At 38.3% G+C, this 115,343-nt stretch carries 116 protein-coding genes, 1 other RNA gene, 5 pseudogenes and 1 riboswitch (1 of these 123 running past the window's edge); of the genes and pseudogenes, 21 read left to right on the top strand and 101 right to left on the bottom strand.

The annotated features are described in order from the left end of the window. Nucleotides 1–296: 296 nt before the first annotated feature. Nucleotides 297–1,274, bottom strand: a complete 978-nt coding sequence (locus GD441_RS00005; protein WP_153122396.1) for a carbon-nitrogen hydrolase family protein — start codon at nt 1,272–1,274, stop codon at nt 297–299. 217 nt (nt 1,275–1,491) lie between these two features. On the opposite strand from GD441_RS00005, the gene GD441_RS00010 reads away from it, so the two are divergent. Beyond that, complete coding sequence (locus tag GD441_RS00010; RefSeq protein ID WP_153122398.1) at nt 1,492–1,980, top strand: C40 family peptidase; 489 nt, start codon at nt 1,492–1,494, stop codon at nt 1,978–1,980. Nucleotides 1,981–2,321: 341 nt separating this feature from the next. Then, a complete protein-coding gene (locus GD441_RS00015; RefSeq protein WP_153122400.1) occupies nt 2,322–2,777 on the top strand; it encodes a PH domain-containing protein in 456 nt (151 codons plus the stop codon). A gap of 390 nt (nt 2,778–3,167) precedes the next feature. Here the strand turns inward: GD441_RS00015 and tatC are convergent, their stop codons facing one another. The 3 genes from tatC to ilvA form a co-directional block, all read right to left on the bottom strand. Further along, nucleotides 3,168–3,920, bottom strand: coding sequence for a twin-arginine translocase subunit TatC (gene tatC / locus GD441_RS00020; RefSeq protein WP_153122876.1), 753 nt, complete (start codon nt 3,918–3,920; stop codon nt 3,168–3,170). Nucleotides 3,921–4,049: 129 nt separating this feature from the next. Beyond that, on the bottom strand, nt 4,050–4,247 hold the full coding sequence (locus GD441_RS00025) for a twin-arginine translocase TatA/TatE family subunit (protein WP_153122401.1): 198 nt from the start codon (nt 4,245–4,247) through the stop codon (nt 4,050–4,052). Between the two features lie 181 nt (nt 4,248–4,428). Then, on the bottom strand, nt 4,429–5,697 hold the full coding sequence (gene ilvA / locus GD441_RS00030) for a threonine ammonia-lyase IlvA (protein WP_153122403.1): 1,269 nt from the start codon (nt 5,695–5,697) through the stop codon (nt 4,429–4,431). A 166-nt stretch (nt 5,698–5,863) separates the two neighbouring features. On the opposite strand from ilvA, the gene GD441_RS00035 reads away from it, so the two are divergent. Next, nucleotides 5,864–6,097 (top strand): hypothetical protein, encoded by a 234-nt coding sequence (locus tag GD441_RS00035; RefSeq protein ID WP_153122406.1) that lies wholly within the window; start codon nt 5,864–5,866, stop codon nt 6,095–6,097. 187 nt (nt 6,098–6,284) lie between these two features. Next, nucleotides 6,285–6,554, top strand: a complete 270-nt coding sequence (locus GD441_RS00040; protein ID WP_153122408.1) for a hypothetical protein — start codon at nt 6,285–6,287, stop codon at nt 6,552–6,554. Between the two features lie 222 nt (nt 6,555–6,776). On the opposite strand, the gene GD441_RS00045 is transcribed toward GD441_RS00040, so the two are convergent. The 7 genes from GD441_RS00045 to GD441_RS00075 form a co-directional block, all read right to left on the bottom strand. Next, the gene (locus tag GD441_RS00045; protein WP_153122410.1) at nt 6,777–6,962 is read right to left on the bottom strand and encodes a hypothetical protein; all 186 of its coding nucleotides are present in this window, start codon (nt 6,960–6,962) and stop codon (nt 6,777–6,779) included. A 127-nt stretch (nt 6,963–7,089) separates the two neighbouring features. Then, nucleotides 7,090–8,502 carry a LysM peptidoglycan-binding domain-containing protein gene (locus GD441_RS00050; RefSeq protein WP_153122413.1) on the bottom strand — a complete coding sequence of 471 codons (1,413 nt, stop codon included), beginning with the start codon at nt 8,500–8,502 and terminating at the stop codon, nt 7,090–7,092. Between the two features lie 177 nt (nt 8,503–8,679). Then, nucleotides 8,680–9,408: a lysophospholipid acyltransferase family protein gene (locus GD441_RS00055; protein ID WP_153122415.1), complete on the bottom strand. Its 729-nt coding sequence runs from the start codon at nt 9,406–9,408 to the stop codon at nt 8,680–8,682. A gap of 71 nt (nt 9,409–9,479) precedes the next feature. After that, a complete protein-coding gene (locus tag GD441_RS17560) occupies nt 9,480–10,778 on the bottom strand; it encodes a protoglobin domain-containing protein (protein ID WP_191992055.1) in 1,299 nt (432 codons plus the stop codon). Between the two features lie 392 nt (nt 10,779–11,170). Continuing rightward, nucleotides 11,171–11,659, bottom strand: coding sequence for a dihydrofolate reductase (locus GD441_RS00065; protein WP_153122420.1), 489 nt, complete (start codon nt 11,657–11,659; stop codon nt 11,171–11,173). Nucleotides 11,660–11,862: 203 nt separating this feature from the next. Further along, the gene (locus GD441_RS00070) at nt 11,863–12,819 is read right to left on the bottom strand and encodes a thymidylate synthase (RefSeq protein WP_153122422.1); all 957 of its coding nucleotides are present in this window, start codon (nt 12,817–12,819) and stop codon (nt 11,863–11,865) included. 50 nt (nt 12,820–12,869) lie between these two features. Beyond that, nucleotides 12,870–13,580 (bottom strand): anthrax toxin lethal factor-related metalloendopeptidase, encoded by a 711-nt coding sequence (locus GD441_RS00075; RefSeq protein ID WP_153122424.1) that lies wholly within the window; start codon nt 13,578–13,580, stop codon nt 12,870–12,872. A gap of 32 nt (nt 13,581–13,612) precedes the next feature. On the opposite strand from GD441_RS00075, the gene GD441_RS00080 reads away from it, so the two are divergent. Then, entirely contained in the window at nt 13,613–13,996 is a 384-nt protein-coding gene (locus GD441_RS00080) for a GIY-YIG nuclease family protein (protein ID WP_225434097.1), read from the top strand. 488 nt (nt 13,997–14,484) lie between these two features. Here GD441_RS00080 and GD441_RS00085 read toward each other — a convergent pair whose 3' ends face one another. From GD441_RS00085 to GD441_RS00125, 9 genes are all read right to left on the bottom strand, one after another. Further along, entirely contained in the window at nt 14,485–15,096 is a 612-nt protein-coding gene (locus GD441_RS00085) for a YpjP family protein (RefSeq protein WP_153122426.1), read from the bottom strand. 293 nt (nt 15,097–15,389) lie between these two features. Then, nucleotides 15,390–16,181: a class I SAM-dependent methyltransferase gene (locus GD441_RS00090; RefSeq protein ID WP_153122428.1), complete on the bottom strand. Its 792-nt coding sequence runs from the start codon at nt 16,179–16,181 to the stop codon at nt 15,390–15,392. After that, the gene (locus GD441_RS00095) at nt 16,178–16,609 is read right to left on the bottom strand and encodes a BrxA/BrxB family bacilliredoxin (RefSeq protein ID WP_153122430.1); all 432 of its coding nucleotides are present in this window, start codon (nt 16,607–16,609) and stop codon (nt 16,178–16,180) included. The genes GD441_RS00090 and GD441_RS00095 overlap by 4 nt, the downstream gene beginning before the upstream one ends. A 327-nt stretch (nt 16,610–16,936) precedes the next feature. After that, nucleotides 16,937–18,652: a dihydroxy-acid dehydratase gene (ilvD, locus tag GD441_RS00100; protein WP_153122431.1), complete on the bottom strand. Its 1,716-nt coding sequence runs from the start codon at nt 18,650–18,652 to the stop codon at nt 16,937–16,939. Nucleotides 18,653–19,225: 573 nt separating this feature from the next. Then, nucleotides 19,226–19,687 carry a DUF4367 domain-containing protein gene (locus tag GD441_RS00105; RefSeq protein WP_153122434.1) on the bottom strand — a complete coding sequence of 154 codons (462 nt, stop codon included), beginning with the start codon at nt 19,685–19,687 and terminating at the stop codon, nt 19,226–19,228. Nucleotides 19,688–19,839: 152 nt separating this feature from the next. Beyond that, nucleotides 19,840–20,079, bottom strand: coding sequence for a hypothetical protein (locus tag GD441_RS00110; RefSeq protein WP_153122436.1), 240 nt, complete (start codon nt 20,077–20,079; stop codon nt 19,840–19,842). Beyond that, nucleotides 20,069–20,290 carry an RHS repeat domain-containing protein gene (locus GD441_RS00115; protein WP_153122438.1) on the bottom strand — a complete coding sequence of 74 codons (222 nt, stop codon included), beginning with the start codon at nt 20,288–20,290 and terminating at the stop codon, nt 20,069–20,071. The genes GD441_RS00110 and GD441_RS00115 overlap by 11 nt, the downstream gene beginning before the upstream one ends. Before the next feature lie 248 nt (nt 20,291–20,538). Further along, nucleotides 20,539–20,985, bottom strand: a complete 447-nt coding sequence (locus tag GD441_RS00120; RefSeq protein ID WP_153122440.1) for an SgcJ/EcaC family oxidoreductase — start codon at nt 20,983–20,985, stop codon at nt 20,539–20,541. Between the two features lie 565 nt (nt 20,986–21,550). After that, nucleotides 21,551–22,681: a conserved virulence factor C family protein gene (locus tag GD441_RS00125; RefSeq protein WP_153122442.1), complete on the bottom strand. Its 1,131-nt coding sequence runs from the start codon at nt 22,679–22,681 to the stop codon at nt 21,551–21,553. 177 nt (nt 22,682–22,858) lie between these two features. On the opposite strand from GD441_RS00125, the gene GD441_RS00130 reads away from it, so the two are divergent. Next, nucleotides 22,859–23,020, top strand: coding sequence for a hypothetical protein (locus tag GD441_RS00130; RefSeq protein ID WP_153122444.1), 162 nt, complete (start codon nt 22,859–22,861; stop codon nt 23,018–23,020). A gap of 330 nt (nt 23,021–23,350) precedes the next feature. On the opposite strand, the gene GD441_RS00135 is transcribed toward GD441_RS00130, so the two are convergent. From GD441_RS00135 to GD441_RS00145, 3 genes are all read right to left on the bottom strand, one after another. Next, on the bottom strand, nt 23,351–25,234 hold the full coding sequence (locus GD441_RS00135) for an ABC-F family ATP-binding cassette domain-containing protein (protein WP_153122447.1): 1,884 nt from the start codon (nt 25,232–25,234) through the stop codon (nt 23,351–23,353). Further along, the gene (locus GD441_RS00140; protein WP_153122449.1) at nt 25,231–25,878 is read right to left on the bottom strand and encodes an HD domain-containing protein; all 648 of its coding nucleotides are present in this window, start codon (nt 25,876–25,878) and stop codon (nt 25,231–25,233) included. Before GD441_RS00140 ends, GD441_RS00135 begins: the two co-directional genes overlap by 4 nt. 373 nt (nt 25,879–26,251) lie before the next feature. Then, the gene (locus GD441_RS00145) at nt 26,252–27,106 is read right to left on the bottom strand and encodes a DegV family protein (protein WP_153122451.1); all 855 of its coding nucleotides are present in this window, start codon (nt 27,104–27,106) and stop codon (nt 26,252–26,254) included. Between the two features lie 280 nt (nt 27,107–27,386). Between GD441_RS00145 and GD441_RS00150 the strand changes: the two are divergent. Then, nucleotides 27,387–27,563: pseudogene (locus GD441_RS00150) on the top strand (N-acetyltransferase family protein); the annotation flags it as partial. A gap of 161 nt (nt 27,564–27,724) precedes the next feature. Here GD441_RS00150 and GD441_RS00155 read toward each other — a convergent pair. From GD441_RS00155 to GD441_RS00165, 3 genes and pseudogenes are all read right to left on the bottom strand, one after another. Continuing rightward, nucleotides 27,725–28,207: a glutathione peroxidase gene (locus GD441_RS00155; protein WP_153122453.1), complete on the bottom strand. Its 483-nt coding sequence runs from the start codon at nt 28,205–28,207 to the stop codon at nt 27,725–27,727. Nucleotides 28,208–28,282: 75 nt separating this feature from the next. Continuing rightward, nucleotides 28,283–28,822, bottom strand: coding sequence for a hypothetical protein (locus tag GD441_RS00160; RefSeq protein ID WP_153122455.1), 540 nt, complete (start codon nt 28,820–28,822; stop codon nt 28,283–28,285). Between the two features lie 14 nt (nt 28,823–28,836). After that, nucleotides 28,837–29,001 (bottom strand): annotated as a pseudogene (locus GD441_RS00165) (formate--tetrahydrofolate ligase); the annotation flags it as partial. Between the two features lie 250 nt (nt 29,002–29,251). On the opposite strand from GD441_RS00165, the gene metA reads away from it, so the two are divergent. Then, nucleotides 29,252–30,160 (top strand): homoserine O-acetyltransferase MetA, encoded by a 909-nt coding sequence (metA, locus tag GD441_RS00170; RefSeq protein ID WP_153122459.1) that lies wholly within the window; start codon nt 29,252–29,254, stop codon nt 30,158–30,160. A 79-nt stretch (nt 30,161–30,239) separates the two neighbouring features. Here the strand turns inward: metA and GD441_RS00175 are convergent, their stop codons facing one another. The 4 genes from GD441_RS00175 to GD441_RS00190 all read right to left on the bottom strand — a co-directional run bounded on the left by GD441_RS00175 (nt 30,240) and on the right by GD441_RS00190 (nt 34,385). After that, nucleotides 30,240–30,470 (bottom strand): hypothetical protein, encoded by a 231-nt coding sequence (locus GD441_RS00175; RefSeq protein ID WP_153122461.1) that lies wholly within the window; start codon nt 30,468–30,470, stop codon nt 30,240–30,242. Nucleotides 30,471–30,720: 250 nt separating this feature from the next. Further along, a complete protein-coding gene (locus GD441_RS00180; protein ID WP_153122463.1) occupies nt 30,721–31,404 on the bottom strand; it encodes a class I SAM-dependent methyltransferase in 684 nt (227 codons plus the stop codon). Between the two features lie 301 nt (nt 31,405–31,705). Then, nucleotides 31,706–32,134 (bottom strand): transcriptional regulator MntR, encoded by a 429-nt coding sequence (mntR, locus tag GD441_RS00185; RefSeq protein ID WP_153122466.1) that lies wholly within the window; start codon nt 32,132–32,134, stop codon nt 31,706–31,708. A 91-nt stretch (nt 32,135–32,225) separates the two neighbouring features. After that, nucleotides 32,226–34,385, bottom strand: a complete 2,160-nt coding sequence (locus tag GD441_RS00190; protein ID WP_153122468.1) for a DNA topoisomerase III — start codon at nt 34,383–34,385, stop codon at nt 32,226–32,228. Nucleotides 34,386–34,726: 341 nt separating this feature from the next. Here GD441_RS00190 and GD441_RS16920 point away from each other — a divergent pair, with 341 nt between their 5' ends. Then, nucleotides 34,727–34,945, top strand: coding sequence for a hypothetical protein (locus tag GD441_RS16920; protein ID WP_191992056.1), 219 nt, complete (start codon nt 34,727–34,729; stop codon nt 34,943–34,945). Between the two features lie 489 nt (nt 34,946–35,434). Here GD441_RS16920 and GD441_RS00200 read toward each other — a convergent pair. From GD441_RS00200 to GD441_RS00210, 4 genes and pseudogenes are all read right to left on the bottom strand, one after another. After that, a pseudogene (locus GD441_RS00200) lies at nt 35,435–35,887 on the bottom strand (UTP--glucose-1-phosphate uridylyltransferase); the annotation flags it as partial. A gap of 183 nt (nt 35,888–36,070) precedes the next feature. Then, nucleotides 36,071–36,199 (bottom strand): hypothetical protein, encoded by a 129-nt coding sequence (locus GD441_RS17390; protein ID WP_263862409.1) that lies wholly within the window; start codon nt 36,197–36,199, stop codon nt 36,071–36,073. A 54-nt stretch (nt 36,200–36,253) separates the two neighbouring features. Next, nucleotides 36,254–36,454, bottom strand: coding sequence for a zinc-finger domain-containing protein (locus GD441_RS00205; RefSeq protein WP_420849628.1), 201 nt, complete (start codon nt 36,452–36,454; stop codon nt 36,254–36,256). Further along, nucleotides 36,454–37,107, bottom strand: a complete 654-nt coding sequence (locus GD441_RS00210; RefSeq protein WP_153122472.1) for a reverse transcriptase-like protein — start codon at nt 37,105–37,107, stop codon at nt 36,454–36,456. Before GD441_RS00210 ends, GD441_RS00205 begins: the two co-directional genes overlap by 1 nt. 149 nt (nt 37,108–37,256) lie before the next feature. Between GD441_RS00210 and GD441_RS00215 the strand changes: the two are divergent. The 3 genes and pseudogenes from GD441_RS00215 to GD441_RS00225 all read left to right on the top strand — a co-directional run. Then, nucleotides 37,257–37,570: pseudogene (locus GD441_RS00215) on the top strand (queuosine precursor transporter); the annotation flags it as partial. A 149-nt stretch (nt 37,571–37,719) separates the two neighbouring features. Next, a complete protein-coding gene (locus GD441_RS00220; protein WP_153122474.1) occupies nt 37,720–38,121 on the top strand; it encodes a reverse transcriptase-like protein in 402 nt (133 codons plus the stop codon). Further along, entirely contained in the window at nt 38,118–39,050 is a 933-nt protein-coding gene (locus GD441_RS00225) for a DMT family transporter (RefSeq protein WP_153122476.1), read from the top strand. The genes GD441_RS00220 and GD441_RS00225 overlap by 4 nt, the downstream gene beginning before the upstream one ends. Before the next feature lie 53 nt (nt 39,051–39,103). Here the strand turns inward: GD441_RS00225 and GD441_RS00230 are convergent, their stop codons facing one another. The 7 genes from GD441_RS00230 to GD441_RS00260 form a co-directional block, all read right to left on the bottom strand. After that, nucleotides 39,104–39,370: a DUF6123 family protein gene (locus GD441_RS00230; protein WP_153122478.1), complete on the bottom strand. Its 267-nt coding sequence runs from the start codon at nt 39,368–39,370 to the stop codon at nt 39,104–39,106. Nucleotides 39,371–39,451: 81 nt separating this feature from the next. Next, complete coding sequence (locus GD441_RS00235) at nt 39,452–40,309, bottom strand: 5'-3' exonuclease (RefSeq protein ID WP_420849630.1); 858 nt, start codon at nt 40,307–40,309, stop codon at nt 39,452–39,454. Between the two features lie 178 nt (nt 40,310–40,487). Next, nucleotides 40,488–40,904 (bottom strand): hypothetical protein, encoded by a 417-nt coding sequence (locus tag GD441_RS00240; protein WP_153122484.1) that lies wholly within the window; start codon nt 40,902–40,904, stop codon nt 40,488–40,490. Between the two features lie 22 nt (nt 40,905–40,926). Beyond that, nucleotides 40,927–41,193 carry a rhodanese-like domain-containing protein gene (locus GD441_RS00245; RefSeq protein ID WP_225434099.1) on the bottom strand — a complete coding sequence of 89 codons (267 nt, stop codon included), beginning with the start codon at nt 41,191–41,193 and terminating at the stop codon, nt 40,927–40,929. Nucleotides 41,194–41,198: 5 nt separating this feature from the next. Then, nucleotides 41,199–44,891 carry a dynamin family protein gene (locus GD441_RS00250; RefSeq protein WP_153122488.1) on the bottom strand — a complete coding sequence of 1,231 codons (3,693 nt, stop codon included), beginning with the start codon at nt 44,889–44,891 and terminating at the stop codon, nt 41,199–41,201. A 443-nt stretch (nt 44,892–45,334) separates the two neighbouring features. Continuing rightward, entirely contained in the window at nt 45,335–45,868 is a 534-nt protein-coding gene (locus GD441_RS00255) for an isoprenylcysteine carboxyl methyltransferase family protein (RefSeq protein WP_153122490.1), read from the bottom strand. Beyond that, on the bottom strand, nt 45,865–46,956 hold the full coding sequence (locus GD441_RS00260; protein ID WP_153122492.1) for a type III polyketide synthase: 1,092 nt from the start codon (nt 46,954–46,956) through the stop codon (nt 45,865–45,867). Before GD441_RS00260 ends, GD441_RS00255 begins: the two co-directional genes overlap by 4 nt. A 193-nt stretch (nt 46,957–47,149) precedes the next feature. On the opposite strand from GD441_RS00260, the gene GD441_RS00265 reads away from it, so the two are divergent. After that, nucleotides 47,150–47,587 carry a chemotaxis protein CheX gene (locus GD441_RS00265; RefSeq protein ID WP_153122494.1) on the top strand — a complete coding sequence of 146 codons (438 nt, stop codon included), beginning with the start codon at nt 47,150–47,152 and terminating at the stop codon, nt 47,585–47,587. A 346-nt stretch (nt 47,588–47,933) separates the two neighbouring features. On the opposite strand, the gene GD441_RS00270 is transcribed toward GD441_RS00265, so the two are convergent. Beyond that, on the bottom strand, nt 47,934–49,244 hold the full coding sequence (locus GD441_RS00270) for a nucleobase:cation symporter-2 family protein (RefSeq protein ID WP_153122496.1): 1,311 nt from the start codon (nt 49,242–49,244) through the stop codon (nt 47,934–47,936). Between the two features lies 1 nt (nt 49,245). Beyond that, nucleotides 49,246–49,839, bottom strand: coding sequence for a xanthine phosphoribosyltransferase (locus GD441_RS00275; RefSeq protein ID WP_153122498.1), 594 nt, complete (start codon nt 49,837–49,839; stop codon nt 49,246–49,248). 171 nt (nt 49,840–50,010) lie between these two features. After that, nucleotides 50,011–50,112: riboswitch (purine riboswitch) on the bottom strand. A gap of 395 nt (nt 50,113–50,507) precedes the next feature. Between GD441_RS00275 and GD441_RS00280 the strand changes: the two genes are divergently transcribed. Genes GD441_RS00280 through GD441_RS00290 form a run of 3 tightly spaced genes read left to right on the top strand, consistent with a single transcriptional unit; the run spans nt 50,508 to nt 52,807 of the window. After that, nucleotides 50,508–50,657, top strand: a complete 150-nt coding sequence (locus tag GD441_RS00280; RefSeq protein ID WP_153122500.1) for a cytochrome c oxidase subunit 2A — start codon at nt 50,508–50,510, stop codon at nt 50,655–50,657. A 21-nt stretch (nt 50,658–50,678) separates the two neighbouring features. Beyond that, complete coding sequence (locus GD441_RS00285; RefSeq protein WP_153122502.1) at nt 50,679–51,155, top strand: cytochrome c oxidase subunit II; 477 nt, start codon at nt 50,679–50,681, stop codon at nt 51,153–51,155. Beyond that, nucleotides 51,155–52,807 (top strand): b(o/a)3-type cytochrome-c oxidase subunit 1, encoded by a 1,653-nt coding sequence (locus tag GD441_RS00290; RefSeq protein ID WP_153122504.1) that lies wholly within the window; start codon nt 51,155–51,157, stop codon nt 52,805–52,807. The genes GD441_RS00285 and GD441_RS00290 overlap by 1 nt, the downstream gene beginning before the upstream one ends. A gap of 127 nt (nt 52,808–52,934) precedes the next feature. On the opposite strand, the gene GD441_RS00295 is transcribed toward GD441_RS00290, so the two are convergent. From GD441_RS00295 to GD441_RS00355, 13 genes are all read right to left on the bottom strand, one after another. Next, entirely contained in the window at nt 52,935–53,843 is a 909-nt protein-coding gene (locus GD441_RS00295) for a DMT family transporter (RefSeq protein WP_153122506.1), read from the bottom strand. 146 nt (nt 53,844–53,989) lie between these two features. Then, complete coding sequence (locus GD441_RS00300) at nt 53,990–55,495, bottom strand: carboxypeptidase M32 (protein WP_153122508.1); 1,506 nt, start codon at nt 55,493–55,495, stop codon at nt 53,990–53,992. A 303-nt stretch (nt 55,496–55,798) separates the two neighbouring features. Beyond that, the gene (locus GD441_RS00305; RefSeq protein ID WP_153122510.1) at nt 55,799–57,730 is read right to left on the bottom strand and encodes an ATP-dependent DNA helicase; all 1,932 of its coding nucleotides are present in this window, start codon (nt 57,728–57,730) and stop codon (nt 55,799–55,801) included. A 163-nt stretch (nt 57,731–57,893) separates the two neighbouring features. Continuing rightward, nucleotides 57,894–58,061 (bottom strand): hypothetical protein, encoded by a 168-nt coding sequence (locus GD441_RS00310; protein WP_153122512.1) that lies wholly within the window; start codon nt 58,059–58,061, stop codon nt 57,894–57,896. Nucleotides 58,062–58,174: 113 nt separating this feature from the next. Further along, nucleotides 58,175–59,314, bottom strand: a complete 1,140-nt coding sequence (locus GD441_RS00315) for a THUMP domain-containing class I SAM-dependent RNA methyltransferase (protein ID WP_153122514.1) — start codon at nt 59,312–59,314, stop codon at nt 58,175–58,177. 125 nt (nt 59,315–59,439) lie between these two features. Then, nucleotides 59,440–61,512: a sensor domain-containing protein gene (locus GD441_RS00320; RefSeq protein WP_225434100.1), complete on the bottom strand. Its 2,073-nt coding sequence runs from the start codon at nt 61,510–61,512 to the stop codon at nt 59,440–59,442. 260 nt (nt 61,513–61,772) lie between these two features. Further along, nucleotides 61,773–62,163, bottom strand: an RNA gene (gene rnpB / locus GD441_RS00325) — RNase P RNA component class B. Between the two features lie 77 nt (nt 62,164–62,240). Beyond that, on the bottom strand, nt 62,241–62,549 hold the full coding sequence (gene gpsB, locus GD441_RS00330; RefSeq protein WP_153122518.1) for a cell division regulator GpsB: 309 nt from the start codon (nt 62,547–62,549) through the stop codon (nt 62,241–62,243). Nucleotides 62,550–62,739: 190 nt separating this feature from the next. Further along, the gene (locus tag GD441_RS00335; protein WP_153122520.1) at nt 62,740–63,291 is read right to left on the bottom strand and encodes an SLOG family protein; all 552 of its coding nucleotides are present in this window, start codon (nt 63,289–63,291) and stop codon (nt 62,740–62,742) included. Between the two features lie 204 nt (nt 63,292–63,495). Further along, a complete protein-coding gene (locus GD441_RS00340; protein WP_225434101.1) occupies nt 63,496–63,960 on the bottom strand; it encodes a CotD family spore coat protein in 465 nt (154 codons plus the stop codon). A 358-nt stretch (nt 63,961–64,318) separates the two neighbouring features. Then, entirely contained in the window at nt 64,319–65,587 is a 1,269-nt protein-coding gene (locus tag GD441_RS00345; protein ID WP_153122522.1) for a ribonuclease H-like domain-containing protein, read from the bottom strand. Nucleotides 65,588–65,602: 15 nt separating this feature from the next. Then, entirely contained in the window at nt 65,603–67,870 is a 2,268-nt protein-coding gene (locus GD441_RS00350) for a DEAD/DEAH box helicase (RefSeq protein ID WP_153122524.1), read from the bottom strand. Between the two features lie 87 nt (nt 67,871–67,957). Beyond that, the gene (locus GD441_RS00355; protein WP_153122526.1) at nt 67,958–68,746 is read right to left on the bottom strand and encodes an alpha/beta fold hydrolase; all 789 of its coding nucleotides are present in this window, start codon (nt 68,744–68,746) and stop codon (nt 67,958–67,960) included. Between the two features lie 138 nt (nt 68,747–68,884). Here GD441_RS00355 and GD441_RS00360 point away from each other — a divergent pair, with 138 nt between their 5' ends. Continuing rightward, complete coding sequence (locus GD441_RS00360) at nt 68,885–69,568, top strand: Crp/Fnr family transcriptional regulator (RefSeq protein ID WP_153122528.1); 684 nt, start codon at nt 68,885–68,887, stop codon at nt 69,566–69,568. Between the two features lie 66 nt (nt 69,569–69,634). Here the strand turns inward: GD441_RS00360 and hcp are convergent, their stop codons facing one another. Then, nucleotides 69,635–70,933, bottom strand: a complete 1,299-nt coding sequence (hcp, locus tag GD441_RS00365) for a hydroxylamine reductase (RefSeq protein WP_153122530.1) — start codon at nt 70,931–70,933, stop codon at nt 69,635–69,637. Between the two features lie 204 nt (nt 70,934–71,137). Here hcp and GD441_RS00370 point away from each other — a divergent pair, with 204 nt between their 5' ends. Continuing rightward, nucleotides 71,138–71,614: an Hsp20/alpha crystallin family protein gene (locus GD441_RS00370; protein WP_153122532.1), complete on the top strand. Its 477-nt coding sequence runs from the start codon at nt 71,138–71,140 to the stop codon at nt 71,612–71,614. A 113-nt stretch (nt 71,615–71,727) separates the two neighbouring features. On the opposite strand, the gene GD441_RS17075 is transcribed toward GD441_RS00370, so the two are convergent. The 4 genes from GD441_RS17075 to GD441_RS00390 all read right to left on the bottom strand — a co-directional run bounded on the left by GD441_RS17075 (nt 71,728) and on the right by GD441_RS00390 (nt 74,768). Continuing rightward, a complete protein-coding gene (locus GD441_RS17075; protein WP_225434102.1) occupies nt 71,728–72,375 on the bottom strand; it encodes a YppG family protein in 648 nt (215 codons plus the stop codon). A 281-nt stretch (nt 72,376–72,656) separates the two neighbouring features. Next, nucleotides 72,657–73,031, bottom strand: a complete 375-nt coding sequence (locus GD441_RS00380) for a YppE family protein (RefSeq protein WP_153122534.1) — start codon at nt 73,029–73,031, stop codon at nt 72,657–72,659. Nucleotides 73,032–73,101: 70 nt separating this feature from the next. Continuing rightward, nucleotides 73,102–73,368, bottom strand: coding sequence for a hypothetical protein (locus tag GD441_RS00385; protein WP_153122536.1), 267 nt, complete (start codon nt 73,366–73,368; stop codon nt 73,102–73,104). Between the two features lie 425 nt (nt 73,369–73,793). Then, nucleotides 73,794–74,768, bottom strand: a complete 975-nt coding sequence (locus GD441_RS00390) for a DUF2515 domain-containing protein (RefSeq protein ID WP_153122538.1) — start codon at nt 74,766–74,768, stop codon at nt 73,794–73,796. Between the two features lie 130 nt (nt 74,769–74,898). On the opposite strand from GD441_RS00390, the gene recU reads away from it, so the two are divergent. Beyond that, nucleotides 74,899–75,510 (top strand): Holliday junction resolvase RecU, encoded by a 612-nt coding sequence (gene recU / locus GD441_RS00395; RefSeq protein WP_153122540.1) that lies wholly within the window; start codon nt 74,899–74,901, stop codon nt 75,508–75,510. Nucleotides 75,511–75,528: 18 nt separating this feature from the next. After that, nucleotides 75,529–78,204, top strand: a complete 2,676-nt coding sequence (locus GD441_RS00400; protein ID WP_153122542.1) for a transglycosylase domain-containing protein — start codon at nt 75,529–75,531, stop codon at nt 78,202–78,204. Between the two features lie 17 nt (nt 78,205–78,221). On the opposite strand, the pseudogene GD441_RS00405 reads toward GD441_RS00400, so the two are convergent. The 19 genes and pseudogenes from GD441_RS00405 to GD441_RS00495 all read right to left on the bottom strand — a co-directional run. After that, nucleotides 78,222–78,563: pseudogene (locus GD441_RS00405) on the bottom strand (transposase); the annotation flags it as partial. A gap of 12 nt (nt 78,564–78,575) precedes the next feature. Continuing rightward, nucleotides 78,576–79,103 (bottom strand): YpoC family protein, encoded by a 528-nt coding sequence (locus tag GD441_RS00410; protein WP_153122544.1) that lies wholly within the window; start codon nt 79,101–79,103, stop codon nt 78,576–78,578. Further along, nucleotides 79,093–79,755: an endonuclease III gene (gene nth / locus GD441_RS00415; protein ID WP_153122546.1), complete on the bottom strand. Its 663-nt coding sequence runs from the start codon at nt 79,753–79,755 to the stop codon at nt 79,093–79,095. Before nth ends, GD441_RS00410 begins: the two co-directional genes overlap by 11 nt. 16 nt (nt 79,756–79,771) lie before the next feature. Then, nucleotides 79,772–80,470 carry a DnaD domain-containing protein gene (locus tag GD441_RS00420; RefSeq protein ID WP_153122548.1) on the bottom strand — a complete coding sequence of 233 codons (699 nt, stop codon included), beginning with the start codon at nt 80,468–80,470 and terminating at the stop codon, nt 79,772–79,774. Between the two features lie 182 nt (nt 80,471–80,652). Continuing rightward, a complete protein-coding gene (gene asnS / locus GD441_RS00425; RefSeq protein WP_153122550.1) occupies nt 80,653–81,945 on the bottom strand; it encodes an asparagine--tRNA ligase in 1,293 nt (430 codons plus the stop codon). Nucleotides 81,946–82,169: 224 nt separating this feature from the next. After that, nucleotides 82,170–83,354, bottom strand: a complete 1,185-nt coding sequence (locus GD441_RS00430) for a pyridoxal phosphate-dependent aminotransferase (protein WP_153122552.1) — start codon at nt 83,352–83,354, stop codon at nt 82,170–82,172. A gap of 18 nt (nt 83,355–83,372) precedes the next feature. Beyond that, nucleotides 83,373–83,849 (bottom strand): cell wall elongation regulator TseB-like domain-containing protein, encoded by a 477-nt coding sequence (locus tag GD441_RS00435; RefSeq protein ID WP_153122554.1) that lies wholly within the window; start codon nt 83,847–83,849, stop codon nt 83,373–83,375. A gap of 15 nt (nt 83,850–83,864) precedes the next feature. Continuing rightward, a complete protein-coding gene (locus tag GD441_RS00440; protein WP_153122556.1) occupies nt 83,865–84,035 on the bottom strand; it encodes a YpmA family protein in 171 nt (56 codons plus the stop codon). Nucleotides 84,036–84,387: 352 nt separating this feature from the next. Further along, nucleotides 84,388–87,180: an ATP-dependent DNA helicase DinG gene (gene dinG / locus GD441_RS00445; RefSeq protein ID WP_191992057.1), complete on the bottom strand. Its 2,793-nt coding sequence runs from the start codon at nt 87,178–87,180 to the stop codon at nt 84,388–84,390. 349 nt (nt 87,181–87,529) lie between these two features. Beyond that, on the bottom strand, nt 87,530–87,916 hold the full coding sequence (gene panD / locus GD441_RS00450; RefSeq protein ID WP_153122560.1) for an aspartate 1-decarboxylase: 387 nt from the start codon (nt 87,914–87,916) through the stop codon (nt 87,530–87,532). A 62-nt stretch (nt 87,917–87,978) separates the two neighbouring features. Further along, nucleotides 87,979–88,824 (bottom strand): pantoate--beta-alanine ligase, encoded by an 846-nt coding sequence (panC, locus tag GD441_RS00455; protein WP_153122562.1) that lies wholly within the window; start codon nt 88,822–88,824, stop codon nt 87,979–87,981. Then, nucleotides 88,821–89,657: a 3-methyl-2-oxobutanoate hydroxymethyltransferase gene (panB, locus tag GD441_RS00460; protein WP_153122564.1), complete on the bottom strand. Its 837-nt coding sequence runs from the start codon at nt 89,655–89,657 to the stop codon at nt 88,821–88,823. The genes panC and panB overlap by 4 nt, the downstream gene beginning before the upstream one ends. Nucleotides 89,658–89,930: 273 nt before the next feature. Beyond that, nucleotides 89,931–90,911: a biotin--[acetyl-CoA-carboxylase] ligase gene (locus GD441_RS00465; RefSeq protein WP_153122566.1), complete on the bottom strand. Its 981-nt coding sequence runs from the start codon at nt 90,909–90,911 to the stop codon at nt 89,931–89,933. Further along, nucleotides 90,896–92,092 (bottom strand): CCA tRNA nucleotidyltransferase, encoded by a 1,197-nt coding sequence (locus GD441_RS00470; RefSeq protein ID WP_153122884.1) that lies wholly within the window; start codon nt 92,090–92,092, stop codon nt 90,896–90,898. Before GD441_RS00470 ends, GD441_RS00465 begins: the two co-directional genes overlap by 16 nt. Next, the gene (gene bshA, locus GD441_RS00475) at nt 92,092–93,237 is read right to left on the bottom strand and encodes an N-acetyl-alpha-D-glucosaminyl L-malate synthase BshA (protein ID WP_153122568.1); all 1,146 of its coding nucleotides are present in this window, start codon (nt 93,235–93,237) and stop codon (nt 92,092–92,094) included. Before bshA ends, GD441_RS00470 begins: the two co-directional genes overlap by 1 nt. After that, nucleotides 93,234–93,947 carry a bacillithiol biosynthesis deacetylase BshB1 gene (gene bshB1 / locus GD441_RS00480; RefSeq protein WP_153122570.1) on the bottom strand — a complete coding sequence of 238 codons (714 nt, stop codon included), beginning with the start codon at nt 93,945–93,947 and terminating at the stop codon, nt 93,234–93,236. The genes bshA and bshB1 overlap by 4 nt, the downstream gene beginning before the upstream one ends. Continuing rightward, on the bottom strand, nt 93,940–94,359 hold the full coding sequence (gene mgsA, locus GD441_RS00485) for a methylglyoxal synthase (protein WP_153122572.1): 420 nt from the start codon (nt 94,357–94,359) through the stop codon (nt 93,940–93,942). The genes bshB1 and mgsA overlap by 8 nt, the downstream gene beginning before the upstream one ends. Nucleotides 94,360–94,372: 13 nt before the next feature. Next, on the bottom strand, nt 94,373–95,173 hold the full coding sequence (gene dapB, locus GD441_RS00490; RefSeq protein WP_153122574.1) for a 4-hydroxy-tetrahydrodipicolinate reductase: 801 nt from the start codon (nt 95,171–95,173) through the stop codon (nt 94,373–94,375). Nucleotide 95,174: 1 nt separating this feature from the next. After that, the gene (locus GD441_RS00495) at nt 95,175–95,522 is read right to left on the bottom strand and encodes a nucleotide pyrophosphohydrolase (protein WP_153122576.1); all 348 of its coding nucleotides are present in this window, start codon (nt 95,520–95,522) and stop codon (nt 95,175–95,177) included. Between the two features lie 202 nt (nt 95,523–95,724). Between GD441_RS00495 and GD441_RS00500 the strand changes: the two genes are divergently transcribed. Beyond that, on the top strand, nt 95,725–96,597 hold the full coding sequence (locus tag GD441_RS00500) for a YitT family protein (protein WP_153122578.1): 873 nt from the start codon (nt 95,725–95,727) through the stop codon (nt 96,595–96,597). 242 nt (nt 96,598–96,839) lie between these two features. Here GD441_RS00500 and GD441_RS00505 read toward each other — a convergent pair whose 3' ends face one another. From GD441_RS00505 to GD441_RS00605, 21 genes are all read right to left on the bottom strand, one after another. Further along, nucleotides 96,840–97,517 (bottom strand): zinc metallopeptidase, encoded by a 678-nt coding sequence (locus GD441_RS00505; RefSeq protein WP_153122581.1) that lies wholly within the window; start codon nt 97,515–97,517, stop codon nt 96,840–96,842. Between the two features lie 56 nt (nt 97,518–97,573). Then, on the bottom strand, nt 97,574–98,365 hold the full coding sequence (gene ypjB, locus GD441_RS00510; protein ID WP_153122583.1) for a sporulation protein YpjB: 792 nt from the start codon (nt 98,363–98,365) through the stop codon (nt 97,574–97,576). 107 nt (nt 98,366–98,472) lie between these two features. Continuing rightward, nucleotides 98,473–99,066 carry a lipoprotein heptaprenylglyceryl N-acetyltransferase LhaT gene (lhaT, locus tag GD441_RS00515; RefSeq protein ID WP_153122585.1) on the bottom strand — a complete coding sequence of 198 codons (594 nt, stop codon included), beginning with the start codon at nt 99,064–99,066 and terminating at the stop codon, nt 98,473–98,475. Between the two features lie 142 nt (nt 99,067–99,208). After that, a complete protein-coding gene (locus GD441_RS00520) occupies nt 99,209–99,970 on the bottom strand; it encodes a menaquinol-cytochrome c reductase cytochrome b/c subunit (protein ID WP_153122587.1) in 762 nt (253 codons plus the stop codon). A gap of 53 nt (nt 99,971–100,023) precedes the next feature. Beyond that, nucleotides 100,024–100,698 carry a menaquinol-cytochrome c reductase cytochrome b subunit gene (gene qcrB / locus GD441_RS00525; RefSeq protein ID WP_153122590.1) on the bottom strand — a complete coding sequence of 225 codons (675 nt, stop codon included), beginning with the start codon at nt 100,696–100,698 and terminating at the stop codon, nt 100,024–100,026. Nucleotides 100,699–100,701: 3 nt separating this feature from the next. After that, nucleotides 100,702–101,208, bottom strand: a complete 507-nt coding sequence (locus GD441_RS00530; protein ID WP_153122592.1) for a QcrA and Rieske domain-containing protein — start codon at nt 101,206–101,208, stop codon at nt 100,702–100,704. Between the two features lie 152 nt (nt 101,209–101,360). Beyond that, complete coding sequence (locus GD441_RS00535) at nt 101,361–101,834, bottom strand: YpiF family protein (protein WP_153122595.1); 474 nt, start codon at nt 101,832–101,834, stop codon at nt 101,361–101,363. A 253-nt stretch (nt 101,835–102,087) separates the two neighbouring features. After that, nucleotides 102,088–102,639, bottom strand: coding sequence for a ReoY family proteolytic degradation factor (locus GD441_RS00540; protein WP_153122597.1), 552 nt, complete (start codon nt 102,637–102,639; stop codon nt 102,088–102,090). A gap of 37 nt (nt 102,640–102,676) precedes the next feature. Continuing rightward, on the bottom strand, nt 102,677–103,954 hold the full coding sequence (locus GD441_RS00545; RefSeq protein WP_338091680.1) for a tetratricopeptide repeat protein: 1,278 nt from the start codon (nt 103,952–103,954) through the stop codon (nt 102,677–102,679). 45 nt (nt 103,955–103,999) lie between these two features. Then, a complete protein-coding gene (locus GD441_RS00550) occupies nt 104,000–104,875 on the bottom strand; it encodes a hypothetical protein (RefSeq protein WP_153122600.1) in 876 nt (291 codons plus the stop codon). 120 nt (nt 104,876–104,995) lie between these two features. Beyond that, complete coding sequence (aroA, locus tag GD441_RS00555; protein WP_420849631.1) at nt 104,996–106,276, bottom strand: 3-phosphoshikimate 1-carboxyvinyltransferase; 1,281 nt, start codon at nt 106,274–106,276, stop codon at nt 104,996–104,998. Nucleotides 106,277–106,307: 31 nt separating this feature from the next. Then, a complete protein-coding gene (locus tag GD441_RS00560; RefSeq protein WP_153122604.1) occupies nt 106,308–107,411 on the bottom strand; it encodes a prephenate dehydrogenase in 1,104 nt (367 codons plus the stop codon). Nucleotides 107,412–107,486: 75 nt separating this feature from the next. Next, complete coding sequence (gene hisC / locus GD441_RS00565; protein WP_153122888.1) at nt 107,487–108,584, bottom strand: histidinol-phosphate transaminase; 1,098 nt, start codon at nt 108,582–108,584, stop codon at nt 107,487–107,489. 24 nt (nt 108,585–108,608) lie between these two features. After that, on the bottom strand, nt 108,609–108,989 hold the full coding sequence (aroH, locus tag GD441_RS00570; RefSeq protein ID WP_153122605.1) for a chorismate mutase: 381 nt from the start codon (nt 108,987–108,989) through the stop codon (nt 108,609–108,611). A gap of 29 nt (nt 108,990–109,018) precedes the next feature. Next, nucleotides 109,019–110,098, bottom strand: a complete 1,080-nt coding sequence (gene aroB / locus GD441_RS00575) for a 3-dehydroquinate synthase (protein WP_153122607.1) — start codon at nt 110,096–110,098, stop codon at nt 109,019–109,021. Between the two features lie 2 nt (nt 110,099–110,100). Then, nucleotides 110,101–111,273 (bottom strand): chorismate synthase, encoded by a 1,173-nt coding sequence (gene aroC, locus GD441_RS00580; protein ID WP_153122609.1) that lies wholly within the window; start codon nt 111,271–111,273, stop codon nt 110,101–110,103. 188 nt (nt 111,274–111,461) lie between these two features. After that, nucleotides 111,462–112,235 carry a CheR family methyltransferase gene (locus tag GD441_RS00585; RefSeq protein WP_153122611.1) on the bottom strand — a complete coding sequence of 258 codons (774 nt, stop codon included), beginning with the start codon at nt 112,233–112,235 and terminating at the stop codon, nt 111,462–111,464. Between the two features lie 292 nt (nt 112,236–112,527). Next, complete coding sequence (ndk, locus tag GD441_RS00590) at nt 112,528–112,974, bottom strand: nucleoside-diphosphate kinase (RefSeq protein ID WP_153122613.1); 447 nt, start codon at nt 112,972–112,974, stop codon at nt 112,528–112,530. Between the two features lie 106 nt (nt 112,975–113,080). Beyond that, entirely contained in the window at nt 113,081–114,043 is a 963-nt protein-coding gene (hepT, locus tag GD441_RS00595; RefSeq protein ID WP_153122615.1) for a heptaprenyl diphosphate synthase component II, read from the bottom strand. A 152-nt stretch (nt 114,044–114,195) separates the two neighbouring features. Continuing rightward, on the bottom strand, nt 114,196–114,906 hold the full coding sequence (locus GD441_RS00600) for a demethylmenaquinone methyltransferase (RefSeq protein ID WP_153122618.1): 711 nt from the start codon (nt 114,904–114,906) through the stop codon (nt 114,196–114,198). A 3-nt stretch (nt 114,907–114,909) separates the two neighbouring features. Beyond that, a protein-coding gene (locus GD441_RS00605; protein ID WP_153122620.1) for a heptaprenyl diphosphate synthase component 1 crosses the window boundary here: on the bottom strand, nt 114,910–115,343 show its 3' portion. It continues 388 nt past the right edge of the window; the window shows 434 of its 822 coding nt (coding positions 389–822); its start codon lies off the right edge, out of view — the gene reads right to left on this strand; the stop codon is at nt 114,910–114,912.

The raw sequence follows: 115,343 nt of genomic DNA on the forward strand, positions 1-115,343 counted from the left end.
AAATAGAAGGCATGCGCGAAGCGCGAAATTTTATTTGATTGGTAGGGGGTACCCCCTACCAATCAAATAAAATCAATCAACAAACAAAAATAGGTTGAAACCTTGTAATTTGTATTTTACACAATATTAAGGACTTGACTATATTTTGCCGCTGACGACCGATATTTTGCCGCTGACGACCGATATATCGAATTGACGGCCGATATCTTACTCCTGACGACCGATATATCGAATTGACGGCCGATATCTTACTCCTGACGACCGATATATCGAATTGACGGCCGATATCTTACTCACTAAGATGATTGGCCATCCTCCGTTTTTGTCCATTTCACATTCTCACGCTTCTCTTCGTTTACAATCAGTTGAAAGACATCAGGCCTTGCGTAATGGCCGACGACATCAAAATCGAATTGGCTGTACGCAATGTGGCGCAGATCGAGATCGGCGATCAGGATGTCTTCCTTACCATAGACAGGTTCTTTTACATAGTCCCCTAATGGCCCTACAATGGCGCTTCCTCCTGGACACATTTCATGAGGAGAAGAAGCCAGTTCGTCATAGCAAGCCAAATCAGTAGGATACATATCCTTCTTCACATATTGATTACATGATAAGACGAAGCACCTTCCTTCTGCTGCAATATGACGAATGGTAGATTGCCAGAGTTCTCGAGAATCTGCTGTGGGGGCTATATAAAGTTGAACGCCTTTGGCATACATTGCGGTTCTGGCCAATGGCATGTAATTTTCCCAGCAAATTAATGCCCCAATTTTTCCAAATGGTGTTTCAAACACTGGCAAGGTGCTTCCATCTCCTTCTCCCCAAATAAGCCGTTCCGAAGCTGTAGGCTTTAATTTTCGGTGCTTTCCAAGTAATGAGCCATCTGGTCCAAAAAATAACACGCTGCAGTAAACCGTGCCCCCGCTGAACTCAGTGTCCCTCTCAATAACCCCAATCACAAGATAGACCCCGGCCTTCTTAGCTGCTTCTCCTAGACGATCAGTCGTTTCACTTGGTACAGGCACCGAATTTTCCCAATACCGAAGCCAATCTTGTCGACCCTCCGGAGAACGGCTGCCAATGCTTGTTCCAAAGGTAAGTCCTCTTGGATAAGCTGGAATAAAAGCTTCCGGAAACACAACAATGTTAGCCCCTTTTTCTGCTGCCTGTAAGGTCAACGAAATTGCTTTTTCTGTACTCGCCTCTCGATCCATAATAACGGAAGCAGCTTGGACAACCGCTACCCGTACATTTTGATTCACATTGGTCATATAGTTCTCTCCCTCTTTTATATCGATTACTTGATTTCTATGATATAGAATCATGAAATAAAACAAACTTTAAGATGGTAATTCCACAAAAGTCGAAATAAATCCTTTTTCGCCGTCTTTATTTGTCGGTGAAAACTCTATAAAAAATTGAAACGGATTGAATCCTCTACTCGACTAAGCAAATGTACGGAAAATTTTATTTGATGGAGGTTTTTATATGTCAGGATCAGTTCGTTTACCAAAAGTCGTGTTGATTGGTTTTCTTCTTTTAGCCATGGTGATTTCCTTTATGTTTTCGCCTTTTATGCAAAAGGCTGATGCATCTGTTTCATGGGGGCAGGAGGTTACAGAGGTGGCAAAACAGTATAAGGGTACTCCTTATAAATGGGGTGGAAATACTTCAAAAGCCTTTGATGCATCTGGATTTACTCAATTTATTTTCAAAACATCTGCTGCAAAAATCCAATTGCCACACTCATCCAAAGCACAATACAAACTCGGCAAATCTGTGAAACCAAAGGATCTTAAAGAAGGAGACCTCGTATTCTTTAATACGAACGGAAAAGACGTGTCCTTTGTAGGAATTTATCTAGGCAAAAACCAATTTATTGCGGTTACCGTTAAAAATGGTGTATCTGTTCAATCTTTCACCTCAAAATACTGGAAGGATCGTTATGTTGGTGCTAAGCGAGTGTTAAAAGAGTAATAGAATAGAAAAAAAGAAAGTAAGACGGATGCGCTTCCTGTCTTTTCGTATAGAAACATAGAGTTTTGATTTTGATTTAAGCGAAAAAAAATGTGATCTAAGCGAAATTCCCTGTGATTTAAGCGAAAAGTCCAGTCATTTAAGCGAAACTTCATTTGATTTAAGCGAAAACTTTTTTCGATACCCCTTCCCCCTATAGTACTAATCTAATAAAATAGAGAGCCGTTCACTTCATAATTTGACGGGCTCTCCTCCTTTTTTTCTGTTATAAAAGACTTAGACAATGATGAAACATATGATTCATTTTAACCGTATAAATGGAAATGAAAGGAGGACTGCAAATGTATTTCCCGTCAAAAAAAGATCTATGGTTGACAGTCATCATTTGGACCATCATTTTGGTTTGTATCATACCGCCGATTTTACATATTGATCCTATTGGAGTCTTTATGCTTCCTACGATTTTAGACAAAGAACCAATCAAGTCGATCTTGATGGTTGGTTGCGGTTTATTTTTATCATGGCTTTGGTTTGGAACTGGGTATAAAATACAAGATTCAAAGATTAGGATTAAAAGTGGACCTTATAGAAAAACAATCAACATCAAGGAAATTAGGAAAATAAGACAAACAAAAAATCCATTTACTGCCCCTGCTTTATCGATGGATCGAATAGAAATTTATTTTGGTCAGTTTGAGATGGTCGCCTTATCTCCGAAAAATAAAAAAGAGTTTATTCATTTACTGCTAAAAGAAAACCCTCATATTCAATTGGATCCTAGCCTAATAATAGATTGAAAACAATCAACGGAAGTGGCAATCCTTAAAATATAAAAAGGATGACCTAAAAAATGCAAGTATGGCATTTTTTGGTCATCTTTCTATTTGGCTCTTTTCGCATAGATTGTTGTTTTTAGACTATAAAGTTTGCCCGTTGATTGCAGGGAGAGGCACTTGCTTTCCGCGGGGAGGGATGTCACTCCTCGGCGTTACTGCTTTTAGGGTCTCCCACTTCCCTCTTTTTCCCGCAGGACATTGAATAAGCTTCCTCGAATAAACACCGCACGGGGGAAATGCGAATGCATTTTCGAGGAGACAAATACCCTCCGCTACAATCAACTCAGATCGTGTTGTTACATTACACTTAAAAAGCAACTAACTTTACAAAACCAGCCTTCTTTTTTAACTTCATTCCTCATCCTCAAATTCAAACAGCTCTGGCTCTTCAGCTAGCTTCTTCTGTCTCCGCTTGTATACGATTTTCGAAAGCGAGATACTGATTTCATATAACAATAATAACGGAATGGTTACCAAAAAGTCTGACATGAAATCCGGTGGCGAAACGACAACCGCTACAACAACCAGCACAAAATACGCGTATTTTCTTAAGTGCTGCAGGACATATGGATTGATAATGCCCAGTGAGGTTAGGAACATAACGACGACTGGCATTTCAAAAAGGATGGCAAATGGCAGCGTCATGTGCATGATGAAACGGAAATATTTGTCTGCTGTAAAGTTTGTGACAAACATGTCTCCGCTTAATTCCACTAAGAAATTCAAGACTGTCGGAAAAATGACGAAATAACCAAAGCTTAATCCAACAATGAATAAGAGGAATAATGCCGGGATATACGTTAATGTCATTTTTCTTTCAATCGGTTTGAGTGCAGGTTTCACAAATAGCCAAATTTGCAGGGCTAAGATCGGAATGGTTGCAGCTATTGCAATTACGGTAGCTAGCATGAAGTAGACCCAAATGATGTCGCTTGGACCTAAGACCATCAATTTTACTTCTAAATCTCTTACCAGCCAATTGTAGATGTCCTCTACAAAAATAAATCCCATGATAAAGAAGGCAATGAAGGCAACAGCCGTTACAATCAATCTTCTTCTTAACTCTTCGAGATGATCGGTTATATTCAGTTCTTTATCTTCCATCTTGATCATGCCTTTCTTCTATGTATGCAGTGAGCACAGTATGGAAGCATTGGATATTCACCCAAAAGCTTCAAAAAACCCATTAAAAAGGTGCAAGATGGTTTCATCTCACACCCTTTACATCATTCATTATGGTTTCGAAATTTTTTTCTTTTCTTCTTCAAATTCTTCCATTACGTCACTCGTTAGTTCACGAGTGGACTTTTTGAATTCTCGAAGCGTTTGACCAAAAGCACGTCCGATCTCAGGAAGCTTTTTAGGACCAAAGATAATCAATGCAAGAACAAGAATCAAGATTAACCCTGGTACACCGATGTTTGAAAGCATTTGAACATCCCCTTCAATTTTAAAAAAAATGAATTCCGACTATCATTATAGTACTTTTTTGTTCGCAAATGGCCTAATGCCATTATTGTTCATATTAATGTCACAATTATACATAGAACCGTTTCGAAGAACAAGTTCATAGTCCAAATTCATTGTACCGTAAATTCCAAGATGATTCCACTTAAATCAATAAATTAAATAAATTGCTGTCTTTGTTAACTTCTACAAAGTGGAAGCCCTTTTTAATCATTCTGCTCAGTAAGCCTTCATAGTCTTCCTTCTTTTTCAACTCAATTCCCACAAGTGCTGGTCCGGAGTCCTTATTATTTTTTTTCGTATATTCAAATCTTGTAATATCATCTGACGGTCCAAGCACCTCATCGAGAAATTCCCGTAATGCGCCAGCTCTTTGCGGGAAATTGACGATAAAATAATACAACAGCCCTTCATATAACAAGGAGCGCTCTTTTATTTCCTGCATTCTACCGATGTCATTATTGCCTCCACTGATCACACAAACGACGTTTTTCCCTTTGATTTCTTCCTTATAAAAATCGAGTGCTGCAATAGAAAGAGCCCCTGCTGGCTCAGCAACAATGGCGTGTTCATTATACAATTCTAAAATCGTGGAGCATACCTTCCCTTCAGGAACAACGACAAAGTCATCAACATTTTCCCTGCAAATCTCAAAGGTTTTGGTACCTACACATTTTACGGCAGCACCGTCTACGAATTTATCAATTTCTTCTAGTGCCACCACTTTTCCTTGCTCTTTTGATACCTTCATAGAAGGTGCACCTGACGGCTCAACCCCGATACATTTCGTATGCGGGGAGATGCTTTTGAAGTACGTGGATAATCCAGCCATCAAGCCTCCTCCACCAATCCCTGCAAATAGGTAGTCTGCCGAATCCTCGATATCATTCAAAATTTCAACTGCCACTGTACCTTGACCCGCCATTACTTTTTCATCATCAAAAGGATGGATGAACTGACGATTTTCGGCTTTGGCACATTGCACGGCTTTTTCATATGAATCATCAAACGTATCTCCGACCAAATAAATTTCAACCGCATCTTTTCCGAACATTTGTACTTGGTTTACCTTTTGCCGAGGTGTTGTCGCAGGCATAAAAATTTTTCCGTTAATCCCAAGCTGTTTGCATGCATATGCTACCCCTTGAGCATGATTTCCTGCGCTAGCGCACACTACGCCATTTTTCAGCTCTTCTTCTGACAAGCTTTTCATTTTATAATAAGCTCCTCTAAGCTTGAAAGATCTGACATGCTGCAGGTCTTCTCGTTTTACAAATACATTGCACTCATATTTTTCCGATAATCGCTCATTTTTTTGCAGCGGTGTATGAGCGACGACATCTTTTAGTTGCTGGTAGGCAATTAAAATATCCTCTAGCTGTACCCATTTTTTTACATTTGTAGTTTGCCCCATAATGTCCCCCTCTTTTTTCACCTAATAATCCGTAAATTATATCATGAAATATAGATAAATCAACTCATTTTTCAAAAAATTTAGTTTATTGACATTTTTTCAGAATAAAGTTTGCGATATGATTAATAGTAATTATAAATAAGATTTGTTTAAGGAGGATCTTTAAATGGAATTTTCACTATGCTCTTTGGACTGTGCACTTCCAGTCGAAGTAACCATTGATGATGATAACGGACGGTACATGATTCGAAAAAGTGATTCAAGCGGAGTGTTTTTTAATACACCAGCAGATCTGATTACTTGGATTAGGAATAACTTTCGGCAGGAGGAGTTTTGTACACCTGAAGAATTTCGTCATTTGATGGAAAAACTTAAGGAATATGAGAGTGGAAATATGTAATTAGCAGTTTGATACGAGGTAAAATATAGATCTCACTGAATGCAGCAAACGCTAGCATTCTTCGTTCCGAACCATTTGGAGCTATAGCGCTAGTTCAGATATAATCCTTAATCCAACTTCATGAGCGCACTAACGACTGATATATTGCTCTTGACGGTTGATATATTCCTCCTGGTGGTTGATATTTTTGTCTGATGACCGATATATCTTGCCTAACGACCGATATATCGATCCAAACGACCGATATTTTGATCCTGACGACCGATATATCTTGCCTGAAGACCGATATATTGATCCTGACGACCGATATATTGATCCTAACGACCGATATTTTGATCCTAACGACCGATATTTTGATCCTAACGACCGATATATCGATCCTGAAGACCGATATATTGATCCTAACGACCGATATATTGATCCTGACGACCGATATATTGATCCTGTCTACCGATAAATCTTGCCTAACGACCGATATATTGATCACGACGACCGATATTTTGCCTCTAAACGAGCAGCTAATCAAAATGATGATACATTTTCTACTCCTAGTGACTAATTTATTCGAACTAACTAGCTTTTTTATCAACCTGAATAGCAAGAAATACTTAAAAAGAGCTCAAATATAGAGCTCTTTTACTTATTGTTGAGATCATCTACTTTTGAACTCCTATATCTTTTATAGGTCTAATTCTTGAACATCTATAATGTTTTCAAAACCATCCCTTTGATAAGCATGGTGGATTTCATACCGTGATGTGATTTTCGTTTCCATCCAATATTCACGAATCATCTTGAACATTGGAGTAATTGAAAGAACCAACAGTAGAAATGATAAAATCGATAATGTTATGATTTTTTTCAATTTTATTTCTCCTCATGATTGTCAATATCTAATTTTTTACATATTTTTCCATATCTCTTAATAAAAAAAACAGACCGATCCTCAGCGAATAGGTCTGCTAATCGTTTTATTTTTTCTAAAACAAATTTCAAAGTAATTTCCGTATCCTAAAATTGTCTTCAAGTAACACCCAATTTTGCGGGAATGGATAACCGAGTACCCAATAGCTTATTCCACGTAATCCGTAATCCTTCACTGTATCAAATTTTGCTTGAGCGCTGCGGGCATCTTCAAACCAGACTTCATGCGTGCGTCCTTGACCATCTACATACCGATAGAATGGTGTTTGCGAAGTTTGGTCATATTGAATGACTGCTCCATATCGGACTGCTCGTCGGATTGCTTCCTGCATATCAAATGTTTCAGCTTCTCGGCCTTGAACATGTGGAAGGAGCCAATCACGCGCATACACTTGAAAGCCCATAAAGATTTTGTTTCTTGGAATAACGGTAACCGCATAATCCAGAACCCGTCTGATTTCATTAAGTGGAGAGATTGCCCGCGGAGGTCCTAGCCGATATCCCCATTCGTATGTCATCAAGATGACAAAATCGACAATTCTTCCATGTGCAGCGTAGTCGTGTGCTTCATATAAAAGCCCCTTTTGTTCAGAACTTGTTTTGGGAGCAAGCGCACTTGAAACAAAATATCCTTCTGGATGCAAACGGTCTACTGCACGCTGAAGAAATTGATTATACAGCTCGCGATCAGCTGGAAATACATTTTCAAAATCAACATTCAGGCCTCGATAGCCTTTATTTCTCATTGTGTTTATAATGTTGGTTAATAATCGATTTTGTACATCTACACTGGAAAGAATGGTATGTGCCAATTTGGACCCTGGATCTTTGAAAGTGAAATTTGTGATGCACATCATTGGGACAACTCGTTCAGCTTGAGCTGCTTGAATGATTGCGGTATCGTTGATTGGTTCTAGCCCACCGTCTTCTTTCATAATGTACGCAAAAGGGCAAACGTAAGTTAAATAGTCCCCTACCTCACGAACATCTCTTCCGCCTTGTTCTCCCGCATTAATCGTATAACCATTTACGTCAATAACTGGTTTACTAAAAGGAATCGTTAACACCGTTCCCGGATAAATAAGATTAGGATCCTGAATTTGATTCGTTTTCATTATTTCTTCAACAGTCGTTCCATAGCGCTGCGCAATTTGCCATAAGGTCTCTCCAGGTTCAACAGTATGTCTACGAGCTGGAATATATAATACCATTCCTGGATGAATTCTGTTTGGATCAGCTATTTGGTTAGCCTGAATAATAGTCTCTACCGAAACCCCATATCTTTGTGCAATTCTCCATAGTGTTTCCCCAGCTCGAACGGTGTGTTGACGAGCAGCAGTAGGAATTACAATGGATTGGCCAATAAGTAAACGATTAGAATCAGGTAATTGGTTTGCATCAACGATTTGTGCCAGACTCACCCCATAACGACTGGCGATTTGCCAAAGCGTCTCTCCTCTTTGAACAACATGAATAATCATAAGGACCTCCTCTAAATTTAGTCATATACCTATTTGTATGCCGCCCATAGAAGTGAGGAAACTATAAACGGAAAAAATGCTTAAATAAAAAAAGAAGGAGAATTGTTCTCTCCTTCTTCTATTCATTAAAATTTGATAACTCCCTTTTACTTATTACACTTATGGGAAAACTCTTTTTCATGCACGGAGTTTTTCGATTTCATCCGCAATGCGTTCTTGAATTTCGTTAGCAAGAGCTTTGCTGTCTTTCCCTTCATATTGATCAGGAGTAACGGCAGGTAAGATGGAAAGTGTCACTTGACCAGGCTTGATCCATCCGCCGTTTTTTTCCATTAAACTAGCTGTTCCATAAATGGCAATCGGTACAATGGGTACCTTGGAGTCAGTGGCTAGCCGAAGACTTCCCGCTTTAAATGGGCCAACCGGTCCACCTTTACTTCTCGTTCCTTCTGGAAAAATGACAAGAGAGTGGCCGTTTTTCAATTTCTCGATCCCCATTCGAATAGCTTGAATCGATTGTCTTCTGTCTTTGCGATCCATGAATACACAGTTCATTACTTCCATCCATTTTGAAACGATTGGGATCTTTTTTACCTCAACTTTGGAAATAAAGCCGAACGGTTTTTTTATGTACCCGATGAGAACTGGGGTGTCAAAGTTTCCTTCATGGTTTGCAACAATCAATACAGGACCTTTAGGAAGATTGTGCTCCCCGATTACTTTCACTTTTCCTCCTGCTATTTTTACAAGGGTACTGGCCCATTTTTTGGGCAGGATGTGAATGATCTCGTCTCTTTCTTCAACGGGTAGCTGTTGTAGTGTGTCTTTTCTCACACTTCTTAAAGTTGGAATACTATAAAGTAAATAAGCAAAAAAATACATAAAAAAGCCTGCTGTTCGTAGCATGATGATTCCCCCTGATTGATTTACACCCATCATTATAATCGACTACTCCCTCTAGTAGTATAAAAAACGGACTATAATTTGGATGAAACCTTCATCATACTATCTGCTGAACATGCTACTTCAGAAATGGAGTTGGAAATAGAATGAACCATTTGAACAAATTGATCAAGTTCTTTTTTCAATCTTTCGTTGTGCCCTTTGTTTTCAGTCATAAACGCATGAATGGAGTTAAATAAGCTCATCAGCACATCAATTTCCGTTTTTCCATTATGCGTCAGTTCAAAGATTTGGGACATGGATTCGCTGATTTTGGCCATTTGATCTTCCGTATGGTTGGTTAGTGCTGACACTCCAGATACAGATTTTTTTGTTTGTTCAGCAAGCTTCCTTACTTCTTCCGCTACGATGGCAAATCCTCGGCCATGCTCCCCGGCTCTTGCCGCTTCAATTGCAGCATTAAGTGCAAGTAAATTCGTCTGTTCAGCAATAGAAGTAACTAAGTTTACAATGTCCCCGATTTGCTGAGAAATGCCCCGTAATTGATCCATTTCATACTGAATAGCACCTGCTTTTTCTTCAAGCAGGACCATTAAACGACTATGATCCGTAAGTCTGTCCTTTCCTGATTCTGATTTTTCTAGCGCTTGTTCACATAAGTTAAATGCATACAGAGACAAGTCTGTCAGCTGCTCAGCTTGAAGACCGACCTCTTGTGCACAGGTGCTTGTTTCATCAGAAACAGCCGATAATTCCTTAGTAGTCTGAATAAGATTTTGAAGGATGAGTTTTTTTCTATCTGATGATTCTTTCCTGAGCCTGTCATTTTCTTCTTCATACGCCTCTACGACAACTTGTTTTTCAAAATTCAAAATTTTAGAAATAAGTTTTATGTATTCGATGCACTCATCTACACCCGAAATATACGGTTTAATAACCTGAATGATTTCAAAAGAAAGTTTTTGGAACGAAGCAATATACCATTTTGGTTCAAGTCCAATTCGGACGTGAGCATTCGCGATTCGTTTTCTTTGTTCAATAAAAGCAGCATTTATTTCACCAGAGAACATTTCCATCAGATGCCTTTTTAATGTTCCTTTCAGTCTGTCTACCGTACTATGTTGGAATATCTTCTCTTGTAAATAAGGCACTTCCAACACGGACTCGTAAAATTTTTCTGTTATTTCGTCGGCATGCTCACGCAATACGGCTTGGATTTTTTTTGCATTTTCCAGATCTTGAACAGAAATATCCATCATTTTTAATTGATGATTCAAATCACTGCTTAATTCTGATGATTGGAAAAGAGTGTATTCGCTAAACTCGCAAAAAGATTCCTTCTCTTCTATTTTCTTCCCCCATTTGAGCTTCATAAAGATCCCCCCTAGTAAACCAAACAAATATGGTAACAATTGGAGTCTAACACAAAATTTTCCTACCATAAAGAGAATTTTTTGTAAGAAATGCTAAAGGTATTATGGATAGAGGAAGGAGAAGGATGGTCTTAGGTACGTATTACGAATCATACGACCTCCCATTTCGTACTTCAGCCGAATTTTTGGTTTCGCTTAAATCAAAGGTGTTTTCGCTTAAATCCCCTGACGTTTCGCTTATATCACAGGACTTTTCGCTTAAATCAGCCGAGGTTTCGCTTAAATGATCAAGATTTTCGCTTAAATCAAAATTTTATGTATTCAGTAGTCTGATCATGCTGCAAAAAAAAGACAAAAAACCTGTGCCGACTTAGGTACTCGGCACAGGTTTTTTAGGATTTCCGCTCGTAAATATAATAATCATGAGCATATTTGTTTTTTTCATCAACTGGACCAGGAGTTTTGGAAACCAATGTCCATTCCTTTTCATCAAAAGGCGGAAAGTATATATCCCCTTCAAATTGGTGATAAATTTTGGTGATATATAATTTGCTCGCAAACGGAAGGACTTGTTTTATGAGTTCCGCTCCGCCAATGACAAAGTACTCATTCGGCTTACTTTCTGTATAAGCCTTTAATTCCTCCATGGAGTGGAGAATGGTGCAATTTTCTTGTTGATAATCTGGATCTCTCGTTAGAATGACATTTTCTCTGCCTGGAAGCGGACGGCCAATCGACTCGAAAGTTTTACGCCCCATGATCACCGGATGCCCCATTGTCGTCTTTTTAAAATATTGCAAATCAGCCGGCAGGTACCATGGTAGCTCGTGACCCTTCCCAATCAAGTGGTTTTCATCCATAGCAACAATAATTGAAATCATCCTGCTTACCTCTCTATTCGTAAGACTTAACTGGTATCGATTTTTCAAGTAGTTCCTGAAATCCAAGAAACTTCATATGTAAAATATTTATAATCTTACCAATTATCCTGTTAAAAATGAACCATTTCCGGATAAAGAATTCCAACATACTACAAGAGGGTGTTCCCCTCCTATATTTTTGGGACACCCTCTAAATTAAAATCCTATACAGCAACTGGCGCTTTTATTGCTGGATGTGGATGATAATTCTCAAGCGTCAAATCATCCAGCTCACATTCAAAGACGGATTTCAAATCATCTCGGATGATTAGCTTCGGAAGCTCTCTAGGCTCCCTTGTTAATTGAGTTTCCACTTGTTCTATGTGGTTTAAGTAAATATGTGCATCACCTAACGTGTGGATGAATTCTCCTACCTGCAAGCCGCATTCTTTAGCAATTAAATGTGTTAATAAAGAATAGCTTGCTATGTTAAAAGGAATGCCTAAGAAAATGTCGCCACTTCGCTGATATAATTGGCAAGATAATTTACCTTCTGAAACATAAAATTGAAACATCGTATGGCATGGCGGTAGTGCCATAGAAGGGACATCTTCAGGATTCCACGCAGAAACGATCAACCTTCTAGAGGATGGATTTACTTTGATTGTTTCAATCACATCTTTCAATTGGTCAATGGTCTCTCCAGTTGAAGTTTTCCATTCTCTCCACTGTTTTCCGTATACATTTCCTAATTCACCATAAGTCTTGGCAAATTCTTCATCCGTTAAAATTCGTTCTTTAAATCGTTCCATCTGTTTTTGATAGACCTTATTAAACTCCTCATCTTCTAGTGAACGCAATCCAAAATTCGTCATATCCGGACCGTCATAATCTGTACTCTCCACCCATTTTTTAAACGCCCATTCATTCCAAATATTATTGTTATGTTCAAGAAGATATTTTATATTGGTATCCCCTTTTATAAACCATAGAAGTTCAGAAGCAACGAGTCTGAAAGGAACTCTCTTTGTTGTTAGCAGCGGAAACCCTTCTGATAAGTCAAAACGCATTTGATACCCAAATATACTTTTTGTGCCTGTTCCTGTTCGATCGTCTTTCACTGCCCCATTTTCTAAGACATATTTACATAAGTTTAAATATGAATATTCATTTTTACTCATGTTGATTAGAATCCCCTTTTATTTCTTCGATTAGAAGTCATTTCTTAGCTCTATTTCAGCTTTTTAATAAATTGATACGTTCGAGGTGCTTTCCATTTCACTATTTTTCTTGTTTCTTCACTAAAATAGTACGTAGCAAATGCCTCTGCAAAGTACTCTTCTGGATGGTTTAAAAAATAAGCTTGATTTGGAAAGAGAAGGTCTGCTTCCTTTTTCCAAATCCGTAAAAATTTTTCCTGGTACCGTATGTTATTATAAACCATTTTATCAAGCGTATGGGCAAATTCATGTAATTCTAAGTTAATCGATCCATGGCCTTTCCCTTTTTCACTGTGACCGATCTTCACGTATACAATACGGCTGCCTCCCATACCAGGAACAGAATCCCATGTTTTATTTGAATCTGAATATCCTCGTGGGGTGATCCCCTTTAAGTGTTCAGCATGTTTTTGGTCGGTTAATGAACCGTTGAAAAGTTTAATTTTTATCTTTCGATTCGCTGCCTGCCGAAGGATACTGTCTGGCACACGATCCAGGCTTTCTGCAATCTTTCCGGCCTCATCAGCCTGAAACGGTTCTTCTGGAAAAAGTAGAATTTCTTGTAAATATTTATTTTCTACTAAACATTCATTTTTCCTCAGCTCATGTTCAATCGGAAGAGCATGAAAAGGTACCCCCTCTTCAGAAGCTAATGAGATGGTGTAAAATGATAGAATAGCAGTAACGATTGATATGGATAGGATCCCTTTTTTTATTCTCATGATGCATAATCCTTTCCAATAGGGGTGTCCAAATGAAAGATATTGTCTATGATGTACAAAAAGGTCACACACTGTATGCTGTATTTCTAGAGTTAAAGGAATGGAACACAATAGAAATCGGAAAGCTTGGGACATTCTCTTTTGCTCCTGGTGTGTATGTGTATGTAGGGAGCGCCAAAAAGAACATGGAAAAAAGGCTTGCCAGGCATGTGCAGATCGACAAGAAGAAAAGGTGGCACCTTGATTATTTAAGACCGTATTGCCAAATTACTAAAATTATATCATATGAAACTAGCATCGGAGAGTGCGGCCTAGCTTCCAAATTTAAGAAAAAAGGAAAGGTTTGTGTACCTCGTTTTGGAGCTTCTGATTGTAAATGCGGGGGGCATCTTATTTTTCTTGGGGAATGTAAGTAGCGTTTTATTTTTGGCTTCCATATAATGAAATACCCATTTAAAAAATAGGTGAGAGAATGAGAAGATTCCGGTGTCATAAGTGTATTGAAGAAAACCCCGAGCTCACAAATGAAATCATGAGAATTGTCAGCATGGAGCTGTTCATCATTTTGGATCTGCTGCTATTCACCGTTTTCCTTGGCATCCTTTTACATGCTGCTACATTGGACTTTAGAATCTATTGCTTCGTTCCCATTGGGTTTTTTGCTTTTTTCTACATGATCCTAAAATTCGTCATTTTTCCTTTGAATAAGAAGTAAAAAAAGTGCTGTCCGAAAAGGGCACCTTCATTAAAAATTGAAAATCTAGAATGCTGAAATATCCATATTCTTGAACATAAAAAGGGGCATCCAAAAGCCGAAAATTCGACTTATTGGACAGCCCCCTTTCAGTCTGATTGCACTTGCAATATTACCTAAAAAATGCTAGGCACGAGCCTGACACTTTATTTATGAATAGATCGATCCGCCTGTCCAATTCGGAGGCGTGTTTTTATCCCAGTATAGGCTTCCAAGATCGTAATGCTTGATGAAATTGTCATCTGCGAGGTGGTAATGAAAGTTAAACCAATATCCTTGTTGTGGAGGTTTTTCTCTTCTTACGTGAAAACGGATGATGTCCTGTCCAGTCTTTTCATGATAAATATGGAATATTTTTTCACCTGTTCCGCCCGTTGGCTTTTCGGAAATGGCTAATTGTGCTAAATCATCCTCATCATGTGTAGCTGCAACCATTGCGATGGCTTCTTCAATCTTAGGAAGAATTAATTCTTTAAACTCGTTTTCAATTCGCGGCTTAATTTTATCGCCAAATTTTACATACGCATTCAGCTCGGCTTTTTCCATGATTTCGTTCATGAAGGTCTCTTTATTTCGATCATGAACATATGTATAATGCTTCTGAATGTCGCTGCTTTTGGCCTCCTCAAACGAATCCTTCTTTGGAGATTTGTTGGCTGAAGCATCCTCTAGCCAATGCAGCTCTGATGGCGTAATCAACCCGAATGTCAATATGGAAATTAAAATAATGAGACTTTTTTTCATCCATTTTGAATATTTCATTTCAATACCCCTCAAATTTCTCTACGATCTTATTCTACGAAACTACTAAGTGAAAGGTTTCGTTTTTTATAGGCAAAAAATATATATCTACATTTTAACGAAAATTTCAAAAAAACTCATCATATTTATTTACCAGTTGGGAAAAATAACATTAACTTTTTGAAGGGGTTGCTTTTGATGTGGGCAATGGTTATTACTTTTTGTAGTTTATTGATGATGGGATTCTTTGTTTATTTATGTATTGCGGATTAATCCTTTCGGTTCAAGAAACAGGAAAGACCGGAGCACAAGCATCAAAATGATGCTTGTGTCGGTCTTTTTTCGATATACCCGTAATGAAATTTCGATGTTTTGCGAATGATTTGATGAAATCCGAATTGAGAAAAACGATTACTTCTGAAATGATCCTTCAAAACAACCCGATGCTTGGCAACACGAAGAGCTTCATCTACCACTTCTTGCGTGATCGAATTGTGAAACGCAAATTTTGTGAGCGATTGAATGCCCTGTGATTCTTCGATTGTCTGTTCAAACATTGGATCGAAGTACACCACATCATAGCGATCATCCGTCTGTTTTTTTAAAAATTCCAGATGATGCTCATTGAAAATTTGAATCCGATCCATTGCTCTTTTTATTTCTTCTTCACAATTCCAAGACTTTAATCCAATGCCGACTAGATACGCAAGAAACGGATGGACTTCGATTCCATGCACCTTCCCTTGTTCTCCCGTAACATAACTCGCTACAATACTGTCGGAGGCTAATCCAAGCGTACAATCCAAAAATGACATACCTGGATGAAGATTGCACGTTTCAATAAAAGGATCCTTCTCGCCGTTTTGTATTCGTTTCATTCTTACAGTAGCTAAATTCGGATGGAAAAAGAAAGGCTTTTCACCGGAGGCATCATACAGTTCAAATCGTTCTTTTCCAATCACCAGAATTTCTTCCGCGTGCTTTGCAATCATCTTTTGAATCGATTGCTTCTTTCTCGGAATGTAAGGAACCTGTAGATGATTGGCTACAGCCTTCGCTTTTTCAATCCAAGCCTCATCTGTTCGGCCCGCTGTTGTGACAATCATACCTGTTGAAATGCTTGCAGCAGGTTATTCATGATTTCTTCCATCGAATGATCTTCGATATCGTGTCTATGAATGAAGTGCACGACTTCTTTTCCTTTTAAAATTGCCATGGAAGGAGAGGACGGCGGAATGTCACCAAAATACTCTCGCATTTTTGCTGTTGCTTCTTTATCTTGGCCGGCAAAAACTGTTACTAAATGATCTGGGGCTTTGTCTGCACGAACCAGCGCTTGTGTTACAGCAGGTCTCGCTAAGCCAGCTGCGCATCCACAAACGGAATTCACCACAACCAATGTCGTCCCCTCAACATTCTCCATAAAATTCTCGACTTCTTCAGCCGTCGTTAATTCCTTGAACCCTGCATTCACAAGCTCCTGTCTCATCGGTTTAACCATTTGTCTCATATACTCTTCATATGCCATTGACATCTATTCAACACTCCCATTCATTTTTTCTAACGTTAGCATACTATATATATACTTTTAGAATCAATGAAGAGGCACTCATGATACTTATTGATCCATGATCTTTTGTAGTGTTCCATAGAAATTTAGAATTGTGCAGCCGAGCTTCACAAGAATCCCGCAAGTTGATGTCATAATCCCGCGACTTTCCATGTTAATCCCGCCAAAAGTTACTTTATACACTTTTTAGGCAAGGTGCAGGTGTTTGTACCAGATGTATATTTCGAGGTATTTGCTAATTTATAAAAAAACAGCAGCTATCCTTTAAATGGGAAGCTGCCGTCTTTTGCATTATTTTACTTTCACAGTTTCTTTTTCCGTTTCGTACTCAAACAAATCGGTTACCGCCCCTTTAGAAGCGCTGCTGACTAATCTAGCATACTTCGCTAAAGTGCCTTTTGCTACTAACGGTGGTGCTGTCCAATTTTTACGTCTGTTTTCAAGCTCTTCATCTGAAACGTGAACAGTTAGCTCTTGCTTTTCACTGTCAACGGTAATGAGGTCTCCATTTTGAATCAACGCGATTGGTCCTCCAACCTGCGCTTCCGGTGCGATATGTCCAATTACAAGACCATGTGTTCCTCCAGAGAATCTACCATCCGTCAATAGTGCAACAGACTCACCAAGCCCTTTTCCAACAAGCATCGCTGAAATGGAAAGCATTTCTGGCATTCCCGGTCCGCCCTTTGGTCCTTCGTAACGAATCACAAGCACATCTCCTGCTTGGATGTGTCCGTTTAAGATGGCTTCTGTCGCACTTGGTTCATCGTCAAATACCTTAGCTGGTCCTGTCATCGATTTCACCTTCAAGCCAGAAACCTTTGCAACAGCGCCCTCCGGTGCGAGATTTCCTTTCAGAATGACGAGAGGACCTTGCTCTTTAAGAGGTTGGCTTACAGGATAAATAACCTTTTGTCCTTCTACTAAATCTGGCATTTCAGCCAGGTTTTCAGCTAATGTTTTACCTGTAACTGTCAAGCAGTCTCCATGTAGTAAGCCCTCTTTAAGAAGCAGCTTCATAACGGCCGGAACTCCGCCGGCTTCATGTAAATCCTGCATGACATATTTTCCGCTCGGCTTCAAGTCTGCAATATGAGGGACTTTTTTCTGGATGCGGTCGAAATCATCCAATGAAAGGTCTACTTCAGCAGCGTGTGCAATCGCCATAAGGTGAAGGATGGCGTTTGTTGACCCTCCCAAAGCCATTACAACGGTAATCGCATTTTCGAACGCTTTTTTCGTTAAAATGTCTCTCGGATAGATTCCTTTTTCTAGCAGGTTGTAAACAGCTGCACCGGACTTATAGCAATCTTGTAATTTTTCCTCGGTTTCAGCCGGGTTCGATGAGCTGCCTGGCAAACTCATGCCTAATGCTTCAATTGCACTGGCCATTGTGTTCGCTGTATACATGCCTCCACAAGAACCAGACCCCGGACATGCGTGGCACTCAATTTGATGAAGTTCGCCTCGATTAATGTCCCCTTTGTTATATTTACCGACACCTTCAAAGGCAGAAACAATGTCGATATCTTGATTGTTCAATTTACCCGGCTTGATTGTTCCGCCATACACAAAAACAGCAGGCAGGTTCATTCTTGCAATGGCCATCATACAGCCTGGCATATTTTTATCACAGCCACCGATCGCAACAAAGCCGTCTAGATTTTCTCCGCCAACCACTGTTTCAATCGAGTCAGCAATAAGGTCCCGGCTTGGAAGCGAATAGCGCATCCCTTCTGTACCCATGGAAATACCGTCAGAAACCGTAATTGTATTGAAAATAAGCGGTGCTCCACCAGCATCCCGAGCTCCTTGCTTTGCTCTTCTCGCTAGTTCATCAATATGTATATTACAAGGTGTTACTTCACTCCAAGTGCTTGCAACCCCGATCATTGGCTTTTTAAAATCTTCATCGGTGAATCCGACAGCACGAAGCATCGCACGGTTCGGTACTCTTGTTTCACCTTCTGAAATAACTTTGCTTCGAATTCTTAAATCTTTCGTCATGCTATCTCCTCCTCTAGATTTATTTTTCAATATAGACCTTTTTCCGTTATATTTCAATAATTTTCGAAAAATTGATGTAATTTTTTTATCGTTGTAATTGTATAAAATAGTAAGTATAAGAGAATGATAGATAAGCTATGGTATTTTTCATCAGACTAATAAAATACTAATTATGCCATATTTCTTCCTTACTACTTTTTTGAAGGCTTCGATTCTTGGAGGGATTTTGAAAAAGCGTATAGTCATTTCATTTGATTGGAGGATTAGAATTGAAAATCAAGGGCATAAATCATTTTCTTTTTACCCTTGGATAAAAAACAACTTAATAAGAATTTAATAATCGGTATTATTGAAAATCCATTTAACTTTGATTCGGAACAGATAAATATAAAAAAAGAGAATGACTCAAACTATATGTTGAGTTTCTCTTCTTACATAAAGAAATAATAAATCTTTTTTAGGTCTTTTTAAATCGATCATCTAGATAAAATGATAAGAACCAATCATCGAAAATTTTCTTATGTCATCCAAAAATCCCCAACAGATAACTTGTGAATAAAACTACATACATTACTATAACTTTTTTCTTTTTACTTTAACAGAATCTGCTATTTTAATTAACTCCTCTTTAGGTATCTTTTTTCCTGAATATTCTAGTTCTAATTCTAATTCTTCTTGTCTCCAAAACAATAGTTGTTTTCCGTCTCTATTCTGATAATAATAACTTGTACCAGGTAATATAGTATCTTTATCCCACTTCGGGTCATCACCCCAACTTACGTAATTTGTTGCAGTAATAACTATACGTTCTTTTGAACCTTCATAAAATACTTTAATGAAAGCGCAGTTTCTTCCGCAATTACGTATAGTCGCATAGTTATTTTCATACTGTATAGGAATATATTCAGTTTCAACTTTTATATTAACTAATTTTTGTGCCCAATTAACCGGAAACTTAATTGAGTAAGTATTAAAAATCAATACTGTTAGAAGTATAATTCCTCCCAAAGAAATGTATATCAGTAACTTTTTCATACATTACCTCCAATAAATTTTCTATGTCATTTGATAGCGTTTTATAAATTTTAAAAAGATATCAAATGACATAATGTTTGTTTTGATAAAAATCTTATAGGTAAACTTGTAATAAAATATGGGCCAGGTATGCTTGGCCCATATAAAAAATTTTAAATTTTACTTAAAACATCCAAGAACGTACCAAGATTTCCTAATCTTGCATTTCTCATCGAGGTCACCATATCCCAAAGACTAAGCGGTTCTCCTCTTGATAAGGTATTATAGAGATATTTTTGTGCCTCAACTTTTACCCAATTTATAGCTAATGCAACCTTCGAGGATACACCAGCGTATTTTAATGCCTTAGACCATCCAAAACCATTTTGTAGAAGTTCCAAACTATATCCCATGTAAGGTCTCTTTTGTTAGCTGTTTCAGTGAATCGTATTCATACGAAACTGTTCCACTGTTTGTGACAATGCTTGTCCAGTTACCGTTCGGATCGTAGCTGTATTTGTACTGATCCAATACAGTTCCGTCTTTTTTATAGTTTTTCAACTCGTTTAACCTATTCGCATCATCGTAATTTTGCGCGAACCCTCCTCCGGTACTCATTACCATCTATGGTAACTTCGCTCCTCACACGGGTTCGTTCTTCGACTGACAAGCGTTTTCAATCAGTCTGAATGTGCGTAAAATTTACTTTGTCTACTAACACTTTCTTTGCATTCAATGGGATTGCTGACAATATTTTCTCCAGAAGCAAGCACAACCCCTAATACAGGAATACCCCCGATTGTTGAAAATTATTAAAGCTTAATTTAAGAACGTTGCGTTTTGGGAATGAACATGAGCTATGATGTTGATTACTATAGTAACTCTCTTAATTCTTCTGTCATTTGTTCGACTAACTCAGGTCTTCCATGGAATTGTGCTGGTGTATTCTGGAAAAGTTTAATACGCCAATTTCCTTCGGATTTAACAGCAACGAGAGTTTGGTGTGTATTGACTTTAGGATTGATGTCTAATTGTCCCGGAGGTATCATACCTGCTATTGCTCGTAAAATGGCAATCTCAGAAGTTAGAAAGTGAACACCTTTCACTTTGCTTACATATTTTGCTGTGGGGTGGTGTTCAAAGATGGGTTTAAGGTGAGAGAATATCTCATCCTGCCCAATTGACTGGCTGCCATCAAAACCAATACTCTCGCCATCCTCTATGAACAGCTCAGCCATTGCACGGGCATTGCGGTTATTCCATGCATCTAATAGTTTTTGATAAAGACCTTGAACTTCATCCGTTGCGGAAGATTTCATCACTTGGTCCTCCTTTAAAAGTCTTCCTATAATAGTGTCCACCACTTTGTGCCTTTTTTAAAGCAGCAGTTAAACCATGGGCAATGTCCCTGAATGAACAGAAATATTATTTACAAACTTTTTAATAGCTTTTTCTGTTTTTGTACTAAGTAATGGATTATTCATCACTCGCCACTCCTTTTAGAAAATGATCCATAATCATTTTAAAAAACGTCCATTCATCTTTTTTTCTTTTGCCTTAATCTTAATCATTTTGTATTATACATTCTCACACCTGCTGTTCATGATGGTCATAGAATGTTCATGTTATTTTATGAAAAAAAAGCAAATCCCTTAGTACACAATGGATTCGCTTTTTTGTGTTTTAATCGTTTATTCAGGATTTTATACAACTCCAATTAATCAAAGTTTTATGTTCGGTCATTGCACCTGATGGCTGTAATAATAATGAGGGTTCATTATGACCTCTTATCCCATTAAAAATGGTCCGAACAACATGGTTGGTGTTGTATTCAATATTTTTGCAGCATTCAAAACTTTATTCTCCGCATACACAATGCTCCACTCAGTTGGAGTTTCTTTCTGTCATCTGCTTCCAAATGGAGCCTTTTGCTTTTTCTCCTTTTTCGATCCGTTCAATCGCCATTTTGATTTGCATGGCTACCTCGAACTCTGGATCATCCTCTGCTTCCTTCAAAGCAGGAAGCACACTTTCATCGCCTTCCTCATACAGGAACATGGCCGCACGCCAGCGCACGAGCTTGCTCGTATCCTTCAAGGCCTTTGCCATTTCACCCATTGCTTCCTTGAACCCTAAGTCGGACAAACAATCCCCAGCTGTCCTTCTCACAGATACGGATGAATCTTTCAGTGCCTTATATAAACCAGGAAGGACAGCTCGATCCTTGATCATTCCTAAATAGACAGTCGCAAGTCTGCGAATCGATGCTTTTTCATCTTGAAGGGCTTTTTCAAGCAAAGGAATATCCTCTACATCGGGATCCTCCATTTGTTCAAGCGCTTGGTAACGGATTCTCCAATCTTTCTCCTCCAAGATTTCCTTCGTTAGCTTGATTCTTTGACGTTTCTTCAAAATTTCGGTTTTCTTCTCAGGCTCCTGCGCCAGCATAACCAACTCCTGCAAACGTTCTGTAGGGTATGCGGCCAGAAGCTCTTCTAATACGGTCTCACCGATTTCGTCCAGACTTCCGTAACGAGTCCCGTAATCCTTCCACTTCCTTAGAATAACTACGTTGTCTTCTGGCTTTCTAGCAGCAGACACAGCCGAAATAAATTGCTCTGGCAGACCAAATCGCTTTTCTTCCTGGCCATCGTTGAGTTTGATTTGCATCGGAATGCCTTTGAACATTTGGACCTGGACATTTACCTCGCCATAGGTAGAAGACTGACCCTCTTCATGCCCGTTCCCATCCGCTAAATCTTCACCGAATATCTGGCGGACGGCAGTCAAAATTTGTTTCCAGTCGTATTTTGCGTTTCGTTCCACCGCTAGAAAGTCTGCCACATGATAAACTCCCTTTACCCCTTCAATAGCTAGTATTTCTTTGATTTTATCCGGAGCCATAGAAGGGTCTGAAGCTTTATAATTATTGCTCTTTCCTGCTGGCAGAGCTTCATTCAAAGTAATTTTCATCGTATTTGGACTTGGTGTTGGTTCAATCGATACAATTTTCATCATTCTCACTTCCTTTATGTTAAATGGTAGCATATTTGAATGATGAATATCATGTCATACGCTCTTATCGTTGGCTCTGCAGTGTCAATTAAAATTTGTGAATAAAATCAACAAGTATTCCCAAATGATACTAACTGAATTTATAAATGAAGGAAATTGTAAGAGTAGGTGAAGAAAATGAGTAATGAGAAAGTTATTAGACCGATTCATCAAGATGTAGTACAAAAGGTATTGGAATTGTATCAGCACTTACATAAGGATGACCCCGATCTTCATTGGGAGGACATAAAACTATTCATCTTATCTTTCGTGAACTTCTTATCTAATTGTATGAATTAAAATTCAGGCCCTGAAATGGTTAAAGGAAAATCATTCATAAAAGACACACATCCTAATCTAAATCATGTCTATTATTCCTTAGCATTTATTTTTTTTCACCATTCTGCGCCATGAGCTTAATTAAAAAGGATTTGATTTACGCGAAACTTCTTTTGATTTAAGCGAAAACTCCCTTGATTTAAGCGAAAATTCTCATGATTTATGCGAAACCTCAAATCCGATGCAGAAGATTCCATTTTGAAAACTTTGTATCGCTCTTATTCAGAAAATGGTATAAAGAAGGCCTGAACCTCCTATGAAATCCAGGGCGTTCAGACCTCATAACCATGTTTATTCTTCCATCTTCTCAGACAAATACGTCCATCTCTCAATCAATGCTTCTAGCTTTTCGTTAAGTGCCGTTTCTTCTTCCATTAAGCGGGCGGCTTTTTCAAAATCTGAGCCTATTTCCTGTAGCTCCGCCTGCACCTTTTCAATTGCAGCCTCTGTTTCAGCAATCCGATCTTCAATTTCTTCCCATTCTTTCATTTCCATGTAGGTGAGTTTTTTCTTTTTGGCTTTTGTTTCTTGGACAGGAGGAGCAGAATGAGTGACTGGATTCGATTCCTCTTTTTCTCTTGATGAAGATTCTAAGTATTCACTGTAAGAACCATAGTAAGAGGAAATGACACCGTTGCCTTCAAAGACTAGCAGCTGCGTTGCGACTTTATCGAGAAAATAACGATCGTGGGACACGGTTAAAATAACGCCTGAAAAATTATCCAAATAATCTTCTAGCACGGTTAAGGTTTCTGTATCCAAGTCGTTCGTCGGTTCATCCAGTAATAAAACGTTTGGAGATGACATCAAAATGCGTAATAAATACAGCCTTCTTTTTTCACCGCCGGATAGCTTATAAATCGGGGTACCATGCGTATGCATCGGGAATAAAAATTTCTCCAGCATGGCTGCTGCCGAAATGACCGATCCATCCTTCAGCTTGATCGCTTCGGCTTCCTCCCTAATGTATTCGATCATCCGCAAGTTTTCATTCATATCAATACTTTCCTGCGTGTAATAGCCAATTTTGACAGTCGGTCCTAGCTCAACTACGCCGCTGTCAGCCTGATCCCGTCCTGCAATAATATTAAGAAGGGTCGATTTCCCTGTTCCATTTCGACCAACAATCCCAAAAGAATCTCCGGGCTTAATCAACAATGAAAAATCGGTAAGGATTTTCTGCTCTCCAAAGCTCTTATTCAAGTCTTTCAGCTCGATAACCTTCTTGCCGAGTCGGGTACCCATTAGATCCATTTCAAGCTTGTCTGTAGATGTTTTTTTGCTTACCTCATCCTTCAACTCTTCAAAGCGGTCAATTCTCGCTTTTTGCTTTGTTGTTCTTGCTTTTGCTCCTCTACGAATCCAAGCGAGCTCTTTTTTAAACAAGCTCTCTTTTTTACTTTGCATGGCGGCTTCGTTTTCTTCGCGGATCGCCTTTGATTCCAGATAGTCGGAATAATCCCCTTTATATTCATATAAATTCCCTTGAGAAAGCTCCCATATTTTTGTAGAGATTTCATCTAGGAAATAACGATCATGTGTTACAAACAAGACTGAACGTTGATATTTTTTTAAGTATTCCTCAAGCCATTTAATGCTTTCATAATCAAGATGGTTTGTCGGTTCATCCAAAATCAGCAAGTCAGGGTTTTCAATCAAAGCTTTGGCAAGGGCAACACGTTTTTTCTGCCCTCCAGACAGACTCGTCACGTCCTTTGTGTAATCAAGGATGCCAAGCTTTGTTAAAATGGTTTTCGCTTCCGCATTTCGCTCCCAACCATTTTGTTCGTCCATTTTTTGTTGAAGACGAAGGAGTTTCTCTTGTACAGAGACGTTTTCTGGCTGCTTTTGCAGCTCCATTAAGGCACCTTCATATTCCCGGATTAATTGAAAAAGAGGCGTTTGACTTTGAAACATGTAATCGATCACCGATATATGATCTTCAAACACCGGATCTTGTGGTAAATACGATATGCTATAATCCTTTGGATGGTCCTTTATCCCTGCATCTGCTTCTTCTTCCCCAACAATAATTTTTAATAATGACGACTTGCCGGTCCCGTTCACTCCAATCAATCCAATTTTGTCGCCTTCACGGATTGAAAAAGATAGATTCGAAAACAATACTTTATCTCCTACTGTTTTCTTCACTTGTTCCATTGAAAATATTTTCATATTGTTGCATCCCATTCCTTATAAAATTGCTCTAAAAAATTTTCCATGAATTGATGTCTTTGTAAAGCCATCTTTTTTCCAGTTTCTGTATTGAAAAGTGAATATAGCTTTAATAGCTTTTCGTAAAAATGATGAATACTCGAAGATTTGCCGTTTCGATATTCATCAAGCGTCATGGATTCCCGCACTTCTATAGCTGGATCATAGATCGGCTGTTGTTTTTTTCCGCCATAGGCAAACGCTCTTGCGATTCCAATAGCCCCGATTGCTTCCAACCGATCAGCATCCTGGACTATTTTCGCTTCTATCGATGTAGGCGGGGCATTTTGACCACCTTTAAAGGAGATTTGACTGATGATTTCTTTTATTTTTTCAGTTGTTTCATGATCGATGTTTTGTGAGGAGAACCAATCCTCTAAACGTTTCCAGCCTGCTTCCTCCGTGCCGCTTACCTTTTCATCAGGAATATCATGAAGCAGAGCCGCCAATTGGATGATGGTTGTATTTTGTATTCCTTCACCTTCGGCAATTTTTATCGCGAGCTTTCGCACACGATCACAATGATAAAAGTCATGTCCTGTAGACTCATTTCCAAGGATGTGCTTCACATACTTTTCCGCTTCTAAAATCCAGATATTTGTCATCATTTCACCTATATATGTATGTTTTTTTGCCTTATTCATTTTACCATGTTTTAATCGTTTCCTATAATGAGAAAAAGTTTGGTTCTTTTTACAAATTCGTAAACATGTTACGAGCTCGCCCCAAAAAGGTGAGTTGAATGAGTACCACCACCAAAAAAGGAGGCTTTGTTTAGCCTCCTTTAGGTTGTAGACAAAATATATTTCTCGCACATTCAGACTGATTGAAAACGCTTGTCATTCAAGGAACGAACCTGTGCGAGGAGCGGAGTTACCCTAAATGGTAATGAGCACCGGAGGTAGGGTTCGTGACGAAGAATGCGAGCGTTTGTCAAGGTCTGAAGGAGGCTTTGTTTAGCCTCCTCCTCACGATTTATTACTCCTCTATTTTACTAAACCAGCTAATTCCTAAAGTATTTCCGCCTGCGTGCACTCCGATCGCTGTCCCTAATGGATAACAGTTAATATCAATCTCAGGATAGAGCGCTTTTAATTCGCTATACCAGCCTTCTGTTTGAGAAAGATCGCTCCCGTATAAAATCATGCATTCTGTGACTCCGTGTCTTTCAATGGCATCCTGTAGATAGGAGAAAATTTTCTTTTGTGCCTGCTTTTCGCTTCTTACTTTGTCCTTGCTTAAAAGCTTGCCATCTTCTATCGATATAATCGGCTTTACGCTCAACATACTTCCGAGAAAATATTGGACTCCACTCATTCTTCCGCTTCTATGCAGCTGCTCAAGACTCCCGATCAAAACATAGGTTTCATTCGTATCTCGTAATCTCTCAATTTTTTTCAGCGTTTCTTCTACACTAGATCCTTCGTTTATATATTGCATGGCTTTTTTCATTAAATAGGTCATGGGATAAGATAAAATCTTTGAATCAACCGTATGAACCGGAATTTTCACCAATTGAGCAGCTTGCTGACTGGAAGAAACCGTACCGCTTAACTTGCTGGATACATGAAAAGAAAAAATCCGGTCATAATCTTTCTCTAGTTTTCCGTATAGCTCAACAAAAGTACCTACAGAAGGCTGTGATGTTTTCGCCACAATTTTTTTCTCTTCCATTATTTTATACAGCTCTGATGGTTGAATATTTACTCCATCAAGGTATTCCTTATCTTCCATATATACAATCATAGGCACTACAAAAACGTCAGGATGGTTCATTAGCTCTTCATCCAAATACGCTGTACTATCCGTCACCCACGCGATTCTTTCTGCCATTATCTTCACCTCAATTTTTTGTTTATTTTATGATTATATCTTATTAATAATTACTAGGACAAGGTACTAATTTTTTTGTAAAAGTTGGAGAAATAGTTAAAACTATTCCTACAGGAAAAGCTGCTCCTTGTGGGATTAAGTAGTTCTAAAATCACGCTTGGTAAAATTAAATTCCAAATTATAGTAAGTAAGTTGGTTGTAGATCGCTGCTATTCGCAACTAAAACAACATATGATAGACTGAAATTATCAAAATTTTCCATTAAGAAAAATATCTTAGGGCTGACTCCAATGGTATTAAAAAAATCACGTTGAATGTTTTAGAAACAAATGAAAAAGCCATTGAACTTTATAAAAAACATGGTTTTGAAATAGAGGGAATACTAAAAAAAGACAAAATCCTTTCTGACGGTAAATACTATAACACTATTATGATGGGAAGATTTAATGAAGGATGACTTATAATACAACCGAATTCGTTCATATATAAGTCCGATCATTCAATGATATGAATCTCCTAAATTCAACATAGCCATCAATAAAAAAGAGTGTTAAAAATATCTTCTCGATTTAACACTCTTTTGCTTTGTTAATCCTTTTCACCATTGATTGAAACCACTTACCCTTTAAGTAGCTCTATCACATCGTTTTCAAACTCTACCGGTTTCGTTTTTGGTGCGTACCGTTTAACCGGTTTTCCGTATCGGTCAACAAGAAATTTCGTGAAGTTCCATTTGATGGTCTTAGAACCGAGTACGCCGGGAGCTTCTTCTGAAAGATAGACAAACAACGGATGGGCATTTTCACCCTTTACATCAATTTTCGCAAACATCGGGAAGGTGACACCGTAATTCAAGCGGCAAAAGGATTGAATTTCCAGTTCATCGCCAGGCTCCTGTCCTAAAAATTGATTACAAGGAAAACCTAGTATTTCAAAGCCTTGGTTATTATATTTTTCATACATGTCTTGTAAATCCTTATATTGATTGGTGAATCCACACTTGCTCGCTGTATTGACAATGAGAAGGACTTTTCCTTTGTATTGTTCGAGTGAAACGGTTTTTCCGTCAATTCCTTTCGCTTCGAATTGATAAACAGACACCTTCATCCCTCCTTGAATTTTAATAAAGCTATTGTACCCTATAGAAGGATCCATTACCCAATTAATGCTTACTTGTTAGCCATTCCATATAGCTTCAAGCTCACGTAAAGAATGGATAAGATGCTGAACAAGCTCTGGAATATCTGAAATTTGTTCTTCTGTGATCAAACGATCGAAAAGCACTGAAATGTTAAGGGAAGCTTGGACAAAATTCCCCTCCTGGAACAGCTTTTTTTCTGTCATTTCAATCGTTCTGTTCACTCCCCAAATGTTCTTTAAAATGCTTGTGATCGATTCTACTTCTATCATGTCTTCTAAAGATTTTGGTATTGTAAAAACCAAGTGTAAGCTACATCCAACCTCTGTTTCTTTTTTTAGAAGCTCCATGCTTAAATTTTCAAGATCTGCATGAAGCGTAATGGTAGATGTAATGGCAAAGCCTTCATCCTCTATCTCGTTCGGCAAAGCTACCTCCATTTTATAGGTTCTTGAAAGTGAGGAAAGGTCGACTAGATCCTTTCGATCCTTTAGCACTAGACTGCCTTCAAATTCACTGTCGTACAATGCTCCTTCTAATACGGTCTTTAAATTATCAAATGCTGTTGGATCAAACATACGATACCACTCCTTTAAAATAACCCTACTGCATTGCCTTCGCTGTCCACGTCCATTTTTTTAGCAACAGGGGTTTTCTGAAGAACAGGCTTTTTCATGACTTCACCAGTTAGTGCCACGATGTAACCGGCTCTGATGGATGGCTTCAAACGTCTCACTGTGATGAAAAAGCCTTCTGGCAATCTCTAAAATCGGAAGCATTTTGGACTCCATAGCAAATTCTATGTCACTTTTTACCTTTGTCTTAGTATGTACGTTCATGACTGTTTTCCCTCCGGAGATTGTGTAAATCATCCATTTTATTCTATCACGAAAATCCTTTAATTTTTTATCGAATAAAAGAATTGAGAATTCTATTGATTCCCAACAACGCCCTATATATAATGTTACTAATGTAATCGAAATATTCAGATAAAAGGGGTGTAATACGTGCCAATCAAAATACCAAAACAATTGCCGGCTAAAGAGATTTTAGAAAGTGAAAATATTTTTGTCATGGATGAGGACCGGGCTAATACACAGGATATCCGACCGTTAAATATCATTATTTTAAATTTAATGCCGGAAAAAGAAAAAACAGAGGCCCAACTATTGAGACTTTTAGGGAACACTCCTCTTCAGGTGAATATTTCTTTTTTAAAAACCGCTTCTCATGAATCAAAAAATACAAGCAAATATCATTTGGATCAGTTCTATACGACTTTTTCTGAAGTGAAAAATCGGAAATTTGATGGCCTGATCATTACAGGTGCACCTGTTGAAAAGCTCGAATTTGAAGAGGTCGATTATTGGGAAGAGCTTACAGGCATCATGGATTGGTCAACTAAAAATGTTACTTCGTCTTTGCATATTTGCTGGGGAGCTCAAGCTGCACTTTACCATCATTACGGAGTGTCTAAGCATGAGCTGCCAAGGAAGTGTTCTGGTGTGTACACTCATGTAGTGTCTAACAAGCAAGAAAAGCTTGTCCGCGGTTTTGACGATCTGTTTTTAGCCCCGCATTCCCGCTACACGGATGTTGCAGCTGAAATGATCAAATCTAATGAAGAGCTATTAGTATTAGCAGAATCCGAAGAAGCTGGAATATTTCTTGTTGCTTCTAAGGACGGAAAAAGAATTATGATTACAGGACATCCTGAATATGAAGCTGAAACTCTTGCACAGGAATATGAACGGGATCTAAAAAAAGGGCTCGATATCCATGTACCGGAGAATTATTTTCCGCAGGACGACCCTGCAAAAGTGCCCCTGCACAAATGGAGAAGCCATGCTAATCTATTATTCTCGAATTGGCTCAATTATTATGTGTATCAAGAAACACCTTACCAATGGGATTAATAAAGGACGCCGCCAAAAGTACATAGTGGACTTTGGCTGGCGTCCTTTTTTTGATGAGATTGTCTTGTCTTTTTTTTCGCTAACTATAGGGAATAACGGCTGATATTTTATTCCTAACGACCGAGAAATCGAGTGGACGGCCGAAATATCTGGTTAACGGTTGATATTTGGACGCTGACGACCGAAATATCGAAATGACGACCGATTTTTGCTCCTGACGACCGATATATCGAAATGACGACCGATATTTTGCTCCTGACGACCGAAATATCGAAATGACGACCGATTTTTTGCTTCTGATTGACTTCAAAATAGGCCCAATGACAGCAAATTTCTTATTTCAAATGGCCAATCTTTCCGAAAGACTGCAGATTTCAATCTCCTATTAGCCAATCTTTCCAAATGACAACAAATTTATAAATAAAAAACACACCAAAGAGAAGGTGTCTACTTGCCTTCCCAATTTGTGTGTTTGATTATTTTTCAAATACAAGAACTCGATTTATTTGCCCTTTATTAGAAAGGACTATTCCAAACAGTAGGTACTAACATCCGACAATTTACGCTTTCTTTCTCAATAAAAACAACCACATAAATGAAACAGCCTGCTGCAATTCCTTCGGCAGATGTGAAAGTTTTGATAGCTTTGCTTCTTTTTTCTCTACACCTTGGTCTTTTAGCAGCTCCCATCCGTTTTCTAAGGCAAGTCTTTCAAATTCCCAAGCCTGCATCGAGTTCATGATAACATTTTCACCATAAAGCCTTTTGTAGCTGTGTGCTTGACGTGGTCCTGCTGTTGGACCAAGGATCCCAAAACAAGCAACCCCATTTGGCTTTACGATTCGTTTTATCTCATGGAGAGTATGTAACGGATTCTCTGTCCATTCGATTGAATTGATCGCCATAATGGCATCATATTCTCCATCAGAAAAAGGAAGGTTTGATAGATCTGCTTGAATAAACTGCACAGACTGACTGTCATGCAATTTTTGTTTAGCCGATTCAATCATTTCCTCTGATAAATCTACTCCAATCGCGTCAAATCCCATTTGCGCTAACTTCATGGTTGCATAGCCGTCTCCACACCCTAAATCACAAACCTTTGCTCCTTCTTTGAGTGCTTCTGTAAAAAACGGCAAAATACTTTTCCTGCTTCCATTTTCCCACATATCCCTTGCATTTTCCGACCATTTTTCTGCAAAGTCATCCCATTGTTTTTTTGCTTCTTCATGCCAATTCAACATTTTCTCATTGTTCCCTCCTTAAGGATCTCCCCTTTCAAAGATTTCGATATTGTTTCTATTAATCCTCTATTTTTTATTTTTTCTGCTTACTTTGATTGCCTTGTTAAGACTACTATAAATATCAGGTATTTACCTCGTATCTGAAGTTTCGCTTAAATGAAAGGAGTTTTTGCTTAAATCAGCCGAGTTTTCGCTTAAATCAAGAGATCTTTTGCTAAATCCCAATCATTTCCTCTTAAATCATACTGCCAAACTTCCCTGCTTTCCTGCAAAAAAAAATAAACCGCAATGTAAAAGCGGTTTATTCTTGATTCTCTTCATTTTTCTTTTGTACCGTTTGCAGGTCTTGCACTCTTTTTGGGTCTTCCTCGAAATATTGGACTAGATCTCCAATTCGGTCGATGGCGTCCCAGCTAAGATGATGCTCGATTCCTTCGACATCACGATAGATGTTCTCTTCCTTTACCCCAATGGTCCGAAGCAGCTGCTCAAGGAGATCGTGGCGATAAACGAGGCGTTTACCGATTTTTTTACCTTTTGGTGTTAATACAAGTCCTCTATATTTTTCATAAATCAAGTATTCTTCTTGATCTAATTTTTGAACCATTTTCGTTACAGAGGAAGGATGAACAGAAAGATTTTCCGCAATATCAGAGACTCTTGCGTATCCTTTTTCTTCTATTAAAATATAGATTTGCTCAATATAATCCTCCATGCTTGGTGTCGGCATCCCATATCCTCCCATTAAAACACATATCATAGTAAATTGTACTACACTTCTTCTCGTTACTCAAGAAAAGCATGAAACGCTTGCCTTTGTTCTATTTTTCAAACAAAAACGAAACCTTTCCCGCTTGAAGCTGGAGCTTTGCATCAAACGTTTTATCATCCTTCTTAAACCCTTGGATTTTCTCGGTTTTTCCATTTTTCAGAAGCTCGCTTATATTCTTTTGGGTTATATTCTTTCCAAGGATTTTTTTAGAAACGGTGAATTTGCATTCGTTTTCCTTATAGTTTGAACATCCATAAAAGGTGCCCTTGTCCACAATGGATCCTGAGCATATCGGGCATTTGCCTAGAGAACGGCTCTTTTTGGGTGGTTTCGCTCCTGGGAAGCTAGAGCCTATACTAGACACATCGATTTGTGAAAAATCCCAGCCTTTTTCTTCATTCATCGCATCCATCACAATTTTGTTGGAAAGCTTTTTGACAGAGTCCATAAACTGTTGTGGAGATGCTTTTCCAATCCCAATTTCTTGCAGTCGCTGCTCCCATTTAGCGGTCATTTCCGGGGAAGCTAGGATCGTATTGCCTACAGCCTCAATTAGAAGCATTGCTTTTTGTGTTGGATATACAACGTTTTTCTTGACTTCAATGTAGTTTCGGTCTTTTAAAATGGAAATAATTCCTGCTCTAGTTGCCTCTGTACCAAGTCCCTCGGTTTGCTTCAAAACTGCCTGCAGTTCTTGATCCTCCACGTATTTACCTGCTGTTTTCATAAGGGTGATTAGCTGACCCTCGGTATATCTTTTTGGAGGTTGGGTTTGACCCTTTTTAACCTTCACTTGTTCTGTGATTCCTTGCTCTCCTTGTTGTAAAGACGGAAGCAATTGCTCATCCTCGTTTTTTTCTTCACGTTCGAAAATCACCTGTCTCCAACCTAGCTCAATTTGTTCCTTTCCTTTTGAAATAAAATCAGCCCGGCCATCCACTTTTGTATGAATGGTCGTGTAATCATAAATCGCTTTATCGTAATGAGCTGCAATCAATCTCTTGACAATAAGCTCATAGATTTTCCTTTCATCCGCCTGTAGCTTTGCCGGGTCCACCACCTGCTCCGTAGGAATGATCGCATAGTGGTCCGTAACCTTCTTTTCATTCACATACCGTCGATCTTGTTCGATAGAAGCCTTTGGAAGTGGAAAATAGGATTGAAAGGAGTCAAAGCTGCTCAATTTGGCAAGCGTCGTTTTAAATAAAGCCGCTTCTTCTTTTGTAACAAAGCTAGAATCGCTTCGAGGATATGAAATGAACCCTTTTACATAAAGCTTTTGAGCGATATCTAATGTTTTCTTTGGGGAGAATTTATAGAGCTTATTAGCCGTTGCTTGGAGAGAAGATAAATTAAACAAATAAGGAGGAAGGTATTCTTTTCTTTCTTTTTCAACGTCTTGGATGACAGCAGGCTTTCCTTCACAAAAAGCTCTGATCCGTTCGGCCATTTGTTCATTGTCGAGCCTTGTTTCGTTTTCTTTATGCCATTTTCCGTGAAATTTCTTGCCGTTAATATTGAATTCGGCCACTATTTCCCAAAAATCCTTTGATTGAAAATTTTCGATTTCCTTTTCTCTTTTTACGATCAGTGCAAGTGTTGGTGTTTGCACTCTACCGACAGAAAAAACGTCCTTGATTCCTTTTTTTTGAATAAGAAGCGTGTAGGCTCTTGAAGCATTCATTCCGATTAACCAGTCAGCACAAGCTCGGCTTAAAGCTTCAAAATAGATTGTTTCCGTTTCTTTTCCTTCTAATAGCTTCTGAAAGCCTTGCTTTACAGCATTTTCTGTCAAAGAAGAAATCCATAGCCGTTTTAGCGGCTTTTTGTTTCCACATTGCTTAAGGATAATCCTGACAATCGCTTCCCCTTCTCTTTCAGCGTCTCCTGCCATGATAATCTCTGTAACGTTCGGATGATGGACAAGATCCTTAATCACTTTGAATTGCTTCCACTTGGACTTCATAACCCGATGCTGAAATTTATCAGGAATGATTGGAAGCATGGCTAGATCCCATTTTTTCCAGGAAGAATTGTATTCCTCCGGTGGTACCAATTCACATAGATGCCCCACAGCCCAAGTCAAAAAAGCCCCTTTTGGAAAAATCGAATTAGGAGCAATCTCAACATAGGAATCTTTCTTTTTAAAAGAGAAAGGAGCAGCGAGCTTCATCCCTTGGTCAGGTTTCTCGGCTATTATTAATTTCATGATCTTAACTCCCATTACTTGAATTCATCCTTATTATAACGAAAGAAATAAGAATGAGGTACAAGAAATGAAGAAAAGCGCTCTGATGATGTAATAAAAGAATACATATTTTAGTTTAATAGACGTTCGCCCTTCCATTTTATTACACTCTTGAATCAAATATAGAAGGATGTAAGTTTTTAAAGCTTAGAATTTGTTGGCTGGAGTTAGACAAGCACTCAAGAAAAATGAACAAAGAATGGTTCCAACACGAAATAGCTTGTAGCTTCAACACCATCACCTTTTATTCCTCAATATGTTACAGAAAGGTTCAAAAAGTTTAAAAAGAAAGGAATGGGAACATGAATTTAAAAAAACTGGATGAAATGATAAGTAGCATACAGGTTATTAATAAGATCGATGCAGACGTGGAAGTAGTCAATCATTCACCATTGGTTATGATAGGTAAAGGCCGACAAGGTGCAGTCTTTCAATTATCAAGGGACATATGTGTAAAAGTGTTTGGTAATACGGAAGATTGTGAACGGGAATTATATGCCCTATCCCTCGGACAAGATTAACCTTTTCCCAAAAATTCATGCACATGGACCACTCTATATCGCAATGGATCTCATCAATGGGGTAGATTTACGTGAATACCTCCAATCGCAACCAATAACTCCCGAACTCTCCTCCAAATTAATTGAAATGTTAATCACATTTAAAGAAATCGGATTTGAACGGATTGACCATCACAAGTGACAAATTTACCTGCTACCGGATGGCAATCTAAAAGTAATTGATGTAGCAAGGACTGTTTGGCGTGATCGCGTCTATCCTTATCCACGTAAATTATTGACATCCCTTGGTGAAAAAAACAAAGAAGTGTTTTTATCTCATGTACAAGCTATGGCTCCCAAATTGTATGAAGAATGGTTACACTACATCCGAATGGAAGATCTTTCCCATCAAATCCTCCAAGTACTATTTGCTAACCCAACTACATTCGATAAAAATAAAAATCTAAGTAAAAAATTGCTGACATCAAATGATGAGCAGAAATAGCTATTGTACTGTTCAAAGACACTCATAATTTGCTTCAGACAAGGCGTTTCAGACATAACACGATCATCCCCTAATAAAACCGCAAACGGCTCATTTCCAATGAAGCTTTTTGCGCAAAGAATAGCATGTCCTAGTCCTTTTGGTTCTTTTTGTCGTACATAAAAGATATTGACCATATTGGATATTTTTTGAATTTCCTTTAAAATAGATAGTTGGCTTTTTTTTAAAAGCTCCTCCTCCAACTCATAGGATTTATCAAAATGATCCTCAATGGATCTTTTTCCTCTGCCGCTTATAATGATAATTTCCTCAATTCCAGAAGCTACTGCTTCTTCAACAATATATTGAATTGTGGGTTTATCAACAATCGGCAGCATTTCCTTTGGCTGTGCTTTTGTTGCCGGCAAAAAACGAGTCCCGAGCCCGGCGGCGGGTATAATAGCCTTTCGTATTTTCATGATTGCTGCCTCCATTTTTACTCCTTAATCTTTTATATGCAAAGGGCTATCTTCTCGTATACGATAAAAGCCTATTACTCAAAAACGGGCACCTGTCAGTTTAATGCAAGCATGCGGCCTCGATAAAGTGAAACAGATATCAGTGAAAAAAAGGAATGGCATAAAAAAAGAGACCAGTTGGCCTCATTTCCTTCTAAGGTTGGCTTTCGCCCATTTTAATTTTTTTCCTAGGTTCTCTATTTGATAGGATAGTTTTTTGTATTGATCGAGGATGATCTCTACATCTTCTTTCAGCTTTTTTAGCTCGTCCATTTTTCCATCCCTCCCATTACCAATGTATGTGGAAGGATGGAAACTAGAACTGTACTACGTTAACTTACTTCCTATTTGCTGGAGCTTTTCCCCAACTGTACATTTTGTGATGCAAAACTTGTGGGCATAGGCCCTTCCAAATTCTTTCCGAAAATGGGAATATACAAAGCAATCCTTGCAATAGGATGATAAAACTTCCTCTACTTCATTGAAAATTTCTTTCCTTTTCATACGAAAAACTCTCTTTCTGTTCATTATAGCTGCAGCGTACTGCGAACAATTGTCCCTTCCAAAGCTTGGCTGGCGAGCTTATCTGCTTCACTGTTTTGCTTTCTTGAAATCGTTTCATACTGAGGAAGGATGGACAGCTCTTTGATTTTTGCTTCAATACGGTCAAGCCACCGATTAAATTCCTCCTCAAAACAAGGCCAATCCCCCGCTAATTGATTCAATACCACTTGGGAGTCTCCTTTAAACGTAACAGGTTGATGATGGACACCAAGTTCCTCAAGAATCCGCATACCTTCATAAAAAGCAGCATATTCTGCTTCATTATTGGAATTGAGCTGCTCCATTCTTTTATTCACTCTTAATCTTAGCTTTTTATTATTTTGTGTATAATATACTACAATGCCGATTCCAGCCAGTGCTTCATTCTTTAAAAATCCTCCATCAAAATAGACCGTAACATCCTGAGGATCATCCTTGATTTCCTCTAGGAGCTTCTTTAATTCTTTTTTCGTCCAGGAATTTCCTAATTCATCTTCAAACTCGATATTTGTAGCCCGATTCATGTGTTCGAGATCGTCCATAATTAAGAGAGCTTCATTCGCCTGAAGCAGTTCGGAGTAAAAATTAGCACGGGGCTTTTTCGAACCGTTATAGGTCCATTTTATTTTAACTTTCATTATAAATCCCAACTTTCATACATTTTTTCAGAAAAAAACCATTTTTTCTTTTTTCACCTATTATGGATGAATGTATTCTATATTGTATTGACAACTTCATAATTAATGCGGTTCGCAAATTCCCGCTTTATCAAAACTAGGAGGTCCTTATGTTTAATGAATTGTTTGCCCTTGTGATTTTTTATTAGTGCTCGGTATTTACCGCTTCTTCGGTAAAACTGGACTGTTTGTCTGGATCGGATTTTCAACGGTACTGGCTAACCTGCAGGTCGTGAAGACCATCGAAGTTTTCGGACTGACCGCGACATTAGGAAACGCTATGTACGGTACAGCGTTTTTGGTCACTGATCTCTTAAACGAAAAATACGGAAAAGAAGAGGCAAAGAAAGCAGTGTGGCTTGGTTTTTTCACTTTGCTCTCCATGACCATTATTATGCAAATGGTACTCATGTTTAAACCACATGAAAAGGCTCTTTTTTATTATTTTCTTGGTTCCTGTTCTCCATTTATTTTTCCTTCCCCCTTTCATCATAAAAATTTCTATTTATTTCAAAACAATAGACTGATATTATAGTAGGAAAATCAAAAAAATTTCTTCAGGAGGACATTTCATTGATTGAGGTATACATAGACGGTGCCAGTGCTGGAAATCCCGGTCCAAGCGGTGCCGGAATTTTCATCAAAAACAACGGTCAAGTAGAACGATACTCCATTCCTTTGGGCGAAATGGAAAATCATGAAGCAGAGTATCATGCTCTTATAAAAGCTTTAGCCATCTGCGTTGAAAAAGGATTCCAATCGGTTTCCTTCCGTACGGATTCTCAAGCAATTCATGCAGCAATGGAAAAAGAATTCGCCAAAAACAAAAAATATGCCGTTTTATTGGAAGAAGCCTTACGATACTCCAAGCAAATTCCTTTGTTTTTCATTAAATGGATTCCCAGCTCAGAAAATAAGGCAGCCGATGAACTAGCGCGCAGGGCCATTCAAATGAACAAGGAGGCGAACAAGTGAAAAAGAAAAGCTTCATTGCTGATGGCACCTTACTGTTTGTCGTATTTGTGTGGGGAAGTACGTTTGTATTAGTGCAGGATGCCATCTCTTTCTTAGAGCCATTTAGTTTTAACGCAGTTCGTTTTTGTATGGCTTTTTTATTTTTATTGTTTTGGTATCTTTTTTTCTATAAAAAGAAAACCTCGTTCATCCCTTCTAAAAGCTTGCTATTTTCTGGCTTTAAAATGGGGATCTGGCTGTTTCTAGGCTATGCTTTTCAAACCGTTGGTCTATTGACTACGACACCTGCAAAAGCAGGGTTCATTACGGGTTTGAGCGTTGTGCTAGTACCTTTGTTTTCCTTGCTTCTCCTTAAACAAAAACCAAGTAGGAATGCTGTCATTGGAGTGGGATTAGCAACGGTCGGTCTTTATTTCATGACTATGGTAAAAAATGCTTCCCTCACACAGGGAGATTTTTTTGTTTTCCTTTGTGCTATTTCTTTTGCCATGCATATTATTACAACCTCAAAGCATGCCAAGCATTACCCAGCTCTTGAGTTAACGCTTACGCAAATAGCTACAGTCGCCTTGCTGTCCTTCGCTTCAAGCTTTATTTTTGAAAATGCAAACGAAATGTATAGTTTAGACGTTTTCTTACAAAAAGAAGTCCTATCTGCCTTGCTAATCACATCACTATTAGCCACAGCTTTTGCGTTTTTAGCCCAAACGTATTTCCAAGCCTATACTTCCCCAACAAGAGTTGCATTAATCTTTGCAATGGAGCCGGTGTTTGCGGGCGTAACGTCCTTTATGCTCATTTCTGAAAAATTCACAGGCAACATGATTGCTGGGTGCATATTCATCTTTTTAGGGATGATTCTAGCGGAGTGGCCAAGTAAAAATAGTCATTCTTCTACCCAGAATTTGGATACTAATCAAACTGTATAAAAAGAGCTGTCCCAAGAGTGCCTGACTCTTGGGACAGCTTTCATGTAAGAGGTTTAAGAGAATAACCCTTTATTTTCTGCAAATTGAATGGCTTGTTCCCTGTTTTTCACCTTTTGTGTGGTTAATGATTCTAATAGAGATACATAAAAGCTTCCATCAAAACGTTTCTGGATTTTCAGCGTCATTTCGATACATGTATTGACCAGCCAATCTGGTGCATTTGTATATTGCTTCCCAAAATAGATGAATCCGATACTGTCCTCAGCAAACAAAAAGCCTTTCGACTCCAAATAAGAAATGTATTCTTCCACCGTTTTCATGCAGATATATCCCTCTCATACTTTCGTTCTATATCTCTTCTACATTTTACCTTATTTTTCGACAAAAACCTATCATAGATTTTACATTTGCATGACAGAGAAGGGATTCTCGACAAATCGGTAAACGGTTTTTAATTCGTTTTCACGTAAAAATGCGTTCACTTTTTCGTAGTCATATTGAAAAACCGATTCTTCAAGATTGCATTCAACCGGGACATCGCATTTGATTTCTGCAAGCCGTCTAGAAAGATGCAGAAGCTCAAGAGAAGCTTCAATTTTAGCACGTTGGGATTTTGTAAGAGATGGAAGGTTTTCTAAAATACCCTGTATAGAACCATACTGCTGCAGGAGCTTGATCGCAGTTTTTTCCCCGATTCCTTTTACACCAGGATAATTATCAGATGGATCTCCCATTAAGGCTTTTAAATCAATCATTTGCGAAGGAGTAATTCCTTTCCACTCTGTAAACGTTTCTTCTGTATGAACTTCGTAATTTCCGAACCCTTTTTTTAAGAGAATGACAGAAATGTCCTCTTGTATCAGCTGGAGAAGATCTTGGTCTCCTGTCAAAATTCCTATGCTACAATGTTCTCTATTCGTTTTGGCTAACGAACCGATACAATCATCTGCTTCATAGCCTTCAAGTCCGATATTTGGAATATCAAATGCTGAAACCGCCTCTTTTACAAGTTCAAATTGAGGAACTAATTCATCCGGTGGGGCCGGTCTATTACTTTTATAATCTGTAAAAATCTCAGAACGGAACGTCTTGCTCCCCATATCCCAGCATACAACAACGTGCTTCGGTTCAAATTTTTCCACAGCTAAAAGCATATGCTTCAAAAAGCCCTGTACAGCATTAGTCGGTACCCCTTTTGAGTTGAACATAAATTGTCCACTCATGCTTGTGGCATAAAAGGCACGGAATAATAACGCCATCCCATCTATCAATAAATAACGATCTTTTGTATTCAATGAACATTCACTCCTTTTTTTCATCCCTTCATTTTATCACATGTTCAAGCTAATTGGAGTAAACATATTTTCATAGAGACTTTATTTAGGTAATAGAAAAACGTCCTCATGATGACCGATAATTGGAATAACGACCAATATATCAGAATGACGGTTGATATATCCGGTCTAACGGTTGATATTTTGGTTCTGACGACCGATATTTTGTTCCCGACGACCGGTTTATCTTACTTAACGACCGATATTTTGTTCCTGACGACCGATATATTCCTGCTGATGACCGATATATTCCCCCTGACGACCGATATATTCCTGCTGATGACCGATATATTTCCGCTGATGACCGATATATTCCTGCTGACGACCGATATATTCCTCCTGATGACCGATATATTCCTCCTGACGACCGATATATTTCCGCTGATGACCGATATACTCCCGCTGACGATCGATATATTTCCGCTGACGATCGATATATTTCCGCTGACAGTCGATTTATCCAGCTTTTGTGATGATCCCTCTTGCTTTCATCATAATCCCGCCAATCGTTATTTTTCACTTTTAAGAGCTACCTTCGGACTCTAAAAAATAAAAAGAGTGCACAACTTATGTGCACTCAACCCAAATATTCTATTCTTCACAAGTGGAAGAGGGTGTCTTCCGCCATGCTCCTTCACTTCTCCTGAAAGATCCTTTTCAAGATCCATAAAAATAGCGCCCGGAATGTGGCTTTTCTTAAATTGTTGGAATCCGTAGTCTGGATCCCCTAATTTAAACCGACAATCCACAACAACTAAGTCTTCGTTACCCAGCCTTTCCTTTAACCAATCCTGATCAAAGAACACCATCATTTTTACCCCTCGCCCTCATTGGGACTCTTTATTTCTTTTAATTTTGTCAAAGTGTCTTTATAGAGTTTAACAGGAACATGATTGCTTAATGCTGCCTGCAGACCTTCGTACATTTCATCTACTGTTGCTAGGAAATGGTTCTTCATTCGTTGGAATTCACAGTCTAAGTATTTTTGAAACAGCTCCGTCAACATTTTGGTCATTTCATTCACGTATTGATTTGTTGGAAAAGATAGACTTTCTTCGATAGCATCTTTCATTTTTTGTTTTTCATTTTTTTCGAAAAATGCTTTAGGATTTTTAAACAAGCTGAGTTCCCTTTTAAAATGGTCACTATTCAAGTCTTCGAATGCCTTCTTAAAATGAGGAATCTCACAGACTTTCCATTCAAAATTTGCATCAGAAAGGGAATTTCTGATTGATTTCAGCTGTGATAAAAGACTGCTTTGCTTTTCAGCAAGCAATTTTTGCACAAATACTTCCAGTCGAAGCGAAGTGGCCCGTATTTCTTGTGAGAAATCAAAACCAAGACTCTCCAGTAATTCAGAGAGTGCCTGTCTTAAGGCGAGCTTTAAGTCCCTGCCGTCATCTTTAATGATGGACGGATTAAAGGATTCTTTAAAGAAATCACCGTATCTGAGAAATACGCGTTGTCGTGCATAAAACAGCAATTCTTCGCATTCTTTTTGCAATCGTTTCTTTTCTAGCACGATGTGGCTTTCTTCTAACAGCTTTGCCATGCTGGCCTTTTCATTCATGAAGCGATTACGCTCTTTAGCCTTTTCCTCTGCTGAACGCTCTGCAGTCAGAATGACATCTTCAAGCATACGTTCTGCTCTTTCATAGGAGAGATTGGCAGAAGAAAGTACGAGCTCGGTCAATTCATGCTGAATGAAATGATGAAAACTCATTTCGAATGCATTCATCCCGCTATCAGGTAAAAAATGATGCTCAAAACTGCCCGGTTCCAGCTTTTCTGACAAAGCAGCTTTACTTGAAATAGGGAATAGTCTTGGAAAACGAATCCCAAAGCCTAAGAGCTGTTCCTTTATAAAGGTCTGTACATCCTGCAGTTCCTCAGGGGTTTGGGCCAAGTCCACAGCATTTAATAAGAAAAACATTTTATCCATGCTGAATGAGTCCTTTACCCGACCTAGTTGAATGAGGAATTCCCGGTCTGCCTTTGAGAACGGATGATTGTAATAGGTGACGAAAAGAATCGCGTCTGAGTTTTTAATATATTCGAAAGCCGCATCCGTATGGCGTGCATTAATCGAATCGGCACCAGGCGTATCGACGAGCACCATTCCTTGGCGGGTCATTTCACAATCCCAGTACAATTCAATTTCTTCTACAAGACAGGATTTTGATTCATTTGCAGCAAAATCCTGAAACTCTATTAAATCGGTAACGAGTTCACTTCCTAATTTCCCTTTAAATTGGGGGTACCCCACTTTAAAAGCTGCTACAAACGATAAATGAGCTTTTTCTTTCCCATCTCCCTGTTCTTTCACGGAGAGGGTATCTGCCATTTTAAGTGCTTCGTCTAAGCTTTCCGGGTAAAGCCCGAATGCTTTAAAGGCCAACTGGATGTCTGCCAAAAGCATGCTTTCCGTTTTCAGCTTCACTTTTGCTGTGCCATTTCCGTGTGTTCCATTAGGCGGAACGATTTTATTAATGACAGCCGTTGTTGGATTGGGTGAAACAGGCAATACTTTTTCACCAATTAATGCATTGGCAAAAGACGATTTCCCTGCACTAAAAGCTCCAAATAATGCGATCGTAAAGGTTTGGTTTTTCAGCCTGCCTGCTTTTTCCTTCAGCTCTGCTGCTAGCCCTGCAAACCCTGGAAGTTGTTGGATTGTGATCGATGCTTCTTCCAATATGCTTCCCGCTTGGGTGAGCTTTTCTTTCCCTTTTTCATCTATATTTAAATGATCGGAAGAGTGTTGCTCAATAAGCGACGGAGGATCAAACTCTCGAACAGTGTTTGAGGTATTTTTGTCAAAAATCGCCGTTTTAATCGACAGTTCTTCTTGTTTCCATTCGTTTAACAATTTTTCTTCGTATGAAGAATCGATCTCTACATCACCGGATAAGATTTGATGGACTTTCTTTTCTTTTGCTTTAAGCTCCATATTGGCGTTTTCAATCCGGTCAAGTGCAGCTTTATAGTGTAGAACTTTAGATAATTGCTGCTCCAATTCTTCTATAGAAGCTTGCTGTTTTTCTAAAGCTGTTTTTTTGGCTTGCTCAAAAAACGTAAGGGTTGCTAGTTTGGCTTCCCGTTTCAATAGTTCTGCTATTTCATTGCTGAAATGTAAGACATATTCGCCTGTAACAGAAGCTTGGTCCTTTACAGCCAGGGCAATTTTTTCCATCGGTATACTAACCTGTATGCTTTGAGCAAGGCTTTCAAGTTCAAGATCCTGAAGGGAAAGCTGTTTTACATAAGACAAGGCAAGCTCCTTTAAGTGCCAATCCAGTTGAGTTTTTGCTCGTTCCTCAAGACTCTGCTTCAGCTTTTGTTCCCGTACTTCTTTTTCTGCATCCGTTTTAGCTTTAGTGAAAAATAACCCCACTTTAAAGCTTTGTTGGCGAGATTCAAGATATGCCTTTACGAGTTCACGTGTTTCTGCAGGCATTAAATAAGCGTTTTTTAAAATTTTTTCCAAACCTTCATAAAAAACCTTCTCTGCTTGTTCGAATTTCGCAGTCATTTCATTTTTTTGCTGCTGAAGCTGGAAAAGTTCTTGACTAATTCTTGCTTTTTCCTCCGGTTCAAGATTCGAGAGCAGTTCCAAATCTTTTGCAAGCTTTTCCTCACTTTGGTCATGTAACCAATTCAGGTGATCATTCCAAACTCGATCCACAGCAGAATAAACCGACTTTTCAAAAAATTGAACATCCAGAGCTTTTCCATCGTGAATTAAATCCTTTACTTTTTGCAATTCATTATGAGGATGTGCTTGATCTCTTACGGAAGTAAAAAGAATTCCTTCAGGACGGACCTTCCATTGAACAAACGCATCATAAACGGATGCTTTAAAAGCTTTAAAGCTTAATTCAGACTCATCGTGCTTGTCAATTTGATTTACGATCAGATACAGCTTTTTCCCGGCATCGGTTAATTCTTTTGTGAAGAGAAAGTTAACCTCCGATTGCACATGGTTATAATCCATCACGTAAAGAATCATATCTGCCAGGTGAAGGGCTGATTCAGTCGAAACCCTGTGGGCATCATCGGTTGAATCGATTCCCGGTGTATCCATAACTGAAATATTTTCCGGCAATGGAAAGGCAGAAGAACTCAAATGAATTTCTTTTACAGAGTCTCCATCCTTGCAAAAATTCTTAAGATCTTTCATTTCATAAGGTGCTTTAAATAAAATGGGCTCTTCCTTATGGAAAAAAACCTTAGCACTGTCTTTCCCCTTCTTCACCTTTACCAGGTTAGCACTTGTCGGAATAGGGCTTGAAGGCAACACATTTTCCCCTAACAAAAAATTGATCATGCTTGATTTTCCGGCTGAGAAGTGTCCGCAAAACGCAATAATCCATTCTTTATTTTGTATTTTTTGAATTAATTGCTTCATTTTCAGTGCGTTCTTTTCATCTCCACTTTCCAAAAACTCACGATAGAGCAAGATCAGTGAATGAAGCATATTCGTATGTTTCGCTGATGTTTTAATCATAAAAAAATTTCCCCTTGTCCCTTTGTTAAAAAAATTGCTCTTTAAAAGAATATAACACTTTTTTATTGTCTAGCTTCAAGCAGAGCTAACCAGGCGCTTTCCGCTTTTCTTATTGTAAACGATTTCTGCAATTTTTGTTATAAAAACAAAAAGGTCTATGTAGAAATATAAAAAAAACACTAGGTAGCTTACCTAGTGTGAATGGGAACCAATTGTTCATGAGAATTTGTATTTTCCACCATGTTAAATGCTTTAGCAGCAGGCTTTTGTACATTTTTTAAAACATAGACCATAACAACGCTATATGTAATCACTGTTACTAGTATGAATAACCAAACCACGATATAGCACCTTCCTTTAAGGCAGCTTATTTGCCTCTTGAGAATAGTTTTCATCTTCAACTGAAATCTTATCAAAAACGAGAATCATTTTCAATGTTTTTTTTATTTTTTTGACCCTAATTCTTTTTCATAATTTGTGAGAGTTTTTAACGCATTTTCTTCCTCTGGGATCCTAACACTCATCATCCACGCGTTCAGAAACGTAAAGAGAACACCTGTAATGAACGCATTAAATAACAAAGAAATGATGATAATCTCAAGCGCTACAATGACATAATTAGGATGCTTTACATATTTATATGGCCCCTTTTTTATCACGCGCGCACCAGGTAAGACAATAATTTTTGTATTCCAAAACCGTCCTAGAGAAGTTAATGCCCAAATCCTGCCTAGCTGGGTGAGAACAAATAAAACGAGCAAAACCTGCCAAATGGACGACAACCCTCGGGTAAAAAGTAGCACTTCACTAATGATCGAGACAAAAAAGCTAACATGCAGTAAAACCATCCGCCTATAATGTTCCCTACCGAATTCGATTGCTCCCTTTTCTTTCATCCATTGTTCATTTTTTCGGGCAATATACAGCTCAATCAGCCTTTGAACAATAACAAATCCCACGAACAAAAAGAAAATCATGCTTCCCACTTCAATAAAAGCATTTCTGATGAAAAGCCTGGACCAAGCGCTGCAGCTAATCCATATTCTCCTATGCCTACCTCATCTAGCATCACTCTTTCAAGGACATACAATATGGTCGCTGATGACATATTCCCAAAATCATGTAGTACCGCCTTTGAATAGGATAGCATCTCTTCTGTTACCCCTAATTCATGCTGATAAGCATCTAGTACTTTTTTTCCACCAGGATGAGCAATAAATCTTGAGAGGTCTTTCTTCTCCAAGTCAAATTGTTTTAAGAAATGTTTAACATTCGGCAGCAACCAGCCCTTCATTATACTTGGAATGTCTTTAGAAAAAATCACATACAATCCCTCATTTTTCACTTTCCATCCCATTATATCCAATGAATCAGACATTAATGTCGAATGAGTGCCTAAGATTTTAGGCATGTACTTCTTCGCTTTGATTCCCTTTAGATTTGATTCATCTCCACAAACGAGCGCACACGCCACTCCATCACCAAACAAAGAAGTTCCTACAAGATTACTTTTTGAAACATCGTTTTTTTGAAAGGTTAAGCTACAAAGCTCAATGGTTAAAACGATCACATTCGAATTCGGAAAGGCTTTGCAATATTCAAAAGCACGTGCCAATCCTGATGCACCTCCAGCACAGCCCAATCCCCATAATGGAATCCTCTTCGTATGCCGAGAAAATGGTAGTTTATTCATGATCCTGGCATCAATTGTAGGCGTAGCAATACCGGTGCTTGAAACAAAAATGAAAGCATTGATTTCATGTTCATTAACCGTTCTTGTTAAGAATTCAGAGTGAGTTAAACATTTTCTTACAGCTTCAACACCAAATTCAACAGCCTGGTCGATGTATATGTCGTTTTTTTCTTCGAAGGTGTGTTCCTCTTTAAACCATTCTAAATTTCTTGTAAAAAATCGTCTTTTCACCTGCCCATTTTCAAACAACTTCAAAAGCCTGTTTAAATCCTTAAATGACTCGCCAAACATTTCTTTAGCAAAATCCATTGCAAGATTTTGGGATACTTCATGGGGTAAGGGTAAACTTGAGACAGATAAAATAACGGGCATTCCCAATTTCCACCTTTAATAAAAAGTACACATATTTTCCCCATTTTCACAAAAAAAATTCATCCATTTCATTTGACTTTTGTTCTGTTTTTTTAAAAAAATTCTTAAAATATTTGTATTTTACTAAACTCCATACTCGCTATTTTTGATATTATATTAAACAGGTCGGTCAATGTTTGATGGAGGATAACCTATGACAATTAGCATTCATGTTACAAATGTCTTAAATGGCACAATTGAATCAGTTAAATCTGTTATTCCTTTACCTGTTACTATAGAAAAACCGAAGCTGATCCAACAGCCGCTTACTCAGACTTCCATAGGAGTTTTAATTGGTATGACAGGTGATATAATTGAAGGAAGCCAGGATACAATCGGAAGGATTGGACAATCCATGTTTGGAATGCCTTTAGAAGGGGAAATGCTAGAGTCATTTGCTGGAGAACTAGGAAATATGATAGCTGGAAACCTAGCAACAAGCGTGGCCCAAAAAGGTGTAGACATGGATATCACTCCCCCTACAGTCCTTGTCGGTCAAGCAAAAATGTACGGATTCGACAAAGCATTATGTCTGCCGGTATCGTTTACTGAAATAGGAAACATCAAGATCATACTAATGGTAGAGCAGTAAAATGAAAAAGGTAAGTCTGATCTTACAATTCACTACAATTGCTTCTAAGATCAGATTCACCTTTTTTTACGTTTTATGATGTACGTTTTAGGCTTAACAAAACGTTTTACATATTTTTATTGTTTTTTTGTGTTTGGACGTTAATGTGAAGAACCTGAAATTCTTTTCTCCCACATGCCTTGCAGGCTAGCTCGTTCGTACATAAAGTTCTGCAAAAAATGCAATATTTTATCATCATTGTCATCGTTTTCATCCATTCCTTTTCTCATCTTACTATATTGTATTCTTCCCATCATGGATTTGATTACTTTTAAGAAGAAAAAGAATGGTTGTTTATCAAAAAGTATTACGAAGCTTTCCGCTCCTTTAATGCAGGAAGCTTGTTTTCTTTATATTTTGGCAAAATATTAAATACGATGTTTAAGAAAATAGCTGTCAAACTTCCCAAAACGATCCCATTTTCGGTCAATATGCGAATGCTTTCTGGCATTTGGGCAAATAATCCCGGCACAACTGTAACCCCAAGCCCCATTCCAACTGAGCAAGCAATAATTAATAAATTTTCCTGAGAGGCAAAATTAACCTTGCTTAACATCTTAATTCCATATGCTACGACCATCCCGAACATGGCGACCATCGCTCCGCCAAGGACTGAGGCAGGAATAATAGTCGTTAAAGCACCAATTTTCGGTACAAGTCCTAGAAGAACTAATAATCCTCCAGCTGTGTAAATTACACTGTTTGATTTCACTCCTGACAATTGAACAAGACCTACGTTTTGTGAGTAAGTCGTGTAAGGGAAAGCGTTGAACAAACCACCGATTACACTTGCGAGACCTTCAGCTCGATAGCCCTTTGCCAAATCTTTTTCAGAAATCTCTTTTTTACAAATATCGCTAAGTGCATAATAAACGCCTGTCGATTCAACTAAACTTACAATCGCTACAAGGGTCATTGTCAAAATAGCTGTCACATTAAAAGTCGGTGTACCAAAATAAAAGGGTTTGGCCATATGGAACCATGATGCTTCTGATACTGCCGTAAAATGAACCTTGCCCATAAAGGATGCCACAACTGTTCCAGCAACTAAACCTATTAAAATAGAAACCGAGCGAATAAAGCCAGTGAAAAATTTATACAGGAAAATAATAAACAATAATGTTCCAAAAGCAAGGGAAATATTAGAGAGTGAACCGAAATCAGGTGATCCTTGTCCCCCTGCCATATTATTGATCGCAACTGGTATTAGCGTGACTCCAATAATTGTTACGACAGAACCTGTCACAACAGGAGGGAAGAATTTTGCTAGCTTTCCAAAATACTTACTAATCAATACTACAATCAAACCTGAAGATATGATCGCTCCGTAAATGGAAGAGATGCCGTATTGTCCTCCGATTGCAATCATTGGTCCAACTGCGGTAAAGGTACATCCCAATACAACAGGAAGTCCAATCCCAAAAAATTTGTTCGTCCATACTTGAAGCAATGTAGCGATTCCGCACATCATGATGTCGATGGAAACTAAATAAGTCAGCTGCTCCCCTGTTAAATTTAATGCTCCTCCTACGATCAAAGGAACAATGATGGCTCCGGCATACATGGCCAATACATGCTGAATTCCTAATGATGCTAGTCTAAAAGGTTGATTGTTCATATCATTTAACCTCCGCATATTCTTCTTTTAAAAATACAACTTTACCATTTTCCAACGATTCAATTTTTACCAAAGATTTAACCTTCAATCCCTTTTGTCTTAAGAGACGCCCACCGTCTTGGAAAGCTTTTTCTATCACAATCCCAATACCAACTGTTTCAGCCCCTGCCTTTTCGACAATGTCCACCAAGCCTAATGCAGCCTGTCCGTTAGCAAGGAAATCATCAATGATTAGTACTTTATCTTGACTGTTCACAAAATCCGCTGAAATGGTCACTTCATTTGTTTCCTGCTTTGTAAAGGAATAGACAGATGATGTAATAAGGCCTTCTGAAAGTGTCAATGATTTTCTTTTTCTAGCAAAAACCATTGGCACACCTAATTCCAAAGCTGTCATTAATGCTGGACCGATTCCCGACGACTCAATCGTAACAACTTTTGTAATGCCCATGTCTTTAAAAATCGCTGCAAATTCTTCCCCAATTTTTTTCATAAGCTGAGGATCCATTTGATGATTTATGAAGGAATCCACCTTCAAGACTGAAGAGGATAATACTTTGCCTTCCTTCAGTATTTTTTCTTCAAGTTGTTTCAAACATTTTCTCCTCCATTCACATAATTGTTTGCATTCAAAGGTTGTAGGCTTGAGCTTCAAAAAAAGGACCAATCCTTTTGGAAAAAAAATAAGCTCAAGCCTGATTGCTGAATGAAAAGAGTGCAGCAAAAAGACTTGAGCTAAACGTATATAAACATACGAATATTTCAAACTCTGTATTTGCCCACTCATAGTCAGATCATTTACGGTGATCTGGTAGAAACTTGCGGGCCATATCCCCGCGATTATATGAGGGTTTATCTTATTTCCTTGGATTATAACAATAATTCTAACTTTTGAAAAGATATAACCTTTAATAAACGAACTTTTTTTATTACAAATAAATAATTGTTCGTAAATTTACGATTCTCCCTTTTTCACGCTGGAAAAAGCTAAGGAATCGATCCATTGACCCCTGTCTTTATGCTGTTTTTTCGATTGATTCCACCTAATCATCACCTCAAAAAAACTTCACATTTCTTTCACAAATCCCCCATCGATTAAGTGACTAAAATCACTGTTACGACAATTTTCACCTATTAATATAGTAATTAAGTAACGAATGAACAATTTGTGAATTGATGAAAACCATCTAGTAATCTGCAAATTGTTTTGTATTATGAAGATGTACTCATTTTACTTCTAATATTTAGAAAGGAGTGAAAATTATGGCACAGACGGAGTTAAAAAATAAGAATAAAACACATGTCGATGACCACTCATCCTTAAAGGGAACACTTGCATCTGTTTTCATGTTAGGATTCATCCTTATTATTACTTGGGTCAGTGTGTATTTCTTATTTTTAGATCGTTTATAAGAATTTAAGGGGGAAAAAGCCATGCATATGCATAAATTTGAGAAAATATGGCTGATTTTCGGGGTAGGAGCACTGCTTGTATTCCTTACAGTATTAGGTGTTAGCGCTTTCTACATGGGTAACCAGCCACCTAGCTGCTTAGCAACAATCGATCCTGAAAAGGTTGACACAACTAAGCCTTTTAACGAACCAGGATTAAAAAAGGTTGAGGGTGAAGAGTGGGATTATGAGCTTGTATTCGTAGCTTCCGCATTCGCTTACAACCCTGGAAAAGTAGAAATTCCAAAAGGTTCAAAAGTAAAAATCATAGCCACAACGAAAGACGTAATCCACGGATTTGAAGTTGCAGGTACAAACATCAACATGATGCTTGAACCAGGATTTATTAGTGAAAAAGTTGCAACTTTCAATAAACCCGGTGAATATCTAGTCCTATGTAACGAATACTGCGGAGTAGGTCACCACATGATGAACGCAAGAATTGAGGTGGTTGAATAATGCTTAGCCCATCTAACTTCAAAGTGGATGCTCGCGATGCGAAGCTTTCCATGGCTCACTTTTATGTAGCATTTATCGCTTTAGCATTAGGAGGTCTTGCAGGTTTACTGCAAGTATTAGTACGTTCTGGTAAATTTGAGCTTCCTTTAGGTATCAATTATTATCAAGTATTAACGGTACATGGAGTGTTACTTGGACTTGTTCTTACTACATTCTTTATTCTAGGCTTCCAATTTGCCGCTGTTAGCCGTACTACAGGAGCCCTTTCAAATGGTGCTCGCTTAGCAGGCTGGATTGGCTTCTGGGTTATGACAATCGGAACGGCTATGGCTGCTGCAATGGTATTATTAAACGAAGCATCTGTATTATTTACATTCTACGCTCCGCTAAAAGCACACCCAATTTTCTATATCGGCTTAACATTAGTTGTTATAGGAAGCTGGATCGCTGGCGGTGCGATGATTACGAATTATACAAGATGGAAAAAGCAAAACCCTGGAAAAGTAAGTCCTTTATTAACGTTCATGGTTGTCGTGAACACGATTCTTTGGATCGTTGCGACAATTGGAGTCGCTGCAACTGTTTTAATACAAATCCTTCCTTGGTCTTTAGGATTAGTCGATACTATTGACGTTTTAATTAGTCGCACATTATTCTGGTATTTCGGTCATCCACTTGTTTACTTCTGGTTGCTGCCTGCTTATATGTGCTGGTACGTTATTATTCCAAAAGTTATTGGTGGAAAGATTTTCTCTGATTCACTAGCTCGTATGTCTTTCATTTTATTCTTGATCTTCTCGGTACCTGTAGGTTTCCACCATCAGTTAATGGAACCAGGTATTGACCCAGCTTGGAAGTTCTTACAAGTTATCTTGACATTCCTAGTCGTTATTCCATCTTTAATGACTGCATTCTCGATGTTTGCTACGTTTGAAATGTACGGTCGTTCTAAAGGTGCTACTGGATTGTTCGGTTGGATTAAGAAACTTCCTTGGGGAGATGCGCGTTTCGTTGTTCCATTCATCGGAATGGTAGCGTTCATCCCAGCTGGTGCGGGCGGTATGGTTAACGCTTCCCACCAACTAAACCAAGTGGTTCACAACACGATTTGGGTAACTGGTCACTTCCACTTGACCCTTGCAACTGCTGTTGTTTTAACGTTCTTTGGTATTTCTTACTGGCTTGTGCCTCACTTAACAGGCCGTGTATTAACGAAGAAAATGAATAAGCTTGCTATTGTTCAAGGTGTCGTTTGGGCTATCGGTATGGCATTCATGTCTGGCGCTATGCACAGTGCTGGATTATTAGGAGCCCCTCGTCGTTCTTCATTCTCTACGTACGGCGATGCTGCTCAAGCTCATGAATGGATTCCATATCAAATCGCACAAGCAGTCGGAGGATCAATTTTATTCATAGGAATCATCCTTGTTCTTATCATCTTTGTTAACCTAGCTTTCTTTGCTCCTAAAGGTGAGCAGGAATTCCCTGTTGGAGAAGTGGCAGATGCTGCAGAAAAAACTCCACTTGTGTTCGAAAACTGGAAGCTATGGCTTGGAATTACAGTTGTGTTAATTCTATTCGCTTACACGATTCCATTTATTGATATGATCCAAAATGCTCCTCCGGGATCAAAAGGATATAAGCTTTGGTAATTTACTAACATAAAAAAGGTGGCATTAACCCCGATCAGCGGAGTTTAATGCCACCTTTTAATTTTTATTGAATTTTCCAGAATATACAAATTGATGAGGCTTTTTTGGTGTACGATCGAGGTTTATTTCATTTGATTTCCTCCACGTTTTGTTTCTTCTTCAAACGTTCAGGAAGATTATAAAAGATCAGTGCTCCTAATATTAAGATCGCTCCAGTAAGCTGTAAGGACTGTATACTTTCATTAAATACAATGAAACCAACAAGCATAGCAGCTACAGGCTCAACGGTTGTTAAAATGGACGCTTTGCTGCTTTCCATCGTTTGCAATCCACTCGTATACAGGAGATAAGCTAATACCGTTGAAACCGTGCCCAATCCCAAAATTAATACGATTACATTCCCATTTAAAATTCGATCTGCCTTATTCCAAATTCCTGTAATCGGCAGCAAAAAGACAGAAGCGACAATGAAGGTATAAAGAGTGATCGTAAAAGATTGATATTTACGTAGAGCAAGCTTTCCGAAAATGCTATATAAGGCATACCCCAATCCCGCTCCTAAACCAATTAGGTAGCCAAGCAGATCGCCCGAGCGGATTCCTTCAACTGATACTTCAGCAACCAAACCACAGCCGACAATCGTAAGTGCTAATAAAATAAACTTTTTGAAGGTGAATTTTTCCCCTAAAAATAAAGCAGATAATACCATCACAAACACAGGTGCCGTATATAACAAAATCACAGCTGTAGAAATAGACAACCGATTTATACTAGAGAAATAACACCAATTAAAGAATACGATGCTAAGGATGCCCGTTCCAATAAACAAATGAGCATCTTTATAAGAAATTTTCAGTTGGGATTTATATTTCATCGCTCCTAAAATCAGCAGCAGCACACTGGATATAATCACCCGTATCGTTACAATTTCCATGGCTGTAAAGCCCGCCTTCGTTAAACCTTTAACAAATATGCCTATGATTCCCCAAAATATAGCAGCTAATACGATGAACAAAACCGCATAGGATTTTTTCATTTTCCCACTCCCAGAGCAATACGCTATTGAAATTAAATCAAACAAATTCTCGTTTTTTAGATAGAATAGGACTTCCAAAACTGAAAGTCCTCTGTTTTTTGTCTACTTATTTTAGTTGGAAGTGTTTTTTACTCCACTTCCACGGATTATAATCCATAAATTTTTGAATATTTGTCTTCTAGGTAATCAATTAAATATTGGGCGTTCAGACCTTCTCCGGTAATTTCATGTAAAAGCTCCAACGGCTTTTTCATCTTGCCATGCTGATGGATCTTTTCGTTTAGCCATTTCTTGATTGGTGTGATATCCCCCTCTTCAAGCAAGCTGTCGAAATTCGGTAAGTCCTTTAGCATGCTATGCTTGAATTGTGCTGCATACATGTAACCGAGTGCATAGGATGGAAAATAACCGAAGCTACCACCTGACCAGTGCACATCCTGCAGAACGCCTTCGCCATTATGTTTCGGAACAACGCCAAGATATTCCTCATATTTCTTGTTCCAAACTTCCGGTAAATCCTTTACTTCTAACTCACCATTAAACAAGGCTTTTTCTATTTCATATCTCACCATGATATGCAGCGGATAGGTAAGTTCATCTGCTTCAATTCGAATGAGCGATGGCTTAGATTCATTGATGGCACGGTAAAAATCATCAAGAGATACATGGCTGAACTGCTCTGGTGCATACTTCTTCAGCAATTCATAGTGCTTCTTCCAAAAACTATAGTTTCTTCCGATAAAGTTTTCAAAGAATAAGGATTGAGATTCATGAATTCCCATAGACGTTCCAGATGCCAGCAGCGTCCCGGTTAATTTCGGTGAAATATTTTGCTCATAAATGGCGTGACCGCATTCATGAATTGTACCAAATACAGCTGTACGGAAATCTTTTTCATCGTACTTTGTCGTAATACGGACGTCACCAATATTTAACGTGATTTCAAACGGATGGACCGTTTCGTCTAAACGTCCAGCTTCAAAGTCATAGCCAAGCTCCTTTAACAGCTCAATGCTAAATTCACGCTGTTTGCTTTTCGGGAAATGATGAAATAAAAAATCTGTTTCTGGCTTGTTTCCACTATCCATAATTTTTTTCACTAAAGGTACGATTCGTTCCCTTAATTGCCCAAAAACCTGATCTAAAACATCGACAGTCATTCCCGGTTCATATAAATCTAACAGCACATTATATGGGTTTTCTTCATAGCCCCAATATTCCAGGAATTTTCTATTATACTTGACTACTTCCTCTAAATAAGGTTGAAACAGGCTAAAATCAGAAGCCGCTTTTGCTTCCTCCCATTTGCTTTCAGATTTTGATAACAAAACAACATATTCTTTGTACTCATCTTCTGGAATTTTCTTATTGCGATCGTATTCTTTTTTGCATTCTTCTAGTTGCTTTACTGTAATATCAGAAAGCTGATCCTTTTCATTCGATAATGTATCAATGAAATAAGCCATCTTTTCACTGGTCGACATTTTAAACACTTCTGATGAGAGCATGCCGACCACTTCAGAACGCTGCTCAATCCCTTTTTTAGGAGCTCCTGTTCTCATATCCCAAAATATTAAGGATAATGCTTCATTGTAGGCGGCCATTTTTTTTACGTATTCGTGAAATTCTTGTTGCACCTTATTCACAGTCATTCTTTTTCCCCCTCACATAGGACTTAGCTTTTTGATGTATGATTGCCATAGACTAGGCAGAAAAACCACAGTCTTGTAAGGTTCATTTTATCATAGCCTTTCTCATATTTTCCAATTATTTAAAAAATTGAAGATACGTAAAATAAAAGGGATTGTCCAGAAAGTCAGTTTTCCTGACTTTTCTGGAGCCTCTTTTTATCAGAGAAAAATCCAAATAACACAAAAGCAAGTGGAGAAAAACGGATCGTTTTTCTCCACTTGCTTCATTTTAGGGACTTTTTAGACAACACCAACTAATATTCACTACTCTATAATCGCAGGTTGGACCGGAAGAATATCCAATATTTTATTAAACACTTCTTTTTCAAGATGTTCGGGAACAAAAATGGAAACTGTTCCGTAGTCTTCACTTGTACGGATTAATCTGCCGATTCCTTGACGAAGCCGTAGCAACATATAAGGAAGGTCTACCTCCTCAAATGGTTTTTCAACTGCATTTCTTTTCGCTTGAAAAACAGGATCCTTTGGCGGGAATGGAAGCGAAAAAATGATTACGTTTCGTAAAGACTCGCCAGGAACATCTAAACCTTCCCATAGGTGATAGGATAAAAGCACAGATTCCTGATGGGATTGAAACTTCTTAACGAGTGAACTAATTTCTTCGTCTCCCTCATAATAAAAAGGAACCGGCAGGCTTTTAGCAGAAGCTGCACCTTTAAAGCACTGCAGTTCTTCTTTTGAAGAAAAGAGAACTAACGTACTTCCATTCGCTTTTTCAATCGAATCTAACGTAAAAGCCATTTTCTGTTCAAAGTTTTCATCATTGGCCTTGACAAGGTTGACTTTCATTACTTCCTCATAATCAAATGGCGATGCAACCGAAAAGCTTACGTAATCTGATATCCCTAAGCTTTCAGCGATATAATCAAATGAACCGTTTTCCGAGAGGGTTGCTGATGAAAACACATAAGGCACTTTCTTCGAAAACACCTCTTCAGAAAGGATTTGATTGACAAGTCTAGGCATGATGACTACACTCCTGGACTCATCGTTCATTTCAAACCAAGAGATCGCTTCGTTACTCCTTATAAATAATGAAAGAGAATAAGAGATCTGGTCCAAAAACTCCTCACTGATTTTTAAATCATATTCATTGATCGTATAAAGTTCCGCTTCAAAAACCAAAGCCTCCTGCAGTGCTTCAATTTTTTCGTACAGCTTCTTCGCCATTTTTTTCGCTTGATCAAGGTTTTGTATTTCATATCGATCCGAGCCCACGACATTCTCTGCAGTGGATGCAAGCATTTGGAAAAATTCATTGTTTAAATCAATGATATCCTCCATTAAGAAAAGCGTTTCTTCACGAACATCATTAGCAATGAGAGTTTGTAAAATATTCGCAAGGGAATTCTCAGAAATTTTATACGTTAGCGCCTTTTGGGCAGCAAATTCAAGCAGATGCCCTTCATCGAAAACTACACAGCTGTAATCAGGTAAAAGAGGCAACTGCCCCTCCCTTTTTCTGGACTCCTTTGTCCAAACGTGCTCCATAAAAAAGTCGTGGGAGCAAATAATTAAGTCTTGCGATTTTCGGTAATAATCACGTGAAAGTGTTTGTCCGCATCGATGTCTTTTGTCGCACGTAAAACAATTTTGCAATGGATCCCATCCGACCATTGCCCATTCTTCATCGTTTAAGTAAGGATATTGTTTTCGATCTCCATATGCTTCATAGGTCGCCATGGACCCTGCTTCATGAACGAATGGAGGAAGCTCATCGTATACTCTATCGATCGCCTCAGACTCTACGATGTTTACTGCATGGTCTAATTTCTTTAAGCAAAGGTACTGGTCTCTTGCCTTTGCCATGCGAACATCAATTTGGATCCCTAGTGCGTTTTTTATTTTCGCAATATCGCCTTCTTCTTTAACGAGCTGCTCAATTAATGTTTCATCCGCACAGGAAATAATGGCTGGCTTGTTTGTATAACGTGCATAGCAAATCGCATAAAGGAGATAAACAAGCGTTTTCCCCGTGCCTACTCCAGCTTCAGCAAAAACAATCTTTTTTTCTTTAAAGGCTTTTTCTAGCTGAAACGCCATAAAGATTTGCTCATCTCTTAGCTCAAATCCTTGTTCTGGAAGAATATCGTAAAATACATCCCCAATCCATTCAGATAACTTGTCGTAAAATGAATCCGTTTTTGAGACAGTAAAAGGCAGTGTTTTTAGCATCCGTATATTCCTCTCCTCCATAACGTACAAACAAAACTATATTTTCTCAAAAAAATGCTATTTTTTCAATCCTTATATTTGTTACAAAAAAAACAAAATGTCCAACCTCTCCATTGAAGACTTTGTGGAAATGGTCAGACATTTTTCACTTTTCTTTTATCGTTTATTTCGCTTTTTGAAGATGAAATGTTAGTGCTTTGTTTAGGTTTCTTTCCGCCTTCTCTAATTGCACCTTGCACTCATCTGTTAATCCCCCGTAGCTTTCCAATGTGGTATACGAAGACTGAATCGCTTTCGATATTAATTGGAAATTTACCTTAGTATGGTACATCGTCACCACTCCTTTTTCAAAGATATATTCATACTATGTGCAAAAGGAGTGGGTTATACTTACTCTTTTCCGCAAAAACCATATAGCGGTATTCCAACCCGGTCCCTTCGTATTTACTCTTTTCTTGGTGGACGCTTGCCCCAATATTGATAAAAGTCTGTTTTGATGAACCCGTTAAACAATTTTCGTTTTTTGGTAGCTGGCTTACCATATAGCTTTTCGAAATCCTCATGTGAAGTGAGCATATAGATCGACCATGTCTCTAATGACTCATAGGCTTTTCCAAGGTCTCGATATAATTGTTCAACTGCATTTTTTTCCCCTAATCGCTCTCCATATGGAGGATTTCCAACAATCACACCGTATTCCTTATTTGTTCTAAAATCTTTCGCTTGCATTTGCTTCCAATTGATTAGATCGCCAAGACCTGCTTCAAAGCTATTCTTTTTTGCCATTTCAATCATTCGATGATCGATGTCGTGGCCGGATATATCTAGCGGCTGATCGTAGTTCGCTAAATCTTCAGCTTCCGTTCTCACTTCATCCCAAACCTTTTCAGGAATCCAGTGCCATGTTTCAGAAACGAATTCTCTATTGAAGCCAGGGGCTATATTCTGTCCGATTAATGCGGCTTCGATCGGTATTGTTCCCGATCCGCAAAATGGATCCACAAATGGTCGGTCTGGATGCCAATTCGTTAACTGTACGAGTGCAGCAGCAAGTGTTTCCTTCAATGGGGCCTCTCCTTGTCCTATACGATATCCCCTTTTATGAAGTCCTGCTCCTGAAGAATCAATGGTTAATGTGGCGACATCCTTTAATAGGGATACCTCTATTTTGTATAGAGGACCCTTTTCTTCGAACCAGGAGACTCTACGATACTTTTGTTTCAATCGTTCCACAATGGCTTTTTTCACAATGGCTTGGCAATCTGGAACGCTAAATAGCTTAGATTTAACGGATTTTCCCGTTACTGGAAATTCAGCATCCTCGGGGATAAATTGTTCCCATGGGAGAGCTTTTGTTTTTTCAAATAATTCATCAAACGTAAACGCCTTAAATTCCCCAACTTTGACTCGGATGCGGTCAGCCGTTCTCAGCCACATGTTGCTTCTTGCAATTGCCTTTTCATCCCCAAGGTAGGTCACCTTCCCGTTGTCCACCTTGCAATCATATCCGAGATTTTTTACTTCTTTTGCCACAATGGCCTCTAAACCCATTGCGGCAGTTGCAATAATTTCGTATTGATTCATTCTATCACCTAATTCCTTTTGCAAAAAAGCGAAACGGTTTAAACGAGTTTTTCACCCGAAATAACCATTCCACCCCCCATTTATATTATGATTTCTCACCACGAACATTCATCTTAGATTCGACGCTATTCCAGCAAATCTTTGTCCCATAGCTCCAAAAAGTCGATTAATTCATTTAAAGGAAGCGGTTTCGTAATATAATACCCTTGAACATAATTACACCCTTCATCCTTTAGAAATTTGTATTGCTTCTTTCCTTCCACACCTTCGGCCACTACATCTAAATTAAGGCGATGTGCCATTGTAATGATTGCGCGGACAATCGAAGCATCTTCTTTATATACATTAAGCTTTTTGATAAAACTTTGGTCGATTTTTAAAATATCGATCGGAAAGCGATGTAAATAACTAAGAGAAGAATATCCCGTTCCAAAATCATCAATAGAAAGCTTAATCCCAAGCTGCTTTAACTTAACCAGCTTGTTAATGGCTTCTGAAGCATTCGGCATGATCATACTTTCCGTTAACTCTAATTCAAGACAGTGAGGATTGACATTTGTATTTTGCACGATACTACTAACGTTTTTCACAAATTCGTCCTGATTGAAATGAAGTCCTGATATATTCACACTAACCCTTAAAGAATGAAACCCTAAAAGATGAAGTCTCTTAGCATCTTCGCAAGCTTGTCTAATTACCCATTCACTGATCGGGATTATAAGACCCGTCTCTTCTGCGATTGGGATAAATTCTGCAGGAGAGATGGCGCCAAACTCTTCTTGATTCCATCTTAAGAGCGCTTCCACTCCGGTTATCTGACCCGTTCTAGTATCAACCTGCGGATGGTAATGCAAGGAAAGCTCCTGTCTATCCAGTGCTTTTCGCAAGCAATTTTCGAGCTTCATCTGTCTCGTTTCATTCTCATGATGAAGTCCAGTATGGTAAAACTCAAAACTGTTTTTCCCATTTGATTTTGCCTGATACATGGCACGGTCTGCATTCTTTAACAACGTATACACATCATCACCATCATATGGATACAAGGAAATTCCGATACTCGTCGAGATATAAACCTCTTGATCGTGGAGCTGGAACGAATTCTTCAAGCTGTTAATAATATCTTTTGAAACCGCTACTGCTTCTCTGGCATGCTTAATATTCGGTAGGACGATCACAAACTCGTCCCCTCCTAGCCTAGAAATAATATCCTTGTTTTTCAGCAATCCTTTTAGTCGAGCTGATACCTTTTTCAATAATAGGTCTCCGTAATTATGACCTAATGTATCATTCACTTGCTTAAATCTGTCAAGGTCTAAAAACAGAACCGCAACCATTTGATTATACTTTTTCGCAGTAACTAATAATCTTTCCAAACTTTTATTTAGTAAATACCTGTTAGCCGTACCCGTCAACACATCATAGTGGGCAAGCTTTCTTAATTGTTCCTCCGCTTGCTTCCGGTCGGTGATATCAGAAAAAACAGCGACATAGTTTGTGATATTTCCAAGCTCATCATAGATTGAACTAATCGTTAACCATTCAGGGAATACTTCGCCGTTCTTTCTCTTATTCCAAATCTCGCCTTTCCACCGCCCTTTATTCGAAATCTCACTCCACATTTCGTTATAAAACTCCTGATTGTGCAGGCCAGATTGGAGAATGTTTGGATTCTTCCCAACTACCTCCTCTTCAGTATACCCTGTTACAATCTGAAAAGCTGGATTTACTGAAATGATCCGACCTTTCTTATCTGTTATAAGAACACCCTCACTAATATTTTCAAAAATTTTATCGGCCAATAAGAGCTCGTTCTCAGACTTTTTCTGATGCGTAATATCTTCTAAAATAGCCAAAAAATATCTAGTTGAATCAGATTGTAGGACTTTCTGTAGCTTTAGCTTAGCAATAAAATGATTTCCTGACTTTTTAACTGTATGTACTTCACCCATCCACTTGCTTGACAGATTCAATTTACTCCAGATTTCCAAAAATTCCGTTCCTTGTTTGAATAAAACAGAAAAATGACTCCCTACTAGTTCCTCAGATTTAAAACCTGTAATCGATTCAGAAGGTTGATTGCATGTCAAAATAATCCCTTCATCATTCAGTATAAATACGGCCACTTCGATATGCTGAAACACTAATTCTGATAATGTCAATTGTTCTCCAAGGTTTAAGAACGTATCTTGATTCTTCACCTTTTTTCCCCCATTGTAGATCCCAAAATATTGATGTTGTTTTACCATAGGTGCACTGCTCCCGTGTAGTTACCTTTTATATAATAGTAACTGAATTCATGTTTTATCGAATTCATAAAATTGGTGCCTCTTATCGTTTGGGATAGCCTTATGCAACTATTCAAAACGCAATTCGTTATAACAATACTAATAATAATACAAAAGCCCTCCTCATAGAAGGAGAGCTATGGAAATTCTTTTTTAATTATGCATGGATAACGTTCTGTAAGCCATGTTCTGTGCCTTCGTACTTCAAACGATTCATCATCTCGTACAAAGGTGGTAATCATCTATCTACAGACCGAAGTCTGTCCTTTCCCTCGTTCATTTCCGAGGAGAAAGGTGCCCCTACCATAATTTGGGTTTCTCGCTCGTGGGGTTTACCGCGTTCCACTCTCTTCATTTCTGAAGAGACTACGTCACTGTGGCACTTTTATAGGTACTCTTGCCATATCCTATTAGGACTTAGGCAATTTCCCAGCCGTCAATCTTCACGATTGCCTTGGCTTATTGTTTCGCCAAGCACGAACACTACAAGCATCTCAGCTTGTGCGAGCATGGACTTTCCTCTACAAATAAGCATTCACTCATTTGCAGCGATTACCCGAACGTTATCTTCATAACACTGATAATTATAAATGAACCATTTAAAAAGTTCAATGGAAATTCAATACAACGATGGAAGCTCATCAATCAAACAATTTGCTTCCGAAAACATGTCTTTCCAAATTAGACAGTCTTTTTAAAATATCGTAATTTGTCGTGCCAGCCATTGCTTGTGGAGTAGGTACGTTTCTTCTAGCACTTTCTTCAAACTGTCTTTTCAAACGAAGGTTTTCTTGTCGAAGCTCTTCAATTTCCTGATGAAATGTTTCATAATCTTTAATGATTAAATCCAAAAACTGATCCACTTCTTCTTGTTTATATCCTCGCATAGCCGTTTTAAATTCTTTTTCAAGAATATCCTTTGCGGTTAAATGAATTTTATCGGATAGCATGTAGCTCACCTCAGTACTTTCAACAATTATCAAATGAGTATTATATGAGTATCATACAGTAAATAAAGGAACTCCCAATATGAGAAATTACACTTTCCTCTATTTTTTCAAAATACGCGCATTTTGTCAATTTTTCTGGTATACTTTCCTTTTATCGCCAATATTAAGTTTTCCATCGATGTGTTGAATATTAATCATTCCCAAGTTGTTCTTCTTCCACTACTTGCTGAAGATCATAGAAAGTAATTTGCCATATCGGAAAGTCTTTTTGCTCCTGAAGCTTTTTGGCTTCCTGCCAAACATATTTTGGCGTTCCTTCTTTTTCTTCATCATATAGTATTAACAAACCATCGCTCTTTTGTAAAAGAAATTGATTTTTTTGTTTCAGTTGAGAAGGGTTTTCATATGGTTTTTTTGATATAGAATCGACAAAATCGGCTCCTATCAATATGCCCTCGTAATATTCCTTATTCTCCTGACTCCAATTTTTCTCTTGTTCTAGAAAGGGAGTTAGTACAGCTAGCTTTAGTTCTGGAAAGCTCTCCTGCATTTCCTGTACAGCTTCTCCGGCCCAAAGCTCCACACCCAACTGTCCTGAAATGATTACCCATTCTAACCCCGCTTCTACTAATGGGAGCATGGATTTCTTAATGGCTCTCTTAATATATGTAACACCTTTATGATTGTTTTTGAATATCCCAAGCTCATGGGCTTTATAGCCTGTAACGAAAAGAACTTTCACTCTTCGAGACCTCCAAGACCGTTCTCATTTTATAAATAGTGCCTAACCCATCCTGCGATTGAAACTGAAATAATTATAGGGCCTATAGTCCAATAATACATTTTGATTCCACATTAACGGGCAGTATGACCCCCACTGATGGAAGTTTCACTTTATGTAGATTTTTTCAAAAAAGGAACAAGGGCTGAAATCAGCCCTTGAAAATTAACAGCAGTGCGGTGGTCTAGGTGGGCAAAAACCCGGGTGATGATGCGGGTGATATGCCGGTGATACCATTGACGGAGGTCTACACATTACATGTTGATTACAACATTTGTTCACCACAGATTGAGTGTGTGGGAAATGGTGTTGATGCTCATAAATATGCTGATTTACATTCGTTGTGTGACTAGGATGCACATGAGGTACAATATGTTTCATCACATTTGTGTTAACAAAGTTTTGTGTCGGATGCATGACAGTAGGCATGACTTGTGTAGGTGCTACTTGAGTAGGACCCATTTGTGTTGGACACATAAAAGCCGGACTTACAGCCATTGGCGCATATTGTGCTCCCATTACAGCAGGCATTGGTGCGCATTGCGCCCCCATTCCCGCCGGTACATTAGCCATTCCCGCCGGAATATTAGCCATTCCTGCTACTCCCTTTGGTTTATACATATTTTCCATCAGAGTGTCCCCTTTCCTCATAGTTTTGTATTACATTAACAGACTATGAAAGGAAAAAGGTTGCTGTACTAGTCAAATGACCTAATTTATAATAAAAAAGTATAGAATCTATCCTTCATTGCAGAGAATAAAAATGCAGTTAAACAAACTACCACGAAAAACAAAAATAAAATCGTTCTATACACCGTATTAACCCCGCTTTACATAATGAACTCACACATTTTTACATTTTACTCTTCTCTTCATTGTTCGACAATATTTTTTAAAGAATTGTTCTAATCTTTTTTTCATAATTGAATTTCTTACAAATAGAATGTGCGCGAAATATATTTCACGTAGACCATAACATTTTTATTTATTAGGGACGTATTGTTTTTCTTCTTTTTCTCTCCAATCTGCCTATTCTTACCGCAACGTCCTTTAATAATGCTTCTTTTTTCCGAGAGGGATACCCGTTATAATTCAGCAATTCTGTTTCTATTGCTCGTGAATAGCGCAAGGCTTCCTCCATATTTTTTTCATGGTGTTCACTCCATTTTGCCAGCTCTAAAAGGGATTCAATTCTCTGTTTTTCATTTCCTGAAGTACTGACTTCCTTCCACAGCTTCACGGCTTCATCCAATCGTTTTTGCCTTTTATATTCTCTGGCTAATGAACATTTTGCTGATACATTCTCTTCAACCAAATGACTATGGATGATCGTTTCATAAGCTTGGACAGCCGCATCCTTCTCCCCGATATACGACAACCATTCAGCCACCTGCAGTGAATCCTCGGTTAATTCTTTAGGATTGGACAAAATCTGCCTAGATAGATGGATATATAAGCATATAAGCGAAAGAACATCCCATTCATTATGCTTGATTACCCCAAATAATGCTTCAGGATCCTTTCTTTCTACGTAATCAAAATAAATATAAGGAGCCAAATAACCAGGAATATCTTCTGTTCGATGTACACCGAGCTTTTCCTTTTCTACGATCGAGAGCTTAACCCTTTCCAGCTTGTCCTTCCAAAGCCTGCGCGAGGCATGATATAAATCAAAATGGCCGAAAGACGGCAGCTTAGGGACATGTTCTTTAATAAGCGTATGCCGGCTTTTTACCTGAGGCCAATCGAATGCTTTTCCGTTGTAAGTGACAAGGGTATCGTATTGAACACTATTTAAAAAGCTGTAATACAACGGGACTTCATTACCAGGCTGAGGTAGAATATGCTGTTTGACCACCACTTCATTCCCATCAAAAAAGGCATACCCTAATAAAAAAATGGTTGTCCCTGCCCCTCCAGCAAGTCCAGTTGTTTCCGTGTCAAAGAAAAATAAATCTTCATGAGTTAATCCTTTACAAGATAAGGGATGGTCAATCTTACTTTCATTCCATTGTTTAACAACATCCATTAGCTGTGAAAATTGGTAGTTTCCATGCTTGTGGTCCAATCTGTATCTTGATTCCCTGATGAAACAGTAATCTCCATCAAGCTCATATATGCTTGTAGCATTTGCCTGCCATTTTTCCCAAAAAGGAATCTTTTCCTGAAACTGAGGAGTGTGAAGGTCTTCTACTCTTTTATCTAAATCCAACGAAAGGTGATTTTTCATTCTATTTAGTTTATTTTTTAAAGACATACCATTCCTCCGTAGTTATTGTGAGAGGAAACCATTTAATAGAGAGATACTATCCTTTTTAGCAGTGTTTGAGGAAGTATCTGTTCCGATACAAGACGGACATCCCGTCTCACATGGGCAGTTTTCGATTAAAGCTTTTGTCCCTCTCAAAATTTCGTCGGTGATTTCAAATACCTTCTCACTAAGCCCAATTCCCCCTGGATATCGGTCATAAATAAAAATAGTCGGACGTTCATTATGAGCAGCTTTTACCTGTGGATACACATGGATATCATGAACGTCACACATGACATATAAAGGAATCATGTAGTTTAATGCTTGACTCACTCCGATTAAACCTTGTTCTAATCGGCTTTCATCCCACTCTTTATTTTCTTTTAAAGAAAGGATGCAAGCAGAAGTATGAAGCTCTTCCTCTGGCAGTGTAATCGGTCCTGACCCAATGTTTTCATGTGTTTCAAATTTTATCTTTTTAAATAATGTAGCCAGGGCCCGTACCGACACATCGCCAAATCCTATGTGTGAGGAGTAAAGATCTTTTTCTTTATCAATTTCAAGAACCGACAATGAGACAGCTAGATTAGCATCTGTATAATAATCTACATTGACTTCACGAACGTATGCTTTTTTCTCTTCCCAATCGAGATATTCAACCTGATATTGGACTCCTTGATGAAGATAAATGGCTTCATCATGTAACAGCGTCATGGCACTAAATCGATCCATTTCTCCGATTACCTTATTATTCGGAGAATCCGTCTGATCGATAATGACAACATTCTCTTGAGAAGCAGAGCGCAAGCTAATGTTATGGGCCGGAAAGGCATCATTCATCCAATACCACTTTTCACCGTTACGGTGCAATACTCTTTCTTCTGTTAAAAACTCAAGAATGTCTTCAATTTCTAGGCTGCCAAAGCGTTCACCAGTAGAAAAAGGCAATTCATAGGCTGCACATTTAATATGATCGACAAGAATGACGAGGTTGTCTGGATTGATTCTCGCTGTTTCAGGATTTCGATTGAAAAAATAGTCGGGATTTTGAATGATATATTGATCCAAAGCATTTGAGCTGCCCACCATAATAATGACCGCTTCCCCATGTCGTCTTCCTGCGCGACCTGCCTGCTGCCACGCGCTGGCGATCGATCCAGGATACCCTGTCATAATACATACCTGAAGCTGTCCGATATCAACTCCAAGCTCCAGTGCATTCGTGCTGACTACCCCGTATATGGAGCCCTCTCTTAATCCTTTTTCAATTTCCCTCCGCTGCTTTGGAAGGTAGCCTCCTCGATAGCCACGAATGGACTTTGGACCAAGTTCTTTTGAAACCAATTCTTGAAGATAGGTTAATAAAATCTCAACCCTCACCCTGCTTCTTGCAAACACGATGGTTTGAATTCGATTTTTTAAAAACTCCATGGCAAGGTTTCTTGCCTCCAAAACTGCACTTCTTCGAATATTCAGCTGTTTATTGATGATTGGTGGATTATAAAAAATGAAATGTTTCTTGCCGCTTGGAGCACCGTTGTTTGAAATGAGTGTCATATTTTCTTCTGTGAGCTGTTCAGCCAATTCTTTCGGATTGGCAATCGTAGCCGATGTACAAATAAACACTGGATTGCTTCCATAAAAATTGCATATTCTCTTCAGCCTTCGAATGACGTTGGCCGTGTGGCTTCCAAAAACCCCGCGATAAATGTGCAACTCATCGATGACAACATATTTTAGGTTTTCAAATAATGAAACCCATTTTGTGTGATGGGGAAGGATGCCTGAATGCAGCATATCCGGGTTCGTAATGACAATATGACCGGCTTTCCGAATTCTTTGACGGATGTTAGATGGAGTATCTCCATCATATGTATAGCTGTTAATGTTTACATCCATTTCGGTAATTATTTCATGAAGTTCACTTTTTTGGTCATAGCTTAAAGCCTTCGTTGGAAATATATATAGCGCTCTTGAATGAGAGTCTTCCAAAATAGATTGGATGACCGGAAGATTGTAGCATAGTGTTTTTCCAGAGGCAGTTGGCGTAACAGCTACGAAACTTTTTTTATTCATTGCTGCTTCGAAAGCAGAAGCTTGATGTGTGTATAATTCTTGTATTCCGCGCTTCCTTAATGCATTGGTGATTCTTTCATCCATGTTTTCTGGAAAAGGAACCGTTTTTGCAGGCCGTTCTTCAATCGTATGCCAATGGACAATTCGGTCTTTATGATTTTCACTATGTTTTAGTTCATCGATTAATTCAAGAAGGTCTTTTCTTAACTTCAATTCTTTCACCTCATTTATTCTATTTTAGCGAATAAATGTTCGCAAAAAAAGAGGAAGGATTGAATTTCCTCCCTCTCTGGGGTTTCTTCATTGATGACTTTGAATAAAACGATGGATGATTTCAGCAGCTTGATTAGGCTCTTCTAGCATTCCCATATGACCTGAATGCTCCAAAATAGTAGTGGTCACATGAGAAGCAGTAACAGATAATGTTCTTTCAACAGAAATGACCTTATCATTTCTTCCTGCAATTAACAGTACAGGAGTGTGGCTATTTTTTACTACGGAATGGCGGTCAGGTCGATTTCGCATAGCTTTTAAAGCGTAAATAGCCCCAGCTGGAGATGTTTCATAACCGATTTTCTTTATGTTTTCTACAACATTTGGATGCCGCTCTAAAAATTCATCTGAGAATAGCTTTGGTATTAACCCATCAATAAACGAAGCCATACCTTCCTTTTCGATGGTTTCAATTGCTTTATTTCTTCCATGCTTTGCCTCATCGCTATCTGGGTATGCTGTCGAATGAAACAATGAATAACTGGCGAGTTTTGATGGAAACAGTTCAGCAAAGGCAAGTGCAACGTATCCTCCCATCGAATGTCCAATTAAATGGATGGAGCTTATCGATTTTTGTTCTAGAAAATCATTGACGTCTTTAGCTAAATCCTCTATTTCAAATGAAGCTTCACCTGCTTCAGAGTCACCGTGTCCCCTTAGATCAATGGCAAGGACCTTAAAATTTTTGGATAACAGTGGAATAAGCTCCTTCCAATAATCCTTGCTTCCACAAAAGCCATGAAGAAGCACAATCGTCTCTCCCTGGCCTTCTTCTATGTAAGCAAGTTGAACGTTTCCTACTGACTGTTTTTTCATGTCTTTACCTCCAAAATTTTTTACTATTAGTCATTCCCTTTCTCTATTCTACTAAACTTTGGGAATAAGGAGAAATCATTCAAATAGCTTCATACAACAGATATAATAGAAATAATGAGTTTATTGTAGGAGGTTTTTATGGAGAAATTCTTTGCTCTGAAAAATGCTTCTCTATTTAATGAGTTGTCATCAAGCGAACTGAAATTGATCGAGAATATTTCGATTTCCAAGAATTTTAAAAAAGGGGAGCATATATTTTTTCAAGGCGATCCACTGGTGAATGTATACTTTATTCAAGAAGGATTGGTAAAAGTATACCGTAACGATGCAAACGGACGTGAACAGATTGTTTCGATCTTATCAAAGGATGAGCTTTTTCCCCATATCGGTTTCTTTCGGGACGGAACATATCCAGCATTCGCACAAGCTATAGAGCAAACAAAAATGATCAGGATTCCCAAAAATCGTTTTGAAGAAATTTTGATCGCAAATCCAGAGCTATGCGTAAAGCTATTTAAAGTGCTTGGTGAAAAAATTATCGATCTTCAAACTCGACTTGAAGCGCAAATTTTGAATAATACATATGAGCAAATCATCAAGCTTCTCATTCGATTGGGAGAATCTCATGGAAAGAATATGAAAGATGGAAAGGTATATCTTGATGTAAATGTAACAAATCAAGACTTAGCTAAAATGATCGGAACCTCTCGTGAAAGCATAAGCCGGACCTTCAGCAAGCTAAAAAAACAAAAACTATTATTTGAAGAGAAGTCGGGCTACTCCTTTTATCCGGAGGGATTATTAAAAGAACTCCTTCAATAAAATAAGGAGGATGGCTGTAAATCCATCCTCCTTATTTTTCTATATAAAAAACCCCTAATGTGTTGACTATTTTGCTGAAAGAGATAGCATCGCTTGCATATCTTCTTGGGCATTGCCGATCAGTTTTAAACGAAATGTTTCCTGAAGGACTTTCAAAACCCCTTCTGAAATGAATTCAGGTGGTTTAGGTCCAATGCGGATATCCTGAATACCTAGGCTAAACAAACCAAGTAAAATGGCTACGGCTTTTTGTTCAAACCAAGAAAGTACAATGCTTACAGGCAATTCATTGACTGAGCATCCAAAAGCTTCAGCTAGTGCGCCGGCAATCTTAATGGTCGATACGGAGTTGTTACATTGCCCAAGGTCAATATATCGTGGAATATTAGTACCTGGCACAACTCCATAATCTACGTCATTGAAACGGAATTTCCCACAAGAGGTCGTCAAAATTACGGTTTCCAGCGGCAAAGATGTCGCTAGCTCACGGTAATATTCCCCACCTTTACCTGGTGCGTCACAACCTGCGATCACAAAGAAGCGTTTAATTTTCCCCTCTTTGACTGCTTCAATTACCTCTGGAGCAATTCCTAATACCGTGTTGTGGTGGAAGCCAGTTAAAAGCTTTTCATCGCTTTCGATATTTGCTTCAGGTAGCTCCAATGCTTTTTCGATAAGTGGAGTAAAATCATCGTTTACAATTTTCGTGACACCCTCAAGTCCAGCTACCTCATAGGAGAAGAATCGGTCCGCATAAGTCCCTTTAATTGGCATTACGCAGTTTGTTGTAGCCAAAATGGCGCCTGGGAATTTCTCGAATAATCTTCTTTGATCATACCATGCTTTTCCAATATTCCCTTTTAAATGAGGATACTTTTTCAAAGCAGGGTATCCGTGTGCAGGCAACATTTCAGAATGAGTATAAATGTTAACACCCTTACCTTCTGTTTGTTTTAAAAGCTCTTCTAAGGCAAATAAATTATGCCCTGTAACAACTATGCATTTACCTTCAATTTTGTTTTGGGTAACTTGAATAGGCTCCGGAATTCCCAACCTTTCTGTATGGGCTTTGTCTAAGAGCTCCATTACCTTAATGGCGGCAGTTCCTACTTTCATAGCCATGTCAATATGCTCTTGAACGTTGAAATTAGAGTTTGTAAGGGTCATATACAGCGCTTCGTGTGTAACCTTATCTACAAATGGATCGGTATACCCAAGCTGTTGGGCGTGTGTTCTGTAAGCTGCAATCCCTTTTAAAGCAAATACAATAGTGTCCTGCAGACTGGCAATCGTTTCATCTTTTCCGCAAACTCCCATGATCCTACAACCGCCTGTTGGCGTTTGCTCACATTGATGGCAAAACATCTTCATTTCCCCTCTCAATCTTTCTCGGTTTCATTTTATGATCCAAAATACGCCAGCATTGTGATTTGAATCACATCAACAAAGAGTTCAAAATTTGTACATATTTACTTTGTATAGCATACTTTTAAAATCACAATTCTAGGGTAAACGCATAGGATAATTACGAAGGGCTACTGCCTATCGTGAAAGGAAGGAGAGATCATCATGTCGCAAAAGGAAGATGAAAATAAATGGTTGACTAAAAGTGGAAAACAAGACCTCTTTACGGATTGGATTAGTGCAATGGATCGGTTATTTTCAGAAAAGCCGCTTAATGGCATTCTTCAATCGATGGATGAATTTTTTTCAAATGCAAGCTTTTCAAAATCTATTCCGATTGAACTTGATGAAAACCAGTATCATTATATTGTCAGAGCAAAATTACCCGGAATAAAAAGACAGCAAATTGATCTGGAGCTTCATAACCAATCATTATTGATTACCGTTCAAAATGAGGAAACCATAGCGACTGAAAACAATCAAAACCATAGTCAATACAAAAATTATACCTACAATAAGATTTCGCGAAGCATTACTTTTGCAAAACCAATCGATTCTTCTAAAATAAAAGCCAATCATCAGGATGGTCTTTTAGAAATTGTAGTACCGAAAATCAAAGGAAAGCCTATAAATATTGAATAATCGATAAAGGCTGGCTCATTTTATGTGCCAGCCTTTCTGTTTATTTTATATTTCTATTACTTTAGAAAGATATCTACTTTTTTCCTTTTCTTTGATACAAGCAGCCTTAAAGCCTAGGTCTTAAATATGCTACCTAGACTTTTGACCATTCCCGAAACTTGATTAAGGGTTCCCATCATTTGCCCTGCAGTATTCATCATTTTATTAATATCTATTGATCCATCCTGTGTTTTAAATTGATTCATGACAGATTGAAAACCCGAAGCCTGAGGTTTTTGCATAAAGCTTTGCTTTGGATAAGGATTCGGAAAAGATATTCCTGAATAATTCACATTTTCCGGAGGTTGAAGCGGATTATCAAACCAACTCTTTTGCTGCTGAACGGGTTGGAAAGGCGAAACCGGTAAAGGAAATGGCAGGTTTTGTGGCAAACCTTGGTACGGATTTGGTTTGTGTGGAACTTGAAACGGAATTTGTGGCATTTGTGCTGCGTTCATTGGCATCGGATTTGGTACAGGAATTTGAGAATATGGATTCGATGAATAAGGCTGAATCGCATTCTGATAAGCTTCCATCCCTTGAAAACCACCATTTTCATTTCCCGTAGTCATCATCTGTCCCTGAAGATTTTGAGGCATTGAATAATGGTTCATATACGGATTTCCCATCATTACCTGAGCAGGATTGATGTGACCAACTACAGATTCTTGAGGGGACCAGTTTCGCATTTCAGGCTGAAAAAAAGGATGATAGGAATTCATAATTACCCTTCTTTCTCAATCGTGATATTCGCTGATAGTACTATATGATTTTTTACCCAAAATGGTGAATCGATAGACTTTACGAAAAAGCAATTTGTAAACCAATATCCTTTTAAAATAAAAATAGGCATCTCTTTTTTGAGATTAGCCTATTAAAAACTTTTATATTAAACGAATGTTTATTTGATTTATGTGAAAACTCTCTTGATTTTTGTGACTATAACTTCAAAACAAATCATTGTAATCGAGCAGTTCGTACACGTTTCTCGTGAAAGAATGATTTAATTACCATGCACACAGTCCGAAACATGTTTTAAAATATTTTTTAATTGGAAATCAACCGATTGGTAATGGCTTTTGAAACGGTTGTAGCTCGTTTTTGGATAAAACGCTTGAACCGCTATCATATTTAAATTTTCGACGGTTTGTATACACTGAATAAGATGGATATAGCGGGGATTTTCTTTTTTTATCCAATTTCCCATTAGCTCAAGCCATTTTTCACTAGTACCTTGCACTTCATCTGCAAATGGCTTTACTTGTTGATAAAAATCTGGTTCTTTATCATTTCTTCTTGTCTCTTCAAAGATTTCATTACATCTATTATTTAAACGAATCAGATCATTTGTCGCTGATCTTACATTTTCATAATCCATTTTATACACCTGCTATCTTCATATATGATGGTCTTAGTATATAAAATGTAAAAGTTGCTGTAAAATATCTTTAATGTAAAGCAACAGTTGCTTTAAGTGAACCGCATGCTTTCATATAACGCAATTTTTGAGCTTGATCCTGGATGGATTCCGCTTTTTCGGTCAGCTTTTCATAAAGATTATGGATCACTTCAAGTTCTGCCATTTCTTTATTCTCTATCATTTCACATTCCTGCTTCACTGTGAGTGAGATATTTTCCTCTAACGCATCTAATTGTTCATTCAATTGATCGATCATCGCTAATATTTCTGATTTGCTGATTATTTCAGTTTTCATAAATAAGCCTCCTTTAATACGTTTCTCCATCTAGTGAAAACACGGTATCTTGATTGTATTGTAGGTATAATTCTGTACTTTTTTTCTGACACCTTCCCCATTGACAAAACTAGAAGAGAATCGTCAAAGAAAGTGTTTTTTTGCGATGAATACATGTTTTTTCGACAGAGCTAGTCGAATGAAAAGGATTTTATTGCAAAAGCTACATATAGGAGGTGTCTATGATGACAAAAAATAAACAAAACGACAAGCAAAACAAAAAGAATGGCGCAGAAACGAAGGCTGCGTACGGCAACCCTAAATTAACAGGCCCTGATCGCCCTTCCACTTAGAAAAGCTAAAAAGCGCCCGACTAGCTCTACTAATAGGAACAATAAGGACCGGTTCAAAGCGTGCAAAACTGGCCGCTTTGAAACCGGTCCTGTTCATTCATACATGTCTTTGACAAAGTAGTTTTCAACCGCTAAGAGTGCTTGTAGCTGTTTTTGTTTCTTCTGATACCATTGAGACAGTAAGATCGGTTCTCTCATTTTAGGCTCTCTAAACCATTTATTTTTAATGCTAGTTGATTGATCCCATTTGTTAGGTATACTGATTTGGTGGGTAATAATGGGGTACGTACAGCGTAACATGGGGGTATCTTTCATTTTTTTATTTGCAAAGTACTGTTCATAATCATATCTTGAGCCAGTAGGCTCTGTGTTTTGGGCAAAATCATAAAATGCCGGGAAAAGTTCAGGGGTAAATAATATTTCAGACAGTCTCTTCCCGAGTTCAATCCGAACATCTACCTTTCTGAAATTTGAGACTGAGGACCCGAACAATTGCCCTTTTCTTGTAGGAAACAAGACGGAGCTGAAGTGCATAAAATCCTGAAAATTGAAAACAAGGGATCGAAAAACCTTTCTATTATAAAAGGTATTCTCTATAACTGGTCGCTGAATGACATGCTGTTCATTAATGATTAATGAGATGATTAATCTTTTTTCATCTCTTTTTTTCCAGAATCTCATCCATTCACCTATGATAAAAGATGAAATATTTAAATATTTCGCAAGGTGAAACAAAGGCTTGCCTGAAATCGTCGAATAATGATAGAGCAAAAGCTGGGGATACGCATCGGAAAAAATAAGCCAATTTGCTCTTTCATAGGTTAAAAACAAAGTTCTTCTAAAGCTTTTGGATAATACTTTTGGATACCAATAGCCTTCAAGATCGCACATATTGTACCCTGCGTTTCTAGATACCATGCCGGCTAAAAATGCCCATTTTATTTCAGGGTACGTTCCAAAATATTTTTCGTATGCTTTAGTTCTTGATATATTATCCTTATTCCCTTTTTCCGTCGATTTTTTGATTGCAATTAACAAAGCTTCTTCATTTTTTTGAAGAATGGCCATATCATCACCCGATGTTCGAATTCCTGTAAAAATAATCTAACATTCCTATGGTTCATCGTTTTGAAAAGTTTTATACTACATTTTCGACGCTTTTCTGATAAGATATATGAGTGGTGAAGGAGGTATGAATTTGATTATTAACTACCCGAATGGAAGAAAATTTGTTTCAAACACTACACCTTCATCTGAAAAACAAACAAAAAAAATCAGCTATTCAAATCGGGGGATGACCTTTGAGGAGGATCTAAACGAAACGAACCAATATTATTTGACACATGGTCTCGCGGTTATACACAAAAAGCCGACACCTGTTCAAATTGTTGATGTCCATTATCCAAAGAGAAGCGCAGCCGTCATTAAGGAAGCTTATTTTAAGCAAGCTTCAACAACGGATTATAATGGTGTTTATAAAGGTAAATATTTAGACTTTGAAGCAAAGGAAACACAAAATTCCACATCATTTCCTTTGAAAAATTTTCATGAGCATCAAATTGAGCATATGAAAAATGTGTTGAACCACAATGGAATTGCTTTTGTTCTGCTTAGGTTTTCTAAAGAGGACGAAATTTACCTCATGAGAGCAGCCGATTTAATCACCTTTTGGAATCGAATGCTTTCTGGTGGGAGAAAATCAATTACAAAGGAAGAAATTAAATCTCTTTGTATATCCATTCCAATCGGTTTTCAACCGAGAATTGATTATTTAAAGGCTGTTGATCAGCTAATAGAGGAAAGTTTATAACGAAAGGCAGGTTCATCTATGTCTGAGAATTATAAAACGAGAACAGAAAAAAGAAGATTAAGTCAGGCTAAAAAAACAAGCAAGAAAAAGCCTAAAGGACTTTTCAAAAAATTATTATTAACCTTACTTGTTATTTGTATAATTGGCATGGTTAGTGGAGCTGCTACTTTTGCTTATTTTATAAGCACTGCTCCAAAAATTGATGAAGGTGCATTAAAAGACCCATTGTCCACAGTAGTAAAAGACCGTAATGGAGATGTGGTAGTTGAGCTTGGAAAAGAAAATCGAGAATTTGTTCCGTTTGAAGAAATTCCAAAGGTTGTCGAAGAGGCATTTTTAGCAACTGAGGATGTCCGCTTTTATAAGCACCACGGTGTGGACGTTTTTCGACTTGGTAGTGCTGTTGTGGCTAACTTTACGCAAGGTTTTGGTTCTCAAGGGGCTAGTACGATTACTCAGCAGCTTGTAAAACGCTCTTTCTTGACCCCTGAAAAAACGTTAAAAAGAAAAGTACAAGAATTATGGCTTGCTTTTCAAATCGAACAGCGATTTACAAAAGAAGAAATTTTTGAAATGTATGTGAACAAAATATACTTTTCAGAAGGTGCATATGGTGTAGCTACTGCAGCAAAGGTTTACTTTGGAAAGGACCTGCAAGAATTAGAGCTACATGAAGCAGCCTTGCTTGCAGGACTTCCACAAAGCCCGAACAACTATAATCCATTTGAACATCCTGATAAAGCAAAGAAAAGAAGAGATATCGTCCTTATGCTTATGAATAAGCATGGCTTTATCAGCAAGGAGGATATGAAGGCAGCTCAAGCGATTCCTGTACAATCAACACTTGTGTCTGAAGAAAAGAGAGAAAAAGATACGAAGCCTTATGATGCATTTATTGACCAAGTGATTGACGAAGTAGAACAGCTTGGTGACTATAATATTTTTACAGACGGGCTGGAAGTTCATACAACTTTAGATCCAGAAGCTCAGGAATATGTATATAATCTTTTAAACACAGAAGAAATGATTCATTATCCAGACGATGAAATGCAGGCCGGTATTACGGTACTAGACACGAAAACTGGTGAGATTTTAGCAATTGGAGGCGGAAGAAACCAAAAGGTTAAGCGCGGTTTCAACTTTGCCACTGATTTAAAACGCCAGCCAGGTTCGACAATCAAGCCGATTCTCGATTATGGTCCGGCCATCGAATATTTAAAATGGTCCACTTACGAGCAAATTGTCGATGAACCTTACACGTATTCAGATGGTACAAAGATTAATAACTATAACAAAAAGCATTACGGACAAATATCTGCCCGTGAAGCGCTAGGGCGTTCATTAAATATCCCTGCCCTTAAGGCCTTCCATGCTGTAGGGCTTGAAAAATCCAGAGAATTTGGTTTAAGACTTGGTATGCCATTAAAAGAACATATGGTTGAGGCGAATGCAATTGGCGGTGGAGAAAGAATTTCTCCGTTACAACTCGCAGGAGCGTATAGCGCATTCGGAAATAATGGCATTTATATAAAACCACATGCTGTAACCAAAATTGTCTTGCGAGATAAAAATACGGAAATCAAAACAAAGCCTGAGCCAGAAGTTGCTATGAAGGATTATACAGCCTTTATGATTACAGATATGCTGAAAAGCGTTCTTAAGGAAGGCTATGGAACAGGCCGGGCTGCAAATATCAGTCAATTACCTGTCGCCGGAAAAACGGGTACAACCAACTATACAGAAGAATATAGGCAAAAGCATGATATTCCAAAAGGAGCAACGAAGGATGCATGGTTTGCCGGTTATACAACAAACTTCACAATCGGCATCTGGACTGGATATGCCGATGAGAAAAACTATTTAGATTCCGAATCTGATGATATCGCAAAGAAATTGTTTAAAAACTTAATGTCTCATTTGTCTGAGGATGTAGTAACAAAGGATTTCAAAAAACCTTCAAGCGTTGTAAAGGTAGGCATTGAAAAAGGAACCAACCCTCCAAAACTTGCTAGTGAATTTACTCCTGAAAGTGAAATTGTGTATGAATATTTTGTGAAGGGTACTGAGCCTACCCAAGTCTCTAAAAAATATGATAAGCTTGAGGCACCAAAAAATGTAAGAGCTACTTATGATGAAAAGACGAACGAAATTCTCCTTGAATGGGATTATCCAGAAATGGAGGATAAAAAGCCTATTTTTGAAGTAAAAGTGAGCCTGGATGAAGGACCAGAGCAAGTCTTATCTGTAACAGAAGATAAAGCTCTAAAGCTCCAAAATCCAGTTGGTGGGGGCATCTACAAGTTCTCAATCACCGCATCCTTAGATGACCAAAAGAGTGAGCCAGCTACAACCAGCATCCAAATCCCTGATCCAATGGCAGATAATGAGGATCAGATAGAGGAAGATGAAAGCAATGGTCAAGGTGATGAGATTGATGAAGGTGTTGGAAATGGTGAAGGTGAGGATGTAGATGATGGTGAAGACGTTCCAGACGATTTAAACATCCCAGGTACTACCCCGCCCGGAAACGAAAATGATGGTACTGGTAAGACTCCAAGAAACGGAAAAACTCAAGGAACGGAAATTCACGGCGGTACCAGAAACGAAGGTAACAACATAAATGGAAACGTGAGCGTACAACCAAATCAAAATCTACACAAAAACACCACCATTTCCAGTGAAAATAATCAATAATAGCACAAAGGGGTTGTCTAAAAAGTCCCTAAAATGAAGCAAGTGGAGAAAAACGATCCGTTTTTCTCCACTTGCTTTTGTGTTATTTGGATTTTTCTTTGAAAGTGCTGGCGGATGCCTGCTACTTTCAGTATGTTGTGGGCTAATGCCAAAATCCCAAACTCAATATACAGCTTGTCGAGACCCCGCAAAGAAAATCTGCGAAACGACCGATTGGCCTTGATGTGACAGAACACACTTTCTACTTCGACTTTGCGCCGAGCGTAGATTGCGGCTTTCTCTTCACATTCAAGGGCTGTTTTTGCCTTCGCTTTCTTTTCTTCGAAGACGGTATTCCAGTGAACTTGACGATTTCCCTTTGCTTTCGTACACTACTTCCGCTTTTTTAAGGCTTGTTGTTTATAATAGATTTTCTTAAGCTCTTCCATTAATTCATTAAGCTGAATAAATGAGTGATACAGATTTGGTCTTGTCATAATAAAATTCATCCGCTCTTGCCAATTTACCGGTTTATAGGTAAAAGATTCAGAAACAGATTCCCAGTCTTTAAGTTCAACTGGTTGTTGGTTTTGCCAAAACATAGCGCATAAGCATTGTGCAATTCCTTGCACCATCAGCTCTTTTGATTGATCTTTTTTACGTTCTGAAAAGAATCCTTCCAATCGGCTTTTTATTACTTCCCATTCTTTAAAGATCCTAGGAATTATTTCATCTTGAAGCCATGGCCTGTAAGCATCAATATTTGAATAAAATAATAATTCGTATGGAAATTTACTGTACTGGACCTCATCGTTCCAATCATGATAGCGAGAAGCATTAAGCTCCACAGTGGTATTCTGTCCATAAAACAATAGATTTTCCATATTTTCTGGTATGGTAATAGACACTTTATTCTCCATGCTTCCTTTTTCCTTTTAACCTCTTTTTTCCCTCACGACAAAGATGCTGTAAGGGGCAAACTTCACATTGAGGATTTTGCGCTTTACAATGATAGCGTCCAAAAAAGATCATTCTGTGATGAGTGATTGACCACTCCTCTTTCGGAACCTTTTGCATAAGGGTCTTTTCTACCTCTAAAACGCTATCTTTCCATTTGCATATACCAAGCCTTTTTGAAACTCGTTCAACGTGGGTATCGACAGCAATAGCAGGAACACCAAACGCTACTGAAACAACAACATTTGCCGTCTTTCGACCGACACCCGGAAGCTTCATTAGTTCATCGCGATCGCTTGGCACTTCCCCGTTGTATTTTTCAATCAACATGGCGCATAGCTTCTGAATGTTCTTCGCCTTATTTCGATATAACCCAATTGAACGAATATCTTCCTGTAATTCTTCTAACGGCACTCTTAAATAATCTTCCGGCGTTTTATACTTTTGAAAAAGATTTTTCGTTACCTTATTAACAAGTGCATCTGTGCATTGGGCAGACAAAGCTACCGCAATGACTAACTCAAACGGATTTGAATGATTCAATTCACAATGTGCATCTGGAAACATTTTTGCCATCTCGTCAAGACAATAACGGATCTGTGCTTTGTTTAACATCATTTTCCCTCTATTTTTAGTTTTCTAGCCAATTGTAAAAAGGAAACTCCTTCTGTTCTGGTTGTTCCATCCATTTTCGTTCCCTTTTTTGATAGGCTCTAAATTTTTGAGCATACTCCTTGGCCTGTGCTTCGGTTTTAATTCCGTTTTTCTTCCATTCAAAAAGGATGCGATCAATATAACGGAAGTTTAACTTTCCTGATATGACAGCTTCCCGTAAAGCAGATTTTATTAGAGCGGGGTTGTCATGCTCGTCCATCCACATCCCAAGCGTTTCACATTCAAAAGGCGAAAGCGGTCGTCCGAATTCTTTTTCAAAAATTGAATAAAGGCTTTCTTCTTCCTTTTCTATATTTTTTGCTTCTGTTGCTTTTTGAAGAGCTAAAAAGTGAGTAACCATTTTTTCCTGCATCGGAAGTAACGAATATTTTTCAGTAAGTATGGAGTTCTCACTCATTTCTTCAATAATCTCGATATACCCCTTTTGAATAAGTTTTCTAAGTAAATTAAGACAATCCAAGGAGGATAGGGTCATTACTTCGGATATTTCATCAGGGGTCGGAAAATCATTTCCTTTATTTTGAAAATGATGCAGATGGATTAGGAGCATCATTTCTTGCTCGGTTAACCCCATTTTGGCATAGTGCTCCAAAAGAAAAGAAGGAATCGAAATGTTTCCTTCTTGTAGCCAAGCTAACAAATGTTTTATTGTCATAAAAAGACACCTCTTACATAAAAGTATAGCATGAAAATGGGTTGAAAACGAAACCAAAAGAGGCAAAAAGATTTTACAGTAGAGGAAAAAAACAAGGATGACGCATTAGTCATCCTTGTTCATTATAAAATCATGCTCTCATTTTTTTTCAATTAGATTGTTGAATCAGCTCGTGCTACTGATTAAGGATACAATCTGTTTAACAGACGTGGGAATGGAATGGTTTCACGAACATGTTCTACTCCGCTAATCCAAGCAACAGTTCTTTCAAGTCCCAATCCAAAACCGGAATGTGGAACAGAACCGTATTGACGTAATTCTAAATACCACTTATAAGCGTTCAAATCCAAATTGTGAGCTTCAATGTTCTGTTTTAAAAGCTCGTAATCATGAATACGCTCTGAGCCACCGATAATTTCTCCGTAGCCTTCAGGTGCAATTAAATCAGCACATAAAACGACTTCCTCACGTTCAGGGTCTGGCTGCATGTAAAATGGCTTTATCGTTTTTGGATAATGTGTAATAAATACAGGCTTATCAAAGCTTTCCGCAATGGCTGTCTCATGAGGTGCACCAAAGTCATCGCCCCATTGGATATCATCAAAGCCTTTTTCATGCAACAGTTTGATCGCTTCGTCATACGTAATTCGTGGGAAAGGAGCTTTAATGTTTTCCAGCTTAGATGTATCTCGTCCAAGTGTGTTCAATTCGAGCTTGCAATTTTTCAATACAGATTGAACGATATAGGATACATAGTTTTCTTGAACGATTAAGTTATCTTCGAATTGATAGAATGCCATTTCTGGCTCGATCATCCAAAATTCAATTAAATGGCGACGAGTCTTCGATTTCTCAGCTCGGAATGTCGGTCCGAAGGAGAATACTTTTCCAAGTGCCATTGCAGCAGCTTCCATATAAAGCTGTCCACTTTGAGAAAGATAAGCATCCTCATCGAAATATTTCGTTGCAAAAAGCTCTGTCGTTCCTTCAGGTGCACTGCCCGTTAGAATCGGCGGATCAACTTTTACGAAGCCTTCGTTGTTGAAAAATTCATATGTTGCCCGGATAATTTCATTCCGAATTTTCATCACAGCATGCTGACGCTTTGATCGAAGCCATAAATGACGATGATCCATTAGGAAATCTGTTCCGTGCTCTTTCGGTGTGATTGGATAATCAACAGACTCATGGATGATTTCGATGTTAGAGACAGCTAATTCATAACCGAACGGAGATCTTTCATCCTCTCTCACTGTACCTGTCACATAAAGTGAAGATTCTTGCGTGATGGATTTTGCTTTTGCAAAAACAGCTTCATCTACTTCGGCTTTTACGACAACCCCTTGAATAAAGCCTGTTCCATCACGAAGTTGTAGGAAAGCAATCTTCCCACTAGAGCGTTTATTGGATAACCAGCAGCCGATTGTTACTTGCTGGCCAACATATTTATGTACTTCTGCAATTGTTGTTTTCAACGTTACATTCCCTCCAAAAAAAATACAAGCTAATACCTCTTATATTATACATATGGGTAATCATTCAAGCAATGTGATCAAAAATGGCAAACATTCGTTTTAGTAAACCAATTTGCTCTATAAAAGCAACAAACTTTACGAAAACAGCCGATTCCTAAGATTCTCTATTCTCCCTAAAGAGCAAAGAAAGCCAAGCATTCCATTGGATGCCAGGCTCTCATTCTTTATTTTCTTTTAGATTCAATAAAGCTATGGATGCGTTCCACTGCTTTTTCAAGCTGATCTAGAGAAGTTGCATAGGATAGACGGATATTATCTGGAGCACCAAAACCTGAACCTGGAATGACCGCAACCATAGCCTCTTCTAGAAGAGCAGTCGCAAAATCATCCACATTGCTATATCCAGTCATTTTTGCTGCCTCTTTTGCATTAGGGAACAAGTAAAATGCACCTTGAGGCTTTAAACAGCTAATACCAGGAATGGCTGTTAGTTTTTCATAAATAATGTTTAATCTTTCTTCAAATGCTTGTCTCATTTCTTCAACAGCATCTTGTGGTCCTTCGTATGCAGCAATGGCTCCGTATTGTGCCATTGTGGTAGGGTTCGAGGTACTGTGGCTTGAAAGATTCGTCATCGCTTTAATAATTTCCTCATTTCCTACAGCATAGCCAATTCTCCATCCTGTCATGGAATGAGACTTTGAGACCCCATTAATAATAATGGTTTGTTCTTTAAGCTCTGGTGAAATTTCAGCAATGGATACATGCTTGTTTTGGCCATATACTAGTTTTTCATAAATTTCATCCGAAACGATCAATACACCTCTTTCAAGGCAAACATTTCCAATCGCTTCTAATTCCTCTTTTGAATAGAGCATGCCTGTAGGATTGCTTGGAGAATTAATAATAACAGCTTTTGTACGATCTGTTATTGCCTCTTTCAGCTGTTCTGGTGTGATTTTAAATGAATTTTCTTCTTTTCCTTCGACATAAACAGGATTTCCACCTGCTAATTTTACTTGTTCTGGATAACTTACCCAATAAGGAATAGGGATCATGACTTCGTCCCCTTCATCCAAGATGGCTTGAAACAATGTATATAGAGCATGCTTGGCACCTGAAGCAACAATTACCTGTGATGGTTTATAATCCAAGCCTTGATCTTGTTTTAATTTTTGCACAATCGCTTGCTTTAATTGCGGTAATCCGGCAGAAGGCGTATATTTCGTATGACCTTCCATCATGGATTTTGTAGCAGCATCGATAATGTGCTGAGGTGTATTAAAATCAGGCTCACCTGCTCCAAGACCGATTACATCGTGACCTTGTGCTTTAAGTTCTTTTGCTTTTGCAGTAATTGCCAATGTTGATGAAGGTGTGAGCGACATGACTCTTTTTGCCAGTTTCAATGTACTTTCCCCCTATTCCTAAATGCTTTTATAAAATTTTAGCCATTCCCCAGTTTTATAATCAAAATAATAATAATTATATTTCCCGTCTCGATCTTTATAGGTTACTTCCCAAATTGGAATGTTTTTTTCCATTCCCGGCTTAATGGAAATGATTTCATAAGGCTTTAATTCATTTTGCACCATTTTTAAGATTTCTTCTTTTGATTTACCAAATGAATAGCTTTTTTGGATGATTTTTTTTTCTTGATCTTTTGGTATCCAAACGGTTTTCTTTTCACCATCGCTCGTCTTTCCAACAATCACATAATACGTTTCACGACCATTATATAAATAAAATTCCTCAACTGTTGAAATATCTGCTGCTCTTTTGGCTACTTTTGCTGCATAATTGTAATATTCTTTTCTTTCTTGCATCCCTTGAAGGTAGCTATTCATGACAAAGCCAATCATACAGCATATGAAAATCGAAATGATCACGACCCATTTTTTCAATATCCTTCACACTTTCTATGTACGATAAATCGTGAAAATCGCTTTTTCTTTATTTTCCTGATCAAGGGCTAGCCCAAACATTAAATCCCGATCCTTTAAAGTTCGGTTTAATAGATCCACCACTTTATATAAATCTGGTGAATTTTGGATTTTTACTGTTGATAAAACTTCAATCTTGCTTTCCATTGATTTCCTCCTGCTTTCAGAAGAATTTGTTAATCATAATGATTCAACCTACGGACACAATAGTAATACACAGAAACCTCTATACTATTATAACAGGTATATGGCTGTAAGGATAATGTTTGATTAAATTTTTAACAAAAAGTGAATGTCAAAAATTCTTGCTGTTTCAACTACAATTACCTTCTAACCCACACACATTTGCAGCTAATAAAGCTGCTTTTTTTAATGGTTATTTTGCAAATCTGGTCTTGTTCTTATTTCATCATTATTATTGGTAACCTTTACGTTGATTCCTGTACAGATCCGTCATTTCATGTAAATGTTTCATCCATTCTAAATCACGGATTTCGTTTTAAAGCCAGTTTTGGATTTGCTCCTTCATTCTTTCTAACGAAACAAGCTCGACTTCGATTGGTGGAATGGATTTAAGAAAATCCTTGCCATATGAAGTGGTAATAATGCGCTTGTCCATAACAATAACAATTCCTTTATCATCTTGCTTTCGAATAAGTCTTCCAAATCCCTGCTTAAAACGAATAATGGCTTCCGGAAGTGAGTAAGTAGAAAATGGATTTTTACCGTTTTCTTTTAGATTCCTGCATCTTGCTTCCGTAATCGGTTCAGAAGGTGAGGAAAACGGTAATCTTACAATAATTAATAATGAAAGCTGCTCACCTGGTAAATCGATTCCCTCCCAAAAAGAAGAGGTACCTAATAGTATGGATTTCTCATAGCTTTGAAACCTTCTTATGAGCTTCGCACGACTACCGCCTGTTACACCTTGAGCCAGAATAGAAAAATCAGACAGGTCATCTTTTTCTTTTATGACTGAATAAGTGGCTCTCAACATTTCATATGAATTGAACAGGATAAGAGCTTTTCCATGAGACGATCTTACAGCAGTAGAAATGTGCATTCCCATAACTTTTACAAACTTTTCCAAAGAAACAGAGTTTATTTCAGGAATTTCTGATGGAATTAACATTTTCACCTGATTTTTGTAGGAAAATGGTGATGGATAGTTCGTGGTCTTTATTTGATCGTCGTTAACGCCTAATAAGTCTTTTACAAAAGTAAAGGAGCCTTTAACGGTTAATGTTGATGAAGTCAAAACCACACTATTCTGATGTTTAAAAAACCTCTCATGTAATTGAGAGCCTGCATAAATAGGCTGTGAAAATAAGCTAATGCCATGATGGGAGCTGTTCTTGTTATATTCAATCCAATAAATCCTTGACTTTTTCCGATTAAGGAAAAAATCAGAGATTTGACTTTTTATAGAAGAAAGATATCCTCCGAGCATATTCATTTCACTTAATGTCAGAAGGACGTTTTTTGTAAGCTCTTCTTTTTTATCCATTATTTTATCAATTAGGCTACTGATAGATTTCGTAAGCAATGAAAGAATATGAACGACCCTCTCAGCCCCTACTACGACAGCACTTTCTTCTCTTTTACTCCATTGAAGTTTGTCTATTTCAAAAGAAGATTTAGTAGTTGCTTCCCCTTTCATGTGCTTATAAGCTAGTTGTGAGATCACGACAAACAATTGATCTAACTCAAAACCTAAGTCTTCGATCAATCCATCAATATCTTTGGCGGCTTGCTCATTTTCACCTAAATTCTTAAGCATTTTCCGGACTTTATAGGATAGTTGCTTTTGGTCGTATTCACCCCAGGTATTCAACATCATTTTTACATAGTCATACTCAATCGTATTGCCTAAAAATTTCAAAGCCGAATACTCTAGCTGATGTGCTTCGTCGATCACAATATAACCATCTTCTAACAATGGATCGTCCCCGCTAAGCCAATCATTCAATAAATAGGAATGGTTTGTGATGATCAGATTGGAATATTGGATCCGTCTTTTAGCCAATAGGAAAAAATCCTTTTCTAACCAAGGTTTTTGAAGCTCTGGAATAATATAATCATCGCTTTGAAGCTTTTCCCAATATAGCTCTCCCCCACTGGACAGATTTAATTCATCCTTATCCCCCGTTTCAGTAAAGGTTAACCAAACTAAAATTTGCATTTTGGCAAGAGCAGAATCGTAATGATCCTCTTTTGAACGAAGAGACCTTTCAAATTTGGCAAGGCTTAAATAATTCGTTTTTCCTTTTAAAACTGAAACATCGATGCTAAAGGGGAGCATTTCTCTCAGCTTTGGAATCTCGGCATGTAATAGCTGATTTTGAAGCTGTAGTGTGTATGTACTGATTACAACCTTTTTATTTGTCAGCTTAGAAAAATATGCCGCCGGGATTAAATAGGCCAATGTTTTTCCTAACCCAGTTCCTGCTTCAATCAGGGCTGTTTTACTTGTACTGAAGGCTTCATATACATCATCCATCATGTTGAGCTGCCCCGGTCTGTATTCCACACTTGAGAAAGCTTTTTGTAACAGTCTAATCTTTTCTTCTTTTGAAACAGGATAAGCAATCGGCTCTTCCATAATCTGAACAGGTTGAGAAAGCTTTTTCAAGGCGATTCCCCGAAACACTTCTATATCTTCCCGATATGGAATGTCTCTTTGGATTCTCTCAGTTAATAGATCCAGTAAAAGCTCAGAAATCTCACTTTTGAGAGACAAAGATAAGCGATATAATTGTTTGACGGTTACAAGAGGCAGCCTTTTCAAATCTTCGGTTAATTTTATAAAAAGCATCGCCGTCACATAAGCATCACTATCTGCTCGATGTGGTCTGTCATGATAAAGCCCTTCTGCCTTCGATAAAAGGGATAACTTATAGCTATCAGCTGTCGGCCTGATGATTCTAGCTAATTCGACAGTATCAATTGTTGGTCCGTAAAAGCCTTCCGCTCCACAATTTTTTAATTCTTCTTGTAAAAAAGACAAATCGAACAGTACATTATGCGCAACAAAGCATGCATCTTGGAGCAGGGAAGATATTTGATCTGCTACCTCTTGAAATGTAGGAGCATCTTTTACCATTTCATCATGAATGCCAGTAAGCTCTTCGATAAAATGAGGAATTGGAATACCAGGATTAATAAAAGTGGAAAACTCCTCTGTAATCTTACCTTCTTCGACTACCACGGCAGCAAATTGTATGATCCGATCTCCTTTTTTAGGAGAATTTCCTGTCGTTTCCAAATCAACCACTACGTATCGTTGCGCCATTCTGTACACCTCTAACTCTAAATTGCTACTCATCTATTCTATAGTATTTCAATTCGGAAATAAAATAGAAATGCGGAAAGCGCCCGCTTAGCTCTTGTTAAATGAACGTCGACTAAAAGCTGCCACGTCCTGTGGCAAACGTCGACATCACGACATCCTGTCGAAGCAATGTTCTTCACCCGAAGAAGTCCAAAGACTTCGCAGGGGGAAGGTTATTTTACCCGAAGAGCTGGCGCTTGGAGCTGGACAATAGAAATGCGGAAAGCGCCCGCTTAGCTAAGGAATAAAAAAGTACCTAGTCTCCCTATTTTAGCCTTTATGAAGGGAAATTAGGTACTGCTTAACTGTTTTACATCATCACAGTAGCTTCCGGTTCATACGAAAGCATTTCCTTGATTTTGTTGTTTTCATCCATAATCGCCACTTTTGGCTTGTGATCCTTTGCTTTTTCCTCTGGAACAAGAACATAGGATATGATGATTACGATATCATCCGGTTGAACAAGTCTGGCAGCAGCGCCATTTAAACATATTACGCCACTTCCTCTTTCCCCTGGGATAATATACGTTTCAAATCGAGCACCATTATTATTGTTAACAATCGTTACTTTTTCATTGGGCAGCATACCGACAGCATCTAAAATATCCTGGTCAATCGTAACGCTGCCAACATAATTTAAATTTGCTTCTGTTACACGAGCACGATGTATTTTTCCGTTCATCATCGTTCTAAACATGATCCATTCCTCCTAATGACTGATCAACTATTTGCACACTTTGTTTCAGAAATGCAGCGTGGTTATACGTTGATGATTACATTGTCTATTAATCTAGCTTTTGTGAATTTCACCGCAATGGCAAGAATGATTTTTCCTTTCAGTTCTTCGAGTTTTTTCAATTCTGGGTAAGAATAGATTTCAACATAATCGATTTCCCCTGAAGTATGTTCTTGTATGTGCTTTCGAACAGCTTCCATCACTTTTGCTGGATTATGCTCACCGTTTTCAATAAGCTCTTTTCCTTTAAGTAAGCTTTGGTACAGCTCCTTCGCTTCAAAACGCTCTTTTTCAGATAAATATACGTTTCTTGAGCTTTTCGCTAATCCATCTTCTTCCCGTACAGTTTCAACAGGGACAATCTCCAGCGGAAAATTGAAATCCCTTACCAGCCCTTCAACAACGGCTACTTGCTGGGCATCCTTCAGGCCGAAATAAGCTTTATGTGGCATTACGATGTGAAAGAGCTTTGTTAATACGGTTGCTACTCCATCAAAATGACCTGGTCTTGATTTACCGCATAAAACATCAGTACGGTCAGTTACCATCACTTTTACCGACATGTCATTCGGATACATTTCCTGAACTGTTGGATAAAAAATGTAATCGACCCCAGCTTCTTTCGCAATTTTTTCATCTCGTTCAATATCTCTTGGATAACGGTCGAAATCTTCATTGGGTCCAAATTGTAACGGATTCACAAAAATACTTAATACAACAATATCATGATGTGATCTCGCTTCGTTTAAAAGCTTTTGATGTCCTTCATGTAAATAGCCCATCGTGGGAACAAATCCAATAGATTTCCCACTGGTTCTTATCTCGCTAACTAGACTTTGCATTTCTTTGGCTGAGGTAATAATGTTCATTTTTTTCCTCCGTATAATACTGAAATCTCCTGTTCATTCATGGTGAATGTATGTTTCTCTTCTGGGAATTGAAGCTGTTTCACTTCACTCACATACTCCGTAAGAGCCTTGTAAATTTCATCGTTGACGTTCCCATATTTTTTCACAAATTTTGGAACACGGTCTACTCCGTAATTCACGACATCATGGAATACAAGGACCTGTCCGTCTGTTTCTTTTCCGGCCCCAATTCCAATCGTTGGAATCGAGAGTTCTTCTGTTACCATTTGGGCTACTTGATAAGGTACGCATTCTAATACAAGAGCAAGCGCTCCGGCTTCTTCGCATTTTTTGGCATCCTCTAGCAATTGTTTTGCCGCTTCTGCATTCTTACCTTGTACCTTATAGCCGCCAAGTACTCCAACGGATTGCGGGGTCAGTCCCAAATGAGCAACAACAGGGATTCCAGCCTTTGTCATGGCAGAAATTCTATATAATACCTCATCAGCCCCTTCGACTTTAACAGCGTCTGCTCCGCCTTCTTGAATCAGTCTGGCTGCATTTTTCAACGTTTCATCCACAGACAAGTGATAAGACATGAACGGCATATCTGTCACGACAAACGTGTTTTTGGCTCCTCTTTTAACAGCCTTTGTATGGTGAATCATATCTTCGATTGTGACTGGGATCGTTGATGCATATCCGAGTACAACCATTCCTAAAGAATCGCCGACAAGAATCATATCTACCCCTGCTGCTTCCGCTAGCTTCGCAGATGGATAATCATATGCCGTCAGCATCACAATTTTTTCGCCTTGCTCTTTCATTTTTAAAAATTGACTAGAAAGCTTCATCTATTCTTCCTCCTTTTTTGCAGAGGAGACGAAACGGTTCTTTCGTATTGATGGAAACATACAAAAAGGATCCTTCTAAAGGCAGAAGGATCCTAATGATGTCATAAGTTTCATCCCTCTGTCCCGGTCCAAATTTATGGATCTAGGCAGAACTATTTTTTAGCGTTCGTAAGTAACGGTGCAGTTCCCGAAAGATACTACCCAAGGTTATTATACAACATTCAAATTATGAATACTATCTTAAAAATCTGACTGTTGACAAGCACTCGGATTCTACAAAATATCAATGTCCGCAGAATAGATGGAATGAACGATGCCTTCTCGATCTTTCACTAACAAAACTCCTTCATCCGTAATCCCTAATGCTTGTCCTCTAATCACACTTTGCAAGGTAGTGGCAGTAATCTCCTTGCCGATCGAGATCGCGTAGCTTTCCCAAAGCAGCTTAATCGGTGCGAATCCTTTTTGTAAATACATTTCATATAAGGTTTCAAGCTTGAGCAGTAATGTCTGTACAAAAGAAGAGCGTACCTGTTTTTCACCGGTCTCGATCATCAATGACGTAGCTTTTTGTTGAAGTTCTTCTGGAAAATCCTCTTTTGACTGGTTGACGTTGATTCCCATTCCAATAATGACGGAATGGATCCTGTCAGCTTCGGCTTGAAGCTCGGTCAAAATACCTGTTACTTTCTTACCGTTGATGAGAACATCATTCGGCCATTTGATTTGCGGTGTTACATTTGTCGTGTCCTCCATGGCTTGGACAACAGCAACAGCTGCCAATAGGGTAAGCTGAGGAGCTTTATGAATCGGGATATTAGGCTTTAGTATGATACTCATCCAAATGCCCGTATACTTTGGAGAATGCCAGATTCTTGACATTCGACCCTTCCCCATCGTTTGTTCGTCCGCTATAACGATGGTACCTTCAGGAGCTCCTTCGTTTGCTAAAGAGTGAGCAATTTTTTGCGTCGAATCCAAGCTTTCGTAATAATAAATTTCTCTGCCAAGCGTTTTGGTTTTTAATCCTAAACGAATTTCATTTTCTGTCACTCTCTCAGGAGCTTTGTTGATCCGATACCCCTTTTTCCTGACAGCCTCCAGTTCAAAGCCTTCTTTTCTCAGCTCTTCAATGTGCTTCCATACAGCTGTTCTTGAACAGCCAATATAATCTGCCATCTCTTGTCCTGAAATAAACTCTCCCTTATGTTTCGAAAAAAGCTCCAGCATTTTTTTTCTTACATCCGTTTGCAATTTTCCCACCACCGCTTAATATCGCTCAAACTGTTTTCAACTTGACCTTCTAAAACACCGTCCAATATGAAGTTTAATTCTTCCTTCACCCAAGGACCGCCTTTTTTCTTTGTCCAATCCATCAAGTCTTTTCCAGATACTGCGAGCTCCTTGATCGTATGAATGGAAAGACCGTTCCACATTTTTTGTAATACATCTAAAGAAGACTCAAGCTCTTTATTTTTCAATACGCAGTAAAGTCTTTCAATCCGTTGTGCCCTTGTTAAACCTTGTTCAAAGAGAGAATACCTTGTCAATATTTCATTCTCTCTTTTTCTAACTCCTTCTAAAATCAAATGGATTTCCTTCATTTTCTTAACGGGAAGCTTCCATTTTCTTAGAAAATCATTGGTTTGTGTTACAGACAGCACATAAAGCAGCAATGCCCATCTTTCCTCAACGCCTTGTAGTCTAGAAAAAGGATCATTTGAAAACTCAAGCAGCGCAGCATCCAGGTTTTTTAATCCTGGCAAATATTCATGTAATCTTCCCTCAATTGCTAATTTCAGAGCATTAGTAGCTTCGTTCCCCAGAAGCAGCTTTTCAAATTCAGACCTGATTCTTTCCACTGCGATATAAGAGAGAAGGTGTGCATTTTTCTTTAATGATTGAAACGTTTCATGATCTATTGTAAACCCTAGCTGGCTTACAAAGCGGATGGCTCTCATCATCCTCAGAGCATCCTCGTTGAATCTTTCATCAGGATTTCCGACAGTCTTGATCTTTTTTTCCGATAAAGAACGCTTCCCTCCAAAAGGATCGATTACTTTCCCATCTTTATTCATAGCGATTGCATTGATGGTAAAATCTCTTCTTTTTAAATCTTCCTCTAGAGACCTAATGAATTCTACTTTTTTTGGATGGCGATAATCCTCATATTCACCTTCGGCACGATATGTCGTGATTTCATAGCCTTCTCCTTCATGAATGACTAAAACTGTCCCATGTTCAATCCCTACATCCACTGTTTTAGGAAAGATCCTCTTGATTTCATCGGGAGTGGCTGAAGTGGCAATATCAATGTCATGGATGGGCTTGCCAAGGATATAGTCCCTCACAGAACCTCCAACGAAAAATGCTTCATAGCCAGCATCCTCTATTTTTTTCATTACTGGATAAGCCTGCATAAATTTTTGATCCATCACGATTCGTAACCCTTTCGAGGATTCATTACATCATAGTAAATTTCTTCATATTGAGAGATTATTGTACTTGATTTAAATTTTGATTGAACAGTACGAACGGCCGCGTCTGAAAAGGATTGATGCAGTACTGGATCGCTCAACAGGGCAATAGATTTTTGACTAATATCTTGAATATCACCCAATTCGCATAAATACCCTGTAACACCATCTTCTATTACTTCAGGAATCCCTCCGATATTGGTACCAATGCAAGGTACACCACAAGCCATTGCCTCCAGCAAAACTAATCCGAAACTCTCTTTTTCAGACAAGAGAAGCATTAGATCGCTTATCGAATACAATTCTTCCAGATTATCCTGCTTCCCTAACAATAATACGTGCTGATCTAATCCTAGCTCTCTCACAAGCTTGCAAACAACTATTATCTCTGGTCCATCTCCAACAAGCAACAGCTTAGAGGGAACTTTTTTATGTATATGGGCGAATGCAGACACTACATCCCTTACCCTTTTGACAGCCCTAAAATTGGATACGTGGATGATGACTTTTTCATCATTTTTAATCCCAAACTCTTCTTTTAAATGGTGTGAATCGATCTTTTTATAGATGTTTTCATCAATGAAATTGTAGACCGTTTTAATTTCTTTATCGGGTGCAATCAATTGTTCTGTTTGTTTTACTAACGATTTGGATACAGCCGTTACACCATCTGATTTTTCGATCCCGAATTTTATTAGCTCAGTTAATGAAGGATCATAGCCTAAAACCGTTATATCCGTTCCATGAAGCGTGGTCACAATTTTTACATTGTTGCCGATCATTTGCTTTGCCAGGATGGCGCAAACGGCATGAGGAATGGCGTAATGTACATGAAGGATATCAAGCTGTTCCCGTTTCGCTACTTCTGCCATTTTACTTGCCAGTGCTAAGTCATATGGCGGATATTGAAAAACGGAATATTGATTGACCTCTACTTGGTGATAAAAGATATTTGGATACATTTTTTTTAGTCGAAATGGCATGCTTGATGAAATAAAATGTATTTCATGCCCTTTTTCAGCTAGCAGCTTACCAAGTTCCGTTGCCACAACCCCCGAACCGCCTACTGTCGGGTAGCAAGTTATTCCAATTTTTAGCTTCATAATGTTTCACCTAACAAATCATGTGTAAGCACAAGTGGTTTTTTACTTAAAAAACCTTCCGCGTATTTCACGCCAGCTTCTTTTCCGAACAACCTTTCTCTTGCTTCTACACTTTCTATATAACCATTAACTAACGGTGTCTCATAGGTTGTTTCGTTTCTTTCGAATTGGCTTTTATAAGCTCTTAAACTTTCGAGCTTTGATTCCATCTCTTCCGAAATGTCGATTAAGAAATGAGGCTTGTGAAAGCCGTTTATCATATAAAAGAACAAATTCTTGATCCGGTGAGGCGGTAGGTTTTCCGGATCTTGATATTTTCTGACTGCAGCGGAAAAGGCAGCCTCTTCAACTAAACGTGCACAATTCCCGTGATCTGGATGACGGTCCTCAAAATAGGGCACGAAAATTAAAGTAGGTTTGTATTTACGGATTATCGACGTTATTTTAGCAATGTATTCTTCTTTCATAAAAAGTCCACGATCTGGTAAATCTAAACAAACCCTTTCCTCAATACCTAAAATATCTCCCGCTATCTTTGCCTCTATTTTGCGGTTTTCAACTGTACCGTTTGAGGACATTTCAGCCTGGGTCAAGTCGCAGATCACAATTCTTTTACCTTGTTTGGCATATTTTGCGATTGTGCCTGCCATGCCAATTTCAACGTCATCGGCATGGGCACCAAAGGCAAGGATATCTACTCTATTACTCATTTTTTTCTCCGTTTTTTCTTCTAATAATATTTCTCCAGTTAAGGTCTCCTCTTTTCAGACCGTGTATAAGCATTTCAGCTGTACCCATATTGGTAGCTAGCGGAACAGCATACACATCACACAAACGAACGAGAGCTGTGATATCAGGCTCGTGAGGTTGAGCGGTTAGAGGATCACGGAAGAAAAACACCATATCCATTTCATTTCTGGCAACCAACGCTCCAATTTCCTGATCCCCTCCAAGGGGACCTGATTGAAAACGATGAATTTTCAGCTTTGTCGCCTCATGGATTTTTAATCCTGTTGTACCAGTAGCGAATAACGTGTGTTCTGCAAAAATGTTTCGATAAGCTGTAACAAATGTGATTAAATCTTCTTTCATACGATCATGTGCAATTAATGCGATATTCATATTGGCCTCTCCTTTAATCGAGGATGTTTTCTAGACCATACACTAATACGTCAAGCTTCATTACATTTTCAACAGCCATTTTCACGCCAGACATAAAGGAGGCGCGATTATAGGAGTCATGACGAATGGTTAGCGTCTGTCCTTCTGCACCAAATATGACTTGCTGGTGAGCAATTAAGCCCGGTAGACGAACACTGTGGATGCGCATCCCTTCAATATTGGCTCCTCTAGCCCCACTATGTGTTTCTTTTTCGTTCGGATGACCTTGCTGTTTTTCTTGTCTCACCTGAGCGATCATATCCGCCGTTTTAACAGCTGTCCCAGATGGAGCGTCTAGCTTCTTATCATGATGTAGCTCAATAATCTCTACATCCGAAAAATACTTTGCTGCCATTTGAGAGAATTTCATCATGAGAATAGCCCCAACAGCAAAATTTGGAGCTATGATGCAGCCAAGCTCTTTTTCTTGGCATAATCTGTTAAGCTCTTCTAAATCTTCTTTTGAAAACCCCGTCGTTCCAACTACAGGTCTAACTCCGGATTTTAGAGCAGTAACAGCGTGTTTCATCCCCACTTCCGGAGTCGTTAAATCAATTAATACGTCCGGACGTAATTCATGCAAACATTCCTCTATGTCTGAATAAATGGGAGCAGAGATTCCGTTAAAACCGTCCAATTCCGAAAGATTGCCTCCGTTATTTTTACGGTCTAACACGCCTACCAATTCAAAATGCTCTGTGTTATGTACGAGAGATACAGCTTCTTGTCCCATTCTCCCTCTTGGACCTGCTACAACGATTTTTATTTTTTTCATCTTACTCCAATCCTTTCCCTTCATCTATTCTTGTCCATCGATTTTTATCTCGCGTATAAAATTTCTTCATAACGAGATCATGTGCCTCTTGTAAATCAATGTTTAATGAGTTCGCAAAGCAAATCAGAACAAAAAGCAGATCTCCAAGCTCTTCGATTATTTCTTTTTCTGTCTCGCTTTCTTTTTTTGGCTTTTCCCCGTAATAATGGTTAATTTCCCTTGCTAACTCACCCAGCTCTTCTGTCATTCTTGCAAGCATGGCAAGCGGGCTGAAATATCCTTCTTTAAATTGACTGATATATTGGTCCACTTCTTTTTGAAGGGCTTTCATTGTTTTTTCCTTATTCATCTAATCATCCTTTTAAAGGTACTGTTTACTCTTACATGTTAGCTAAAACGAAAGGTTATGACAAATGTTTTTCATCTTTTATAACTCGTTTAAGGAATTTGATTAAGACCATTCGTTTTAAGAGGTGTTGCTCCTTGCTATTTACTTCCTTTATAATTATCAACATTAACGACTGCAATATAAACATATTGGAGGAACATTCATGATTTATGGTCTTAGATTAAAAAATATACTATTTATTTTGCTGGGGTCCTGCATTTTTGGATTTGGACTTGTACATTTTAATATGCAAAATAATTTGGCAGAAGGTGGATTTACCGGCATTACACTCATTCTTTATCAGCTTTTCGATATTAATCCATCTTATACCAACTTAATTCTAAACATCCCGTTATTTTTTATTGGCTGGAAATTCCTCGGTAGAAATTCTTTTCTCTATACAATGATTGGGACAGTCGCTCTTTCATTCTGGCTGTGGATTTTTGAACGCTATCAATTTGAAATCAATTTACATAATGATTTGATGCTAGTAGCACTATTTGCTGGAGGCTTTATCGGAATTGGATTGGGAATCATTTTCCGTTATGGAGGCACAACTGGCGGCGTGGATATAATCGCAAGGCTTGCTCAGCAATATATCGGATGGAGCATGGGAAAGACCATGTTTTTGTTTGACGCGGCAGTTATTACGTTATCATTGTTAACATACTTAGATTACAGAGAAGGAATGTATACTCTTGTCGCCGTTTTTGTTGGTACAAGAGTCATTGACTTTATGCAGGAAGGATCCTATTCTGCAAGAGGAGCCATGATTATCAGTGAAAGAAATGATGAAATCGCTGATAAAATTATGAACGAAATGGGCCGAGGCGTTACTGTTCTAAAAGGATATGGCTCCTTTACTAAGAATGAACGGGAAGTCCTGTACTGTGTTGTAGGAAAAAACGAAATTGTTCGATTAAAAAATGCCATTACCTCCGTTGATCCACACGCATTCGTTTCCGTCACATTTGTCCATGATGTATTAGGTGAAGGGTTCACTCTTGATGAAAACAAAAATCCGATCGAGCGATAAAAAAAGAGGAAAGTTTATCCTGACCACTTCACGAAAAAAACCTGTGCAAAAGCACAGGTTTTAGAGTGTAGAAAAAGTATATTTCATGCACTTTCAGACTGATTGAAAACGCTTGTCAGTCGAGGAATGAACCCGTGCGAGGAGCGGAGTTACCATAGACGGTAATGAGCACCGGAGGAGGGTTCGTGACGAAGAATGCGAGCGTTTGTCAACAGTCTGAAACCTGTGCAAAAGCACAGGTTTTATTCTTCTCTTGTCATACCCGTATATATAAGGATAAGACGTACTAATTCAAGAACCGCAACTGCTGCAGCAGCAACGTATGTTAAAGCAGCAGCGTTTAATACTTTTTTCGTTTCCCTTTCTTCGTCATTTCGAATAATTCCTGATGCAATCACTTGATCCATCGCACGGCTTGATGCGTTAAACTCAACTGGCAATGTGACAACCTGAAATAGCACAGCCGAAGCCATGAAAATGATTCCAAGCAATAACATACCAGATGCCTGAGCAAAAATTCCGATCATAATTAGAACCCAAGCAAAGTTTGAACCAATACTAGCAACTGGAACAAGAGCATGTCGAAATCTTAAAAAAGCGTAATTCTGCTGATCTTGAATCGCATGCCCGACCTCATGAGCAGCTACAGCTGTTGCAGCTAATGAGTGACCATGATAGTTTGCAGAAGAAAGTCGGACCGTTTTTGTACGAGGATCATAATGGTCACTTAAAAAACCTCCCACTTCTTCTACACTTACATGGTACAACCCGTTATCGTTCAATATTTTTCTAGCTACTTGTGCACCAGTCATACCTGAAGATGAATATACTTTTGAAAATTTTTTGTATGCACCTCTTACCTTTAATTGGGCATAAATCGGTACTAAGATGATTATGGCAAGATAGATTAAGTAACTCATTTTGACCTCCATGGATTCAATTGGTACTTTAATTGTAAAAATTCTGCAATCATCTGTCAATGATTGTGCTCTTTACCGGTTTTTCCTTTTTCTTTATCCCCTTTATATTTTCTCCAACCTACATAAGATAATGTGAGGATAATAATACTTCCTGTTGAAATGATAACCCACCAGAGGGAAGGATCACTTTCATCTTCCGTCATTTCATCAAAAATCGACTCTAAGTCCGTTTGGAGCGCTTCCAGTTCTTTTTGACTTGAGCTTTCTGCAAAAACAAGTCGACGATATTGGTCAATATAGTTGATTCTTGCATCTAGCTTTTGGATCTTTTCTGGTTTCACATCAACCTTCAAGCTAGGATAGATCACATCATACTGTATCAAAAGCTTATTTACATGTTGGTGGAACTGATCAGAGTCCCTGTCTTTTACAGCTTGTTTCGTTGCACTAAAAGTTTGCATAATCTGTCCTTCCATCTCTGTCCATAATGGCTGATGGAAAGAATACACTGCATCCATCACGAGTCGCAATTTAGTAGCTGCATTTAGTTTTTTCTCGTAGCTTACTTGCTCATCCTGGACGGCTCCAAGCGCCTCATTATGGGCTACAGTAATAATTCGTAATTCATCCATACTAAAAAGCTTTTCTTCCGAAGTCATTTTCAGGAATTGATCGGAAAAGTACTCTAATAATTTTTCTGATTCGTCATATCTTTTGATTTTTACCATTTGAAGTGCTTCATCCGAAATCTCATCTAGTTTTTCTAGTTTCGAAGAGGAATCAGCGAAAGTAGTGGAAAACGGAATGAAAACGATAACGATTGCTATGAATAGTATTTTTTTTAACATACAACTTGTCCCTCCTCATTTCTCTATTAAAATGTATGAGAAGGTGGACAAGAGTAGACCAAGGAACTAATGAAATCTAGTACTATTTTTTATTGATGGTGTTTCAATTAAACGACGGTCAGTTGAAGGTTATTTCCTTTCTTTGCAACAAAATATGAAATGCCAATTGATAGAATACTTAACCAAAACGTAAAATATCCAATTTCATTCATATATTTGCTTAACTCTCCATACCAGGGCATATATCCAAAAACGTAATCGATGATTTCGTTATGTAAAGTAAATATTGAAGCAACTGCAATATGCCATAGTTTTATCCGATAATAAGGCGTGTAAACGATCCCTTGGACGGCCATTGCAAAATGTGATGCCATTAGCATATATCCTGTCCAGTGAAGATGACCGGCTTCATAAAGGGTAAATAAGTTCATCACAACCGCCCAAATACCGTATTTAAAGAGAGAAATCACAGCCAAAGCTTCAAATAATCCTAAATTCCTACCTATCAGAATTCCTACTAGAGCCAAAACAAAAAACAAACAAGCAGTTGGACTATCAGGAACAAAAGGCAAAAAAATAGCTGGCGTTACTGCTAGCTGATGTTTGTACCAATAATATCCATAAATCGTTCCTAAAATATTTACCACCAAAAGTAGCCTCACTACTTTTCTATGACCAAAATAACGATAAATCCACACAATATTTACCTCACTCCATCTTTTTATATGTATATATTACCTTGGTTTGGTTTATTTTCCAAATAATACTACCCATCACCCATAATTAGTCGTGTTCTCTCTAAACAAAAAAACTGACGGTAAACCGTCAGTTTTTTGATTATTTTTATTCTAGGCCAGCGATGAATTCTGAAAGCTGTTTCAACTCTTCATCTGTTCCTTTAAATAATCCAGCAGGCATACCGCCTTTACCTTCTTTTGCAATCTTAGCAATGTCTTCAGGAGCTAAACCAGTACCGATTAGCTTAGGAGCAGCCGCTCCACCAGTAAGTTCAGCACCATGACATCCGATACATCCTTGTGCTTCATACACTTTATAACCAGGATCTTCCTTGTCAAATTCTGCACCCTTGACGATTTGTCCCTGAGCTTTTGCAGCCTCCCAATCGTGAGTAACAACAGAATACCAAGTTAGGTAGAAAATGCTTGCAATAGCAAGAAGCATAAATCCTGTTGCGAACGGGCGCTTCGATGGACGACGATGAGGTCCACGGTCAATGAATGGAGCAAGTAACAATGCTCCGAATGCTAGCCCAGGAATTACCATCGCTCCGATTATGTTGTAAGGACCTGAAGCATAAGTGTACTTCAACAATTGATAAAGGAATAAGAAATACCAGTCCGGTAATGGAATATAAGCAGTATCAGTAGGATCCGCAATTCTCTCAAGCGGAGATGGATGCGCTACAGTCAAACATAAATATCCCACAAGGAAAACCGCTCCAACCATCCATTCCTTTAAAAGGAAGTTAGGCCAGAATGCTTCTGTTTTCCCCGGATATTCCGAATAATCCTTCGGAATATTAGGCTTGCGTTCTGCAGGAACACGCGAGTCTCCTACGAACTTCATACCTTTTCCACGATGCATGAGAGTCCCCTCCTTTGTAAAAGGTTCGTATTAATCTTTCAATCAGTTCAATTTTATAGCGGACCAGAAATTCCTTGCTTACGTATCATTAGGAAGTGTGCTCCCATTAATCCAAGCAACGCACCCGGCAGGAAGAATACGTGAATCGCAAAGAAGCGTGTCAACGTTTGAGCTCCTACAATTGTTGGGTCACCCGCTAATAAAGTTTTAACAGCTCCACCGATAAATGGAACAGATTCTGCAATTTGAAGACCTACTTTGGTCGCAAATAGCGCTTTCATATCCCACGGTAATAAATAACCAGTGAAACCAAGACCTAACATTACGAAGAAAATTAAAACCCCAACAATCCAGTTTAACTCGCGAGGTTTTTTGTAAGCTCCTTGGAAGAACACGCGTAAAGTATGTAAAAACATCATCACAATTACTAAGCTAGCTCCCCAGTGGTGCATACCGCGGACAATTTGTCCGAATGCAACTTGGTTTTGTAGATAATACACGGATTCCCAAGCGTTTTTAATATCTGGCACATAATACATCGTTAAGAACATACCAGACAAAATTTGAATGACAGTTACGAAGAATGTCAATCCACCAAAGCAATAAACAAACGCAGAAAAGTGATGGGCTGGGTTTACATGCTCTGGTACTTCATGGTCAGCAATATCTCGCCACAAAGGCGTAATGTCTAAACGCTCGTCAACCCAATCATAAATCCTGTTTAACAATTATTACGCCCCCTTATGTGGTTTTACTGTACCCAAGTAAAGTATTCCGTCTTTTACCTTGTGCTCGTACATATCTAACGGCCCAAGAGGCGGAGTTCCTGGAACATTCATTCCATCTTTTGTGTACAAGCCATAGTGACATGGACAGAAGAACTTGTTTGGATTGGACTTATCCGTATTCCAGTCAACGGTACATCCTAAGTGCTTACAAACTGGAGATAGTGCAACAATCTCACCCTTGTCATCCTTGTACACCCAAGCAGTTCTTGTTTCTTCGGACTTATACCATGCGTCTACTTGCTCCACAGTGAAGTCAACACGCTGTGGTTCAGTTGTCAATTCACTTTCCTTCATTTTAGTAGCGACAAAATCCCCAGCATCCTTAGCTTTTAATACAGGATCCACTGCAAATCTTACCATCGGCATTAGCATACCTGCAGCCATGAAACCGCCTACACCAGTGAGTGTATAGTTCAGGAATTGACGTCTTGAAACTCGATGTTTGCTCATATGTTTTCCCCCCCTCTATCGTAATGCTTTAGTCCAACGGACATAAGTTAGCAACACTCTAAAACTAGGACATTACAATGATATATCAATAATTGGATAAGGTCAATATTCAGATAAATTAAAAAGATGTCAAAGATGTGTCTATTCAAATATTATTCCTTATCAATTGATCCTCTCCATTTTTGAATGAAAATAGCCATAATTTGTTTGACCTGGTCTTCTATTACAGTTTTTTTATAGGAATCATCCATATGCTCCAATGGGATCGAAGGTGTCCACATAAGAGAGTCCTCTAATTCTTTTTCTAAGCTTTTCCATTCTGCATCAGATGTTAGAAAAAATACATGGCGAACACCTTCATCAAGAAGTCTTTTCTTAAAGTCTTGTACCAATTCCTTTTTAAGAGACAAATCCCAATCAGTTAGATACGTAAATGCAGGCAATAACAAGATTCTTCCTTTAAATTGTCTTTCCATTTCATTGGTTAAGATCGTCATAAATTCCATACTAGAAGCAGACTGCTTAATACCTGTTCCGAAGCTGAGCGGAGTAAGTGGTACAAGGGCTGTGTCGACATACTCTTTTGAACTTAGGAACATATCCAAATCCTTAGGCAACCATTTCATTTTATACACCTCAATTCGTTTTAGGCTTTGTTCACTCGCATTATGCTCATATTAGAAATGTCCTAATAACAAAGCCAAATATTATTATATTCTATTACATAAAAAGGTTTAAACAGTTTCTTTAATCTTTCCAGACTATAATGACAGTGCTATTGAATCTTTAAACAAAACAAAAAAGGATGAATCAAAGCCCCCTTGAAGTCCCAACCCAGCCAGGTGGGAGTAAGCTTTTGTATCCATCCTTTTACACTTCTTAATGGTACGTTTTATTTAATTTCTTTAACTGCTCTGAGAGATTTTTGAAGGCTGCCTCATCTTGCTCATCCAATGCCTGATCGATTTCTTGTAAAAGCTTTTCTCTTTGGAAAGAAAGCAAAGATTGTGCAAGAAGCTGTTCGACAATGATTTTATCTTTTTCATTGCGAGAGGTTGTTTTTGGAATGTAAGGATTTTCTTCAAGTACTCCAGCATATTGATGAGAAGAATAGGAAGAGCGGAAGTTCAACTGGATATAAATTTCCTCATCACGGTTCAACCTTATGTCATGAAATGATTTTTCAGCATCTGTCGTCATGACATTTGATTTGTAAAAACGAAATGGAACTTCATCTACACAATGGGTGGACATAACCAGTCCGCGTGGACAAAACTGAGCCTGCTCGACAAAGTGGACTTTTTTCATTAATTGATCATGACTCATTAAATAATTTAAAATCCAAACGCATTCTCTTCTTTTTAACTGATAATGATTTAAAAACCAGCGAATAAATTCTTTCTTTTCATCCACAGAAACAGGGGCAGTCATCTTTATATCCCTCCTCTGTATTTTATTTTCGAACCTTTTAAAAATTTTGCTCCTCATCCAGACGCTCCATCAGCATTAAGTATTCCTCATTCGTAGGATCTTCCTGAATCAGCTTACTAAATATTTCTCTAGCCAGTTTTCTGTTTCCTTCTTCCAAGAGAAAATATCCATAATCATGAAGAAATTCCATGTTGTTTTTAAAAGAATTATATGCAGAACTATAATACTTTAATGCCTCTGAATAATTTTCTATTTTCTGATATGCAACTGCTAGCATCCAATCGAATTGTGGGTCATCTTCTCCATATTTCTTCACATTTTCAATGGTTTCAATGATTTCTTCGTATTTCTCTGTATGATGGAAATATTTCGCAAGAGTTAACGCCGCTTCTAAATAGCCAGGATCCATAGCTAACGCTTCCCTAAAAAACGAAACTGCTTCTTCTTCCTTCTGTAATTTAAGAGAAAGCTTTCCAGCTTTACAATATAGCTCTTTATTAAACTCATCTTGCTTCAAACCATCTTTAACCGTTTGAAAGGCGAGATCCAATTCCTCAAGATGCTCATATGAATCTGCAAGCGGCAAATATAGGGAATGAAATTCATGGTCCATATTTTTTAATTCTGTCAGCTTTTCAATTGCAGTCTTATAATACCCTGCTTGATAAGCGGTAAAACCGTATTCAAAAAGTGTATTCAAATCCGTTTTCTTTTGAAGAGCTTTTTCGTAAAAAGGTAAGGCTTCTTCAAAGCTTCCCATATTGCTGAGAGCTTCTGCTATGCGCTGATTTACATTGACATCTGCAATTTCTTCATTTTCTTTTAGTACTTTTTCATAGTACTGAATAGCTTCTTGAAATTTTCCCTGGTCATAGCTTAATTCTCCAAGTGCAAAATCAATAATTGGTTCATTCGGAAGTATTTTTTTTGCATGTAATAGCTTTCTTTCTGAAACTTCCAACAAGCCTTGTAATTGATAAAGATCTGCTTCCAATAAAAGGACGCTTGGATAGATTGGGTCGTCTTCTGAAACCTTCCCCAGCAGTTCGAGAGCTTCATCTTCTTTGTCTAATTCTACATATAGCTCTGCCAAAGATAAGATTATTTCACCCTCATTTGGGTATTTTTTAAGTAAATAATTATATAATGGGATAGAATGTTCAATAAACCCTAGACTTGAAGCTTCTTCAGCAAGATATAAAAGATCCTCATCATTTGGATTTTGTCTTAATAGTTTTTCTATATTGGTTGCTGCTTCCTCTAATTGATTATTTGTTAATTGCTGTAAAATTTTATCTGCTACATTCATTGCCATTCAATCCTATCTCCATTTCATTTTATATCGAGTAGTAAAAAAGAGTTAGTTACTGCAAAAGAATCCAGGTACCTGGATGGTTAATCTTTGACCCTCACAAATACTAAGATCCATCCATTTCCCTGCTCGGACAACCTTGTTTTTTATTATCGTATATACTATTTTATCATAAGTTGGGATACCATTCTGAATAGAATGATTCCAATCTTCCTTCGGATAAAGATTATAGTTTATTTCACCACCTATACGTAAAACTCCTTTTCTTGGATACAATCCAATTTTTTTCATTAAGTCATATGTAATAGGAGCCTCTACATGAATAGGATGGGAATTATGAGAAATTCCCTCTTGCTGCAGGACATGCTGCCAAACTTTTAGGATTTCATCCTGCCTGTCAACCTCTGAAATGAAAGGGATCAGTACAGAATTATAAGGAAAAAGACTTTCCTTTATCCGGCCCCACGGAATAGAAGTCAGTTCATAAGACTCTTCCACCTTTACAAGGATGGCGGGGATTTTTTTATTTTTGCAAAAACGGATTAAATTGGTGTTAAGAAGACGTAAGGGAAGTACGATAACGATACAGTAATCGAGAGGGGGTGATTTAAGTTGATTTACGAGCTCTTGATACTTTTTCTCAGCTTCATACTCAAACGAGATTTCAAATGGTACAAGCAAAGTATCGCTGCCTCTTTTGATTATTTCCTTACTATAAGAAATGGGATCGACCAATAATTTAGCAGGATCACAAAAGCATGCTGTTGTGGGAGTCATAATATAATGATCGATATTATTTCGAAAACCCTTTATTTTGCTCACAGGAGTATACATGCTGTAAATACTGTTTTTCCTAATGACTAAATTTGTTTCCTGTACAGCTTCCCCTTGGTATATGGATATATTTTCCATTACATAGGTCATAGTTTGTCCCTCCTAACAAGGTATAAACCAGACTATGTTGGAAGATTAGAAAATATTCCTATTTCAAATGAAAAGAGTGACTTACTTGATTTAATAAAATCACGTAAATCACTCCTTTGATCAATTCATCAAGCTTGCTAGATGCTCATAAAACTCTGGATAAGATACAGAAACAGCTTCAGGATTTTCAAGTTCAGCGTCCCCATCCGTTAACAGAGCTGCGATAGAAAGCATCATTCCAATTCGATGATCACCATAGCTATTAACCTTTGCACTTTTTAACGGAGTTTTTCCTTGAATAATCATTCCATCATCGGTAGCAACAATGTTTGCCCCCAATTTAGAAAGCTCGGAAACAACCGTTTCAATTCGATTCGTTTCTTTCACTTTTAGCTCTTTAGCATCCTTAATCACTGTTGTACCTTCCGCTTGTGTTGCCATCAAAGCAATGATCGGAATCTCATCAATCAATCGCGGAATTAGATTCCCGCCAATCTCTATTCCTTTTAGAGATGAGGATTTTACGATAAGATCCCCAACAGGCTCTTCTTTTTCATTCGTTTGTTTTGAGATAATTGTAACATCTGCCCCCATCTGTCTCAGCACATCAATAATCCCTGTACGACTCTCATTCAATCCCACATTTTCAAGTTTGATTTCACTGTTTGGTACAATACAGCCAGCTACAAGGAAAAATGCTGCCGATGAGATGTCTCCTGGAACAAGAATGTCTGCGCCCCTCAATTCTTGCCCGCCTTCTATCGTGATGGAAGCGTCTTTTATTTGGATATTGCCGCCAAATGTCGAAATCATCCTTTCCGTATGATCTCTTGTTTTCACCGGCTCAATCACGGTAGTCGTTCCTTCAGCGTATAGTCCTGCAAGAAGGACAGCGGATTTAACCTGAGCGCTTGCCACTGGAAGCTCATAGGTTATTCCATGTAAATTTCCACCTCTAACAGAAACAGGAGTTTTCCCTCCATTTTCTCTCCCATCAATGAGGGCTCCCATTTGACGTAATGGTGTGACAACCCTTGTCATTGGTCTTTTTGCAATCGATTCATCGCCGGCAAGAACAGAAAAGAAGTTTTGCCCTGCCAAAATTCCCATCATAAGTCGGATTGTGGTTCCTGAATTCCCTACATCTAAAAGCTCTTGAGGCTCTCTTAACCCGTATAGGCCCTTTCCATAAACCGTCACATCTGTCTCGTTTCTTTCTATTTGGATCCCAAGTCGTTCAAAGCAAGAAATGGTACTGAGACAATCGGCACCAGCCAAGAAGTTTTTAATGGTTGTCTTTCCTTCTGCGATTGCCCCAAACATAACTGCACGATGAGATATAGATTTATCTCCGGGTATTTGAAGTACACCGTTCAGTCCTTTTGTACTTTTTTTCAGCAGCAGAGTGTTCATTTCTCGCCCTCCTTATTCATTATGCGTAGTATGTCCCATATGTAGTTTGCTCTTTAATACATTCCTCAGCTTTTTTCCGGTCGGCTTCCGATTGAAAACTAATCACGAGAACGCCATATAGTTCTTCTCTCGTCTCTAAAATTCTAATATTTGTGATGCTAATTCTTTCTTCTGCTAAATAGCCGGTAATTTCAGAAATGACCCCTGGATAATCTGGAACATCCACATATAGGTCATAGAAGGAAGGAATAGCTCCTTTTGATGCAACCGGAAGACCGTCTCGAAAGGATTTTGCAGTTTTAAAGTATTCTAATATACTATCCCCATCCTCCTCTTTAATCTTTGATTGAATCATTTTCATACCGGTGATCCAATCGTCCATAAGAGACAGGAGAACTTCTTTATTATGCAGTAGAATATCCCTCCACATCTCAGGACTGCTTGAAGCAATGCGGGTTATATCCCGGAAGCCTCCTGCAGCGAGCCTTATAACAAGATCTTGTTCTAAATGATGGGCTTTTGCTTGATGAACAAGTCCAGCTGCAATAATATGCGGAAAATGGCTAATAACACCCGTTAATTCATCATGAAGCTCAGGAGAAATCGTTAAAAAGTTCGCTTTTGTACCCCTTAGCCATGCTTTTAATTCAGCAATCCTTTTTTCCTCGGTACCCTCTTTTGGTGTCAACAAATAAAAGGCATTTTCAAATAAGTGGGCTTTTGCAGCTGCCGGACCGCTTTTATGAGAGCCAGCCATCGGATGCCCTCCAATAAATGTGTAGCCTTTCCGACGTAAACCATCCGCTTTTTCTGAAACCTTTCTCTTTGTACTTCCTACGTCTGTTATGATGACGTTTTTTTTGAGATGTAGAGTTCCTAATTCCTCAAGGATTCCCTCCGTTTGCACAACAGGTGTTCCGATAATAATTAAGTCTGCTTGTTCAGATCCCTCTCGAATGCTATCACACTGAACATCAATAATTCCTAATGCCAATGAAAGATGAAGATTGTCCTTCTTTACATCATATCCAAAGACCTTCGCTTCACTGTGCGTTTTTTTAATCGCCAGAGCAACAGAGCCTCCAATAAGACCGAGGCCAATAACAAATACATTTCCTCTCACTGTTTCAGCCTCCTTTCTAGGTCTTGTCGTTTTAAAAGCCGGCTCTTCCATAAGAAGAAATCCGGCCCACAAAACTTATGTTGTGACTGTTTCGTGCAGGAATTCTTTCATCGCTTTCATCAATCCTTCGTTTTGCTCTTCCGTACCGACTGTTACCCGAACTGCTGTCGGAAAGCCTAACGCTTTCCCTGAACGAACAATATAACCCTTCCTCATTAAATATTGGAATACTTCATCTCCATCTACACCAAAATCAATCAGGATAAAATTACCTTGTGAAGGATAATAGGAAAGCCCTTCAGCTTCACAGAAGCTATAATATGCATGTAATCCTTTACGATTTTCCGTCTTGCATTTTTGAATAAAATCTTGGTCCTGTATAGCTTTGGCAGCGACTAGCATAGCCAATGAATTAACGTTAAATGGTTCTCTAGCAGGTTCAAGACGTGAGATGATTTCCTCTGAAGAAATACCATAACCGACTCTAAAGCTTGCCAAACCATAAATTTTGGAGAAGGTGCGTAATATCATGATATTTTTATATTTCTCTAACAATTTGATGGACTCAGGGTAATCGTCTGCCTCCACATATTCATAATAGGCTTCATCTAAAACTACTAATATATCTTGTGGCACCTTTTCTAAAAAAGCGTTTAACTTCGTTTCCTGTATATAAGTTCCAGTCGGATTATTAGGCGAACAAAGCCAAATGACCGCTGTATTTTCATCGATTTGGCGTAACATGGAATCTAAATCGTGCTCGCCATCTACTAGCTCAACCTCTCTAATTTCCGCACCTTCGAGAATGGCATTATGCTTGTATTGCGGAAAGGAAGGAGTCGGCATGATCGTATTTTTTCCTGGCTCCAAAATACTTCTGGATATCAATTGGATTACTTCATCCGAACCATTTCCAAAAATGAATTGCTTTTCACTTAAGCCATGATGCTTAGCAACTGCTTCTCTCAAGATCGTTGCATACCCATCTGGGTAGAGCGCAAAGTTATTTTTCTTTTCATGAAGTGCTTTCAAAACTTCTGGAGAACACCCAAATGGATTTTCGTTAGAAGCAAGCTTTGTTATTTTTTCCAATCCAAACATTTTTTTCACTTCTTCAATGGATTTTCCTGGCTGATATGGCTTCAGGTCCAAAATTGCGTTTTTCCATCTCACTGACATAACACTCCACTCCAATTTTTATTTGTTTACATTTTGGTTACTATGTAAGTCGGGGCGCAAAGTAACAGCTTTATTTAAATAGATATGCTGAATTTCAGATTGCTTTTTATCGGTATTAAAGTGAAGCATAATCCTAATGCAAAGCGGCAAGGAGCCTGGGACAGGTATTTCTCGCATACACATAACAGGTACATAGGCCCAGCCTTTAATATTTCGCAATGCTTTTGCCGGAAATGTAGCAGTCAAATCTTCGGTAACAGAAATAAATACCGAAGTAACCTGTTCCGGATGAATATCATTTTCATCAATCATAACTTTTAACAGTTTTTCTGTAGCTAACACAATCTCTTTTTCTTCGTTGTTAGAAACTGTCGTAGCTCCTCTAATGCCTCTTAACATTCTTTCCCCTCCTTTGAAAAACACCGTACTCAGTTATACATCATGCTGTTAAGCTCCCTTAGCACATCCTCTTCCGATAAAGGCCGTAAAACAGGATTGCCTATGGATTGAAGCAGAACAAAATTCAACAGTTCTCCTGTCGTTTTTTTATCCTTTTTCATCGTTACCAATAAATCATTAGCATTTAGAGCACTTGGTATGTTCGTTTGGTAGCCTAGCTTTTGTACCCAAGCTATAAACTCATCTATGTCAAATTCCAACCTCGCGAATTTCTCACTTAACTTCAAAGCAAAAATCATTCCGATTAAGACAGCCTCACCATGCGTTATTTTCCCATAGCCTATATTGGCCTCTATAGCATGACCAAGCGTATGACCAAAGTTTAAAAAAGCACGAATCCCTTTTTCTTTCTCATCCTCTTTTACAATGCTGGCTTTAATTTCTATTCCTCTATGAATGATCCATTCTAAATTTTTTTCATTCAAGGCTTCAATAGAATTAATTTCTTCTTTTAAGACATGATAAAAATGGACATCTTGAATAAGCGCGTGCTTGATGGCTTCTGCAAAACCTGAACGCATTTCCTTAGACGGTAATGTTTTTAAATAAGAGATGTCATAAAAAACACTCTCCGGCTGATAAAATGCACCGATCATATTCTTCCCTAGCCTATGATTGATAGCAACCTTACCACCGACGGCACTGTCATGTGCCAATAAAGTAGTCGGTACTTGAATAAATGGAATTCCCCTCATATAAGTGGCAGCTACAAAGCCTGCCAGGTCTCCAACTGCTCCGCCGCCAAGAGCTAATACTAGAGAGGTCCTGTTTACGCCTGCTTGTAATGCTTCAGTATGACATTGCTCAAAAACTGAAAAAGTTTTCGCTTTTTCTCCACCTGGAACAATGGTTGTCATCATTTCAACGCTTGATTTCTTAAATTCTTCCAAAAAACTATGTAAATGAAGAGCTGCAACATTTTCATCAGTAATGAGCCAAATTTTCGAAAAGCCCCTATCGGTGATAAATCGTACAAGCTCAGGGATTAGCTTTATTCCTAAATAGACTGGATAGGATTTTGAAGAAGTTTCTACAACGATCGTCCTCATTGTCAAAACTCCTTTGTTTCAGCCCGGTACCGGTCAACATATTCTTTAAGGATCGAAAATTGGTCAGAAGGGAATTGTTCTACAATAGCGTTTGCAAGCTCCCAAGCCACTACATGTTCTGCAACTACCGCTGCTGCAGGTACTGCACAGCTGTCTGAGCGCTCAATGCTGGCTTCAAATACTTCTTTCGTTTCAATGTCCACACTTTTTAAAGGTTTATAAAGAGTAGGAATCGGCTTCATTACCCCTCTAACGACAATCGGCATCCCCGTTGTCATACCCCCTTCAAAGCCACCAAGTCTGTTTGTTAAACGGGTGTAGCCGTCTTTTTCATTCCAGGCGATTTCATCATGAACTTCACTACCATACTTCTTGGCAGCCTCAAAACCAATTCCAAACTCTACGCCTTTGAAAGCATTAATGCTAACGATTGCTCCAGCAATTTTTGCATCAAGCTTACGATCATAGTGAACATAGCTACCAATACCAATTGGCATACCTTCCACAATGACCTCCACGACTCCACCAATCGAATCACCCTTTTGTTTTGCATCGTCAATAGCGGCCATCATTTTTGTTGCTGCTTCTTCATCTAAGCATCGTACTGGTGAAGCTTCTGCAATTTCCTGGATTTGATCAATAGAGAGATTTTGTACGCGATTGGCTTGAATTCCTCCAATTTCCACAACGTGAGAAGCCACTTTAATTCCTAATAAGGACAAAAGTTTTTTCGCTACAGAACCAGCTGCGACCCTTACTGTCGTTTCACGTGCAGACGATCGTTCAAGGACATTCCTTAAATCACGATGTCCGTATTTGATTCCCCCATTTAAGTCTGCATGGCCAGGTCTAGGTCTAGTAATGACCCTCTTAATCTCTTCATCGCTTCCCTCTTCTAAAGGCTCGATCCCCATGATTTTCGTCCAATGCTTCCAATCATTATTTTCTACAACTAAGCAAACAGGGGAGCCAAGTGTTAAGCCATGACGCACACCTGCTGTGATTTCAACCGTATCTTTTTCAATTTGCATTCGTCTTCCTCGACCGTATCCCTTTTGTCTCCGTGCAAGGTCGATATTGATGTCCTCCGCTGTAATCGGCATTCCCGCAGGAAGACCTTCAATAATGGTCGTTAGCTTTGGACCATGTGATTCTCCCGAAGTTAAGTATCTCATTCAATTGCCCCCTCTGAATCAATTTACAAAGTACTATGTATAAATCTAGTAAGCATCAAATACTTTAGCGCTTAAAAGCGATATAGTGTTATGTAACAATATAACACAAAATCTCGAAAAATGGGTATAAAAAAAGTTTGAAATTAATGTAGAATCTTAATTTCAAACTATATAACCATTATTATACTTCACTTCTTTTTATAAAAAAACGTGTCTTCCGTTTCAAAGGAATATTGTTGCGGATTAAAGATTTGCTCAGTACTGCCTACAAAAAACACGCCTCCAGACTTCAATGAGTTGCTGAATTTTTGATAAAGCAAATCTTTCGCTTCCTCGGTAAAATAAATCAGCACATTTCTACACACAATTAAATCATAACCGCTTTCAAAAGGTTCTGACAGAAGATTATGCTTTTTAAACGTAACCGTTCTCTTTATTTCATCAGTGACTTTATAATACTCTCCTTCTTTTGTGAAATACTTTTTCTTTATGGCTTCAGGTACTTCGTTTAACGATCTTTCATGATAAACTGCCATCTTTGCTCGAGCGATCACGTTTTCGTCGATATCGGTAGCCAATATAGAAATTTGCGATGTCGGTAAATATTTGCTTAACACCATTGCAATGGTATAGGGTTCTTCGCCTGTAGAACACGCAGCACTCCAAATCTTTAACCTTCTTGATCCACTTAAAAGTCTAGGAAAAATCTTATTTTCTAGAACCTCCCATCTTTTGGCATTCCGATAAAATTCCGACACATTAATGGTCATCCGATCTAAAAATTCATTTAAGCTGGCCTTGTTATTTTGAATTTCTCGAAAATATTCTTTAAAACTTTTAAAACCTTTTTTTTCGTATAGGGAGGTCAGTCTACGCTTCATCTGTGCTTCTTTATATAGACTCAAATCTATTCCGGTTAGCTTTTTAATATGTATAATAAATTCTTGATAATCCTGTGACATAATAAAGACTCCTCTTCATGATCTGTTTCATGGAAGACCGCGTTTCCTACATAAGTATATCGAAAAACAAGTGCTATTGCCCCGTATTTTTAGAAGTTTTATTGAAATTTATCAGACAATCGAACCAAAAAACTCTCAGCCTTTTGTTCTGGATGACAAAAATTAGCGGTTTAAGAAGTTTTGTTCACCTAAATAGAACGATATAAAACGATGTATTAGACACTCCTTATTTTTCACAAAAATACCCCATGCAAGCCGCAAATACTCACATGGGGTCCCCTATTCATATCGATTAATAAATCCACTCGTTGATCAACTTTGAATATTCAACAAGCTCCTCTTCTTTGAAGAACAAGCCGATTTCACGTTCAGCACTCGCAGGGGAATCAGATCCGTGAATAACATTTTTGCCGACCGTTAAACCAAAATCGCCACGGATTGTTCCTGGCAGAGCATCCTTTGGATTGGTTGCCCCCATCATTTGACGTGCTGTAGCAATTACGTTTTCACCTTGCCACACCATCGCAAACACAGGACCAGAAGTAATGAAATCAACAAGCTCCCCGAAGAAAGGACGCTCTTTATGTTCACCGTAATGTTGTTCTGCAAGTTCTTTTGAAACCGCCATCAATTTTGCTCCTACCAATTGAAAGCCCTTTTTTTCAAAACGAGCTACGATTTCCCCAATTAACTGACGTTGAACACCGTCAGGCTTAACCATTAAAAAAGTTCTCTCCATGCTAGCTCCACTCCTATTACGTATGTATAAAGTTGTCCAAATAGACAATCCACGAAAATATTAACATTGTTTTGAAAATTTTGCAACAGAGGGAGATTTAAAACTTTTAGAATTTTCTTTTACCGATGTACTTGGCGATCTCATATAAAGTTTTGTTTGCTTTTCCATCCGGGAGTTCTTTAAGAATATTGAAAGCTTTATTTAAATAACGGTCACTTATTTCAACTGATAGCTGAATAGCATCCGACTTTTTTATTTTTTCTAGAATAAGATTTATCTGGGATTGAGGAGTTTTTTCGTTAATTTGCACAATTTCAGCACGAAGTTCTTCATTTTTCATAGCAAAAAGTACAGGTAATGTAATATTTCCTTGCTTCAAATCACTTCCTGCTGGTTTACCAAGTTCTTTTTCGGAAGCTGTGAAATCAAGGATATCATCGGTTATTTGAAAGGACATACCTACATAGTACCCAAATAGAAACAGCTTCTTATGAATTTCTTCTGGAACTCCTGCTGCAATTGCACCTAGTTGGCAACTAGAAGCAATCAAGAGAGCTGTTTTTCTTTTAATTCGCCTTAAGTATGTTTTCAAATGCTGGTCAAAACGGTATTTATCCTTAATTTGTTCAATTTCACCGATGCACAGCTCTACAATCGTTTTAGCCAAAATTTGGTGTAATTCCGGGTTTTTTATTTCCGATAACAATTCTACAGAACGGGCAAAAATATAATCACCTGTATACATGGCAACGCGATTATCCCATTTTGATTTAATGGTAGGGGCTCCCCTTCTTAATTCAGCATCATCAATTACATCATCATGCACTAAAGAAGCCATATGAATTAACTCTAATGCCACAGCTACTTTTTTTATCACATCAATATTGTAATCACCAAATTTTGCAGCTAATAAAACGAAAACCGGGCGAATTCTTTTCCCACCAGCCTGAAGCAAATGAAGCGAAGCCTGTCTTAAAACAGGAGATTGGGCTTGAATGGTAGTCTCTAATTCTTTTTCTAACATTTGTAAGTCTGCATTCAGAAAAGAATACATCATTTTTAATTTCATATTCTCCACCCAGCTTTACTAACATCAAGTCAATGATCTGTCCAAATTCGTCCCTGCCCTTTTCCAAACGCGCCATCCTCATAATTTGGTAAGATCCCCAAACAGGAGCTTAAGTATAGGGCAGGACTTTTTTTAGTCATTCTTATTTTATACTAATTCTTAGGTTTAAATCCGAAATGCGTGGCCGCTACGCCCCCGCTATGTGATTTGTACGTAACGTTTTCAAAACCCGCCTGTTTAAACAGCTCCGCTAGCTCTTTCATTCCAGGGAAGTCTCGGGCAGATTCTTGAAGCCATGAATATTCCTTATAGCTTTTAGCGAAAATTTTCCCGAAAAACGGCATAATAAATCTAAAATAAAAATAATATAGCTGCCTAAAACCAATCATAGTTGGCTGAGACGTTTCTAAACATACTGCCATTCCTCCCGGCTTTAAGACACGGTGCATTTCTTGCAAAACTCGCAAATAGTCCGGAACATTTCTCAGACCAAAGCCGATCGTAACATAATCAAATGTATTGTCTTCAAATGGCAGCTCCATAGCATTACCATGAATGAGTTCAACCTGTTTTAGATTCAGTGATTTAACTTTTTCTTCACCAATCTTAAGCATGTTTTTGCTGAAATCAAGTCCCTTAACCACACCTTTTGGACCTGTCTCCTTAGCTAGCGCAATCGTCCAGTCTGCTGTCCCGCAACAAACATCAAGTGCCTTGGTACCTTTTTTCACTTTCATAATGTCCATTGTCGTCTTACGCCATCTTTTATGCTGTTGAAAACTAATAACTGAATTCATTTTATCGTAATTTTGAGAGATTTTCTCAAAAACCTTGTGTACTCGTTCTTCTTTTGAATGCTGCATCCTTTACCCTTCTTCCACAAATGAGTTAGACTGTACCAGATTCATTTCTAACATCCCGCATACTTTTTCTTTTACATTTTCATTTAGTGGCGAGAGCCTTTTTAATAATTGTTCAGTAGACTGCTGTAGTTGAAAAATGCAACGATCAAGCTTGTCATAAATAAAACGCTCTTGATCATTGGATAGATGTTTTTTTTCCTTTGGAAAAAAAATATTTTGTAAAATTTCGAAAAGAGAAGAATGATGACGCTGTTTAATTCGTCTCTTTTCCTCAAGTAAACGGTTTAACAGCAATGCATTACCTACAAAATCCTTCCAATCAGGTTTGTTAAATTCTTCTGCAACCTTAATTAATAATGAACATTCGATGATCTTAATCGTTTCTAATAATTGATTTACATCATCAAAGTCCTTTTGATAGAGCAAAATTTTATATT

The organism is Peribacillus tepidiphilus (assembly GCF_009466385.1).
In the GTDB taxonomy this organism is placed as follows: Bacteria; Bacillota; Bacilli; order Bacillales; family DSM-1321; genus Bacillus_BN; species Bacillus_BN tepidiphilus.

Bases quoted from the DNA above. Each gene is read 5' to 3' on its own strand.
- GD441_RS00305 (WP_153122510.1), bottom strand. From the start codon at position 57,730: ATGCTAAAAACACTGCCTTTTACTGTCTCAAAAACGGATTCATTTTAC.
- GD441_RS00355 (WP_153122526.1), bottom strand. From the start codon at position 68,746: ATGAAAAAACAGTCAGTAGGAAACGTTCAACTTGCTTACATAGAAGAA.
- GD441_RS00340 (WP_225434101.1), bottom strand. From the start codon at position 63,960: ATGGAAAATATGTATAAACCAAAGGGAGTAGCAGGAATGGCTAATATT.
- GD441_RS00345 (WP_153122522.1), bottom strand. From the start codon at position 65,587: ATGTCTTTAAAAAATAAACTAAATAGAATGAAAAATCACCTTTCGTTG.
- GD441_RS00075 (WP_153122424.1), bottom strand. From the start codon at position 13,580: ATGAGAATAAAAAAAGGGATCCTATCCATATCAATCGTTACTGCTATT.
- GD441_RS00105 (WP_153122434.1), bottom strand. From the start codon at position 19,687: ATGAAAAAGTTACTGATATACATTTCTTTGGGAGGAATTATACTTCTA.
- GD441_RS00300 (WP_153122508.1), bottom strand. From the start codon at position 55,495: ATGACTGTGAATAAGGTGCAACAAGAATTTCACGAATACGTAAAAAAA.
- GD441_RS00535 (WP_153122595.1), bottom strand. From the start codon at position 101,834: ATGAAATGGTTGCCTAAGGATTTGGATATGTTCCTAAGTTCAAAAGAG.
- GD441_RS00295 (WP_153122506.1), bottom strand. From the start codon at position 53,843: ATGAAAAAATCCTATGCGGTTTTGTTCATCGTATTAGCTGCTATATTT.
- ndk (WP_153122613.1), bottom strand. From the start codon at position 112,974: ATGGAGAGAACTTTTTTAATGGTTAAGCCTGACGGTGTTCAACGTCAG.
- GD441_RS00260 (WP_153122492.1), bottom strand. From the start codon at position 46,956: ATGCCCGTTATTTTATCTGTCTCAAGTTTACCCTTACCCCATGAAGTA.
- GD441_RS00585 (WP_153122611.1), bottom strand. From the start codon at position 112,235: ATGTCACAGGATTATCAAGAATTTATTATACATATTAAAAAGCTAACC.
- GD441_RS00410 (WP_153122544.1), bottom strand. From the start codon at position 79,103: ATGGAGAATAAAGTGTCTATTACCATACCAGAAAATATGGAAAATCTA.
- aroB (WP_153122607.1), bottom strand. From the start codon at position 110,098: ATGAGGACGATCGTTGTAGAAACTTCTTCAAAATCCTATCCAGTCTAT.
- mgsA (WP_153122572.1), bottom strand. From the start codon at position 94,359: ATGAATATCGCATTAATTGCACATGATCGTATGAAAGAAGATTTAATC.
- GD441_RS00120 (WP_153122440.1), bottom strand. From the start codon at position 20,985: ATGAAATCTTCCGCAACGGATGAAGTTCAAGGTCTTTATCAAAAACTA.
- GD441_RS00370 (WP_153122532.1), top strand. From the start codon at position 71,138: ATGTCGCAAAAGGAAGATGAAAATAAATGGTTGACTAAAAGTGGAAAA.
- GD441_RS00500 (WP_153122578.1), top strand. From the start codon at position 95,725: ATGATTTATGGTCTTAGATTAAAAAATATACTATTTATTTTGCTGGGG.
- GD441_RS00025 (WP_153122401.1), bottom strand. From the start codon at position 4,247: ATGCTTTCAAACATCGGTGTACCAGGGTTAATCTTGATTCTTGTTCTT.
- GD441_RS00145 (WP_153122451.1), bottom strand. From the start codon at position 27,106: ATGGCAGAAAGAATCGCGTGGGTGACGGATAGTACAGCGTATTTGGAT.
- GD441_RS00095 (WP_153122430.1), bottom strand. From the start codon at position 16,609: ATGTCAATGGCATATGAAGAGTATATGAGACAAATGGTTAAACCGATG.
- GD441_RS00135 (WP_153122447.1), bottom strand. From the start codon at position 25,234: ATGAAAATATTTTCAATGGAACAAGTGAAGAAAACAGTAGGAGATAAA.
- GD441_RS16920 (WP_191992056.1), top strand. From the start codon at position 34,727: ATGAATTTAAAAAAACTGGATGAAATGATAAGTAGCATACAGGTTATT.
- GD441_RS00290 (WP_153122504.1), top strand. From the start codon at position 51,155: ATGCTTAGCCCATCTAACTTCAAAGTGGATGCTCGCGATGCGAAGCTT.
- dinG (WP_191992057.1), bottom strand. From the start codon at position 87,180: ATGGCGCAACGATACGTAGTGGTTGATTTGGAAACGACAGGAAATTCT.
- GD441_RS00035 (WP_153122406.1), top strand. From the start codon at position 5,864: ATGGAATTTTCACTATGCTCTTTGGACTGTGCACTTCCAGTCGAAGTA.
- panD (WP_153122560.1), bottom strand. From the start codon at position 87,916: ATGTTTAGAACGATGATGAACGGAAAAATACATCGTGCTCGTGTAACA.
- GD441_RS00065 (WP_153122420.1), bottom strand. From the start codon at position 11,659: ATGATTTCAATTATTGTTGCTATGGATGAAAACCACTTGATTGGGAAG.
- GD441_RS00380 (WP_153122534.1), bottom strand. From the start codon at position 73,031: ATGGATTATGAAAATGTAAGATCAGCGACAAATGATCTGATTCGTTTA.
- GD441_RS00520 (WP_153122587.1), bottom strand. From the start codon at position 99,970: ATGCATCGTGGAAAAGGTATGAAGTTCGTAGGAGACTCGCGTGTTCCT.
- nth (WP_153122546.1), bottom strand. From the start codon at position 79,755: ATGTTAAACAAAGCACAGATCCGTTATTGTCTTGACGAGATGGCAAAA.
- bshB1 (WP_153122570.1), bottom strand. From the start codon at position 93,947: ATGAGTAATAGAGTAGATATCCTTGCCTTTGGTGCCCATGCCGATGAC.
- GD441_RS00115 (WP_153122438.1), bottom strand. From the start codon at position 20,290: ATGGTAATGAGTACCGGAGGAGGGTTCGCGCAAAATTACGATGATGCG.
- GD441_RS00530 (WP_153122592.1), bottom strand. From the start codon at position 101,208: ATGAGCAAACATCGAGTTTCAAGACGTCAATTCCTGAACTATACACTC.
- GD441_RS00085 (WP_153122426.1), bottom strand. From the start codon at position 15,096: ATGAAATATTCAAAATGGATGAAAAAAAGTCTCATTATTTTAATTTCC.
- GD441_RS00360 (WP_153122528.1), top strand. From the start codon at position 68,885: ATGGAGAAATTCTTTGCTCTGAAAAATGCTTCTCTATTTAATGAGTTG.
- GD441_RS00505 (WP_153122581.1), bottom strand. From the start codon at position 97,517: ATGAGTTACTTAATCTATCTTGCCATAATCATCTTAGTACCGATTTAT.
- ilvD (WP_153122431.1), bottom strand. From the start codon at position 18,652: ATGACGAAAGATTTAAGAATTCGAAGCAAAGTTATTTCAGAAGGTGAA.
- GD441_RS00160 (WP_153122455.1), bottom strand. From the start codon at position 28,822: ATGTTTGATCCAACAGCATTTGATAATTTAAAGACCGTATTAGAAGGA.
- GD441_RS00245 (WP_225434099.1), bottom strand. From the start codon at position 41,193: ATGGTGTTCTTTGATCAGGATTGGTTAAAGGAAAGGCTGGGTAACGAA.
- GD441_RS00250 (WP_153122488.1), bottom strand. From the start codon at position 44,891: ATGATTAAAACATCAGCGAAACATACGAATATGCTTCATTCACTGATC.
- GD441_RS00310 (WP_153122512.1), bottom strand. From the start codon at position 58,061: ATGTACCATACTAAGGTAAATTTCCAATTAATATCGAAAGCGATTCAG.
- GD441_RS00230 (WP_153122478.1), bottom strand. From the start codon at position 39,370: ATGAAAACGGTGGAAGAATACATTTCTTATTTGGAGTCGAAAGGCTTT.
- GD441_RS17075 (WP_225434102.1), bottom strand. From the start codon at position 72,375: ATGAATTCCTATCATCCTTTTTTTCAGCCTGAAATGCGAAACTGGTCC.
- GD441_RS00110 (WP_153122436.1), bottom strand. From the start codon at position 20,079: ATGGGATATAGTTTGGAACTTCTACAAAATGGTTTTGGATGGTCTAAG.
- GD441_RS00270 (WP_153122496.1), bottom strand. From the start codon at position 49,244: ATGAACAATCAACCTTTTAGACTAGCATCATTAGGAATTCAGCATGTA.
- GD441_RS00005 (WP_153122396.1), bottom strand. From the start codon at position 1,274: ATGACCAATGTGAATCAAAATGTACGGGTAGCGGTTGTCCAAGCTGCT.
- GD441_RS00400 (WP_153122542.1), top strand. From the start codon at position 75,529: ATGTCTGAGAATTATAAAACGAGAACAGAAAAAAGAAGATTAAGTCAG.
- panC (WP_153122562.1), bottom strand. From the start codon at position 88,824: ATGAACATTATTACCTCAGCCAAAGAAATGCAAAGTCTAGTTAGCGAG.
- GD441_RS00265 (WP_153122494.1), top strand. From the start codon at position 47,150: ATGACAATTAGCATTCATGTTACAAATGTCTTAAATGGCACAATTGAA.
- GD441_RS00130 (WP_153122444.1), top strand. From the start codon at position 22,859: ATGAGTAATGAGAAAGTTATTAGACCGATTCATCAAGATGTAGTACAA.
- GD441_RS00140 (WP_153122449.1), bottom strand. From the start codon at position 25,878: ATGACAAATATCTGGATTTTAGAAGCGGAAAAGTATGTGAAGCACATC.
- GD441_RS00015 (WP_153122400.1), top strand. From the start codon at position 2,322: ATGTATTTCCCGTCAAAAAAAGATCTATGGTTGACAGTCATCATTTGG.
- ilvA (WP_153122403.1), bottom strand. From the start codon at position 5,697: ATGGGGCAAACTACAAATGTAAAAAAATGGGTACAGCTAGAGGATATT.
- GD441_RS00055 (WP_153122415.1), bottom strand. From the start codon at position 9,408: ATGCTACGAACAGCAGGCTTTTTTATGTATTTTTTTGCTTATTTACTT.
- aroC (WP_153122609.1), bottom strand. From the start codon at position 111,273: ATGAGATACTTAACTTCGGGAGAATCACATGGTCCAAAGCTAACGACC.
- ypjB (WP_153122583.1), bottom strand. From the start codon at position 98,365: ATGTTAAAAAAAATACTATTCATAGCAATCGTTATCGTTTTCATTCCG.
- GD441_RS00190 (WP_153122468.1), bottom strand. From the start codon at position 34,385: ATGAAATTAATAATAGCCGAGAAACCTGACCAAGGGATGAAGCTCGCT.
- bshA (WP_153122568.1), bottom strand. From the start codon at position 93,237: ATGAAGCTAAAAATTGGAATAACTTGCTACCCGACAGTAGGCGGTTCG.
- GD441_RS00385 (WP_153122536.1), bottom strand. From the start codon at position 73,368: ATGAAAACTGAAATAATCAGCAAATCAGAAATATTAGCGATGATCGAT.
- dapB (WP_153122574.1), bottom strand. From the start codon at position 95,173: ATGAAAAAAATAAAAATCGTTGTAGCAGGTCCAAGAGGGAGAATGGGA.
- aroH (WP_153122605.1), bottom strand. From the start codon at position 108,989: ATGTTAAGAGGCATTAGAGGAGCTACGACAGTTTCTAACAACGAAGAA.
- GD441_RS00420 (WP_153122548.1), bottom strand. From the start codon at position 80,470: ATGACAATAAAACATTTGTTAGCTTGGCTACAAGAAGGAAACATTTCG.
- GD441_RS00070 (WP_153122422.1), bottom strand. From the start codon at position 12,819: ATGAGTAAAAATGAATATTCATATTTAAACTTATGTAAATATGTCTTA.
- GD441_RS00255 (WP_153122490.1), bottom strand. From the start codon at position 45,868: ATGATTTTCTTTTTGTTCGTGGGATTTGTTATTGTTCAAAGGCTGATT.
- GD441_RS00180 (WP_153122463.1), bottom strand. From the start codon at position 31,404: ATGTTGAATTGGCATGAAGAAGCAAAAAAACAATGGGATGACTTTGCA.
- GD441_RS00390 (WP_153122538.1), bottom strand. From the start codon at position 74,768: ATGGCCATTCTTCAAAAAAATGAAGAAGCTTTGTTAATTGCAATCAAA.
- GD441_RS00125 (WP_153122442.1), bottom strand. From the start codon at position 22,681: ATGAAAATTGTATCGATTGAACCAACACCAAGTCCAAATACGATGAAA.
- GD441_RS00600 (WP_153122618.1), bottom strand. From the start codon at position 114,906: ATGCAGCATTCAAAAGAAGAACGAGTACACAAGGTTTTTGAGAAAATC.
- GD441_RS17560 (WP_191992055.1), bottom strand. From the start codon at position 10,778: ATGAAGCTCAAATGGGGGAAGAAAATAGAAGAGAAGGAATCTTTTTGC.
- GD441_RS17390 (WP_263862409.1), bottom strand. From the start codon at position 36,199: ATGGACGAGCTAAAAAAGCTGAAAGAAGATGTAGAGATCATCCTCGAT.
- tatC (WP_153122876.1), bottom strand. From the start codon at position 3,920: ATGGAAGATAAAGAACTGAATATAACCGATCATCTCGAAGAGTTAAGA.
- GD441_RS00315 (WP_153122514.1), bottom strand. From the start codon at position 59,314: ATGAATCAATACGAAATTATTGCAACTGCCGCAATGGGTTTAGAGGCC.
- GD441_RS00210 (WP_153122472.1), bottom strand. From the start codon at position 37,107: ATGAAAGTTAAAATAAAATGGACCTATAACGGTTCGAAAAAGCCCCGT.
- GD441_RS00550 (WP_153122600.1), bottom strand. From the start codon at position 104,875: ATGACCTATGTAATGGAAAATATATCCATATACCAAGGGGAAGCTGTA.
- GD441_RS00205 (WP_420849628.1), bottom strand. From the start codon at position 36,454: ATGAACAGAAAGAGAGTTTTTCGTATGAAAAGGAAAGAAATTTTCAAT.
- GD441_RS00050 (WP_153122413.1), bottom strand. From the start codon at position 8,502: ATGATTATTCATGTTGTTCAAAGAGGAGAGACGCTTTGGCAAATCGCC.
- GD441_RS00010 (WP_153122398.1), top strand. From the start codon at position 1,492: ATGTCAGGATCAGTTCGTTTACCAAAAGTCGTGTTGATTGGTTTTCTT.
- GD441_RS00470 (WP_153122884.1), bottom strand. From the start codon at position 92,092: ATGGATCAAAAATTTATGCAGGCTTATCCAGTAATGAAAAAAATAGAG.
- hepT (WP_153122615.1), bottom strand. From the start codon at position 114,043: ATGAAATTAAAAATGATGTATTCTTTTCTGAATGCAGACTTACAAATG.
- GD441_RS00280 (WP_153122500.1), top strand. From the start codon at position 50,508: ATGGCACAGACGGAGTTAAAAAATAAGAATAAAACACATGTCGATGAC.
- panB (WP_153122564.1), bottom strand. From the start codon at position 89,657: ATGAAGCTTTCTAGTCAATTTTTAAAAATGAAAGAGCAAGGCGAAAAA.
- GD441_RS00285 (WP_153122502.1), top strand. From the start codon at position 50,679: ATGCATATGCATAAATTTGAGAAAATATGGCTGATTTTCGGGGTAGGA.
- GD441_RS00495 (WP_153122576.1), bottom strand. From the start codon at position 95,522: ATGAATAAGGAAAAAACAATGAAAGCCCTTCAAAAAGAAGTGGACCAA.
- GD441_RS00440 (WP_153122556.1), bottom strand. From the start codon at position 84,035: ATGGAAAGCAAGATTGAAGTTTTATCAACAGTAAAAATCCAAAATTCA.
- GD441_RS00545 (WP_338091680.1), bottom strand. From the start codon at position 103,954: ATGGCAATGAATGTAGCAGATAAAATTTTACAGCAATTAACAAATAAT.
- hcp (WP_153122530.1), bottom strand. From the start codon at position 70,933: ATGTTTTGCCATCAATGTGAGCAAACGCCAACAGGCGGTTGTAGGATC.
- GD441_RS00080 (WP_225434097.1), top strand. From the start codon at position 13,613: ATGAAAGATATTGTCTATGATGTACAAAAAGGTCACACACTGTATGCT.
- mntR (WP_153122466.1), bottom strand. From the start codon at position 32,134: ATGCCGACACCAAGCATGGAGGATTATATTGAGCAAATCTATATTTTA.
- GD441_RS00540 (WP_153122597.1), bottom strand. From the start codon at position 102,639: ATGACTGCCCCTGTTTCTGTGGATGAAAAGAAAGAATTTATTCGCTGG.
- gpsB (WP_153122518.1), bottom strand. From the start codon at position 62,549: ATGCTATCCGATAAAATTCATTTAACCGCAAAGGATATTCTTGAAAAA.
- GD441_RS00090 (WP_153122428.1), bottom strand. From the start codon at position 16,181: ATGATTGTCACAACAGCGGGCCGAACAGATGAGGCTTGGATTGAAAAA.
- GD441_RS00235 (WP_420849630.1), bottom strand. From the start codon at position 40,309: ATGGCGTTATTATTCCGTGCCTTTTATGCCACAAGCATGAGTGGACAA.